This window comes from Methylotenera sp. (assembly GCF_036401095.1).
Classification (GTDB): domain Bacteria; phylum Pseudomonadota; class Gammaproteobacteria; order Burkholderiales; family Methylophilaceae; genus Methylotenera.
Genome location: NZ_DASWWA010000016.1, coordinates 1 through 115,343, shown reverse-complemented (window position 1 = coordinate 115,343; position 115,343 = coordinate 1). Strand labels below are relative to the sequence as shown.

The following is a 115,343-nucleotide window of genomic DNA, read 5'->3' as shown; positions in this document are numbered from 1 at the left end:
CTTCAGGCACTGCTGAAATTTTAATCACACTGCGACCCAAGTTACCTTTAAGTAAACGTAAGCCGCCTGACTCGTTGAATGGGAATGCCGCTGTACGCACGATGGTTTCATCGCTGCTTTCTTTTGGCAGGTCTTTCCACACCACTTTATTTTCTTCTTTAACTGGTAACTTGCCATATTCACGTAAGCCACCATGCGCTACTGTCAGCACATCAGGGAACATGTAACCAGCATCAATCAACTCACGAATCACAAATGCAGGGCCGCCAGCAGACTGGAACTCATTCACATCTGCTTTACCGTTAGGGTAAACACTCGCCAACAATGGGGTTGTTTTAGCTAAATGGTAGAAATCTGTCCAGTCAATGATAATGCCTGCAGCACGTGCAATTGCTACCCAGTGAATCAAGTGGTTGGTTGAGCCGCCAGTCGCCAACAAAGCAACCATGGCGTTCACAATCACGTGCTCATCAACCATACGGCCAATCGGCGTAAAGTTTTTAGCTTTGACGTTATTTAACACCATTCGTACAGATTCACGCGTTAATAACTCACGTAAACCTTCGTGCGGATGCACAAATGCAGCGCCTGGTACATGTAAGCCCATGGCTTCCATCAACATTTGGTTACTGTTAGCAGTACCGTAGAATGTACAGGTACCTGCGCCGTGATAGGCCGCTGACTCTGAAGCGAGTAGCTCTTCGCGCCCTACTTTACCTTGTGCATATTGCTCGCGCACTTTAGATTTAGTGGTGTTGTCGATACCAGTGCTCATTGGACCAGCCGGTACAAATACACATGGCAAATGACCGAACTGTAGGGCACCGATTAACAGGCCCGGTACGATTTTATCGCACACACCTAGTAGCAACGCGGCGTCGAACACATCATGTGAAAGTGCAACAGCGGTGCTCATAGCAATGGTATCGCGGCTAAATAGCGACAACTCCATGCCTGGCTCACCTTGCGTGATGCCATCACACATTGCAGGTACACCGCCCGCTACTTGAACTGTAGCACCATATTTATGGGCTTCGTCACGAATAATATCTGGGTAGTTTACATACGGTTGATGTGCTGAAAGCATTTCATTGTATGCGGTCACAATACCAATATTCGGCGCTTTTTCTACAACAACGCGTAACTTATCATTGGCTGGCATCGCAGCAAAGGCATGCGCAACATTGGCGCAACCCAATCGGTCAGCACCGCGTGGTCGATTGACAATATCATCTAAACGATTCAAATAAGCAGCACGCGTTGGGCGGCTTTTCTCAATAATACGTTCAGTAACTTCTATATGGGACTGTTTCATAATTTTAGACACTCTACTCAGATAACTGACTTAACTAGCGGAACTTAGATAATAAAAATGACTTACTAAGTAAAGACAAACCTCAACCCCGATTATCGCTAAACTAAGGCTTATCGTCAAACAAAAGCCGCTAATTTAGCGGCCTGTTTGATATGATTTTACACTTACTTGATTGATATCAAATCATTTTTTTGTGACCAAAACATCTTCCATCATCAAATATTCCAGATCACAGCCATAAAACATATTCAAGGCATCAGTCGGTGAACAAATCATAGGCTCGCCTCGGCGATTCAACGATGTATTCAACACCACAGGCACCCCTCGTAGCTGTTCCAGATGCTCAATCAGCTCGTAATAACGCGGATTGGTTTCACGCGTAACGACTTGTGCACGCGCGGTGCCATCCTCATGCACCACTTCTGGGATACGTGATTTCCAATGCTCTGCAACATCAAAGGTAAATGTCATGTAAGGCGCAGGATGCTCAGTCTGTAAGATATCAGGCGCAACACGATCTAACATACTTGGACAGAACGGACGCCAGCGCTCACGATATTTGATTTGCGCATTGATACGGTCTGCCACGCCTGGATAACTAGGGTCACCCAAAATACTGCGGCAACCTAATGAGCGTGGACCAAACTCCATACGGCCTTGTAGCCATGCCAGCGGATTACCGCTAGCCAACAACTCGGCAGCCTTTTGCGGTGCATTTTCTACACGCGTGAAAATAGGTTTTTCCGGATGCGCTTCACAGGCAGCAATACACTCTCCTGAGGTGAATGCAGGGCCTAGGTACGCATGCTCCATTTTTTGAATAGAGTCACCCGCCAAGTGCGCGGCATAAGTCGCAGCGCCTAATGAGGTGCCATTATCGCCGGATGCCGGCTGTACAAATAACTCTTTAACATGCGGCATCGCAATAATACGCTGGTTCAGCTTCACATTAAGTGCCACACCGCCCGCCATCGCAATCCGGCCGGTTTCTTTGATGATATCACCTAGGTAATAATCAATCATTTTCAGCGCAACGTCTTCTAGCAGCGCCTGTACAGAAGCTGCATAGTGAATGTAAGGATCATCAATTTCATCGCCGTGACGTTTAGGGCCAAGCCACTCAATCAACTCAGGCGTGAAGTAATAGCCTTTGCCATTTTCTTTGTAACGACGTAAACCCACCACGTTTACCAGCTCGGTATTCACGCGTAAGTCGCCGTTCTCAAACGTGACTAACTTAGATAAATCATATTTACTTGCATCGCCATACGGCGCCATGCCCATGACTTTGAACTCACCGTCTAGCATCTCAAAACCAAGATACTCGGTAATCGCACCGTACATGCCGCCTAAAGAATCCGGATCATAAAACTCTTTGATTTTATGAATCTTGCCGTTTTCACCATAGCCAAAGAATGTAGTCGCATACTCACCTTTGCCATCAATGCCTACAATCGCGGTTTTTTCTTTAAAGCCGCTCAAGTGATAAGCACTAGAGGCGTGCGCCAAATGGTGCTCGACAGGTACGAACTTAGCCTTACTTAAACCTAAATCCGCCATAAGCTTCAAAGACTTATCGCGGTTACGGCGGAAACGACGGTTACCGTTAAAAATAGCGTCCAATGCACGGTCAGGTGCATACCAATGACGCTTAGCATAATGCCAGCGTGCATTTGTGCTCAGAGGAATTTCCGCATATGGGAACGCAACAATATCTACGTCCTCCGCCTTGATGCCAGCTTGCATCAAGCAGAACTTGGCAGCCTCATACGGAAATTGATTTTTGGCGTGTTTATCTCTAATAAAACGCTCTTCTTCAGCTGCAGCAACAATTTTGCCATCGACCAATATTGCAGCCGAGGCATCGTGACCTAAAGCACCAGATAAACCTAATACAATCATGCGATTACTTTCAAATTATGTTCTTACGCAAATACCGTTTTTATGACCAATAAAATTTTCGCTATTTTACTGGCTTAAGCTATTTTTGCACGAATTAAAATATTATCTTGTTCAGACAACCCATGTTCACCGTACTTTTGAACAAAAGCTTGCTTCAATAAAGCTTGTATTTCCGCATCATCAGCCCAGTTTTTCATCAGCCGTTTTAAATCTTTTATATGCTGCAGCTTAAACCAGAATGCGGCCAGCCAATGTATTGAGTAGGCCTGCATACTATCTAAATCAATTAACAGCGGGGCACCATCCACAATTTTAATATTAGTGGCTTTGCAATCCCCGTGTGCAAACCTGAGCAAATACATTTTGTAAAAAAGCGCCGCCAGATTTTGCGCCACGGCTTTTTTATCTTGCAAACTTATGCATTGAGCAAAATACTGTAGCGCGTCTGGCGCCTCAACATAGGCGCTCACAAAATAAGCACGACGCCTAAAGCAACCCCAACGTTCCTCTATCAGGGCAACTGGTGGCGGGGTTAATATGCCGGAAATCATTAGGCGATACGCATTCGCCCATGATTTAGCCGCTCTTGTCATGCGCAACGCCCGGCTTAAGCCATGCCAAAAGCCTTTTATGTTGTAACGCTTAATGACCACATCACCATCTGTCAACCTAGCCTTTGCCACAGTGCACGTATTGCCATTTTTGAAGTTAGCGTTTTTATCGAGCAATGCGCCATCCAATGTAGGCACGGCAAAATCTTTTGCATCAAACGTGCTGGCAACCGCAACAAAAGACTTAAAGCTTTTTGTTACTTTAACGTCAGTACAGGTTCTAAATACTTTTTTATCTGCATAACTACTTGCAACCTGACGGCGCACCTGCTGCGTCAGCTGCCAAATTTCAGCCTCAGCCAGTGGAGAACTCTGTTTACCTAAGTGCTCGCAGTACAGGCGGTATAGCTCGGGGATACGGTAATCATCCAGCGCATCCATTTTAGAGAACAATGTTGCCAGATTCTGCTTTTGCTTACCTGACGCAAATAAACGTGGCAGTCGGCGAATCCCATCACCATCCAAGGTAAAAATTCTAGCACTTTGCTCATCAGTCGAATCAGCCATTTGCAGCAGAAAATTCTTCAGATACAAGTCAGTTTGCAACAATCCAGCTTGGTGGTGTGCGGCAACTTCAAGCACTAACTTTTCAGCTAACTTTATGCGCGCAGGCGCATCTAGCGCTAACTCACTCCAGCAAACTTCTGCATTTTTTGCTGATGTAATCGCCTCTAACATCAGCACATGTTGCTGATGATCAAGAGACAGCCCGGCAAACAATATAGGCGGCGTGGCGATATTAGCCTGTAGCAATAACTCTATACCTTGTTTGTCACGTGCCAAATACTTGGCGGCGCCTTGTCCAAAAAACAGTTTGGCATAGACTAACTGCCCACACCATATGCCCTGACACACCAAGCGCTTAGCGGGCACCACGCGCACCACATCCCAAACCTCCAACACGGTGCCGTCAGCAAGCGTGATTAAAGGATTGCTGATGCCAAATTGCTTTAACTTTAAAGCAGCTGCGGTTGTAATCATTAAAAATTAAATACGCTAAGGTTTAATCACTTGAACAATCCGAGCAAGCTCGTTTTGATGCTGACTAATTTCTGCTTAAGAGACTGTTTTTCATGAGCTTTAAACATTTTCTTTGCGCGTTTTTCGCGTTTTTTGGCGAGCTTCTTAACGTCAGCTTTTACCTGCTCGCTATCATTTGGCCTAGCCACGTAAAGTGTGTGCCTAGACTCACCAGAGTCGTTGCTAATCGGGACCGCAGTATAGTAATACAGCGCGATTGACCTACGGCTAACGCCCTCAGGCATAGTCAACGGATCTGGGTGCCCATGGAAGCTATCTTCATCCGTATTAAAAATCACGCAGCGGTTAAATATAGGGGCGACGCTTTTCACCATAGAGGTCATGTCCCTATCCCACAGTTCCAGCATGCCGCCGTATGAGTCTTGCCAATCTTTATTGAGATAAATCAGCAGATTCACACGCCTTAAGGTTTGCAGCGACTCATTCACCCTGAAATCGGCATGAATGCCCAGCAGGCCGCCATTGCTAGTTTCATGCAGGCCGCCCCCTGAAAAATAAGGGTCAGGCAACAAACCGCGAATATTAGTCACACCTTCTAAAAACTGGAGCATAGGTGCCGAGTTAAAGAAAGCAAACGCATTACGCATGTAAACATCACAATCGTAAGGCAGTATCTGGCGTTTATGGGTGCCGCCGTAACCTTTTTGATAGGTTTTATCGTGCGCTTTCGCATCTTCTGGAAAGCGCGCTAACAGTTGCTCCGCCATTTCCGCTGGCAGAAAGTTATCAATCACGATATGAGGGTACGGCTCAGCAAAGGCATACTCGCCCATTAACTCTTCACCTATAGCACGTGACGCCGCATGATCCAACACAAAGCCATCAGCAGTTTCAATTGGTAATAGTGATTTCACATCGCTCATCATTTACTCTCAAACTTTTTCAAAATTGATTTTTTTCTTTTCACGCGGCGGTTCATGTCACTATAAAGCGCACGCAAACCAACCGTGCCGGCTTCAACATGGTCCAAAAACTTAAACAACTTCATCGGTGAAACAATTTTCAGCTTGTAACCATCCTGCTTCAATTTATCTTGCAATGCATAACCCGGAATGCGGTTTTCCATCAAAAACATATAGCCCTGTTGCTTCATCAACTCAACATTCCACAAAGCAAAAAAACTTTTTAAATATTCCTCAACATAGGGCTTAGGTTGCCTTGCATTAAAACCCAAAAACAATCTGAATCTTCTTGAATAATGCTTACAGAATCTTGAGCTAATGCGCCATGCAGTACGCAAATATCCGCGGTTCAACTGCTCCAAGCAACCGACAGCTGCCACTTTTTCATCGGCCAGGCAAAACTTCAGTGCCCAACCAAAAACACTGGCATCGTAGATAAAAGTATCGGTATGCATCAGGAACAAATAATCTGTTTTGATTTGCTGCAGAATCAGATCTAAGCCACGACCGTGCGCCACAAAGCCCTCTTCATGCTCAGTTGGCGATCTTTCAATCAAATTAATCCAATCCAGCGTGCGCAGGTATTCAACACTTTCATCTTGCGAATGATTATCCACCACCCAAACATCCACGCTATTCGGGTCTAGGTCAGCACTATCCAGATGTTTTTTTAACAACTCCAGGCAAATCTTAGTGAGCTCTAAGGTCTTGTAATTAACGAGCGCGATGCTAAATTTAGGCAAAGGATGAGTAGGCGTAATGTTCAATTTAATTCCATGAATAGACTAGGTTTAATCTTATCTTCTCGAGCGCTTAATAATCAATCGGCACAACACTTTGCTCAGAAAACTCAGTTTTTCAATATGCATATAGTGCTTAAAAAAGGCCAGCCTTTGCGTGAGCCGCCAACCTTCGGCATGGCGATTTAATGCAGCCAAGTCAAAGAATGCCCTGAAAAAGAACCAACGGCTAACTCTTGCCTTCTCCAAATCAATCAAGGCAATTTCTGGGGCACCCTCTGCATTTTTAACAAAAATATGCTTAGGATACAAGGCCCTATGCACTAAGCCAAAGTCGTGAAAACGCCGAATTTCCTCAGCTACTTTTCGTATCAACACCATTTGCTGTTGGCGACCTACTTTGGCACGCAAATCGTCAGACAAAACATCCAACGGCTGGTATTCGGTTAACGCCTCGGTCATTAACACAGCACGCTGATTTTCACCGGTGCCGCGCTCTGCATAAAAAGCCACTTTAGGCGCATGAAAATGATGCGCCTCTAAAAATTGTAGCCATGCAAATTCACGCCTAAATGTTGGCTCACCGCTTAAAGGGTGTAATAAGGTTTTGCGGCCATGATTTTGCTGTTTTTTTACAAACAAAAATAGCGGACTTGGATTGTCATTCTCTAATGCAATACGCCCCACACCACTCCAGCCACCGCGGCGCTGATTCGGCTCTTCAAACCATTGGATTTCAAAATCCCAAACCGCATCAAAACTATTAAGCTGATGACGTTTTAAAATGGGAGCATGCCGAGATGAAGCAAATGGCGAAGTAAATGATGTTGTCATGAATGAAAATTTGGCTAATAATTCTTTTGCGTAGACCACTCTTTTGTGCGTACTCTTTAAATGTGCTAACTGGGCGATTATATCAGTTAATCCAGATTCACTCCTCTAGCCTTTACCCTCTGCTATGCTATGATTTCAACAATGTTTAAATTGCTACTCAAACCCCTCGCTTTACTTTCGCTTCCAACCATCCATAAGTTAGGTACCACGCTTGGTAACATCCTGTATTTATTGATGCCGCAGGCTAAAACCGTCATTACAGAAAATTTAACTCAAAGTGGTTTAGTGCCCCAAGACACTGAGCTAAAATCGTTGATTAAACTGAACATGGCAGAGGCTGGAAAATCACTTCTTGAGAGCTTAGCGCTGTGGCAAAAAGATGAGCAGGAACTATTCTCGTGGGTAAAACCCTGCGCAGACTGGCACGTGGTTGAAGAAGCCATTGCAAAGAAAAAAGGAATTATTTTTCTCACGCCACACATGGGCTGCTTTGAAATCACCTCGATTTTTTACGGGGCGCACCACCCTATTACCGTGCTGTATCGCCGCCCTAAACTACACTGGCTACACGCACTAACGGTGGCTGGCCGCACCCGCCGGCAGGTGAAGTTAGCGCCAGCTAACTTGCAAGGCGTACGCAACCTAATACAAGCGCTAAAGCGTGGCGAAGCGGTTGGCATTTTGCCCGACCAGGTACCGGGCAGAGGCGAAGGCGAATGGGCGCCCTTTTTCGGCAAGCCTGCATACACCATGACCTTGGTAGGTAAACTGGCAGAAAAAACTGGCGCTACAGTGATTATGGTTTTTGGCGAACGCCTCAGTAACGGCGAGGGCTTTCAAGTACACATGACCAAACTTGAAGACGGTGCCGTTACCACCCCAGCGCTACTAAACCAGGCCATAGAGCAGCAAGTGAGCAAGAACATTACACAGTACTTATGGCAATACCCTCGCTACAGAGTAAGAAACCGCGTACTCAAACGCGAGCAGAAAAAAGCAGAGGCGGAGCTTTAAAACGCCAAGCTTAACGCTACACCTAGCTTAATCACATGAGCGCAACAGCATAACTTAACGGCATGCAACCACCGCCAATGCCTTAATCTACCTCGGCATGCTCTTGTTGTAATCTTTTCTGAAACTTATCACTGTGAAATTTGGCGTATAGCTTATCCGCCCTTGCTGCTACGCTCTGCCAAAAGCCTAAACTCACACCATCAAAATCAACTGCATAATGTCGCTTGAAGCGAAGGTAATCACGCGCAGTTAACCCCACATCCATACTGGAAAAATATAATCCTGCAATATCTTTCATCACCAACTTCAGCGCAGGTTGGGCTCGAATCTGCATGCGGTGCAAATCAATTAAGTACAACTTGATTTGGTTGCGCTGCAATGCCTGTGCATCTAAACACAAATGGCAAAGGTAGAAGTCTCGATGATTCAAGCCATTTTTATGTAGTTTTCTTGCCAGCTCTGCCACAGCAATAATTAAACGCTTTTTGAAGCGCACATCTGGCGGGTTGCCTTTCCATGTTGCGCATAAATCTTCTAAAGAAATAATATCGCCCAAGTCTTTAGTAATGATAAAAGATTGCTGAGTCGCCGGATTACAGCCACGCACCCCGTAGCCAACCAAAGGCGTAGTCTCGATGCCAATTTCATTAAGCTTCTGAATAGCGCTTACTTCGGTAAGAGCGCCTAAGATTGGCACTTTAAAACTTAAAAAGCTTTTAAAAATCTCTTTCCAGCCCACGCCAAAGTGCTGCTTAACAAAGTAGCTCTCATCGCCAAACTGCACCTGCACAGTACGCCTACCAGTAACGTTACGGTACACCCGCCCCTGCAACTGCATAACTTGAGCAAAAGCATCCGCGCCTAAAAACTTACTGATAAAAGCTGGCAATTCTAGTCTAGTCACGTGAGTTACCTCTGGTTTGCGCAAGCGCAATAATGTAATCCGCCTCAGCACTGTCTGACGATGTATTCTTAATATTGTTCGTGTAGTGCATGCCATTATCGCGCCATTGTGCTTGCTGCGGCGATTGCAACATTTGCGCTAACGCTTGATTCATCTCAGTTTGGCTATACGGCGCAGACAGCACTACACCGGCATCAGCCTGTGCAATGTGCGGCGCATAACCGCAAACCTCAGTCACCAGCACCGGCAAGCCAGCGGTCATCGCCTCAATCAATACCAACCCCGCCAGCTCAGAGCGAGCAGGATGCGCAAATACATCTGCGCCTACCATTAAATCCGCAACATCGGCACGGCCGCCTACATGCAGACAGCGATGCACAATAGCGCGCTTTTCACAATAAGCCGCGATATTACTATTTGACTCATACTCCCCTATCGCAACCAGCCAAGTTTTATCTTGCAGCGCATTAGGTAAAGCGGCCATGGCGTCAATGACCCGGTCTACCCCTTTGCGCATAAACGCAGAACCCACCGTCAGTACGATGTTGGCATCTGACGGCAAATCAAACTGCTGACGCGCATAACTGCGGCACTGTTCACGATTTTTATTGGCAAATTTGTCCGATGGTATACTGGGAGGGAGCAAATGAAACCTAGCGTCTGGCGTGTTATACCACTGCTGAAAATCCTGTTTTTCGCGCTCTGTAAGTAGCAGGATTTGGCAACTGCTTTCCACGCTCATCACCGCTTTTTCTGCCGCTGCAAAGAAACAATAGCGCCCAGTCAGGCGATAAAACCAAGAGCGTTCTTCATACGCACGCTGAATATAGCAAGGGTCTGCCGCGTAATATACATCCAAACCTGCCATGCGATTAAAGCCAACGACCAGATCCACAGGCTGCTGCTGTAACTTTTGCTGCATTGAATTGATAAGCGACTGATGACGCTGATGGTTTAACCAACCACGGCTCGGCAAAACCTCCACGCGAATGCGCGCATCCGGCATGTCTCCACGCCACTCACCGGTATAGATGGTAACTTCATGCCCAGCGTGCACACAGTCATGCGCGATGCGCAACATATCGCGCTGTACGCCTCCATATGGAAACACTTTAAAAATGAGGAATGCAAACTTCAATGGGCTAGAGGCTTTTTACAGGTGATGAAAAAATCTAATTGTATGCGAAAATGTCACATATGCTGAAACTGCTTATCGTTAAAACTTCGTCATTAGGCGATGTTATCCACAATCTACCAATTATCCATGACATCCGCACGCACTATCCAGATGCAGAGATTGACTGGGTAGTGGAAGAAAGCTTTGCTGACATTCCAAAACTGCACCCCGGGGTAAACCGTGTGATTCCAGTTGCACTGCGCAGATGGCGCAAGGCGATTTTTAGCAAAAACACCTGGTCAGAAATTAAAGCGGCAAAACGCAGTGTTTCCCAACAACCATATGATGTAATTTTAGATACACAAGGCTTGATAAAAAGTGGCGTGATTACATCAATGAGCTATGGGCACAAACATGGCTTTGATAAAAAATCCGCCCGCGAACCACTCGCCAGCCATTTTTACAAAACCAGTCACTTAGTTGCACGTAATCAGCACGCGGTAGCCAGAATCCGCACCTTGGCGGCACTCAGCTTTGGTTACCCTACCCCCACTGACTTACCGAATTACGGCATTGCCGCATCAGCACAGCCTAGCTTAAGCCTCAACGCGCCTTATGTAGTGGGCCTGCATGGCACCAGCCGCGACAGTAAATTATGGCCGGTCACGCATTGGGTCAAATTAGGCATGGAGTTAGCCAAACTAAATTTACAGCTAGTGCTGCCTTGGGCCAGCACCGCAGAGTTTCAACGAGCGCAGCAAATTGCAGGTGCGCTGAACAACGCCATCGTATTGCCAAAACAGAGCATTGCGCAGCTAGCTACCATCATCAGCCAAGCTCAAGCCGCTGTGGGTGTTGATACGGGTTTATCACATTTAAGTGTTGCATTAAGCATCCCTACCGTGGCTATTTACACAGATACCAACCCTGCACTTACTGGCGTTTATGCAGGAGCCCACGCCCCTGCTGTTAACCTTGGCAACATCAATATTATTCCGGAACCGATACAGGTAATGGATGCCCTGAAAAATATTCTATAAAAATTTTGCAAGTTAGCTTGAATTTCAATTCAGCATCCCCACATTCACAGAAGTGTTAATAATGAACCGGGGACAACCATGCAAGACGAACAATCTACGCCGCAACCTGAGCTAGAAACAACAACTGCAAATGTACAAACGCCAGAAGCAAAAATTGCTGAACTGGAAGCCGCACTTGAAGAGGCAAAAGCCAGCGTACTTTATGTAAAAGCCGAAGGTGAGAACATTCGCCGCCGCGCTGTTGATGATATCGACAAAGCACGTAAATTTGCTTTAGAGAAATTTTCAGGCGAGTTACTGGCAGTAAAAGATAGCTTAGATGCAGCGTTAGCCATTGAGGCGACCGAAGTGCAAAGCTATAAAGATGGCGTTGAACTGACTGCGAAACAATTATCCAGCGTATTTGAAAAATTCCACATTGCTGAAATCAGCCCATTGGGTGAAAAATTCGACCCGAACAAACATCAGGCAATTTCAATGCTAGAAAACAGCGGCGAGCCAAACACAGTGACTAGCGTGCTACAAAAAGGCTACACGCTGAATGATCGCGTATTGCGCCCTGCACTAGTGATGGTAGCCAAGTAATTAGTTTTTTATAAATAAAAGCTTTCTATATAAAAAGCACTTGAATTTAGAAAAACAATCACCATCTAGCAAACAAGGTTATCAATTAAGCTGCTTTTAAGCTTCAGCGCTAAAAGCAGTTGGAACAAATTTAAAGTAAAAGGAAATAAAATGGGAAAAATTATTGGGATTGACTTAGGTACAACGAACTCTTGCGTAGCCGTAATGGAAGGCGGCAAACCACGCGTGATTGAAAACGCTGAGGGCGCACGTACTACCCCGTCTATCATTGCATATCAAGAAGATGGCGAAATCTTAGCGGGCGCACCTGCAAAACGCCAAGCCGTGACCAACCCAAAAAACACGCTATACGCGGTAAAACGTTTGATTGGCCGCCGTTTTGAAGAAAAAGAAGTACAAAAAGACATCGGCTTGATGCCTTACACCATTGCTAAAGCTGACAACGGCGACGCATGGGTAGAGATTCGCGGTAGCAAAATGGCGCCACCACAAATCTCAGCAGAAGTTTTACGCAAAATGAAGAAAACTGCGGAAGACTACTTAGGTGAAGAAGTAACAGAAGCGGTCATTACTGTACCAGCGTACTTCAACGACAGCCAACGCCAAGCCACTAAAGATGCTGGCCGTATCGCTGGTTTAGAAGTTAAACGTATCATCAACGAGCCAACTGCAGCTGCGTTAGCTTTCGGTTTAGACAAACAAGAAGGTGACCGTAAAATTGCGGTGTACGACTTGGGCGGCGGTACATTTGACGTTTCTATCATTGAAATTTCTAGCATTGATGGTGAACACCAATTTGAAGTACTTTCAACCAACGGCGATACATTCCTAGGTGGTGAAGACTTTGATAACCGTTTAATCGACTTCTTGGCTGATGAGTTCAAAAAAGAAAACGGCTTAGATTTACGCAATGACTTGTTGGCAAAACAACGTTTGAAAGAAGCGGCTGAAAAAGCAAAAATCGAGCTTTCAGGCGCTCAACAAACTGAAGTTAACCTGCCATACATCACTGCTGATGCATCAGGCCCTAAACACTTAGTAGTAAAAATCACTCGTGCAAAACTGGAATCTTTAGTTGAAGACTTAATCGAGCGCACTATTGCTCCTTGCCGTACTGCATTGAAAGATGCTGGCGTTTCAGCTTCTGATATCACCGACGTGATTTTGGTTGGCGGTCAAAGCCGCATGCCTAAAGTGCAAGAAAAAGTAAAAGAGATTTTTGGTAAAGAGCCACGTAAAGACGTAAACCCTGATGAAGCAGTGGCAGTAGGTGCTGCAATTCAAGGCGGCGTATTGCAAGGCGACGTGAAAGACGTGTTGTTGCTAGACGTAACACCATTGTCATTAGGTATTGAAACACTAGGTGGCGTGATGACTAAACTCATCAAGAAAAACACCACGATCCCAACCAAGGCATCACAAGTGTTCTCAACGGCTGACGACAACCAAAACGCAGTAACGATTCAAGTGTTGCAAGGCGAGCGCGAAATGGCGTCTGCCAACAAATCACTTGGTCAATTTAACTTGAGCGACATTCCACCAGCACCACGTGGTATGCCGCAAATTGAAGTGACTTTTGACATTGACGCTAACGGTATTTTGCATGTTTCTGCAAAAGACAAAGCCACTGGCAAAGAAAACAAAATCACCATCAAGGCAAACTCTGGTCTTTCTGAAGAAGAAATCAAGAAGATGGAAGAAGATGCAATCAAGTATGCTGATGAAGACCGCAAGTTACGTGAACTTGTAGATGCACGCAACGCTGCTGATGGCGCAGTACACTCAGTGAAAAAATCACTGACTGAGCACGGCGATAAATTAGAAGCAGCAGAAAAAGAAGCAATTGAAACTGCAGTTAAAGACTTGGAAGAAGCATTGAAATCAGACGACAAAGCTGAAATCGAAGCAAAAACAGAGGCTTTAACCACAGCGTCACAAAAACTAGGTGAGAAAGTTTACGCTGAGCAACAAGCACAAGCTAATGCCCAAAGCGCCCAACCTAGCCCAGAAGGTGAAAAAACTGTGGATGGTGACGTAGTTGATGCAGAGTTTGAAGAAGTGAAGAAAGACTAATTTTAGCGCTAGCTTATGGTCGACAGTCGTTAGCGTCAAATGATGCTAACGACTTTTCCATTTATCCAGCAAGTCACAACTAACTACTACAGACTACATATATGGCAGCTAAAAAAGATTACTACGAAGTCCTCGGTGTTAATAAGGATGCCTCTGAAGAAGAGATTAAAAAGGCTTATCGCAAACTTGCGATGAAGTATCATCCTGACCGCAACCCGGACAACCCTAAAGCAGAAGATCAGTTTAAAGAGGCAAAAGAAGCCTACGAAATGCTCTCTGACGACCAAAAACGTGCAGCTTACGATCAATACGGCCATGCCGGCGTTGACCAAAGCATGGGTGGCGGTGCAGGCGGCTTTGGTGGCGCAGGCTTCGGCGATGCGTTCGGCGATATCTTCGGTGATATTTTTGGTGGCGGCGCACGCGGCCAACGCAGCAACGTTTATCGCGGTGCAGATTTACGTTACAACATGGAAATCTCGCTGGAAGACGCAGCCAAAGGCACTGAAACCAAGATTCGCATTCCGGTACAAGCCAAATGCGACCCTTGCAACGGCACAGGCGCAAAATCAGGCAAATCACCTGTCACTTGCTCAACCTGTGGCGGTCACGGCCAAGTACGTATGCAACAAGGCTTTTTCTCAGTACAGCAAACTTGTCCTAAGTGTCACGGCACGGGTAAAGTCATTAAAGACGAAGACAAGTGCCCTAGCTGCCACGGTGCTGGCCGCGTTAAACAAAACAAAACGCTCTCCGTTAAGATTCCAGCTGGTGTGGATGAAGGCGATAGAATTCGTTTAAGTGGTGAAGGTGAAGCCGGCGTTAACGGCGGCCCAACCGGTGATTTATATGTTGTGATTCACCTGAAAACCCACGAGATTTTCCAACGTGACGGTGGCAACTTGCACTGCGAAATGCCTATCAGTTTCAGCACTGCTGCACTCGGTGGCGAAATTGAAGTACCAACACTGGATGGTTCAGCAAAAATGAAGATTCCAGCTGAAACCCAAACCGGTGGCGTATTCAGATTACGCGGCAAAGGTATTAAACCACTGCGCTCTAGCGACTACGGCGACTTAATGGTGCATGTGGTAGTAGAAACGCCGGTAAAACTCACTACACGCCAGAAAGAACTGTTACGCGAGTTTGAAGAAAGCACGCAGGCAGACGCTGGCAAGCACAGCCCAAAAAATAAAAGCTGGGTAGATAAAGCTAAAGACTTTTTTGGATAATTAATGTTTAGATAAGTTGTTTAGCTAAACAAAATCTTTATGCTCAAATAAAAAGGCCTGCAATTGCAGGCCTTTTTATTTGACTCATGGCACGTTCTCAGCTTTATAGACAATCCTACCAACATAACAAAAATGAGCTTCTAAAAACTCTTTAATTGATGTCAACTTTGGGCCGGCAGCAGTTATTAATGACCAACCCTACGCTTTAATTAAAACATGACCGCCATAACTTGGTAGTCCACGACTTCAAATTTCTATGTCCATAAAAAAGCCTGAATTATCAGGCTTTTCTACTAGTGCTTTATGCGGCTGGTGCTAGCTGCTTATTGGGTAAAACTATTGGCGATATCTTTCATTTTTTTACGCGGGAGTTAAAAGTAACCACTTGGATTAGATCAAGATTTGATTATCTATACTTAGGCATTTTTAAGACTCATTGCAAGCAAGCATATGCAATATCAAACTACTACTATGCAACCGAACGTTTATTTGAATTGCAGGACATACCACGAAATCGCCGCATGACGGTTAAAGAGTATTTTGAGGAGGCTAGTAATTTCAATACTGAAATTAAAGCGTAGTTGAAGATAATAGCAAGAAGCTTTGAGGATTATCGTTATGGAGAAAAGCCATACAATAAAAGTGAGTTAGAGACTCTCAACTCACTTTACAAAAAAGTCTATCGTACCTTATCCAAGTAACTAGACCTAAAGTAAAGCATAACTTATGACGTCTGCTTGGGGCTGCTCTAAGTGGCTATCTAGCTCAGCCCTACGCGAGCTAGCTGCACAGCAAAATATATCAATTTAAGAACAGATGTGCTTGCATCTGTTCAACTACAGCGCGACGTGATAACTTTCGTATTGCCTTAGTTTCAATATAAATAAGAAGTAAAACCGTTTCTACTAATTAAAAAGGAAAATGTGATGGTGACTACGACAACGAATAGTAATTGTGCTGATACAGGTAAACTCATACTACGTGCAACGCTGGCAATCCTGATTTTGTTACACGGCATTAGCAAGCTAATGAATGGCGCCGACTTTGTGACCGGTTTGATAGCGCAGGCCGGCCTGCCCGCAGCGGTAGGTAATCTGGTTTATGTGGGTGAGGTGCTGGCTCCCTTGCTTGTACTGTTCGGCCTATGGGCACGTATTGGCGGCCTTATCATCGCCATCAATATGGTAGTGGCGATTCTGTTGGTGCATACCGGTGATCTTCTGCATCTTAACCAAACTGGCGGCTGGGCGCTGGAGTTACAAGGCATGTTCCTTGCCACGGCTTTAGCAGTGTTTTTCCTTGGTGCTGGCCGTTTCAGCATTCAAGGCAATGGCAATCGCTGGAATTAACAGAATAAATTGATGATGAAAGCGGATTACTCGTTTCTGTAAGAGTGACTAGCTTTTACTTAGATCAAACTTATATATTTAGCCCCTAAGGCACTAAGCCATGGGGGCTAAATATAGCAATACCAATCGCTGATATGCTTAGTTGGCTACTCTGTGTTATTGATATATGTAAGTAATTAAATATATTGAGATACCTAAAAACTTAGGTATCTAAGCGCAGCATTTAATTAATCAGTTTCAAGCTTCATTAAAACCTCTTCATCAGCAACCATATCTAAGATGTCCTCGGTAAACTCATCGGGACATTCGCTCGACCACTCAGCACCTGCTTTAAAATCTGATGTCATCATAGGCAAGAAGCTCATGTGCATATACTGCCCATTATCCATCTTAATTGCTTGTACTTGGTCGGGATGCTCTACCAAGTCCCATGTGTCAGGAATGTCTAGCTCTAATTGGATTGTTACTAATAGTTTTTTCATGCGGTGTCCTTGCGTTAAGTTTTCTGTATTGATTTGGTCATAAAGATATGGGGCACCTGAAACATTGGTACATGCGCAGGCAATACGGTCTTAATGTTTATTAAATGTACCACTTAACTATATAAATCATTCCTACCCCAAAAACATAGATATAACAAAATAAAGCTTCCGATTAATTCTTTCCTTAATTTCTGGCAATCTTCACTTAAATACACATTCGTTAACACAATGAGTGAGCCAATTGGTGGCATGTCTTGCAAGTTAAGGTTCGCATTTTTACACTTTATCATTTCAGTAAAAATAATTGGTTGTTTCACTAAAAATGCCAAAACAATTAACCAACTACAGAAAAGAGAAGCAATCAAAAAACTAGCAATCATTCGTGATGCTCCTACAATTGAGGAAAGGGAAAAGCTTGAATAAAACCTAAAAAAAAATAATAAAGACATTGATCATTAACTGTCTGTCATTTTTAGCTATAAATACTCTCTTTAAACTCGATTGCTCAGTAAAAAATGGGGTGATTCAGTTGTAGAAGTACCGATGTGCAGTCACTCTGCCGGTTATTTAAATATAAAGAGAGGAAGCATGTCAGAGCAGCCTCTTAATGGAAACATATCTCTGGCTTCTTAATTTGGAATCATAAAGCTGTCTTTAAGACAAAGTTATGCGAGAATCATCCACAACCACTAAAACTGAAAGCTGAAACTCATTTTGAAAACGTTATCGATAGTATTATTTTTACTAGCTTTGTCCGGTTGTAGCAGTATACCAACTGGTGATCGCGACAATTGGATCGGCCATACTGAATCGGGAGAAGCTTCTTTTTACGATGACAAATTTCAGAACCGAAAAACTGCTAGCGGAGAGCGGTATAACCATAGTTTAAAAACAGCGGCTCATAACAAAATCCCTCTCGGTTCAAGTGTAAAGGTAACGAACAAGAGTAATGGAAAAAGCGTCGTTGTGAAAGTAAATGATCGTGGCCCTTTCGCAAAAGGTCGAGTCATTGATCTTTCAAAATCTGCATTCAGTAGTATTGGCAACCCTTCTTCTGGCGTGATAAACGTCAGTATAGAAGTTGTTCAGTAGCACATAACAATTAGCTCAAGCGTGACACGGTTTTTCGGCACGACTTAATCAGATATTTAACGTCTGCTTTGGACCGAAACTGACCCCTCAGATCTAACTATCTTCCACTACTACTTAGGTGCAAACTGGTTCACAACGAATTTAGACATGCCAATTGCTAACTCTTCTTCTCCATAGAAAACTGTACCTAATTTATCTTTGCGCAATAATTCGGACTCATCTTCGTTATGCGTCCTTAGTACAATCTCGATTTCAGGTCTAAGCGCTTTAGCGGTATCCACCATCTTGCGTACATCAATCGGCTCTGGCGTTGCCACTACCAACATAGAAGCATTAGCTATATGCGCCTGGATTAAAACGCCAGGCTCAGACGCATTACCAGAAACGGCAGGGATGCCTTTCTTACGCAAGCCCTCTACAATCGCCCGATTCTGCTCGGCAACCACAAAAGGAATATTATGCTCCTTTAGCTCATTAGCAATCCGGCTACCAACCCGCCCATAGCCCACAAGCACAACCTGCCCTTCTAAATATTTGCGCTCAGTACTCATCGGCAGTTCAGCAAAGGGATCAACTCTTTGTTCTAATTCCCTTGCTACGCTGGAAAGCCCTACTAGCCATTTTCTAAATGGCATAATGGCTGAGAACAACAAAGGATTAATGGCGATAGAAATTAATGCGCCGGCCAGAATCAGGCTCATACCCTCCGCAGGAAGAATACCAAGTGATACGCCTAGACCAGCCAAGATAAAAGAAAACTCGCCAATTTGCGCAAGGCTTGCCGCTACGACCAGCGCCGTATTAAGCGGGTAACGGAATGCCAGCGTAATCGCCATTGCTGCAATTGACTTTCCAACGACAATCACGCCAACGACCGCCAGCACGCTCAATGGCTTAGTTAGCAGAATAGACGGCTGAAACAACATCCCCACCGAAACGAAGAAAAGCACAGCAAACGCGTCTCTTAGTGGCAATGACTCTTGCGCTGCACGATGGCTAAACTCAGACTCACGCATCACCATGCCAGCAAAGAAAGCGCCCAACGCAAACGAAACGCTAAACAGCGCAGCGGCACCATACGCAATACCGATAGCAGCCGAGATCACAGATAGCGTAAATAGCTCGCGCGAGCCCGTTTTAGCCACATGCCAGAGCAGCCACGGTAACAGACGCTTACCGACTACTAACATAATCACAATAAACGCGATCACTTGTAATAGTGTTAGGCCTAGGGTTTGCCAAATTGAAGTTGTTCCTCCATCTACTGCAGTACCGCCTAATAGACTTGCTAATGGAGGTAACAGTACAAGCACTAGCACCGTCAGTAGGTCTTCTACCACTAACCAGCCTATGGTAATTTTAGCATTGATGCTTTGCATCAAGTTTCTCGACTCTAGCGCTCTTAGAAGCACTACGGTACTGGCGCAAGACAATGCCAGGCCAAATACCAAGCCTTCGCCAAACGTCCATCCCCAAGTGTTAGCAACGTACATTCCAAGTATGGTAGCGATACTCATTTGTACAATTGCACCCGGTATAGCGATACGCTTCACCGACATTAAATCATCGACAGAAAAGTGCAAACCCACGCCAAACATGAGCAACATAACACCGATTTCTGATAATTGAGAGGCGATATGGGCATCAGCCACGAATCCAGGCGTAGCTGGCCCAATCAACATGCCGGCGACTAAGTAGCCGACCAAAGCAGATAGCTTAAAGCGCTCTGCAATAAAACCGAAGATTAAAGCTAGGCCAAATCCGGCGGCGATAGTACTAATGAGTGTGACGTTATGATCCATAGGCCTTTACAACTTTATCGAGCTAACTTAAGTTAGCGTTTATTTGAATTATTTTCTTGATTACGTTTTTAGCACTGGCTCGGTATCGTAATATGCATTTCACCTACCCAACACACTAGGTCAAATACATTACCTTACATCACACATACACATCAAGCAGCGCTTTTATTCTGACGGTCAATCTAAATACTGTACCTATAGCAGACAAGGCTAGGCTGCATATCGTTCTTAATGATTAGATTAAACTTTGATATATCGCCCCTAACTCAGCCTCAATATCAGAAAAGTCCTGATAATTCCGCCCGTCACTACGGCCATACCAGTACTTGCTATTCCACTCATCGCCCTCAATCTTGTGCAGCACGGCGTGTAGCCAATTAGCAGTGGGGCTATTGTAATCTTGCGCGATTTGATGTGCTGCATCCCAATCGCCTGATTGCGCGGCCTGCACTGCTTTGAGTAAAACTGCTTTATCCATCATTAACACCCTCAAAAAAATTGAGTTTTTTATGTCTGGGTAGACTTTTCAACTGCGCCTCGGCAACGCTTGCAGTCGAGCGATCTGGATAAGGCTTTGAAGCTAGAATTTTAATAGGCGGGTTGGCGCGGGTATAGCGCGCGCCTTTACCAGCCACATGCGCAGAAAACCTTGATGCTAAATCATTGGTAATTCCTGCATAGTAAGCACCGTTCTTACATTCCAGCAGGTATAAGCACCAAGTCATTTCACTAGCATTAACATGAGTTCTTGTTGGCAATTAAACGGGCAACACCATGCACGCCCATTGTCGATAAGAGTTAAAAAGTACCGGCCTGAATGAACTCGACTTTGTAACCATCTGGGTCTTCAATAAATGCAATCACGGTTGTGCCGTGCATCATTGGACCAGCCTCACGCACCACTTTTCCGCCAGCATTACGCACGGCATCGCAGGCTTTGTAAGCATCGTCTACTTCAATGGCAATATGGCCGTAAGCTTTGCCCATGTCATAGCTTTCTACACCGTAGTTGTAGGTCAGTTCCAGTACTGTATGGTCACTCTCGGCACCGTAGCCCACGAAAGCCAAGGTAAACTGGCCATCTGGGTAATCATGCTGACGTAGCAACTTCATGCCTAATACTTCAGTATAAAACTTAATGGAGCGCTCCATGTTACCAACACGAAGCATAGTATGTAGCATGCGCATTTGCTGTCCTTATTATTAATTAGATGCTGTTAATTGATGATACTTTTCAAGCAGTTGCTCTTTAGATTCCACTTTATCCGGGTCTAGCGGAATACAATCTATCGGGCACACCTGCTGACATTGCGGCTTATCATAGTGCCCTACACATTCGGTACATAAATCCGGGTTGATCTCGTAGATCTCTTCACCCTGATAAATTGCACTATTCGGGCATGCCGGCTCGCACACATCGCAATTAATGCACTCATCTGTAATCATCAACGCCATAAACTAAAGACTCACTTTTAATTTTTTCACAATCGCATCTTCAACTGATTTAGACACGAACTGATCTACCGCACCACCCAACTTAGCTACCTCACGCACCAAGCTTGAAGACACGAACATATACTGCTCGGAAGGCGTTAAAAATAGGGTTTCTAATTTTGGGTAAAGCTTGCGGTTCATTCCCGCTAGTTGAAACTCGTACTCAAAGTCAGAAGCAGCGCGCAGACCACGAATGACTACTTGCGCGGCTTGGTCTTGTACAAACTGCATCAGCAATCCGCTAAAACCAACAACTTTTACATTATCGTAAGAGGCGAATAGATTTTGCGCTAGGGCAACACGCTCTTCTAAATTAAATAAGGTGCTTTTATTGGTACTGCCCGCCACTGCAACCACAACCTCATCAAACAAATAGGCGGCGCGGCGGACAAGATCTTCATGCCCCAGAGTAATCGGGTCAAAAGTACCTGGGTAAACAGCAATGCGTTTTTTAGTTTGTGTCATCGCGCAATTTTATCAGATGATAAAAGACATTACCTGCTTTACTCTGCTTAAATACTTGCCAAGTTTCGTCATCGGCCAACGCATATTCAGCCTCCACATAGACCACGCCTTGTGCATTTAAATGCTTAGCCAGTTGTGCTAACACTTTATTCAGCCAGCCTTGGTGATATGGCGGGTCCACAAAAACCACATCAAACAATTCCTGATTTTTATCTAAAAAAACCAAGGCATCCATGTTAAGCACCTGCGCTGCATCGGCTTTGAGCATAGCCTTATTGTCTAACATCGCGCGATATACTGCGGTGGTTTTCTCTACCAACACCACGGACTTAGCATTGCGCGATAGCGCTTCAAACCCCATGACTCCAGTACCGGCAAATAAATCTAAGCATTTTTTACCGGTTAGGTCTTGCCCAAGCCAGTTGAATACCGTTTGCCTGACACGCTCTGGCGTTGGGCGTAAACCCTGTGCATCAGGGAACTTGAGTAAACGGCTACGCCATTCTCCCGCATTGATGCGTACAGTATTTAGTTTTTTCTCAGCCATATTAAATGCGGTGCTATTGATTGCAATAAAACCGCATTTTACTATTAATTCGCATCACACCCCATTGCAAATCACAGGCTTAGCATTAGGGATGTTGAATACTGCGATTAATTTAAACACAGTGAGATGACACCAAAGTTACTGTGCGCTTGGATCCCCCACAATCACAGTAACAAAATTCTTTGTATTCAAACGGCGATTAAACGCATCTTTAATTTGCGCAGCAGTCACGTTCTCTACATTTTTATTGTACCCATCCAAGTAGGTCAGCGGCAATTTGTAAAAGCCAATCACACTTAGATAATCCAAAATCTTCTTATTACTATCAATACGCATTGGGAAACCACCAATGATATTGGCTTTGGCAGCCTTTAGCTCTGCTTCAGTAACGCCATTTTTAAGAAATTTTTCCAAGGTTTCACGCACTAACGCCAATGCAGCTTCGGCCTGATCTTTTTTCGTTTGCAAACCAATCTGGAACGGCCCTGCCTCGGCCATAGGCATGAAGTAACTGTACACGCTATACACCAAGCCACGCTTCTCGCGCACCTCTTCGGTCAGCCTGGAGACAAACCCGCCACCGCCTAAAATATAGTTACCTACATACAGTGGGAACAGATCAGGGTCATTACGTTTAATGCCTGTATAGCCCAATAAAATATGCGATTGAGATGCAGGGTGTGCAATACGCTGCTCTTTTGCTTGGCTAGGTGTAGTGACAGCGGCAATCGGGGCAGGTGCCGCCGATGCAGGCAACCCAGCACTTAGGCTTTCAGCAATCTGCTGCGCCTGCGCGCGTGTTACGTCGCCAATAATGGCAATGACCGCGCCTTTGGCACCGTAAAACTGCTGGTAAAACGCGCGCAAATCATCAGACTTAATTGCAGCTACTGTATCAATTTCACCGCTGTCATCCAGACTGTACGGATGATTACCATATAGCGCTGACATAAACGCTTTTGTTGAAATACTTTCTGGCTGAGTGGCGGACTCTTGTAAGCCTGAAATAATGCGTGCTTTTTCACGTGCTAGCACTGTATCAGGAAAGTCTGGCTTTTGCAGAATCTGCGTAAACACATTGAGTGCCTGTAATCGCTCACGCTCACTGCTTAAAGTACGTAACGACAACGCAGCACGATCTGCATCAAAACTACCTCCCAATACCGCACCTACGTCTGCAAACTTATTGGCAATTGCTTCATCGCTCATACCGGCAGCGCCCAGCGTCATTAAGTAGCGAGTGATGCTGGCCACGCCAGACTTTTCTGCTGTGTCACGCACACTGCCCGCTGCAAAGTTAACGCTAAGGTCTAAAATCGGCAAGTCATGATTTTCTACAAAATATACGGCTGAGCCGGCAGTAGTTTGCCATTGCTCAATCTTAACCGCTGCTTGGGCGCTGGTTGTAGCAAACATCAGCCCTGTGCTAACAATGAAGAAACCTGATGCCACTATTCTTTTTATATATTGCAAACTCATTATTTTTACCTTAAAAATCAAACTTAAATGCCTAATTAAAGTGTAATGCTTTATTAATGTACGTGCGGTTTACCCTGAGGCTTTGCATTGGGGGAAATCGGCTGCGGGTCTAATGTAGCAATCGTTAGGTTATCTTGGTTCAAGTATTTTTTTGCAACTGCCTGCACTTGCTCTGCTGTAACTGCACGTAACTTATTGGGGTAATCTTCCAGCATCTTCCAAGAGAAGCCAATAGTTTCTATCGTGCCAAGCTGCATGCCTTGATAAAACATAGAGTCGCGTTGGTATACGTCCGCAGCAATCACACCTGCTTTTACACGATCAAGCTCTTGCTGTGAAACACCTGATTTCTTGATTTTCTCAACTTGCTCGATTAAAGCCTGCTCCAACTCAAGCACGGTTTTGCCCTCGCTTGGTGTGCCATCTAATGAGAATAAGCTTTGACGACCACGCGCTAATAAATCGTAGCCCGCGTCTGCATCTATCGCTAATTGTGTATCTCGCACTAGGCTTTGATTTAAACGTGCGGCAGGGTTACCACTTAACACACCAGCTAACACCTCCAAGGCATAAGGCTCCCAATCTGATTCAGGGTTAACTACAGGCGGCACATGGTAGCCCATCAGCAGGTATGGCAACTTTGCTGGCGCTTTAACCACCACGCGCCGCTCGCCCAACTGAACTGGCTCTACTTGTGGCTTACGTTCAGGCAGTGCCTTGGCTTTAATTTTGCCAAAGTATTGTTTTGCCAACTTATAAACATCATCAGCTTTCACATCACCCACCACTACTAACGTAGCATTATTAGGCGCATACCAATTGTGATACCACTCGCGTGCATCAGCAACGGTCATATTTTCCAGATCATTCATAAACCCAATCACGGGGCGTGAATACGGGTGCGCGCGATACGCCACCCCTTGAAAAGCCTCATTCACCTGAGATTGTGGTTTATCATCAGTGCGCCAGCGCCGCTCTTCCATCACCACTTTAATCTCTTTAGCGAATTCCTCTTCACTCAACTGCAGATTCTCCATGCGGTCAGCTTCTAGCTTGAAGGACAGTGGCAAGTGTGATTTTTCCAGCTGCTGAAAATAGCAAGTGTAGTCGGTGCTAGTAAAGGCATTCTCCTTGCCGCCGGCGGCTGCAATCAAACGTGAGAACTGGCCTGCGGGTACGTTTTTTGTGCCCTTAAACATCATATGTTCAAGCACGTGTGCCACACCGGTTTTACCATTCACCTCATCTAAGCTACCAGCGCGATACCACACCTGAGATACGACTACCGGCGCACGATGGTCTTCTTGCACCACCAACTTAAGGCCGTTATCCAGCTTAAATTCTTTAATGAGTGGGTTAGCAAAAACAGTGACAGGCATTACTAACAAAAGTAGTAAAAAGCATTTTGTACGCACAGGACTTAATCTCCAGTTATTGTGATCAATATTCAAAAGCCAGCATCTGCTCGAGAGATGCACTGAATCAGATTTTGGGACAAGGATACCACTGACTTAGTTCAGCCTAGCTAGCATCTCAATAAATTACTGGCTTCTTTTAAGGCAGGTCAATACCAACCCTTAACAAAGCTCAATTAAAAATACATAAACATTCATTAACATACATCAAATGAACTGGTTTGCCGCAAGCGAAATTAAGCTAAAATAGTGCTACTAAACTCAGTTAAAAATTTATGTTCGATTTTTTCAAAAAAGACAAAACGCCTGTTGCCGCAGAGACTAGCCCAGTGGATGCAGCCACAAGCCAAAGCTGGGCTGCTCGCTTAAAGCAGGGCCTAGCAAAAACCAGAAATCAGCTGGGCAATCAACTTGCCAGCATTTTTGGCGGCGGCAAAATTGATGCAGAGGTCTATGAAGAACTAGAGACCATACTCCTCACCTCAGATGTAGGCATCAACGCCACCCAGCATTTACTGGATGATATTAAAAGCCGCGTAAAACGCCAAAGTCTGGATGATACAGTTCAGCTCAAAGCTGCATTAAAAGATGCACTCTCTGACTTACTCTCTCCGCTAGAACAACCTTTAGTCACAAACAAGCACCAGCCATTTATTATTATGCTCGCTGGCGTAAACGGTGCGGGTAAAACCACCACTATCGGTAAATTAGCCAAGCTATTTCAGTCCGAAGGCAAAAGCGTGCTGATTGCGGCTGGCGATACCTTTAGAGCTGCCGCACGTGAACAATTGCAAATTTGGGGCGAGCGTAACAATGTACATGTGGTTGCGCAAACCAGCGGCGACCCTGCAGCCGTGATGTTTGACGCCATCAACTCGGCGCGCGCTAAAAATATTGATATTGTGCTGGCGGATACCGCTGGGCGCTTACCGACGCAAATGCACCTGATGGATGAAATTGCAAAAGTAAAACGCGTGATGGATAAAGCGCTACCTGGTGCACCGCACGAAGTATTACTGGTATTAGATGCGAACACCGGGCAAAACGCAGTATCACAAGTGAAAATTTTTGATGACGCATTAGGCGTAACTGGCTTGGTGCTCAGCAAGCTGGATGGCACAGCAAAAGGCGGAGTGATTGCCGCCATCGCTCAAGCGCGCCCGATTCCGATTCGCTATATTGGCATTGGTGAAGCGATTGACGACCTCAGAGCGTTCAACGCTAATGAATTTATTGACGCGATGATCGAGTCCTAAACTATTTTTAATCCGCGTGCATATATTAAGACTAAAATACCAGCATGATTCAATTTGATAAAGTCACCAAGCGCTACCCGGGTAGCGATGAAATACTCAAAAACATTAGCTTTAATATTGATGCTGGTGAGTTTGTGTTCCTGACTGGCCACTCTGGCGCCGGCAAAAGCACACTGTTAAAGCTGATTGCAGCCACAGAGCGCCCTACTAGTGGCACGGTATTAATTGCCAATCAAAATATCAGCCAGTTAAAACCTTCTGCCATTCCGTTTTTACGCCGCCGCTTTGGTTTGATTTTTCAGGACCACAAACTGCTCTACGATAGAAACTGTTTTGAAAATGTAATTTTACCTTTACATATCAACGGCATATCCGGACAAGAAGCAGCTAAGCGAGTACGTGCAGCGCTAGATAAAGTAGGTTTACTGCATAAAGAAAAGGCGATGCCAATTACATTATCAGGCGGCGAACAGCAACGTTTGGCAATTGCACGCGCAGTGGTCAGCCGTCCGTCTATTCTGCTGGCAGATGAGCCTACCGGCAATTTAGATGCAAGTTACGCAGCCGACATTATGGCAATCTTCTACGCCTTTAACCAAGTTGGGGTCACGGTAATTATGTCTACGCATGATGCCCTAGGCATGAGCGCCACACAAAATCGCGTGCTGCACATTAACCAAGGCTCACTGAGCGAACCGTTACTAAACACATCCAATTTAAACCAAGAGTCGTCCTCTATCGAGCGTTTTACATCATGAGTAACTGGCTAAACCAACATATACAAACCCTTAAGCTGGTACTTAACCGCATGCACGCCAACATGCTGTCAACGTTTATGATTTGCCTAGTGATTGGGGTGGCAATGTGCCTACCTAGCTTATTTTATTTGGCGGTAGATAACTTATCTAAACTTACAGACCACATACAAAAAGACACAGAAATCAGCCTGTTTCTCAATGTAGAAGCTGGCGCTGGCGCGATTAAAACAATTGAACGCCAATTAGCACAAAATGAAGAGATTGAGCGCTTTCACTTCGTGACTAAAGAGGAAGCCTGGCAGCAGCTGCAACTTAAATCGCAAAGTAATCAAGACGTTAATGATGCTGTATCACAATTGGGTAAGAATCCATTGCCAGATGCATTTTTCATTCAGGCTAAATCTGCCGACCCGGATAGCTTGATTCAGCTAAAAGATACGCTGCAAAGCCTACCTAACGTAGAGCTGGCATTACTAAATACCGAATGGGTAAAGCGCCTGTCATCGTTACTAAGCTTAGGTAAAACACTAATCTCTATGATTGCCGGCTTATTAGCGATTGTATTGCTGGTGATTATCGGCAATACCGTACGCATGCAAATCTTGACGCAAAAAGATGAAATTGAAGTGAGCAACCTGATTGGAGCAACCAGCAGCTTTATACGCATGCCATTTTTATATGCAGGGGCGCTATACGGACTATTTGGCGGCTTAATGGCAGTACTGATGCTGATGGGCATAATTCACGTATTTAATCTCTCTATGTCACAAATCGCCCATTTATATAGTAATGACTTCAGTTTATCGCTATTAAATTTACAGCTATTTCTAGCAGTCATCATTACTGCAGTCTGCATAGGCTGGGCAGGTTCATACATTGCCGTATCACGCGCGATTGCAAGTTACAAAATAAACTAGTGTACGCCTCAAGATAAAACACACCAAAACGCCTGAGTACTTCAGGCGTCAAGATCTTATGCATCATCATTAAGCTTGAGTTAAGCTTACGCATGCACAATACATACCATTACCTTCACTTGGAGTTTTTGACTAAGGCTGCAACTTGCCCCTAGCAAATCAAACACACTATGACGAAAAAACTCGGTATTTTTGTATTGTTAACAGCAACATTCTTATTGCTTGCTGCTGTTTTTATTTTCACCAACAATTCGGCAAAAGCTGATATTAATCAGCAAACTGCACGCCAACTACTAAGTGCAGGAAAAATACTTCCATTAGAAAAAATCACGAAACTAGCAAAAGAAATTAAACCTGGTGAGGTGCTAGAAACTGAGCTAGAACACAAAAAAGGCATGTATATTTATGAGGTAGAACTGCTGGATGCGCAGAGCCAAGTTTGGGAAATCAAACTAGATGCAAAAACTGGCAAGCTGATCAAAATGGAACTTGAGGATTAACCCATGCGCCTGCTTTTGGTTGAAGACGACCCCATACTAGGCAAACAATTGCAAACCAGCCTACAGCGCGCCGGCTATGCCACAGACTTAGTCAACGATGGCATAGAAGCAGAAATACAAGGTGAATTAGAGCCTTATGATTTAGCCATTCTGGATTTAGGCCTACCCAAGCGTAATGGCTTGGAGATATTGGCACACTGGCGCAATGTGCAGGTCAACACACCAGTGATTATCCTCACTGCCCGAGGCGGATGGCAAGATAAGGTTGCAGGCTTTAACACTGGTGCAGATGACTATGTCAGCAAACCGTTTCAAATTGAGGAACTGCTTGCTCGTATCAGTGCCGTACTAAAACGTAGCATGCTTAATCATGCAAGCGAGCTGCAATCAGCTCAATTCAAGCTGAACGAGCAGACGCAAACCGTTATATTTGAAGATGGTACTCAGCATAACCTCACGAATGTAGAGTTCAGGTTACTGCGCTATTTTATGCTACACCCCGGGCATATCCTCTCCAAATCGGTATTAACAGAGCATGTCTATGAGTATGATGCAGATAAAGACAGCAACGTGATTGAAGTTTACGTCAATCGCCTGCGCCAAAAGATTGGTAGCCACCTTATACAAACCCGGCGCGGCCAAGGTTATGTGTTTGGGGTGAGTGCTTAATGGGTTCACTTAAAGGCAGGCTGTCATGGAGTATCACGCTTAGCTTGGTGGTGTTGCTATCACTGCAATGGCTGGTGGTTAGTTATGCGATTAATAAACTCAGTGAAGATCAGTTGATTAAGCGCCTGCAGCATGAAGGCGAAAGCCTGCTTGCCAGCGCCAGGTTAAATGCATCCAACCAATTGGAAATTGACGCACAGCGACTAAGCGCCATTTACCAGCGGCCATTCTCCGGTAACTATTATGTGGTCATTTCTGGGCAGCAACGCTTAATTTCTCGCTCACTGTGGGATACCGACATGAATATCGGCCCCTTAGCAGCCGGTGAGCAGCAATTACTTTATAGCCAAGGCCCGGAACAGCAGTCGTTACTGATTGTGGCACATGGCTACCAAAAACAATCCCTGCCAATTACGATTGCAATCGCTGAAAACCTGGACCCGATAAAAGCCAGCATTGAGCGCTTTCAGCTGATTTATGGCGCAATCTCACTGCTTGGCCTAATCCTGTTGTTGGCTATACAACGGCTAATGATACAGCGCGCGCTTTTACCACTAAAAGAGATGCAGAGTGACATTGCCAAACTAGAGCGTGGTGAGGCTGACCAAATTGCATCAAAAGGGCCAGATGAAATTGCACCGCTGATTACAGAGCTTAATCATTTACTGCATACAGTCCAGCAGAAATCTAAACGCTCCCGAGAGTCTTTAGGTAACTTAGCACACGCACTCAAAACCAAACTCACACTACTGAACCAAACAGCGGAACGCACAGAAATTGATGGCCTACCTGAGATTCGTGCATCCATTTATGCGGTGACAGAGTCGCTTGACCAAATTATCGAACGTGAACTGAAACGCGCACGCTTAATGGGGAATGCAAAACCTATGCAACAGGTGGATTTAAAAACCGAGATTGCTCAGCTTACGCATACCATGCGTATGATTTATCAAACCAAAACCGTTAATATCACGTGGGAAATCGCAGAAGGAACGCGATTTCATGGCGATGGTGAAGACCTATTAGAAATATTGGGCAACTTGCTGGATAACGCCTGTAAGTGGTGCACACGTAATGTGTCACTTACAGTAACAGGCAATGACGCACCCATTTTTGTAGTAGAGGATGACGGTCCAGGTTGCCCGGCACATGAGCTGAATTCCCTTACTCAACGCGGCTTTAGAGCGGATGAAACGGTTGCCGGCAGCGGCTTGGGACTTGCCATCGTATACGACATTGCAAACAGCTACGGAGCTAACCTAAGCTTTAGCCGCTCAGCCGCACTTGGCGGCTTACGCGTTGAAGTTAGATTCAGCCCACGCACTACTTAAAACCACTCGCGGCTCACATCACGTACCGCACCGGTTTTCGCATCGACTAATACTTCCCACTCGCGCCCATCGGCATCGACTATTTCAAACTCGTAATACCAGCCTTTGCCAAACTTTCTATTTTCCAGATCTACATCGGCAACCGCGCCAGGCTTTGCAGCCAACGCTTTTGTTTTAGCCTGCTCTAAGGTAATTAAACCTAGCTCTTTAGAAATAGCTTCAATTTCATGAATATCATCATCAGCAAATGCTAAAGGCGATAATAAACTCAGCGAAAGAAGTGAAACTAAGGTAAATGTAGAGATTGGTTTTTTCATGATGTAACTCCTTTAATAAATGGTGACATCACTTTATGCGCCAAAGCTTAAATCAAGCTTAAAAAGTCATCACAACAAACACTTAACATTTATCACTATCAATGCATCTTTAAATATCCCAAAGCAGGCCCGTGATACTAACAACATTCAAACACTGCCAAATAGCTTGCCTAGTTAACCATATACTTAATAGGGTCACTTTACCTGTACTGACAATTTTGTTAGAGTTAACCCATGTACTAAACCTAATATTTCAAACAGCTGACAGACAGGCAAATGCCTTCTCCTTGATGTAGAAATTTGGCGTATAGTCAATTGTCATATGCAGTGACAAGAACTGAGAAAATACTTGTTCACAAAACTACACATCAAAGACGACCTAGGCATCGCTCAAGCGCTCACTTGGCGTTACGTCCTTGCACTCTCTCTCGTCGCAACACTCTCAACCGCCGCATGGTATAGCCTAGAACTTGTCATATCCGAACAAAATAGCACAGCTGCTGTCGTTAACATAAGTGGGCGACAACGGATGTTAAGCCAACGTACTGCCCTGTTTGCTAATTTATTAGTCACAGCACCCAGCAGTGAACGTGCAGCGATTCGCCTCAAGCTGAAAGAGTCTGTTGAACTAATGGCGACCTCACATCACGGCTTGCTACATGGCAATCCAGCCATGAGGCTACCAAGCACCATGTCTCCAGCCATCAAGGCCATGTATTACGATGGAGAGCAGCCACTTAACCAACAAGTAAGAACCTACATCAATACGGTACGCGCATTGATTGCTGCAGATAATGAAAAACTGGCAATAGACAATCCGGCATTGCGTTATATCACGCTCACAGCTCCCGGCACGTTAGTTTCTTCACTAGATAAGGCAGTACATCAATATCAATTAGAAGGTGAAGCAGCTATCACGCGGTTGGAAAAAGCGGAAACCACTTTATGGATTGTGACCTTGCTTTTGCTTGCACTAGAAGCAATGCTGATTTTTCATCCATTTATCAAACACATCAAAGTAGTGGTTGGTAAACTCAAGCGGGCTAATGACGAGATTCTGCTCAATCAGGAAACCCTCGAAGAAAGAATTAAGCAGCGCACCGCCGAGCTTGCGAATAGAAGCAAAGCACTGGCAGAAAGCGAGCAGAAACTATCTGTGCTGCTAAACAATACCAATATACATATGTGGGCGTTTGACGGCAGAGTGTTCACCTATACAAATAAGCAGTGGTTTGATTTTACCGGACAAGATCCAGAAAACAGCCTCACCAAAGAAAAATGGATTTCGGTGGTACACCCGGAAGATATAGCAGAGGCGCAAAAAATCTGGCAAGTGGATTTTGAAAAGAAATCTAGCTATGACCATTACTTTAGATTAAAACGGCACGATGGCGTGTACCGTGATTTCTATTGCCGTGTCACTCCAATTAAAGACGAAACCGGAGCACTGCTGTATCTGCAAGGCCACAATTTAGACATTACAGACCGTAAGCAGCTAGAAGATGAAGTACGTCAATTGGCATTTTACGATGCGCTCACCACACTCCCCAACCGGCGCCTGCTGAAAGACCGCTTAAGCCAGACCATGGCATCCAGCAAACGTAATGGCCGCTACTGTGCGCTGATGTTTTTGGATTTAGATAACTTCAAACCCATCAATGATACTTATGGCCATGCATTTGGTGATGCGTTATTGCTAGAAGTAGCAGAGCGCATCAAAAGTTGTGTGCGCCAAAGTGACACCGTTGCTCGATTTGGCGGTGATGAGTTTATCGTGCTGCTCAACACTTTAACTACCGATAAAGAAAAATCTGTACAGCAAGCCAACCGTATTGCAGAGAAAATACGTAAAGCATTATTAGCGCCATATTCACTGTCATTAAATACCAATGACAACAAAACAAAAATTGAGCATCTATGCTCAGCTAGCATAGGCGTTGTCGTATTTGTTAGCCATGAGTCAAATGAAGATGAAGTTTTAAAACGTGCAGACGATGCCATGTATGCGGCAAAAGGCGCGGGTCGCAACCAAATTAGACTTGACAGCGACTTCATTTAGCCACCACAAAAACCTCAAAATATTGAAATCTTGGGCCAATAAATTGCGCCCATAAAAAAAATATCATTTTTATTTAAATTAAGTGAAAAAGGTGTTGATAACATGCCGCATTATCTGTAATATGCGGCCTTCGTTAGTGCTGCAGGGTGCTTAGCTCAGTTGGTAGAGCGTCGCCCTTACAAGGCGAATGTCAGCGGTTCGACCCCGTTAGCACCCACCAAAAACTTGCACTGACGAAAATTTGAGCTTTAACTGAATATGTACTGATTTTATCAATACATAAAGTTCAAGGAGTGGTAGTTCAGTTGGTTAGAATACCGGCCTGTCACGCCGGGGGTCGCGGGTTCGAGTCCCGTCCACTCCGCCAATATTTTAAAACCCTTATAAGTGAAAACTTGTAAGGGTTTTTTCTTTTGCACTTATCAAAAAGCTGCCAACGTTTTCCTGTGCTAAGCTTGCAAATGTTATAAAGCAGGCTTATCGCCATACTGCTAGGCAGGATGGCTGACGATATAAGCGCCCCTATTACCCTACTCCAACTTTTATATAGATTGCGCCTCTGCAACCGGCATCAATATATAGTGTATGCCGGTATCGCTAAACATTTGCTTGAGTTCGATCACCAAGCTTTGTAACTCGGCAAAACTGGCATGTATCATAAACTGCACACGTTTTTGGCGGCCTGCAACCTGCTCCACCAAGCTAAGCTCGGCATGCTGCCTGCCATGCCCGTTGACATTACTTGTAGTAAAACCAGACACCTGATCTTTTTGTAACAGTAAATCCACCAATGTTTCTTCTAAACTCACTGGCGCCATAAGTATTAATAATCCTTGCTCACTTGGATACTGACTCATTTTGCCGCCCCATTAAAAAACCTGCGATAAAAGATTGGCAACAACACCAATGTAAGCGCTGTAGAGCTCACCAGCCCGCCAATCACCACAATGGCTAAAGGCCGCTGAATCTCAGAGCCTGGCCCAGTTGCAAATAGCAAAGGAATTAAGCCAAAAGCAGCAATGCTGGCAGTCATCAACACAGGCCTTAACCTGCGCTTTGCACCTTCCACCACGATAACCAGCATTGCCATACCCTGCGCCTGCAACTGGTTAAAATAACTAACCATCACCACACCATTTAGTACAGCAATCCCAAGCAATGCGATAAAGCCTACAGAGGCAGGTACGGATAGGTACTCCCCTGACAACCAGAGCGAGAATACGCCACCTATCATTGCAAACGGGATATTAGACAAAATCAATACTGACTGCTTCACTGATCCAAATGTCGCAAACAGCAATAGGAATATCAATCCGATGGCGACCGGCACCACAATAGCTAAACGTGCAGATGCTCTTTGCTGGTTCTCAAACTGCCCACCAAACTTTGCCGCATAGCCTTCATCAAATTTAACCTCTGCCTGCACACGCTGCTTGGCTTCCTCCACAAAACTCACCAAATCACGATCACGCACATTGGCTGTTACCACCACGAAGCGTGCGCCGCCCTCCCTATCGACCTTCACAGGACCCTCTTCACGCTCAATTCTGGCCACAGCGGAAAGTGGTATATTTGTACCATTGTCCAGTGTCAGCATTAAATTGCCAAAGTCTGCTGGAGATGCTCGTAAATCCTGACTGCCACGAATCAACACCGGAGTGCGCTTTTGCCCCTCCTGCACCACACCCAACTGCTTACCTTCAAGCTGGGCAAGCAATATGGCCTCTATCTCGGTAACGCTTAATCCTAGACGCCCTGCCGCCATTCGATCAATTTTGATTTGCAGATACTGCACACCACTGTTTTGCGGGGTGTATACATCCTGGCTGCCAGGAATAGACGTTAAAATTTTAACAATCTGCTGTGCCTTTGCATTCAGTGTCGCTAGATCTGGTCCAAAGATTTTAATCGCCAGATCACCACGCACGCCTAATATCATTTCATTTACACGCATATCAATCGGCTGTGTAAAACTAAAAGCTAGGCCCGGTAACTGATTCATCACTTTACGTAGCTCATCAATTAGTTGCTCTTTGGTCGCTATACGCCACTCACGCATGGGGTTTAATATCAAAAAGTTATCCGTTTGATTCAAGCCCATTGGGTCCAACCCTAAATCATCTGAGCCAACACGTGAATACACGCCTTTCACTTCTGGCACCTGGCTTAATATCGCACGCTGCACATTCATATCGGTGATGATGCTTTGATTAAGGTTAATCGACGGCAATTTCTCTACCCCAATGATAATGTCACCCTCATCCATCACCGGCATAAACGTCTTACCAATCTGGGTATACACCACGCCGGTGAGTGCAAGCATTACCAGTGCAGCAATCACAATCACCTTGGCATGGGCTAAACACCAAATCAATATAGGCTCATAAAGGGCCAGCGCTTTACGCACCAGCCATGGATTATCGTGGCTCACTTCTTTTAGCAAGAATGAAGACAGCATAGGAATCACCGTCAGCGACAATAAGAGCGAACCTGCTAATGCAAACATAATGGTCAAGGCTACTGGGGTGAATAACTTGCCCTCCAAGCCCTGCAGTGTGAGTAAAGGTAAAAATACCGTGATAATAATTAGCACGCCAGCGGTAACCGGCACGCTAACCTCACGTACTGCCCGATAGATAATATGCATACGTGGTAATGTGCCAACCTGCTTTTTATCTGCCAGATGCGAAACCACATTTTCCACTACCACTACCGCTGCATCCACCAGCATACCGATAGCAATAGCGAGCCCACCCAGACTCATTAAATTGGCAGACATACCAAAACTGCGCATCAATAAAAAAGTAAACAATGCAGCAAGCGGCAGAATAAAAGCAATGGTGAGTGCTGCTCTAAAATTACCCAAAAACAGTACCAGTAAGATCAACACCAGCACTACGGCTTCAAGCAAAGCCTTGGTCACGGTATTAACAGCACGTTCAACCAAACCGCCCCTGTCATAAAACACATTAATTTTGACGCTTTTAGGCAACTGCGGCGCTATCTCTGCCAGCTTAGCTTTTACACCTTCAACCACTTTTTGCGCATTGGCACCTCGCAAGCCTAACACCAAGCCCTGCACTGTTTCATTCTGACCATTGCTGGTCACGGCACCATAGCGCGTAATTGATCCAATACGTACAGTCGCAACATCAGCCACCCGCACCGACATGCCATGATCTGTACGTACCACGGTGTTTTCAATATCCTGAATGGTTTTAAACCCACCCTCGGAGCGTACCAGTAAAGAACCTTCCCCATCGTTCAAGCGCCCAGCGCCACCGTTTCGATTGTTGGTTTGTAGCACTTGCTGTAACTGATTAATCGCCACACCTCTTGCGTACATGCGAGCATTGTCCGGCACGATTTCAAAACTACGCACTAAGCCGCCTAGCGCATTAACATCCGCCACACCTGCAACTGTGCGTAACTGCGGGCGAATCACCCAATCCAACAGGCTACGTCGCTCCTGCAGACTCAGTTCATCGCTCTCCACGGTGAACATAAACATTTCACCTAAAGGTGTAGTCATGGGCGCCATACCGCCGGACACATTGTCCGGTAAGTTAGACCAGACAGCATTTAAACGCTCCGACAGTTGCTGCCTAGCCCAATAAATATCTGTACCATCTTCAAAATCAATTGTGATGTCAGTAAGTGCATACTTAGCGACAGAGCGCACCCCCACCTGATGCGGTATACCTAACACTTCAACCTCTATCGGTGCAGTAATTCTTGCCTCGACTTCTTCTGGCGTCATACCAGGAGCCTTAACTACAATCTTAACCTGTGTGGAAGATACATCTGGAAAGGCATCAATTGGTAACGCCCGATAAGCAACCGTGCCGGCTACGGCCAAACCTAGCGTGGCAATTACCATAAGCAACCGTTGCGTCAGGGCAAACTGAATCAGCTTAGCTAACATCACTCACCTCCCAACCCCAACCAGGTACCTTTAATTGCAGAAACACCAGTCACTGCGATTTTCTCGTTACCGGCAAACGGCGCATCAACCACAGCCTCGTCCACCTGCTCAGAAATAACCGTCACGTTAATCGGTTTAAAGCCAGCTTTCGTTTGCACAAATACCAAGGCACGGTTACCTTGTCTTGCAAGTGCGGACTTAGGCACACTAAAATACTTAGACTGGTCGCCTAAGTTGATTTCAGCTTCCACAAACTGCCCCGGCGATAATTTCTCCGCACCTTTGGTAATTTCAGCTCGCAAATGCAGCGTCTGGTCAGCCTTATTAACACTACGAATCACGGCAATAAGATGCCCACTTGCTTGTAGCTTAGGCACCTGTACTTGCATCCCCTCTTTCACAAATGGTAAGCCTTCAAGTGGCGCATGAATCTCAAGCCACAGTGGAGCCAGTTTGGCAATTCGGTATAAAGGCATAGCCATATCAACACGCTGCCCGGTTGTCACCATTTGCTCTAGCACTTGTCCGGAAATTGGCGCAACTAAACTAAGGCCGCTAGCCATCCCAGTTGATGGGCTTAGCTTTGCAATCGCGTCGTCACTTACACCAGCCAACCTTAACACTTGCCGACTCTGCGCTAAATTGGCACTAGCCTCATCATGCGTACTTTCGGTTTCTAAATAACGGCGCTGAGCAATAACGCCTTCCTTTAATAACTCCGTGTCACGTGCCAATGCCTTTGCAGCTAGCTTGTTCTGCGTTAACGCCTGCAGATAATCACGTTGTAAACCTAGCAAGTCGGGGCTGATTAAATGCGCAATTACTTGCCCTTTTTTAACCGTCTGCCCTGCTGCAACATGCATCTGATCTAACAAACCGGACTGTGGTGCGCTGACAATGCGCTCCTGACCAACTGGAATCACTATTTCGGCCGGAAAGCGGCGGCTGCTTAATAAAGTATTTTTACCGATGGGGGCAACTATTACACCCAGACTTTTTTGTTGCACCAGGCTCATCACAACATCAGCAGCCAGCACATTGCCGCTAAACAATACAAGCGAGGTGATTAATACGAGAAAATAGTTCACGAAAGCACTCCTAAAAAAGCAGAAAACTATTCGCGACAAGCACGAATATTAAATCTAGAGCTTTTAGGAGAATAGGGGTGGAGCGCGCGGCCCCGCTACAGACTGAAGAAAAGGAGGAATACTAATATGCGCCGTAAACGCATATTTATAACGCCGAATAGAAATGGCGAGTAAGGGAATAATAAATAACACCAAAAACAGAGGCACCGGTAATGCCTCTAAATTTTTAGTTTTAGTTAAAGCTTTATCCACCCCAATCACCTGTACATCATTGACGTTCTTAAACGTGTGTACTGTATCTAATGACTGAAACAGTCCAGCTTCATGCATGTGCAAGCCATGCCCATAAGCGGGGGTATCTGCCTGCACATGCGCATGGATAAATGGGGTAAAGGCTTGCAATATCGCAAACCAAACCACGACCACCATCAATAGTTTTTTATGCAAACCTTTGAACATGGAATAAATGTATCAGCTATTGAGGGTGATGACAAACGATGTATTTAGTAGGTTCTTTTTCTAGGCGTGAAAGTATGATGGTTATCAATATGCCTAAATGTGATGCGGCCATTGTTCACATCATAAGGAGATAGCTCCAGCGTAACCTTATCACCCGCCAAAATGCGAATATGGTTCTTTTTCATCTTACCACCTGTATACGCGATCAATACATGACCGTTATCTAAGGTCACACGATAACGTGAATCCGGTAAAATCTCAGTTACCACACCGCTCATTTCAATCAACTCTTCTTTTGCCATTGCTTTGCTCCAAAATCATGTAAGACCCGTGTTAAAGCAAAAAGCGAATCAAAAGTTGATGCAATCGTAAAACGTTGGGAATATTGAGTATAAAATAGTTTACGCAAGCACTACTTAACGCACGCGCACTATAGCCCTAGAAACCTAATTTAGCAAGCTAATCAGTTAAATAAGTGCCTGATTTTAATAACTATCAAGTATACCCCTACAAAGATAATTCAAATTGTGCTTGACAGCCTGTCAATTTGTCCGTAAAAAGCAATGTAGGCGTTTGAATTTTTAATTTTTTAGTCTTTCGTAGATTGATTGCATTTAAAAACCCGAACTTTCAGGGTGCCTCCCTTTTTTAAAAAGTATGGAATAAGATATGGCAACAGGTTTAGTAAAATGGTTTAATGACTCTAAAGGTTTTGGTTTCATTACTCCTGACGCAGGCGGTGACGATTTATTCGCACATTTCTCAGCTATCAACGATAGCGGTTACAAAAGTTTGAAAGAAAACGAACGCGTATCTTTCGACGTGACTGACGGACCAAAAGGTAAACAAGCTTCTAACATTCAGAAGATTTAGTACTTAAAGAATCCATTTAAAATGACCCTTTATCGGGTCATTTTTTTTGCCTATAGATTTAGTATTTGCACTATCAAGCGATGAACGTTTATTCTTATACTTAATATAAAAATTGACTCCAAAGTAAGATGGTGGCTTGTTACAAGCGTGACATCATGTAACAATCACCCAAAAGGATTAATCAGTCGGATCTTATGGAACAAAAACTAACACCACTTGAAATTGCTCGCCAAACTTTAATTCAGCTATCAAAGAGCCAGAAACCGCCTACGCCGGAAAATTACAGCAAAGTTTATGATGAGATTGCAGGCGGCGCTTCATCCAATGGCAAAGCTTTACTAGATGTCACACTCAACAAGATACTGGTAGAAAAAGGTAAAGAACATCCCAAATACGCAACGATTGCAAAACGTATTCCAAACCTGATTGAAAAGAACGACGCGGTTAATCTGGATGCACAACTGCGTGCACTGATTATTAACGATGCAGATAGCGATGTGCAGTGGGCGCCGCTATTACGCTATTTACTTAAACAGCTAGAGCTTAACCATACAGAACTGACCCCATCAAGCAAACGAGAGGGTTTAAATCGTGTCATCTCTACATTTGGCAATGATCCGGCTCAACTGGCTGAAAAGCTTCAGACCCTCATCACCTCATGGGGCGAGGGCAAAGCTGCAGATATTGAAATATCGGCCAACCATACACCAGCACCCAACCATCATGATGTAGAAAGTGCCAAACAGGTGCTGCATTACGCAGACCATAACGGCTCTACCCCTACTGCCGATATCGCTATTGCCTGGCGTGACATACTGGTAAGAACCATTCGTATTATTGTCATGCCAAAATTCGCAGATTCGCCCAGTGCCGCAAATCGTGTGGAAGAGCTGATTAAACAAGCAGAGTCTGCACAAACCTTAGAGCAAATCGAAGAACTGAACGGCGCATTACGCTCAACCCTACTACGCGCAGAAATGCAAACTGACGCACAACGCAGAATGCAGGAAGCGCTGATTGAAATATTACGCCTACTTGTTTCCAGTATGGCGGAACTGACCATTGAAGATGAATGGCTACATGCACAAATCGCTATCGTTAAAGAGATTGTCTCTAAGCCTTTAAAAATTGACACAGTGTATAACGCCGAAAGCAGCCTGAAAGAGCTCATTTTCAAACAGGCGCAAATTAAACCCGGCCTGATTGAAGCCAAAGAAACTCTGAAAAGCATGGTGAATACTTTTGTCAGCAGATTAGCAGACATCACTTCATCTACCGGAAACTACCAGAGCAAGATTCAGGAGTACCACAATCAAATTAATGCCGTAAACGATATTACTGAGCTCAATTCGATACTAGAGCATTTAGTAGACGATATTGGCGAAATGAATACTGAGGCCAAGGCTAACCATGAGACGCTGCTAGAGTCTCAGAAAAAGGCGCAAGAGGCCGAAAAGAAAATCAACGAGCTGACACTCAAGTTGGATTATATTAGCGAAGCAGCCCATGAAGACTTCCTCACAGGCGCTTTAAACAGGCGCGGTATGGATGAGGCCTTGATTCGTGAATTTGAGCGCTCAGACAGGCACGGCACGTCGCTATCGCTGGCGATGCTGGACGTTGATCACTTCAAAAAAATCAATGACACCATGGGACACTCTACAGGCGACAAAGCGCTGGCCCATTTATCTAAAGTGGTAAAAGGTATTTTGCGCAGCACCGATGTTTTGGCGCGCTACGGTGGCGAAGAATTTGTAATTCTGCTGCCAGGCTCCAACCAGAATGATGCAGTCACGGTGGTGTCTGGCTTGCAGCGTGACCTTACCAAGAACTTTTTCCTACACAATAATGAACGTGTGCTGATCACATTCAGCGCAGGCGTTGCAGAACGCGTGCACGGTGAGTCTGTAGATAGCGTTCTGCCAAGAGCAGATGCCGCACTATATTTAGCGAAGCAATCCGGGCGCAACCGCGTTGTAGGGGCAGAGCCACCCAAAGCGCATACTGAATAAAATCTCGTGAATAGTATCTAAGCTAAGATACGTTGCATGCTTTCAGCACTTTAATCGAAAGCAAGTAGTTTAGGGGCCTGTAGAGAAGTAAGCATTCACAATTGAGCATAAAAAAAGGGCCAACCTCGCGGTTGACCCTTTTCTTTTATGACAGAATACTCAAACAGCTAGGCCTGCTTAAGTACCCATTTCACAATCGTTTTAATATCATCATCTTTCACTTGCGGGCTATTAGGTGGCATTGCCATTTTGCCCCAAACACCACCGCCACCAGCTTTTACTTTTGCAACCAAACGTGCTTCTGCAGTTGCATCGCCTTTATATTTAGTTGCTACATCTTTGTAAGATGGGCCAAGAATCGCATTCTGGATTCCATGACACATCAAACATCCGCTCTTTTGTGCAAGACTTTCTGCTGGATCAGCAGCATTAGCCGCCTGTGCACTAAAGAGCAATGCACTTAATAAAACTGTTTTCTTTAATAGAGACATTTTATATTTCCTTATGACTTAAAAAGTTACAGACTAAATACGTTCATTGCGCCGCCACCAGGTGCAGCGTTGTATTTCACTAGATCTTTATAACCACCGGCAGCACCCAAGCCATCAGTCGCGTTAGTTAAACCTAGGTTCATTGCCACGCCTGCCCAGCCACCAATACCAGATAGCACGCCTACATACTGCTTACCCTTATTGCTGTAAGTGATGGCATTACCTACTACGCCTGAACCTACTTGGAATTTCCACAACTCTTTACCATTGTTAGCATCAACTGCTTTAAACCAGCGATCCAATGTGCCGTAGAACACTAAGTTAGTTGAGGTAACCAATGCACCGCCCCAAGCTGAGAACTGCTCTTTTTTATACCAAGCTGATTTGCCTTTTAAACCATCCCAAGCCATAAAGCCACCCATCACACCATCAGGCCCTGGGAACATGGTTAAGGTTGAACCTACCCATGGCTGACCTGCAACGTATTTAGATTCCACTGGCTCATACGTCATACACACATGGTTAAGCGGTACGTAGAACATGCCTGTTTTTGGTGAAAATGCAGCAGGCTGCTGGTCTTTTACCCCAAGTGCAGAAGGACAAATACCCTGTGCGTTGTAATCTTGGTGAGTTGAGAATTTAGGATCTTTATTCGGTATACCAGTTTTAAGATCTACATTAAATGCCCAGTTCACAAACGGATGCATTTTGTTTGCAACTAGCAATGAGCCATTAGTACGGTCGAATGTATAACCAAAACCGTTACGGTCAAAGTGGCTAGCTAATTTCTTGCCTTTAGCTTCCCACAAGATGATTTCATTCATGCCATCATAATCCCACTCGTCATGCGGCGTCATTTGATAGCCCCATTTCGCCTCGCCAGTATCTACATCACGTGCAAAAATCGTCATAGACCATTTGTTGTCACCTGGACGTACGTCTGGGTTCCATGTACTTGGGTTACCAGTACCGTAGTACATCAGATTTAGTTTTGGATCATATGAGTACCAACCCCAAGTCGGGCCACCACCGTTTTGCCAGCCGTCTTTTTTGGCTTGTGGTTTCAACCAGGTTTTCATACCTAGGTCTTTTTCAGGGAACTTTAATTGATCTTTAGGTAAGGCTTTAAATGAACCGCCAATTTTATTACCGCCGTTAACATCTTGGTAAAGTGATAACGCACTGTAGTGCGGATTATCTTTATTGAAGTCATTACCGATCAATACATCTTGGTCTGAGCCTGTGCTATATGCACGCCATACTAAAGCACCATCTTTAATGTTGTAAGCGCTGATATAGCAACGTACGCCGTATTCACCACCTGAACAGCCTGTGATTACTTTATCTTTAATCACATGCGGTGCGTTGGTGTTTGATGCGCCCTCTTTAGGGTTTGTTACTTGGGTATCCCATAGTTTTTTACCAGACTTAGCATCTAAAGCGACTAACAAGCCGTCATTTTGTTGCAGGAAAATCTTGCCTTCGCCATAGCCTAAGCCACGGTTAACGTTATCGCAGCATAGTAAAGCCTGTGTTGATGGATCTTGTTTCGGGAAATAAGACCAAAGAATTTTTTGGTTGTCGTTAAGATCAAGTGCGTAAACATTATTAGGGAATGCTGTATGCACGTACATAACGCCATTCACTACCAGCGGCGCGCCCTCATGCCCACGGTTAACACCAGTTGCAAAAGTCCAGGCAAGTTTCATGTTTTTCACATTGCCTTTATTGATTTGGCTCAATCGGCTGTAACCAGAATTGCTAAAATCTTTACGTGGGTGCACCCACTGATTATCATCTTTCATGAGAGTTGATAATTCATCTTCAGCAAAAGCTGGAGTACTTAGCATGCCAAACAGGCCTGCACTTAAAGCTAGGCTAACGCCAAATTTACGTTTAAATAGATGATTCATGTTGCATCCCCAAATTATAAAATTATTTAAGTTCTGTATTACTAATCTCATGCATTGAAACGATATTGGTAACAGTGCTAATATTGCAACAGGCATGCCAACACAATAAAAAGCCGCAAAATTAAATAAACTTTTATTAAAATTTTATTAAAAATCAATGAACTAAAATTTTCGTGGGAACAAATGCTTTTTCTGAGTAGAGAGCATTTAACTTTTGATACTGTGTCAGAATTGAACAGTTGTCACGTGACAGTTGTTCAATTAAATTAAGGTAGTTAGCCAATATATGAGTAATGCTGCAACAGATAAAACCCCTGCCATTCTGCAAGCCAGAAACGAGTTTCTGAGCAATGGCAACGTAGAGCAAGGGGCGATTGCAGAAGCGATTGAACGCTCATGGCGACGCTGTCTGGCTAATGGTATCGATACCAACTCGCCTTCTAGTTTAGAAGTAGTCACCGCACAGGAGCTAGCGCTCAAACGCGAGCAAAACCAGCAACTGCTTAAACTTGCGCAGCCTGAGATGGAAACGCTAAACGAGCAAATCGCCCATACCCGTAACGTAGTGATACTGACCGACGATGAAGGTGTGATTCTGCATAGTCTGGGCGGCCACCACTTTTTAAATGAGGCACAACGCATCGCCTTATCTGCCGGCGCATCCTGGCATGAAGACCACAGAGGCACCAATGCCATTGGCACGGTGCTGATTGAGCAATCCGCACTTACCGTGCAAGGTGCTGAGCACTTCATGTCATACCATCACTCGTTAAGTTGCTCAGCTGTGCCGATTTTTGGGGCTGAGAATCAGTTAATTGCCACGCTGGATGTCTCCAATGACTCCAATATGTCGCAACAGCATACGCTGGCGCTGGTGAAGATGTCTGCGCAGATGATTGAAAACCGCTTATTCTTGGCAAGCCACCAAGGCGAGATCGCACTGCATTTCCATGCGCGCCCAGAGTTTATTGGCACGCTATGGGAAGGTGTGGCTATCTTTACAGACGGCGGCCAATTAGTTGCGACCAATCGCAGCGGCCAATTCCAGCTGAGCCTAAACACCAGTAAAGCAGCATCACAGCAAGGTATTAACTTCAACAATCTGTTTGATATCCCGTTCGCAAGCCTATTAAGGCAAATAGGCGCGACTGATAAATTAATCGTGCCATTAAGATTAAACAATGGCGCGCGTATTTATGTGCAAGTGGAACTACTGCAAAAGAAACAGCAGATTAGCACCACGCCTGCTGCCGTTGTCAAAAGGACCAGTGCCGCCAATTTAGATTTACTCGATAGTGGCGATGCAAAAATCTCACGGGCGGTACAGCAAATCAAACAAGTGCTGTCGCGTGATATTCCTATTCTGATTCAAGGTGAAACCGGAGTAGGTAAAGAGCTATTTGCACGTGCGATTCACGAAGCCAGCGCACAGCACAAAGGCCCGTGGATTGCGGTGAACTGTGCCGCACTGCCTGAAGGTTTAATCGAGGCCGAACTATTTGGCTATGAAGAAGGCGCCTTTACCGGCGCGCGCCGTAAAGGCAGCCCGGGTAAAATTGAGCAGGCCAATGGCGGCACTTTATTTTTAGATGAAATTGGCGACATGCCACTGTCATTACAGGCACGCTTACTAAGGGTACTGCAGGAGCGCACAGTAACCCCGCTCGGCAGCACAAAAACCATCCCGGTTAACTTTTCACTGATTAGTGCGACTAATCTAAAACTAAAAGAGAAAGTAGAAGCTGGCGAGTTCCGTAGCGATCTGTATTACCGACTCAATGGCCTCAGTGTGGCACTGCCACCGTTGCGCGAGCGCTCTGATCTACAAGCGCTGATTGATGTTATTTTACATATTGAGCAGGCCGGCACTGTAGAAATTACGCCTGAAGTGCTGGAGATATTCCAAGCACACTCATGGCCAGGAAATATCCGCCAATTGCATAACGTACTCAGAACCGCCATTGCGCTGGCAGATGGTGCGACCATCAGCACGCTACACCTGACGCAAGATTTTATTGATGAAATGTCACTAACCAAGCCAAGTTTAAGCAGTAACGCAGCATCCAGCTCATTGGATTTAGACGACCTCACCAGCCAAGCTATCAAGCAAGCAATGCAAGCCGAAGCCGGCAACGTTTCCGCAGTTGCGCGCCAGCTCGGCATTAGCCGCAATACGCTTTATCGCAAACTTAAGGCAATGGGCATTGCTTAACAGTGCCCTACGCTGGCTTAATACTTATCTTAGCTAAGCGACACGCCACAAACTAGGCGCTAAAGCTTAAGTCATTACACAGGAACGTTTCATGATAGGCATTTTACTGGCTGCTGGTTTTTCACGGCGTTTTGGCGCAAGCAATAAACTGTTACAGCCAATGGCTGATGGCCGCCCTATCGCACTTGCTGCGGCGGAAAATCTAAAACAAGCCATACCAACCTGCATTGCCGTGGTACGGCCAGAAAACACTGCGCTCGCAGCGCTATTACAACAAGCTGGCTTAACCGTATTTGCCTGCAAAGAGACTGAACAGGAAATGGCAGATAGCTTATCTGCAGCCATTCGCTTTTCTGCTAATTTCGAGGCTGCCAGTCAAGGCTTTATGATTGCATTAGCGGATATGCCATATATTCAACCAGCGACTATCCGCACGGTTGCTAATAGACTCAGTAGTCGTAAATCTATTATCATCCCTACCTATCATGGGCAGCGTGGACACCCTGTTGCTTTTGCTGCTAAATACCGCAGCGAACTAGAGAATCTGCAAGGAGATGAAGGCGCACGCTCTATCGTCAAACGCTATACCAATGAAGTTTGCCTGCTAACGTGTGAAGATAGCGGCATTTTGGCAGATATTGATACGCCGCAAGATTTAGAGCATATCGATTTAAAGCGCTAGAGATTTAAAACCTTAAGCCGCGCAACTCACTTCACGCGCTAAGCCTACCGTAGTTTGCTGTGCCCGCACCTGTATCAACTCGGCCAGGATTGCAACGGCGATTTCTGCCGGGGTACGGCTGCCGATGCGTAAACCTACAGGGCCACGCATGGTGGCGATCTCCGGCTCACTGAGGTCAAACATGCGCATACGTTCACGCCGCTTTTCCTGATTTTTTTGCGAGCCAAGCACCCCTACATAAAACGCATCTGATTTTAGCGCCTCAAGCAAGGCCATATCATCAAGCTTAGGGTCGTGCGTCACCGCTACAATGGCAGTATGCGCATCTGGCGCGATATCCAGCACCACGTCATCCGGCATGCCATAAACCCATGTTACGCCGTCCACATGCCACTCATCCCGAATCTCTTGGCGCGGCTCACACACCAGCACCTCAAAATCTAAAGCCTGCGCCATGCTAGCCAATGTTGACCCTAACTGATTAGCGCCAATAATGAGCAAGCGCCACTGCGGGCCAAAGTAGCTATGAAACCAATCACCCTCGATGCGTGGCACCCCCTCAGGCAACACTTCTGTTAATTTAACTTCACCGGTACTGATGCGGATTGAGCGCTTGGTGAGTTTTCTATCGCGCAGATTCTGTACGATAGGCAACAACTGTGATGCTTGCTGCAATGGCTCAACAAAAATCTGTAAACGACCGCCACAGGGGATTCTAAAGCGCTGCGCATCCTCACGGCTAATCCCATACTCCATAACGCTAGGTTGGGTAGGTAGTGTTTGATTGCGCGCTTTATCGGCTAAATCATCCTCAATGCAGCCGCCGGATACCGAGCCGATTAAATGGCCGTCATCTCGTACCACCAACACCGCACCTGGCAAACGCGGGGCGGAGCCCCATGTTTGCACCACGGTAAACAGGTGTGCTTGATGGCCGTGATTCAGCCAATCAAGCGCGCGCTCTAATACTTCTAAATCCGCAGACTTCACAGCATTAAGCCAGCTGACTGCCAATCGGCAATTGGCGAATACGCTTACCCGTTGCCGCAAAAATAGCATTAGTCACCGCAGGTGCTACTGGCGGCAAGCCTGGCTCGCCGACACCGCCCATTTTTTCGGTACTTGGCACGATATGCACATCTACCTTAGGCATATCCTGCATGCGCATCACTAAATAATCATGGAAGTTAGATTGCTGCACTTTACCTTCTTTAAAGGTAATTTCACTTTGCAGAGCGGCACCCAAGCCAAAGGAAATGGACGATTCCATTTGCGCTTTAAGCGAGTCTGGGTTCACAGCCAAGCCGCAATCAATCGCACACACCATACGATGCACTTTTACCGCACCTTGATTCACTGACACCTCTGCCACTTGCGCGACAAAACTGCCAAAAGACTCATGCACCGCGATGCCGCGATAAACGCCTTTAGGCAAAGGCTTGCCCCACTCGGCTTTTTCAGCAGCGAGATTAAGCGCAGCTAAATGTCGCGGATGAGCTTTAAGCAGTTCACGGCGATAATCCAAGGGATCTTTATTCGCAGCATGTGCAAGTTCATCAATCAAACTTTCCATCACAAAGGCAGAGTGGCTATGCCCAACTGAGCGCCACCAAAGTACAGGAATAGTCGCCTTCACGGTATGCAAACTCACATGATAGTTAGGGATACCTTTCAAATATGGTGAGTCGGCAATGCCTTCTACTGAAGTCGCATCCACCCCATTTTTAATCATAAACGCCTCAAATGGCGTGCCCAACATAATAGACTGCCCTACGGTTACTTGCTCCCAAGCGGCTGGGGCACCATTGGCATCTAACCCGATTTTAGCTTTGTGCACATACATTGGGCGGTAATAGCCGCCATGCACGTCATCTTCACGGCTCCAAACCGTTTTAACCGGCACACCTGCAGCCTTGGCTACCTGTACCGCTTCGGACACAAAATCCGCAGCTGGATTAGCACGACGGCCGAAACCACCACCTAAAAACAAGGTGTGAATTTTGACTTGCTCAGGCTTGAGCCCAAGTATTTTTGCTGCAGCCTGCTGGTCTGTGCCCTGCATTTGCGTGCCGGTCCAGATTTCACAAGCATCTTTATCGATACGCACTGAGCAGTTAAGCGGTTCCATCGGTGAGTGTGCCAAATATGGCAGTGCATATTCCGCTTCTATAGACTTTGTCGCCTTTGCTAACTCAGCTTTACTGTCTCCTAGCTGCGCTGCCACCAAACCTGGTTTGCTTGCTAATGCGCTGTATTCTGTCAGCATTACGGCTGAGTCTAAATTTGCATTGGGGCCTAAATCCCACTCTACTTTAAGTGCATCGCGCCCCTGTTTGGCCGCCCAGTAATGGTCCGCAATCACGGCTACGCCAGTCGGCACTTGCACGACATTGCGCACACCTTTAATTTGTTTAGTTGCACTGGCATCAAACGATTTAACCGTACCGCCAAACACTGGCGAACGTGCCACCATGGCAGTCATCAGACCATCAAAATGAATATCCTGACCAAATACCGCAGTACCATTAATCTTTTCTGGGCCGTCTAAACGCTTAGTCGCTTTACCAATCACTTTCCAATCTTTAGGGTCTTTCAGCACAACCGCTTTAGGTGTTTCTAATTTAGCTGCAATCTCTGTCAGCTCACCGTAGCTAAGCTTGGTATCACCGCTAATCACAAAACCGTTTTCAGTTTTAAGGCTATCTCTAGCAACACCTAATTTTTCAGCCGCAGCACCAATCAACAGTTGGCGCGTCAGTGCACCAGCTTGGCGATAACGGTCAAATTCAGACCAAGTAGTAGAAGAACCACCCGTGATTTGTATACCGTAAGCCGTGTGCACATATGCTGGTGCTGCAGCTGCATGCTCAACTTTAATTTTGCTCCAGTCGGCATCCAGCTCTTCGGCAATCAGCATAGGCAATGTTGTCCAGATGCTTTGTCCCATCTCGCTGTGAGCAAGCATTACCGTAATCGTGTTGTCCGTACCAATGCGTAAAAAAGCATTTGGTTCAGGCAGCTTAGCAGCGGCTGCGCCAGCATTATCAGGTGCGGCACCTGGCATTAAAAAGCGTTTAGCGGTAGGGATAGAGAAAGCAATCACCAGCCCGCCAACCACAAGTGCTGAGGCTTTCAGGAAAGTACGTCTTGAAATATTTAAAGGGGAGTTCATGTGATGGCTCCTTAAGCTAGCTTAGTGGCAGCAGCATGAATCGCTGCACGGATACGCGGATAAGTACCGCAACGACAGATATTGCCGCTCATTGCTGCATCAATATCAGCATCGGTAGGCACTTGATTCGTAGTGAGTAAAGCTGTCGCCGCCATAATCTGGCCAGACTGACAGTAACCACACTGCACAACATCAATCTCACTCCACGCTGCTTGCACCGCTTGGCCAACTTTATCATTTTGAACATCTTCAATCGTCACGATTTTTTTACCGGCGGCTGCAGAAACTGGCGTAATACATGCACGTGTAGGCTGTCCATCAACATGCACAGTGCATGCCCCACATTGCGCCATACCACAGCCAAATTTGGTACCGGTAAGATGCATCACATCTCTTAATGCCCATAAAATCGGCATATCATCAGATACATCCAGTTGCTGTTCTTTACCATTGACATTCAAAGTAATCATGATGGTCACCCTCTAATCTGTTGTTTTAATATTTTTTTTTTATAAACTGATGCAGAAACTACCGTTTTAACACTTATAACAATTTATGCAAAAATAGCACTATCGCATACTGTTAGCTATCATTATATGGAATAATCTGGAATTGATAATTCCAGATTATGGATAGCACCAATCATGCAAAATCAATTAGAAATGCTACGCATATTTCAAGCCGTAGCTGAATCCTCAAACTTTAAAGAAGCCTCAATTCGGCTCGGCATCTCACCGCAGTCTGTGACGCGCGCAATTAAAGAGCTTGAAGAGCGCCTGGGCGAACCCTTGTTTTACAGAAGTACACGTAACACTACCATTACCGAATTTGGTAAGCAAATGGCGCTCAAAAGCGAGGGCGTGATTGAGCAGGTTGATGCGTTATTCCAACTCCACCAACACGCACAAACGCCGCAGGCAATTGCTGGCTCAGTCAAGATTACGATGCCAAATACCTTTGGTCGCCAATACCTACTGCCAGCGCTTACAGACTTTACCAAAGACTATCCAAACATTCAGCTCGATTTAAGATTCTCTGACCTTATTGATAATGTAGTGGCAGACCAAATGGATATAGGGGTTCGCATTGGCTTTTTTAGCAACAACAGAAATGTCGCGAGACGTGTGAATGAAATTAAATTTCATATTGTTGGCGCACCTGCACTCCTTGCTAAAACTGGCGTACCCCAGCAAGTAAGTGACCTATGTGCCATGCCATACACCGGACTGATTGACCAAAACACAGGCAGAATGTGGTCGTGGTCTTTTGCGGACGAACCTGATTGCTTTCCCAGCACCCCAGCGTTCATCACAGATGACATTGAAGCAGAACTCTCGGCAGTGCTTGCCGGCATCGGCTATGGTCAACTGCCTGACTTTATATGTGAGAAATATCTCAAAACCGGGCAGCTGGTGGCCGTACTAGAACATCAATCACCCGCACCATGGGGCATTTATGTCTACCGCCCACAACGTGGCCCCGTTGCAGAACGTGTACGCGTACTATTTGATTATCTGGCACAAACCTTAAGTGAAATTAAGTTCAGCTAACTCTACAACTGATTAATTAATACATACGTTACAACTACGCAGTGAACTAAGCCCGCTAGTAAAGGACAAAACACCCATACTGTTTAGTATCAAGTAAGCTCATTTAATAAATGTTGCTGATGCCACTTAGCATTTAGGAGTCACTGATGTCAGGAAATTACCGCGTATTAATCACAGGTGCCAACCGCGGCCTAGGTTTGGAATTTGCCAGGCAATATGCACAAAATGGCTGGCAGGTATTAGCGTGCTGCCGCGCACCACAGCTTGCCGACCCCTTACAAGCTTTGGCAAAAGCACATAGCAACATTCAAGTGTTAGCCTTAGATGTTGCTGATTTTGCACAAATTGACGCGCTAGCCCAGCAGTTAAAAAATACAGAAATTGACCTACTGATTAATAACGCAGGCGTATACCCCGACAGCAGTTCCACTCATATCAATACCGATGACTGGCTAGATGCGTTCACAGTGAACAGCATCTCCCCATATAAAATAACCACCGCCCTTACCCCACACGTTGCAAAAAGCCGCCTTAAAAAGATTGCCTCGCTCACAAGTAAAATGGGCAGCATAGACGATAACACTAGTGGTGGCAGCTATATATACAGGAGTTCCAAAGCCGCCGCCAATATGGTGATGAAAAGTCTGTCCATTGACCTGCAGCCGCTAGGAATCTCGGTTGTCACATTACACCCTGGCTGGGTACAAACAGACATGGGCGGCAGCAATGCACTGATTGACACAAAAACCAGTGTTACTGGCATGCGGCGTGTCATTGACCATTTAAGCCTAGCCACCACCGGCCGCTTTATTGCCTATGACGGGCAACCTATACCATGGTAGGCAAGGCTTTGGGTACATCGCGCTGTGGCGCATGTTAATACTGTAAATAACAAGTCTTTAACATCTAACAGCCTATTTCTTCAGCCGCTGAGCATAGTTAGAGCCGATTAAATGCGCAACATTAGTATCACCGCCTAAAGTCAGCACTCTCAAAAAATATCGATATTGCATTTGAACTTTCCCGCACTAGCACTCTCGAACATAGAGTGCTAAAATGACTCATCAAGGAGGGGTAAGTACGAATGACTAATGCTTTAACAGTACCTGTATTAACGGCAGCTGACAGTCTAGATCAATATACTAGAGCGATTAAAGCCTATCCTATTTTATCGGCTGAAGAAGAGCTCGCGCTCGCAACCCGATTCAAAAAAGAAAATGATCTTGAGGCTGCTCGCCAGTTGATTGTTTCACATCTACGTTTGGTAGCGAGTATCGCTCGTGGCTACATGGGCTATGGCCTGCCACAAGCCGACCTTATCCAAGAAGGCAATATTGGCCTGATGAAGGCAGTAAAACGCTTTGACCCTGAGCGTGGCGTACGCTTGGTTTCGTTTGCCATGCATTGGATTAAAGCAGAAATTCACGAATACATCGTACGTAACTGGCGTTTAGTTAAAATCGCCACGACCAAAGCTCAGCGTAAGTTATTTTTTAACCTACGCAGCATGAAAACTGGTATCAACACCATGCAGCCAAGTGAGATTGATCATATCGCTCGCGAACTGAATGTGAAGCCTGAAGAAGTACTGGAAATGGAGTCTCGCCTGAATGGTCACGAGATTTCGCTAGAGAGCAATATTGATGACGACAGTGAAGAGCATTACAGTCCGATTGCTTATCTGCAAGACGAGAGCTTGACGCCACCAGATGCACTTGAAGCAAAACAGTTTGAAATGGCCGAAACCACAGGCTTGGCCTCAGCACTTAACCATTTAGATGAGCGTAGTCGCCGCGTGGTAGAGGCGCGCTGGTTGCAAGAAGATGCTAGCAAAACCCTGCACGAACTGGCAGATGAGTTTGGAGTATCCGCTGAACGCATTCGTCAAATTGAGCAAAAGGCGATGCTAAAAATGAAAACCTTAATGTTAGCGAATCGCTAATACGCAAGAAACAACAAAGTTTTAGATAATAAAAAAGGCTGCTCACGCAGCCTTTTTTATTTAAGTAGCTTTCTAAGCTGCAACCGTCGCTAATGGTTCAGCCTCAAATGCCAGAGCATTACGCATATGCATGCGCAGCACATTCAAATCATCTAACTGCGCTTGGATGCTGCGCTCAATCGCTTCCAGCTCTGCAATCCTATCCTCTAAAGTATCTGTCGCTTTATAAATACGCTTGATACTTTCTAGGCGTCTACGCAATTGCAACTGGTGCTCACGCACTTGTGACTCCATAGGCGCAATCACTGCTTTTAGCCAGTTCTCAATATCACGGTTAGCTACTTCAAACACATGAATTACGCGGCTGGCCAGTGTTTCAAAGAACTTACTGGTAAGCGTCATCTTCTCGTGAGCAATCATATTAAACGCGGTATTAAATTGCTCTTTATAAGCACGTTCTAATTTAGACAGCTCTTTTTGATAGCGCAAAGTAGTAAATGCTGGCGGTTCAGATTTACGTAAACCATGCTCTTTTGAAAACTTCTCGTACATCACATCCATCATCTGTTTAATTTCATCAATTTGCACGTCTGATGAGATTAAACGCGTTTTCAGTTCACTAAAGAAGTTATCCATCGCTTGGCGTATGGTTTTGGTAAAGCTAGCATCCACCATAGTTTGGCGCGTAGCATGCACGTGCACTTTCAGTGACTCCATACCCAGCAAGGTAAACAAACGGTTAGTATGCTGGGAGAAGATACTGCGTAATGCCTGAAAGCGTTGTAACCCTTGCTCAAAGTTTTCTTTATCAACTTTGACCTTATTCATCATATGTTCGACTACGTCTTCGTTTTTGCCACGTAAACCACGTAGCTCCAACAATTGATCGTTAACACCTGAGAACCTTGCATCCAAAATCACATGTGAGTTAGCAATCAGGTCTTCAATTTCATTTTGCGTGTTATCGCGCACTATTTCTTTTTTTGCAGGAATCAGCTCATTTGACAAAGCTTTTTCCAGCTCCAAAACACGACTCTTAGCCAGTAAGGCTTCATCGCTATTCACCTTGGCCAGCAAGCCTTTTTGTGCAGATACCGGGTAGATATGATTCACGTCCAAACCTAGCAAATCTGCACTGGTTTTGACTTGCTTCGCAAGTTCGGTTTGAATTTCCTCCTCGTCTTTTAACTCATCCCACAAGCCGTCAATCTTGTTTAATACAGCAAGGCGCCCTTTTTGCTTCCAGCGCGTGCCGCTGATGTATTGTCGCCAAACATCAATCTCCGACTTAGTCACGCCAGTATCTGCCGCGAGTATAAATAGTACCGCATGTGCATTAGGCAACATGTTCAACGTAAGCTCAGGCTCGGTACCAATCGCATTCAAGCCCGGTGTATCTAGAATCACCAAACCTTGCTCTAGCAAGGGGTGTGGGAAGTTAATCATGGCATAGCGCCAGCATGGCACATCAATCGTGCCATCTTTGTTGATGTTTAGTGCATCGTCAGCGCTGTTTGGGTCATATAAGCCGTATTTTTCAGCTTCTTGCAGAGTAACCGCTTTAGTGCTGCTCACCTCTTTAAAAGCATTAACCATGCTTTCGTTAGAATCAACCTCAAAAGTTACAGTTTTCCATTCATCTGGGTAACGTTTATATTCAGAGGTGGTTGCATCAGAAAGACGGGTCTCAATCGGCAACATCATAATAGATGTTGGTTTGGATTTATCGTAAAGCAACTCGGTTGGGCACATAGTAGTGCGGCCAGCGCTAGAGGGTAATAGACGTGTGCCATACCCTGCAAAGAAGATTGCATTAATCAGTTCAGATTTACCACGTGAGAACTCTGCTACAAAAGCAACGTTCAGTTTATCTTCACGTAATCTGTCCAGTAACTGTTGAATTCGCTGATCGACTTGCGCATCATTGAGCTCTTGCTCATTTAGCCAGCTGCGATAGTCGCAAATCGTGTCGACTAGCGCCTTACGCCACTGGGAATATACTTCAAAATGATGTGCTAATTTATTATCTGCCATGATGGTCCTCAAACCATTTTTAGGTAGCATTACTTTATCACTGTTAATTCAATCTGCAAATAAATCCGTGCACTATTGTTTATGTATCTGAAAATGATTCAGACAAGCGGTTCATTATTTAATATGAACGGTTGCGCTGTAGATTATCAGCAAACTAACTCATTCTGTTATCATCTTATTTTTTAAAGTAGTTAAGCAAACCATGAGCGAAAATACACAAAACGCACCTCGCCCAATTGATATTAAACTTCATCAAGCGTCACGTTTGCTGGAAATTAAATTTGATAACAATACTGAATGCATGCTGTCTTGTGAGTTTCTGCGCGTTTACTCACCTTCAGCCGAGGTGCGCGGCCACGGCCATGGTCAAGAAGTACTGCAAGTAGGTAAAGAAGATGTCAATATTTCAGCCATCCATCCAGTTGGCAATTATGCAGTCAAACTTGTATTTACCGATGGCCATGACACTGGTTTGTACTCATGGGACTACTTATACGATTTAGCGCGCAACTATGAATCACTCTGGTTAGAGTATCTGGGCAAATTAAGTGCCGCTGGGCATACGCGCAAAAACTTATCTTAAAGAAAAGACTGCAATGACATCCGAGCAAAATACACACTTTGGTTTTAAAACTGTTGCTGAAACTGAAAAGGCAAAAAAGGTTGCTGAGGTATTCCACTCAGTTGCCAACAAATACGACTTAATGAACGATGTAATGTCTGCTGGCTTACACCGTACTTGGAAGCGTTTTGCAGTCAGCATCAGCGGTGTAAACCCTGGCGACAAAGTACTCGACATTGCTGGCGGCAGCGGTGATTTATCTAAGCTATTTGCAAAAAAAGTGGGCCCTGAAGGCCAAGTCATCCTGACCGACATTAATGCATCGATGTTGGGCGTTGGGCGTGACCGCATGTTAGACGCAGGACTAAACGTACCAGCCATGCAATGCGATGCGGAGAAGCTACCTTTCCCTGACCAATATTTTGATTGCGTAATAGTGGCGTTTGGCCTGCGCAATATGACGCATAAAGATAAAGCGCTGGCGGAAATGCAACGTGTACTAAAAGTAGGCGGCCGTTTACTGGTGCTTGAGTTCTCAAAAGTATGGCAGCCTTTATCTAAAGCTTATGATGTTTATTCATTTAAATTATTACCGTTAATGGGCAAACTACTGGCAAAAGATGCCGATAGCTACCAATACCTGGCTGAGTCTATCCGCATGCATCCAGACCAAGAGACATTGAAGCAAATGATGGTTGATGCCGGCTTAAGCAAAGTAGATTACTATAATTTAGCTGCTGGTGTGGTGGCCTTACATAAGGGTTATAAAACCTGATGTTTAAAAGCTTTAGCACACACATACTGCAGCATCTCATTGCACAAAATGCATGGGCTTGCGGCATGTTGCAACCGTTCGCTGGCAAGTCTGTTCGCATTACAATTGCACCAGTTCACAGCACACTGGTAATTTTAGAGGATGGCAGCCTAGCGATGGCTGGTGAGACTAACATTCCAGATGCGAGTATTAATATCGCGCCTAGCCTACTGCCAAGACTCATTGCCAAAGATGAAGCAGCAAAACTGCAAATTGAAGTAACAGGCGACACACACCTAGCAACTGCATTAGCCAAAGTACTTTCCCACATACGCTGGGATTACGAAGATGACTTAAGCAAGCTAGTGGGTGACATTCCAGCCAATAAAATCAGCTCCTTTGCCAGAAGCTCGGTGCAAAGCCTCAAAGGCGCAAGCATTAATTTTGCCAACATGCTCAGTGAGTACTGGCAAGAAGAAAAACCCATGCTCGCTAAAAAAAGGCATGTAGATCAATTTAATCATGACGTTGACCACCTGCGCTCAGACGTAGAGCGTTTTGAAAAACGACTGCAAAAACTTGCCAAAACACGTGAGGCCAGCGCAGGCATCAGCCAAGCTGGGGACTCCGGCACCACCCCAAACAATCAAGTTACAGATAGCGTTAAATAATTTATGCGGATTTTTCGGCTCTTTTATATTATTTTTATTACTCTGCGCTTCGGCTTAGATGAATTCATCCTAAGCCATAGCAAACTCAAGCCACTGCAATCCACCATAGGCATTCTACTGTTCTGGCGCAACACCAATACACCACGAGGCGCTCGATTAAGATTAGCTTTAGAGGCACTTGGCCCTATTTTCGTGAAATTCGGGCAGATGCTATCTACCCGTCGTGATTTAATCCCTGCTGACATTGCCGATGAATTAGCCAAGTTACAAGACCAAGTCCCTCCATTTAGCTTTACTGAAGTAGAGAGCATTATCACCCAAGCTTTTAACGAGCCACTCGCCCAGCGTTTTTCACAGTTTGATGAAACGCCAGTTGCCAGTGCCTCTGTAGCACAGGTGCATTTCGCCCACCTGCCTCATGGCGAGCCTGTTGCAGTTAAAGTGTTAAGACCAAATATTGAAAAAACCATCGCACATGACCTGCTGCTTATGGATACAGTGGCTTTATTGTTGCAAAGCATCTCTGCTGAGTTTAAACGTTTAAAACCTCGCGAGATTGTTGCAGAGTTTGCCAGACACACCGAGAGCGAACTGGACTTAACGCTGGAAGCGGCAAACTGCAGCTTGCTTGGCCGCAACTTTTCAGACAAATCCATGCTTATCGTGCCAGATGTTCATTGGGATTGGTGCCGTAAAGAGGTGATGGTCATGCAGCGTATGTATGGCACTCAAATCAGCCAACGAGATGCGCTAATCGCCAAAGGCATAGATACATCCAAGCTGGCAAAAGACGGTGTTGAGATATTTTTCACGCAGGTGTTTCGTGATGGCTTCTTTCATGCGGATATGCACCCAGGCAATATACAGGTGGCGGATGACGGCAAATATATCGCGCTAGATTTTGGCATCATGGGCACATTAAATGACGTAGATAAATACTATCTTGCGCGTAATTTTCTAGCATTTTTCAACCGTGACTACCGCGATGTAGCCCAAGCGCATATTGACTCAGGCTGGGTGCCTGCAGACACCAAACGCGAGGAGCTGGAAACTGCGGTACGTGCCATTTGCGAGCCGATTTTTAACAAGCCGTTAAAAGATATTTCTTTTGCACGCACCCTGCTTAGCTTATTCCAAATGGCGCGTCGCTTTGGTGTGATTATCCAACCGCAGCTGATTATGCTACAAAAAACTCTACTCAACATTGAAGGCCTAGGCCGAGAGCTAGACCCTAACCTAGACTTATGGAAAAGTGCACAACCATTTTTAACACGCTGGATGAGCGAGCAAATTGGATGGCGTTCTATGTTCAATAACTTAAAAAACGAACTGCCGCATATCATCAAGAACATACCGCAGATGCCAAGGCTGGCGCATCAGTTTCTCACTCAGACCAATCAAGCCGAACAGGAAGTACCGCTACGTGCATCAATAGAGCAACTAGTGCAAGCACAGCAAGTACAAGCAATATGGCAAAAACGATTAGTGATCGCAATTGTCGTATTGGCACTGGTAGAAATATTGTTGGTAGCCGGCACTTATTTTACTCACTAACCGTTTTTAATTTACTCACAGTTCAATAGCATCATGATAGCTACTCACTTGATTACTGCCACGCACGCTTTATGTACTTGCCTGATCGCAGCTAGCGCTGCTTCGTTCATGTTCAAGATTAAACTTTAGGGTGCTGCTATGCTGATTTGGTTTGTTGTTATTTACTTATTAGTTTCTATCACGATAGGTTTAGTAGCTGCTACGCGCGTAAAAAACACTAAAGACTACGCGGTTGCTGGGCGGCATCTGCCACTGCCTGTTGTAATTGCCACCGTGTTTGCGACATGGTTTGGTGCAGAAGCAATTTTTGGGGTATCAGCAACCTTTGTTACCAAAGGTTTAAACGGCGTAGCCGCAGACCCCTTTGGCGCAAGTATGTGCCTGGTGCTTGCCGGTTTTTTCTTTTCCACCCAACTGTACAAGCTCAACATCATTACGCTGGGTGACTTCTATCGCATGCGCTATAACCGCACAGTAGAGGTACTCACAACCATTGCTATTGTTATCTCATACCTAGGCTGGGTTGCAGCGCAAATCAAAGCGCTAGGCCTCATCTTCAACATCATCACCCATGGTGCAGTAAGTGAAGATAGCGGCATGATACTGGGCACGGCAATTGTACTGACTTATACGACATTTGGCGGCATGCTCTCAGTAGCGGTACTAGACTTTGTGCAAATGATCGTCGTGATTGGCGGCCTGCTCTATATAGGTAGCATCGTTTCTGAAATGACGGGTGGCGTTGCTCCTGTGATTGAGCATGCGCGTGCTGCAGGCAAGCTGGACTTTTTCCCTAAGGGCGCAGATATCTGGGTGTGGCTGACTTTTCTTGGTGGCTGGGTGACGATGATGCTGGGCTCAATTCCACAACAAGACGTATTTCAGCGCATCACTTCTGCCAAGAGTGCAAAAATTGCGTTATGGGGCTCTATACTAGGTGCTACGGTTTACTTTTGCTTTACCTTTGTACCCATGTTTATTGCCTACGCTGCCACACTAATTGACCCAATGCATTTTGGCGCCTTAGTGGTAGATGACTCTCAGCGCGTGCTCCCATATTTAGTGCTTGAACATACGCCACTGCTAGCCCAAGTGATTTTCTTTGGTGCAGTAATGTCCGCCATCATGAGTTGCTCATCAGCCACGCTATTAGCGCCATCCGTATCTTTTGCGGAAAATATCGTTAAAGGTTACATGCCGCATTTGAGTGACAAAGGCTTCCTTAAAGTCATGCGTATTTGTCTGATCGGCTTTGGTTTGTGTGTGTTATTTTATGCACTCAACTCAGAGCGCTCAATTTTTGGCATGGTAGAGTCCGCCTATAAAATCACGCTTGCTGGAGCATTTGTCCCGCTCATTTTTGGTGTGTTCTGGAAGAAATCCACCTCACAAGGCGCATTGGCTGCCATCATCGGCGGCGTGAGCACTTGGGTATTAATTGAGGTGCTGATAGGTGAGGCTTGCCTAATACCGCCGCAACTCGTCGGTCTGGGCGTCAGTATCGTTGCGATGATTGCAGGTTCGCTACTACCGCAAAAAATCGGCGGCAGCCCAGAAAAGCCAGCTGGCTATTTACACGAACATGCGGCTAGGCCACATTAACGCTAAATCGCTGTGCATAAAAAAATCATTTACAAAATCACATACCCAAACGGTAAGATTTATATTGGTAAGGACCTTACCAACACCCTGACTTACTTTGGTAGCGTTAATAGTGAAGTGGTTGCACAAGACTTCAGTGAGGAGCAACAACGCGACTTTACCGTGAGAAAACAAGTTATCTTTGAGTCAGACAGTACAGAAGAAATAAATAAAATAGAAGCACGGCTAATCTTAGAACATGACTCAAACAACCCAAAGGTTGGTTACAATAAATGGCCAAAATTTAGAGCCTGACAAACACAATCTTAATTTTCAATACAAAAACTTCGTCCCCGTCACCCAATATCACTGTTTCTGACATACGCCACAATAAAACGTAGAGCGCTGGCCTTGCTTAATGTTTAGGATAGGCTTGCCACAGACGCGGCACGGCTCTCCGGTGCGGCCATAAACAAAATACTGCTGCTGAAAATAGCCTGGGTTACCATCTGTACCAAAAAAGTCACGCAGGCTACTGCCGCCAGCTTTCAGCGCATCACTTAATGTCGCCTTAATTTCCGCCACTAGTTTTTCGCACTGCTTCAGGCTCAGCTTATTGGCTGGCGTTGCTGGGTTAATTCTGGCACGGAACAAAGACTCACTTGCATAGATATTACCCACTCCCACCACCAAGTGACCATCCATAATCGTAGTTTTAATGGCTGCCGTACGCGTGCGTATATGCTGCCGTAAATAAGCGCCTGTAAACACATCATCTAGCGGCTCTGGCCCCAACACGCTAAGCAATTTGTGCTGCGCATAGTGTTCGCCAGCCCACAGCACTGCGCCAAAGCGGCGCGGATCACGCAGACGTAATACCTGACCATCGTTAAACACAAGATCAAAATGGTCATGCTTCTGCGCAACTTCGTTTTCTGCCAACAAGCAGATACGCCCAGACATGCCTAAATGTAACAATAAAACTCCATGATCAAAATGCGCGAGAATATACTTGGCGCGACGCGTAAGTGCCCTCAAGGTTTGGCCTTGTAACAGACTGGCTAAGTCATCAGGAATCGGCCAGCGCAATGAAGCATTACGCACCACAACCTCTACAACAGTCTGGTTTAAAAGCGACAGTAATCCTAGTCGTGTGGTTTCTACTTCTGGGAGTTCGGGCATAAAGTTAATTCCTAAAAAAATCCCCCACAATGCAAGCACGATGGGGGATTTTAAAAGTTAGCAGAATCAGTACAGCAATCTCAGATTACTTACTAGGCAGATTAATCGGTGGGTTCAACATCACAAAACCAGAGTCCGATGGGAACGTATACATAATGCCTTCATCCGGGCGGCCTAACAATAAATCTGGCGACTCTTGAATCTTGTCAAAATGTACTTTGCTACCGTCTGCCAATTTAATTTCAAATGAAGGGTAAACCGTTTTGTGGTCTGGCGTGTATAACTCAACTGACTTTGCCAATGTATGCACCCATGAGTAATCTACCCACTCGTTCATTTCGTTTTGCAATGGTTTAGCTTCTTTAATCGAAACCTTCCATTGACCATCAACCAAATCCAGATTCAATCGAGAAGACTCCCATTGCTCAAGTCGGCTAAAGTCAAAACCTGCTACTTTTTCAGTAGGTTTCAATGGTGCTTTATCTACCATTTCAATCACCTGGGTAGAAGCCGCTTCCGCATAAGAGTTGGACACTAAATAAACCGTGCCTTTATGCGCAATATACTGCTCATCAGTAAGCGGGCTGTGGGTGCCGAATAAAAATTCTTCTACGTTATTTTTATCTCTAAACAACTTCAACTTAAACGAAGGGTTGACCAGCCCAAACTTCTCCATATCGTTAGTCACGATTTTTTGATGACTCTTGGCGGCAATAATCGCTAAAACTCGTTGTACCGATATCTGGTCTGCACGTGTTTTATAAGGCGCAGTTAAGCGCCAGTATTTATCAACCTTTTCAAACGTCACAGGTGCTTTAGCCGGAAACTCAATGCTAATCGCATTAAATTCAGCCAGCTTATAAGGAGAGACTTCGTACTCTATCGCTTTATTGGCTTCGGTTTTGGGGCGGACATATAAAAATGTGATTAAGCCCGCAACCACCGCAAGCAAAATAAGATTCAATAACCAACGTTTTTTCATGTCACACCCTCAAACAGCAATTCATTCCAAATATTTAGCTTATTAAGCCTTTGTACTTAAGCTCTTCTGCGTTTCCACCAGAAATACAAACCAGCAATCATGAAACCCAGTGGGATAAAGTACTGGAAGCCATGAAACACGGTCCAAGCCACCAAACGGCCTTGATCTGTATCTGGAATAGACACGTTAATGTCTTTTAGCGGCATTGGCTGTATCGTAATCAGGTTGTCATCACCGGCTAACCAGTTCACGATGTTCACACCTAAATCCAAGTTACCGCCGTTGGTGATAAAGGTATTAGATAAAAAGTTAGCGTTACCCATTACAACAACACGCTGACCTTTTTTACCGTAAATACGCTCTAGTGCCACACCCACGTTGATTGGGCCGCGCTTATCTGTTTTTTCATTAAAAACAGGCTTATCCCCTTTTGCCAACTTCTTAGCTGAAAGCCAGCCATTAGGCGCTACTTCAACCAGTTTACTTACTTTCCAGCCGTTATCATCGGTACCTACCGCACTCACTTCATGTGACTCAGGGAACAAAGTACGCAGCATAAAGTTAGTGGTGATTGGATGCTCGCCATACAGGCTAGCAAAAGCAACGCGTGCATCAGCGCCATACTGAGCCGATGCCATATCTAACACCACGCCTGGTGACACGCTCAAACCTAAGTAGTCGGCAACCGGTTGCATGCCTTTATAGTCGTTATCATCAAGCAACCACAGCAAATTACCGCCAGCTTCCAAGTACGCCTTAATCTTTTGCGCTTCTATATCACTGATATCTACTTGCGGGCTAGCCACCACCAACATTGCGCCATTACGCGGTACAGCTTGTGCAATGGTTAAGTCCGGGTTAGCAAATTTAAAGCCTTTGCTTTCCAACTGTTTGCCAAACTCGCCCAAGTCATGGTTTTTAACCCCTAGCAGGTTACGCTCACCATGACCATCCAGATACATAACTGCCTGCTGATTAGTACGTGATAGTCTAACCAGTAAGTTAGTGAACTCTTGCTCTGCAAACGGTGGAGTGATGTGCTCTGCACGTTTTTGATACTCGACCACCACTTCACCATCCACCTTAACGCCAGCATCTTGCGCGAGTTTTGGTTCTTCAGACGGGTTTACAAATTTAAGCCTGATATCATGTTTATCACGTTGATAGCGCGCTACAAAGTCCACAATCCCCTTACGGAACACATCACCGCTCGATGCATCATCCTTAGTTGCGTACACGGTAATGTTAACAGGCGCCTTCATTTGCTTAAGCACGTTTACACTGCCCTGCGTCAGGATATTGCGATTTGCCTGTGTAATATCTTTTGCAACGCGGTACTGACTAGCTAAATAGCCTAGCAACACAACCAGCATTAAAAACAGTACGACAAAAAACCAGTTTTGTACCAATAACTGAAAACGTAATTTACGATTAATGTTCATGTTAATAATTCCAATTAACCACGTAAGCGGTCAGCATCTAGGCGACGCACTGTTAAGGTTAAAAATGTCACTGCGAATAAAATAAAATAGACGATATCTGCACTATCAATCAAACCACTGGCAAATGATTGGAAATGGCGTGTGAGCGATAAGCTGCCAAGCACATTGGTTGGGTCATCGCCAAAAAAACGGTCTAGCATCATCAGTGCAAATAGCGCGATAAAGGTCAAAATTGCAGCAATCACCGGTTGCTGCGTTAAGCTAGAAAAATAAATACCTAGTGCAGAAAAGCCCGCCACCATCAACAGTAAACCCAATGAATTTGCTAACAAAAAGCCAAAATCAATGTCTGCCCAAATGTTCAGTGTAGATAACATTGCCGCGATAAACACAATTAACACGCTTAAAAACGCTACCAAACCTACAAACTTACCCACCACAATTTCGGTGAGTGAAATAGGCGCACTGAATAAAAATGGCAGGGTTTGGCTACGACGCTCTTCAGAAATAAGACGCATCGACAATAGCGGCACCGCAAACAGCATAATAAATGAAGCCAAACCATACACAGATTGACCCACAAATTGAGTAACCCCAGTACGCTCAGCCGGGCGCATAGCGCCAGACATCACGGCAAAGTAGTCATTTACTGCATTCAGGTATTGCGTACCAAAAGCAAACATCAGTAACGATAAAATCACCCACCCCATCGGCGAGGCAAACACACTTTTAAGTTCTTTTCTTGCGACATTAATAATCATAAATAAAACCTTAAATAACCGATTGTTATACTGAAAAGTGACTCGATTGAACCAAATTAAACAGCGGCATAGTGAACAGCGCGTTGATTAAACAGCAACTTGCTCTTGGTAAGTCAACTGCATAAACACGTCTTCTAAACTGGTTTGGTCTGGCGCGATTTGATGTAAACCCCAACCTTGCTGAACGGCGGCTTGCACAATCGCCTCTGCCGGCTCTGCACTTTCGGCGTAACGCACTCGAATCAAGCCGTTAGCTAAACTTTCAGCCTCAGAAACACCTGATATTCTTAGGATTTCTTCAATCGCTGGTGGGTTGCGTAAGCCAATCAGCAGTTTATTGCCTACTCGTTGACGTTTAAGCACATCAATCGAGCCGTTGAAAACCAACTTACCTTTATCAATGATTTGTACCTGATCACACACCATTTCTACCTCAGGTAAAATGTGTGTAGAGATAATCACGCTATGATCCGTACCAACTTCACGAATTAATGTACGAATATCACGAATCTGAATTGGGTCTAGACCTACAGTCGGCTCATCTAGAATCACTACCATCGGGCTGTGAATGATGGCTTGTGCAATACCTACACGCTGCTGATAGCCATTAGATAAGTTTTCAATCAGGCGCTTGCTCATGTGCGTTAAACCACAACGCTCTTTTGCATTATCAACTGCCTTCTTGATGTTTTTAGCACTCACGCGATGCAGCCTAGCTGCCATCGTCAAATACTCATCGACAGTTAACTCTTTATATAGCGGGCGCATTTCTGGCAGGTAACCAATCAGGGCTTTCGCCTCTTTTGGATTCTCTATCATATCAATACCACAAATCTTCACACTGCCATAGCTAGGTGCCAAGTTACCAGTGAGCATCTTCATGGTAGTAGACTTGCCAGCACCGTTCGGGCCTAAAAACCCTAAAACCTCGCCCTTGCTTAAGGTGAAATTTACATTACTTACTGCTTCGCGGCCTCCGTAAAGTCGCGTAAGCTCAATTGCCTCAACTGTAAAATTATTCATAGGTACTCAATTTTAAAACATTCGTTTAAATACAGACGGTTACTACCAATTTTATAAAAACATCATAAAAGCCTGACCCAGATAAAACAAATCCATAGATTCAAATCTACAGGCGACAGTTCATTTCACTTGCGCTATAGTCAACCTGTAATTATGTCGGAACTTGCAGCCGCTGTCACGGACTAAGAAGCAACGAGGCATGATACAGTGTTTAAGCTAATGATTAGAAGGGTTCACCTAGACACACAGCATAAATATTGAGCGAATCTCATTAAAACTAATGCAATCTGCAAACGCGTAATTTACTATATAACTAAATTGATCACTTTTATAAAATAGTTTCACATACCCTGATGACAAAAAAACTAGATTTGAATACACCGCTGAAAAAAACCTCTTCAATCTCCACAGCGGTGAGCGTGACTTTATGCTTACTTGCACTTGGGCTAACTAGCTGCGCTAGCAACAACCCCAATCGCTACCATTCACAGACATTGGCAAAAAGTAGCGAATATGCCAACCCTAATGAAAGAACGTTAAGCGCAGAGTTTGTATATAAGTATCTAGTGGCCGAAGTTGCTGGGCAGCGCGGTGAAATCGGCACGGCCGGTGCAATCTTTTATGACTTGGCACGCTCAGAGCAAGACCCTCGTCTAGCCGAGCGCGCAGCTAAAATCGGCGCATTTGCCAATATTCCTAGCTTGGCAATCCCCGCGGTAAAGCTTTGGGCAGAACTAGACCCATCCTCCACAGAAGCGCAGCAAGCCATGACCGAGATGCTGATTGCGACTGGGCGTTTACATGAGGCCGAGCCATATTTAGCGCAACTACTGGTTAAAGAAGAATCAAGAGCTGGCGGCTTTTTATTTATAAACTCTTTATTAAACCGCAGCCCGGATAAAGACGCGGTATTAAAGCTAATTCAATCACTAGCCAAACCGTACCCTGAACTGGCAGAGGCAAACTTTGCCATTGCACAGGCCGCTTATATTGCTAATCAAGATAGCACCGCACTAGATGCATTAGCCAAGACTGAAGAGTCACGCCCTAACTGGGCTATTGTTGCTTTACTCAAAGGTCAGGTGCTATTTCGCCAATCTCCAGCCAAAGCAATTGCTTTTTATTATGAATATTTAAAAGTACAGCCGGATGCAAATGAAGTACGCATTAATCTGGCAAAGATTCTTGTTAACCAAAAGCAATACGCAGCGGCAAAAGCGGAGTTTCCGGCCATCTTAGAAAACGCCAAACAATCGACAGAAAACAACAGCGCAGAGATTTATGCGATTGTAGGATTGCTTGCTTTCCAATCTATGGACTACAACGAAGCGGAAAAGAACTTTAAACAAGCCCTTGCCAACAACTTTAAAGACACCGACCAGATTTACCTTTACCTTGGACAAACGGCGGAAAAACAAAAACATGATGTAGCTGCGATGTCTTGGTACAACAAAGTATCAACAGGCCCACGCTACCTAGAGGGGCAATTTAGCTTGGCCAACCTGATTGCACGCACACAATCTACAGACAAAGCCATTGAGCTGCTAGATAACCTAGAAGACTTAAATGTAGAACAGCAAATCCTAGTAATTAAGGCCCAAGCATCTTTACTCGCTAAGGACAAGCGCAATCAAGAAGCTTTCGACCTATTAGAAAAAGCAGTTAAAAACCTACCAAACACGCCAGATTTGGTTTATGACTACGCGCTTGCGGCAGAGCGTTTAGCTAAATTCAATATCATGGAATCAGAGTTACGTAGAGCGATTGCCGAAAAACCAGACTTTGCAGCCGCTTACAATGCACTGGGCTACTCATTTGCCGACCGCAACATTCGACTAAAAGAAGCCATTAGCTTAATTGAAAAGGCACTCACCCTTGCGCCTAATGACCACTACATGCTGGACAGCCTAGGCTGGGCGCATTACCGCAAAGGCAACTTGGACAAAGCTATACAACTTCTAGAACAGGCGTTCAGCATTAACCCTGACCCGGAAATTGCAGCGCACCTAGGCGAAGTGCTATGGCAAAAAGGTGAATACGAAAAAGCTAAAAAAGTATGGAGTGACGCATTAACTGCAGATCCTGATAATGAAATTTTATTAACGACCGCAAATAAATTTAAATCTTAAGCGCTAGCGTAACTCGCGAACTGAACTCAACCTATATTAGCCATGCCTATGCAATTCACACGTCATTTTTTAGCACTCAGCATGGTCACTTTATTATCAGCATGCGCAAGCACTGCACACCAAGTGACCATGAGTGCAGACTCATCCGCACGCAATCAAACGCATTTACAGCGTAATGCAGCGATTCAGCAATTCTCACTACAAGGCAGAATCGGCGTACAAACCAATAGCAAAGGCTTTTCAGGCGGCCTACAGTGGCAGCACTCACCCACCAACGACAACATCGCCCTCTTTTCACCGCTAGGTGGCCAAGTTGCACAAATCACAAAATCAAGCGACCAAATCACTCTCACCGATGCCAATGGCAAGCAGATATCTGCCACCAATGCAGAAACACTCACCTATAACGCTTTAGGCTGGTCACTACCACTCACAGGATTATCCGACTGGTCATTGGGTCGCCCATCCAGCAGCCCCATTCAAGCAAGCACCTGGGATGAGCAAGGCTTACTCACCACATTAAATCAGGATGGCTGGAAAATTGAGTTTTCAAACTACACCGAGCAGAATGGTCATTGGCTGCCAGGTAAAATCTCCCTGAAAAGCGACCAAGTGAACCTCAAACTATTGGTGGAAAACTGGAATAACATTACCAATTAGCATCGCAATCCATTTAACACTTTAATATTCTACCATCCTTATACTAGCCCAACACCACCATGCAAGACTTTGAAGCCTTTTTAGCACCCGCAAAAATTAATTTATTTCTACACATCGTGGGGCAACGCGAGGATGGCTACCATCTACTGCAAACTGCATTTAGATTACTGGACCATTACGACACTATTTATATAAAAACCACAAACACAGGCGTGATCAAACGCGTGAATGAACTGCCGGGCGTGCCAGAGGCGCAAGATTTATGTGTACGCGCTGCATTGTTATTACAAAAACATACTGGCTGCCAACTGGGCGCCGAAATATTGGTAGATAAAAAAATACCGATGGGCGGCGGCCTTGGCGGCGGTAGTTCAGATGCCGCAACCGTACTACTCGCATTAAACCAACGCTGGCAACTTAACTTGCCACGTGAAGAATTACTAAAACTAGGATTGCAGCTAGGTGCAGACGTGCCATTTTTTATTTATGGCAGCAATGCATGGGCTGAGGGTGTAGGCGAGCAATTACAAGCACTTACGCTGCACGATGCCTATTATGTGGTACTTACGCCTAAAGTTCATGTATCAACCGCACAAATTTTTGCTAATAAGCAATTGACAAAGAATACGATTCCTAAGACAATAGCGGCCTTTTCAGGGATAGCGCAATTAAGCACTGAGAATTCAGCGGGTAAAAACATACACGGTGAATTTATAAATGATCTGGAAAAAGTAGTTTGCAGCATTTATCCTGAAGTAAAAGCTTGCTTAGGCTGGCTAAAACAGTACGGAGATGCTAGAATGAGCGGCTCAGGCGCTTCGGTGTTTTTAGAAGTAGCTGATGCAGATACTGCAAACAAGATTTACCAACAAAAACCGGATGGATATTCTGGGTTTGTTGCAAAAGGGTTAAATCAGCACCCTTTTATGAGTAAATAAGCTGGTTAAATATTGGGGAGTCGCCAAGCTGGTTAAGGCACCGGATTTTGATTCCGGCATGCGAAGGTTCGAATCCTTCCTCCTCAGCCAAATTTTGTAGAAGCGTGTAGATTATTTGATTTACACGCTTTTATTTTTTAGTGAGTTTTTTTCATTAGTTAGCTGGTCAATATTGATGAGCCGGCACGATAGGAAATCAAATGGTGTCTAACGGCAACATGATGGTCTTTACTGGCAACGCAAACCCAGAGCTCGCACAACAAGTGGCAAAACACTTAGGTATTGAGCTAGGCCAAGCGCATGTAGGCAAATTTAGCGATGGCGAAGTCATGGTTGAGTTGCTTGAAAACGTACGCGGTCGTGATGTTTTTGTGTTGCAATCTACTAGCCACCCTACCAATGATAGCTTGATGGAAGTAATGGTTATGGTTGATGCGTTACGTCGCTCATCAGCTGGCCGTATTACTGCGGCTATCCCATACTTTGGTTACTCAAGACAAGATCGTCGTCCACGTTCTGCTCGCGTTGCAATTACTGCTAAAGTTGTTGCTAACATGTTGACAGGCGTTGGTGTTAACCGTGTACTGACAATGGATTTGCACTCAGACCAAATCCAAGGCTTTTTTGATATCCCAGTGGATAACATCTATGCCACACCAATTTTATTAGCAGACTTGCTAGTACAAAAACATGAGAACCTAGTAGTAGTTTCTCCTGACGTTGGTGGTGTAGTGCGCGCACGTGCATGTGCAAAACAACTAGGCTCTGACTTGGCGATTATTGATAAACGCCGTCCAAAACCAAACGTAGCTAAAGTAATGAACATCATTGGTGATGTTGCTGGCCGTACCTGCGTGATTATGGACGACATGGTAGATACAGCAAACACACTTTGTGAAGCTGCTGCTGCATTAAAAAAACACGGCGCACTAAAAGTAGTAGCGTACGCAACCCACCCAGTATTATCTGGCGGTGCAGCTGAGCGCATTATGAATTCAGAGCTTGATGAATTGGTAGTTACCAACACCATTCAACTGCAAGAAGATAGTATTAATTGTAAAAAAATCCGTCAGTTGAGCGCAGCAGCATTGCTGGCAGAAACTATTCGCCGCATTAGCTGTGAAGATTCTGTAAGCTCATTATTTATGGACTAAGTTTTTCACGCTGCTTTCTGGTCGCGGAAGGCAGTTTCATTGTAGTACCGCAGTAAAATTAGGAGTAGTAAAATGGCTATTGAAATCAATGCAGTAAAACGTGACGCTAAAGGTACGGGTGCGAGCCGCCGCCTACGTCATGCTGGCTCTGTGCCTGGTGTAGTATACGGTGGTGGTAAAGATGCATACCCACTAGAAATCAACGCTAAAGAATTGTTCTTACAATTCCGTCACGAAGCTTTCCACGCTTCAGTATTGACACTAATTGTTGATGGCAAAAAAGAAAGCGTATTATTACGTGACTTCCAAATGCACCCAGTGCGTAACACAATTCAACACGTTGATTTCCAACGCGTTAGCGCAACTGAAAAAATCCACGTTAAAGTGCCATTCCACTTCATCAACGCTGATGTAGCACCTGGTGTTAAATTAGGTGGCGGTATTGTTGCTCACGTATTAACAGAAGCTGACGTAAGCTGCTTGGCAAAAGACTTGCCAGAGTTTATCGAAGTTGACGTTGCAGCGTTAGAAATCGGTCACTCAATCCACTTGTCACAAATCAAACTACCAAAAGGTGTTGAGTTTGTACAATTGGCACACGGTGATGACGCAGCAGTAGCTTCTATCGCTAAAACACGCGGTAGCGTTTCAGCAACAGCTGAAGAAACACCAGCAGCTTAAGTATTAATTACGTAAGCTAGCAAAATAGCGCGCACTTTTTGATTAAAGTGCGCGTTTTTTTTAGGTACATGCGGTATCGCAGCTACGTAAAAATGCATTATCCTAAAGATGCATCAACTAAAGTCACTATATGAGCGGAATTAAATTATTTGTAGGCCTAGGTAACCCTGGCGAAAAATATGCAGCTACGCGCCATAACGCAGGTTTTTGGTGGGTAGACCAAGTAGCGGCAGCCACCAACAGCAAATTAGCAGTAGATGCTAAATTTTTTGGATTTGCCGGCAAGTTAAATCCTACAGCAGACAGCTGGCTGATTAAGCCCACCACCTTTATGAACGCAAGTGGTAAAGCAGTGGCGGCACTTGCTAATTACTACAAAATATCACCCGCAGAAATTTTAGTCATTCATGATGAATTAGACTTACCTGCAGGCAGCATTAAAATGAAATTTGGTGGCGGCCACGGCGGCCATAATGGCTTGCGTGATATACACGCCGCGCTGGGCACACCAGACTACTGGCGCTTGCGCGTAGGTATCGGTCACCCAGGCTCAAAAAATGAAGTGGTTAACTTTGTGCTCAAAGCGCCCACTAAAGATGAGCAGCATGCAATTGACGACAGCATTTACGATAGCAGTAAATTAGTAGATTTAATGCTTAAAGGCGAATTTGATAGCACCATGTTAAAATTGCATACAAAGAAGTAAATCAGCTTACCTAAGCCACTGTTTTTCATTCAGATTTAACGCAAGCGTATGCGAGCAGAATGAGATATGAATACAGTACAAAAGTACGGCGAATCTATGAAGACGAACACAACGCAATGCTTGCGTTAAAGATGATTGGAAAATTATGAAATGTGGAATTGTGGGCCTACCTAACGTAGGAAAATCAACCTTATTCAATGCAATTACTAAAGCAGGGATTGCGGCCGAAAATTACCCATTCTGTACCATTGAGCCAAATGTGGGCATTGTTGAGGTACCAGATACCCGCTTGCAACCATTAATTGATATTGTCAATCCACAACGCGTACAACCAGCCATCGTAGAGTTTGTTGATATCGCGGGCTTAGTTGCCGGTGCATCAAAAGGCGAAGGCTTGGGCAACAAGTTCTTGGCTAACATTCGCGAAACGGATGCGATTTCTCACGTGGTGCGCTGTTTTGATGATGGCAATGTTGTGCACGTGGCAGGCAAAGTTGACCCACTTTCTGATATTGAAGTGATCAACACCGAATTGGCACTTGCCGATATGGAAACCGTTGAAAAAACGCTGCAACGCGAAAGCAAAAAAGCAAAATCTGGCGACAAAGATGCGATCGCACTAGCGGGTCTTTGTGAACGCATCCAAAAGCACCTAGATACTGGCGCACCTGTGCGTACATTAGGTTTAGATGCTGACGAGCTCAACATTATCAAACCGTTATGTTTAATCACCGTTAAACCTGTGATGTACATCGCCAACGTAGATGAGAGCGGCGTTGAAAACAACCCATATTTAGACAAAGTAGTAGCCCTAGGTAAAGCTGAAGGTTCACCAGTGGTATGTATTTGCGCTAAGATTGAAGGCGAGATTTCTGAGCTGGATGACGAAGACAAAGCTGTGTTCTTGGCAGAGCTAGGCCAGGATGAGCCAGGCTTAAACCGCGTGATTCGTGCTGCATATGACTTACTAGGCTTGCAAACCTACTTTACCGCAGGCGTACAAGAAGTACGTGCATGGACTGTTAAAAAAGGCGCAACAGCACCACAAGCAGCAGGTGTGATTCATACCGACTTTGAGCGTGGCTTTATCCGTGCAGAGGTAATTGCCTATGACGAATACGTTAAAAACAAAGGCGAACAAGGCTCAAAAGAAGCCGGGAAAATGCGCTTAGAAGGTAAAGAATACATCGTGCAAGATGGCGATGTGATGCACTTTAGATTTAACGTTTAAGATATTTAAACACGAGGCCAGTCAGGCTAAGTGTGAAAGTAACCCATGAGCGCAGATGTTCCGGCACATGCACTCATGGGATAAATATCAAAACTCCGCATTAATACCCCCCTCCCCAAGCCATATTCATTGCTATATTGTATTTATAGCCGAGCTTTGCATGTAGCTGCACTGCTGCGTACCTAACCGTGCCGTTGCACTACCTTTGTGCACCCACGCATCACATAACCAACTTTGCACAAACGCAAGAAGTAAAATTATCATTTAATATCAAATGGTTAATAACAACCAAAGCCGTGGCACGGCTATTGCTTTTAAGTAATCAATCGCACTGTGTACGAATAACAATAAATATTTACAAACTCAATGAGTGGGGATGTAAATAGCTTTAAACATAAACACTGATGCCAATGGCGGCATTAAGTGGCTTACAGCTTGAGCGTAAAAGAATTTAAGACAAAGGCGTCTTTCAGACTGAGTATTCACTCGGCCAGAAAGACGCCTTTTTTATTAGCGTTTTAATGTACTTAGATTTAGATAAAACGCTAATTTAGCTAAAACGCGACATGAGGTAGTTGTTATTTGGGGTGTGGTAACAAAACATCCAGTACGAGGTAACTGTATTAGGTAACACTTTTTAACCATTGCATAAGGAGCAGGCATGTCCAGCAACAGTACGTCTAATCACAAGCAGCAGCTAGGTACGTTGAACAAATACCGCGGCATTATATTGGCCGTTACACTGTTTCTGGTATTTAACCTGGCAGTGCTTGGCCTTAACTTCTACACATCATCCACGCTTGATGGTGATGCTGTTTCCATTAACCTCTCAGGTCGGCAACGCATGCTCTCACAGCGAACAGCCAAGGTGCTGCTATCAATTCAGGTAGACGCAGCGCAAGGCAAGTTTGATGCAAAAAATACAGAAGAGCTAAAAAAAGTAAGCTCGCTGTTTGATACCACGCTTAACAGCTTTAAAACCGGCGGCATGGTACTGGGTGGCAATGAAAAGCCAGTGTTTCTGCCTAAGGTAACTGATGCAGCCTCTATCAAAGCCGTAGACGATGCCCTGCTCATTTGGCAGCCATACAAAAAGTTACTGGAATCAGTTATCCAAAGCCGAGTGATAGATGAAGTAAGGTTAGACCTAGCTACAGATTATGCGCGTGAAAATAATCTGAAGTTATTAAAACTAATGAACAACCTGACCACGCAACTGGAACAAAACACCAAGACCAAAGCCAGTCATTTACAGTTAATTCAAACTATTGCTTTGGTATTATCACTGCTACTTTTTGCCAATATTGTATTCAATGCGCTACGCAAACTACGTGCTGCCGATGGCGAAATTGAGAAAGCACAGCGCGAAACTACCGAGATTCTTAACACGGTGAAAGAAGGCCTGTTTCTATTAGACCCAGAGCTTGCGGTAGGTAGCCAGATTTCGCGCTCTATTGAGCAGATATTGCAGCATGAAGTAAGTGCCAACATGCCGTTTATGCCGATTCTGCAGCAACTGGTTTCAGACGAAATTTACACATCGTCTAAAGATTACATTCAGCTACTGTTCGGCAACAAAGTAAAAGAAAGCTTAATGCTGAGCCTAAACCCACTCTCGCAAGTAAAGGTACAAACCAAAGACGACGCTGCCCCACGCTACCTTAGCTTTCAGTTCAATCGCGTAGTGGAAAATAAACAAGTACTACACCTACTGGTCACCGTACAAGATGTCACCGAACAAGTGACGCAGGCCGAAGAGCTAGCCAAGCTGAAAGGTCAATCGAACATTAACCTAGAACTACTCAAAGCACTGCTGCAGGCAGATCCGTTCCAGCTTCGCCAGTTCTTAAATCACTCACATAGCAACTTAGCCGTCATTAACGATATATTAGCCAATGCAGATAAGCGCGCCGCCACACATAACGACATGGTTAACCAATGCTTCCGCATTATCCACGCCATTAAAGGCGAGTCTGCCGCAATAGGCTTACAGGCCATTCAAACGCTGGCCCATCAGTTTGAAGAGCATCTGGTATTCCTGCGGAAAAAGAACGAATGGGATGCTCAGGAAATTCTGAGCCTACCAGTAATGTTAAGCGCCATGCTTGAGCAAATTACGCAAATTGAAATGATTGCAGATTTTATGCAAGCGCACCATCAAGCCAACCATAGCGCAGACACTCCACAGTCTATCTCCGCCAGTGTAACTAACAACCTAAAGCGTCTCGCCGAACAAGTGAATCAAAGCCAAAATAAGAACGTGCAGCTTAATCTAGAACTAACGCTACTGGATCAAATGGACACAAAAACCGTGCACCAACTGCAACAGATTGGCATTCAATTAATCCGTAACGGCATCTGCCATGGCATTGAATCTACAGACACTAGATTAGCCAAAGGCAAACCGTCGCATGGAGAAATATCCATCACCACACGCATGAGCCAAGAAGGCATTATTGATTTTATCGTGCGCGACGATGGCCAAGGCATCGTCCCCAACCGCATCCGTGCAGCCATGCTCAAATCAGGGCGTTACTCCAGTGACATAGTGTATCAATTATCAGATAAAGAAATTGTCGCCAAACTGTTTGAGCCAGGCTTCTCAACCGCCAATGGCACAGACCAAGATGCAGGGCGCGGCGTAGGCATGGATTTAGTGCAATCTCTCATCAATGAAATTGGTGGTGAGCTAAAAATAGACACCAAAGCCGATGTATTTACGCAGTTTTCCTTCCGCATCTCCAAACACGCAAAACCATCTATCAACCTAAATGCGACAGAGGCCGTAATATGAAACTAATGATTGTCGATGACTCCAATATTATCAGGAGCCGAATCTCCAGAATTATCACAGACTCAAAACTGCCGCCTATCGAGATAGTAGGCACTGCAGCTAATGGCACCGACGCATTTGCATTATGTGTGGCACAGCGCCCAGACATTGTGACTATGGACCTCACCATGCCGGAGATGGATGGAGTGGAATGTACCGCTTTACTAGTTGAGTTTGACCCTAACATCAAAATTCTCATCATCTCCGCACTCAGTGACAAAGCCACCGCAATTGAAGCGCTCAAAAATGGCGCCAATGGCTTCTTATATAAACCATTTACGGATGAAGAACTCGTCAACGCGATACTGGAGCTAATAAAAGAAAATGAGTGACTTAAGTGAAAAAGACATCGAAGTCTTTATTGAAGCCATCGGCAACTATTTCAAACAAGCAACCAAAGAAGCCGCCGCAATCAAAGTAGCGTACCTTGCACAAAACGCATTTCCTATGAACGACTATACCGGCAAAATCAAGGTAAGTGACGGCTACGAAGGCGCGCTCTACTTCTCAGCCCCTAGCGCTATGCTACGACACTTGCTCACGGTGATGAAAGAAACCAACCAGTCAGAAGAAAACCTGCTCGATGTCGTAGGCGAAATCGCCAACACCATCTCTGGCAACGCGCGCAAATACTTTGGCGAGAATATGGTCATCTCCATCCCGGAAAAAATAGCCAACCTATCAGAAAACTTGGCGCAACAAGCTCGTGAATATGCTTACGTAATTATCATCAAATGGAAGCACTACAGCGCATCACTCATCGTAGATATTTCAAGAAACCAATAATTAAACAAGCAAACTGAGAGATAGCAAATAGCAGTGCCATAGTTTAGAAACTTAATCATTAGAAATAAATCAAAAAAGTTAAAACTATTTTTTGACAATTCGCCACTAAAACACTAGAATTGCGACCTTGCTGAAATTGAAGCAAACCAGTTTACAAGGTGATGTAGCTCAGCTGGTTAGAGCACAGGATTCATAATCCTGGGGTCGAGGGTTCAAGTCCCTCTTTCACCACCAAACAACGATTTGGCCTAGACTACTCTAGACCACTCCAAACCCTAGTAAATATGGGCTACGAGCTAATCGTGATTAAAGACCACTCCGTCTGGGGTGGTCTTTTTTTGTCTGTATTTAGCCACAAATTGGTCACAAATTGGTCACTAGGATTGGTGGCTAATTATGATTGATTGGATAACGGCAATTATTCCCTGTCATCATGATGAAAAAATATATGGTGGCTCTATCGCTTCTGTCACACTTGATGGTGAAATTGAATGGCGTCTAGAAAAGAAGCAACAAGTCCCTGGTTCACATGAATCAAATCTAAACATCAAATCATTAGATGATCGCCATATTCTTTTTGATGGCAACCCAGCTAAATGGCTACAAGGTCATAATGTTTTTGGTTCTGACAATCTTGTTGGATTAGTTGAAGCTGTAATGCATAAACTCATTCCAATATTGAATCTAACCCCAACAGATTTAGACGTTCAGTCATGGAAAAATGGCGCATATGATTTAAAACGTGTTGATTGTACCGCCATGTGGGACTTACCACGTAGAGCTGATGTAAGAGCTTGGTTAAGAGCTGCTGAAATGCAATCTAAAAGCCGTCATGGTCGCCCTGTCACAACAGGTGGAACACTTTACTTTGGAAAAAACTCAAGACGCTGGTCTATTAAGTTTTACTGTAAAGGCGATGAAATTGAAGCCAGAGGTCACAAGTTGCCTAACGAAATTTCCCTACGTGACAACCTGATTGATTACGCTGATAATAAGCTTCGTGGTGAATTAACCCTAAGAAGTATTCAGCTTAAAGAAAAGAATCTTTCTATTGCAAGCCAATGGAGTGAATCAACACCAATAGAACAGCTGATTACATACATAGAAAGCCTTAATATGTCTGAACAGTTCAGTATCACGCCAGTTGATTTAGATGGGCTTCCTGCGCGTTTAATTGCTGTCTATAAGCTATGGAAAGAAGGCGAGGACTTACGCGCGCTATATCCTAAAGCTTCATTCTATCGTTATCGCTCTGAGTTCTTAAAACTTGGGATTGATATTGCGATTCGCCAGCCCTCAAAACCTGATAATGTCATTCCACTTGTGAGAGTTTTAAGGCCTGAAGCTATCGCACAAATTCCTGATTGGGCAATTGGAACTTCGTTATATTTTGACCCAAGAAAATAAAATTTACTATTCAAATGCCTTTGAGTCGTACATAGAATAATGGTATCGGTCGATAAGCATATCCGGCCTAATTATTTTCAACAGCGAATATTCTTCGAGTAGTGGCTTGAACTTATGTTTTCCAAAACTACTTAAACAATCATAAAACAAAATAAAAACTTCTTGATTACTGAGTTGAGCTCTAATCAAATTAGTGTAGAAGCGCTTATTAGCAACATTGCTTATATTCACTAATTTAACAATATTGTAAAGCGTTCTAAAGTAGTGACCAAAGTCAGATTGATACTCTATAAAAAATTGAGTACTCAAAATATTAACTACTTCTTCTTTTGTTTTCCCTAAAGCAACTTCATCATTAATTGCCCTTAAGTATTTACTTTTTAAATTTGCATAAGCATGTTCAAAAGCTTCAACACCCTTCTTTGACGGTACGCGCCTGAATACGAAAGAGTTTCTAGTCTCTTGCATCAAATTCAATAGCTGGAAAAAGGTGTTTTCAAAATTCTGAGTTCTCAGAACATCATTTTGAGCGGCCAAATACTCCTTTTGCTCTTTGATTTCATTTCTTGTTGATGCTAACTCCTCTCTCTGCAACTCCAACTCTTTGCGTTGTAAATGTATTGTGTAAATTAGAACGGCAAAAGCCAAACCAGAAAATAAGGCATTTATCGAGCCGAACATGTCCCCAATAGTCCCCCTCTGCTCATAAGGATAGAGAATCCAACCAGTCATCGCCCACAAAGCAATAACTAATAAAACCAATGCAATAAGCCCACTATATCCATTAGCTATTTTTTGAAAAAAATTTATGATTTTCATTTTTATATTTACCGTGTCCGCTTGATGTCTTATGTTAATTAAATGTCACACTCAGAGCAAATCTATCTATTCTTGTAGACTAAATGTCTATATTTAATAAATTACTCATTAGCTGGACGCGGAGCCGCGGCGCGACGGGGAACCCAAATAAAAAAAGGACGGACGCTTTAGCGCCCGCCCTCTTTTTATTTGGGGGAGAGCGCGAATCCAGCGCCCCGCAATCTTGAAAGTGCGTATATGTGATACTGCACTTTTGTCTCAATATGAGACTACTATAACCAAATAACCCATCAAAAATACACCATAAAAGGGTTGTTGATATCCCCTTTGTCATGTATTGTTTACCTATCGATTAAGGAATGCATCATGACTAAAGACGAGATTCGTATTCAAGATAACAGGTCAAAATTAAGAACACTATCTATTGAAGAGTTATTAAAACTACAAGATATTGAGCTTGAGGCTATTGCTAGATTTAACGGTTTGGCTGATGAACTTGAATCAGCGTTAGGTTTTTTAAAGTTAGGCATTCAGTTGGGTTGGAAACCATTGGCTTTAATTCACAGTAAAAAAACATTTAAAAAATATGAAGAAATTTTAGGAATTGATGCTCGCACTTTCTTTCCTGAAGACACTCCCGCTGCTAGTCGTAACACAGGTTATAAAATAGCTAAAACTCTAACTAATTTTTGGAAAGCTGTTAGTGGCGATATAAAAATTGAGAACAGAAGAGATTTAACTTAATAAAGGTACTTGACATCCCTTTTTTAAGTAGTCAGAATAAAGGCACTTCAAATACCTTTAGGATGATATTTATGAAATGGGTGCTTATAAAAAAAATAATTGAGCTAATCGGGATAACTGATGATGCTATCAGAGCCAAAATGGCCAGAGGTATATGGCTTCAAGGAGTTCACTGGAAAAAAGCACCTGATAACCGTATATACTTTAACTATGAGGCTATTCAAAAATGGATAGAAAGCAATTAGTTAAAGTACGTGGTAAAAGTCTATATCTAGACTTCTACTATCAAGGCATTCGTCAAAGACCATCTCTTGGTCTAGAGGACACAAAAGCAAATAGGTTACATGCCGAGCGACTACACTCCGCAATTGAACATGAAATTTCAATCGGCACTTTTGATTTTGCTAAGCACTTTCCGAATAGTAAGAAAGCAATCGATTTAAATAAATCATCTAATAAAACAATAACGCTGGCTCTAGATGAATATATGCGATCTGCTCAAAGACAACTAGAGAAAAGCACCATCAAAGGCTATAACAGTGCGATAGAGTTTTATTTAAAACCAAATTTTGGTCATATCAAACTAACTGATCTGACTGCTTCGGATGTTAAGGCTTGGATTTACAGTTTATCAATATCAGCAAAACGAATTAATAATGTATTAATTCCTTTAAGAAGAGTATTTGAAGATGCTTATGCTGAAGAGATAATTGATAAAAATCCTATGCTAAGAGTTAAAAACTTACCTGTAAAAACTGAAGAACCACACCCTCTTACACCTGCAGAATCTGAGGCTATTTTAAAAGAACTGCCTCAGCAAGGTAAAAACCTAATTCAATTTGCACTTTGGTCAGGTCTAAGAACCTCTGAGCTTATCGCACTTGAATGGAGCGATGTTGATTTTAAAGCTGGAGTTGTTCGTGTACGTCGGGCGATTGTTAATAAAAATGCTAAACAACCTAAAACAAAATCAGGGGAGCGTGACGTTAAATTATTTCCACCGTCATTAGATGCCCTATTAGACCAAAAGCAATTCACCTACTCTTCTGGCTCAAGAGTCTTTAACAATCCGAATACGAATAAACCATGGGAAACTGATGCCCAAATAAGAAGAACACTTTGGATTCCAGCATTAATGAAAGCTGGTATTGAATACCGCACCCCATATCAAACACGACACACTTACGCTAGCACATTACTATCAGCTGGGGAGCCACCGATGTGGGTGGCTAATCAGATGGGTCATAAAGACTGGGCGATGATACGTCGTGTTTATGGTCGCTGGATACCTGAGGTTGATACAACAGCTGGAAGTAAGATTATGAAGATTTGGTCACAAAATGGTCACAAGGAGTTAGTAAATGCTTGATTATAATAAGAGAGCCGAACTTTCAAGTCCCTCTTTCCCAACAAAAACGCCTCATTCGGAAGAATGGGGCGTTTTTCTTTTTACTGTATTTATATTATAAATTAGTAGTCATTACAAAATAACTACCAGAACTTTTAGTCACTCCAGTTTGCAACTTTTTCAAATCAGAGGCATCATAAGTGCTGTGAGAAAACAATTTTTACATTTACTAGTGACACTTTTAGTATTGCTAATGCCAATGCAGGCTATTTCTATGCAAATGGCCATGAACCAAGCTAATAGTGTAGAGAGTGGTCACCATACCGCGATGCTTAGTGAGCAAAACTCACAGCAAAGTGCGGCGATGAGCGATCATTGCAAAATGCAAATGCATCATGGTAAGCAAACCCAGCAAAAGCCCGCTTATTGCTTAGGGAGCACTTGTTCGGTGATATGCGCTGGCTTAGTGCTAGCTATGCCGTTATTTACTTTAGCCACTAGTCCTACCGTGAATGATTTCACTTCTTTTATTGCTCCCAATTTTCACTCTCAGGTACCTGACTCACTAGAACGCCCTCCTCGCACCTTTAGTTAATTTCTCTTGATGCCAGCATTTTTTGCTGGCATACAACAATTTAGAAATTGATTAGGAGTGTAATCATGCAACTTTCCAGTTGCTTCAAGTTTTTACTTAAGGTCGGGCTTTTTGTTTCCAGCTTTAACGCAGTAGCAGGCCCTATGGGTTTTAAAGACTCATTTATGGCGATGGGTGACTTTAACGCTAATTGGCGGGAGGCGTTTGTAAATTACGCCATCACCCCTCGCGATGCTTTTGGCGTTGGTGCGACTTACATGCGCTCAGACGATGAAACCAAAACTCGTACGCTAGAAGAGTTCACCTACACCAGTTTGCTCAAGCGCTGGAACTTGCCTAACTCGCAAGCCAACTTATGGTTTACCGGTGGTATTGGCGCGATACAAGGTGAAAACGACTTAGTGGGAAAAAGCCATCATTTTGACAAAGTGATGGTTACCCCAGGTGTTCAGTTTGATTATGAAACCACACGCGTTTACTTTGCTGCTGCGCATCGTTTGTATCGTGCGGAACATATTAACCATGATTTCACCAGCGTGCGTGCCGGCTTCTCATTTTATGAAACCGATTATGACAAAACTCAACCGTGGGGCATTTTAGAAGCCCGCAACATGAATGGCTTATCTGACAAGATTGAAGTCACGCCCATGTTACGGCTCATTAATAAAAGTTATTTTGTAGAGGCAGGCGTCAATAATTCTGGCCAGCCACGCTTTAACTTTATGTATATATTTTAATGATTATTAAGGAATTTATTATGAAAAAACTATTATTAGCATCAACTATCATCGCAGCATTATTCAGCCAAGCCGCATTTGCTACACAAACCATTAAAGCCAACGTAAACGGTATGGTGTGTGCCTTTTGTGCACAAGGTATTGAGAAGAAAATGCGCGCGCTTTCACAAACCAAAGACGTTTATGTCAATTTAAAGCAACGTATCGTGGCAGTAGAGCTTAAAGATGGACAAACTTTATCTAACGACACAGTAAAAGATTTGATTAAAGATGCAGGTTACGAGGTGACTAGCATTGAGATCAGCAGCCACCCGATTGAACACATTAAAGCAGAAATGGAGTCAAAATAAATGTTACCTACTTCTGCCAACCAAGAAATGGCTAGCCTTAGGAAAACAAAGTCCGCGTCATTTATCTCCCTATTTACCAGTGGCGGCACGCTGATTTGTTGCGCACTGCCCGCCGCACTGGTGGGCTTGGGTGCCGGTGCGGTGATGTCGTCATTAGTAAGCAATATGCCGCAATTGGTATGGTTTTCTGAGCATAAGCTTGGCGTGTTTATATTTGCTGGCGTGATGCTTGTGCTATCAGGCTATTTGCAGTGGCAGGCACGCAGTTTGCCATGCCCGGCCGATGCAGAGCTAGCCGCGGTATGCATACGTACACGCAAAACCTCACTGCGCGTATATATCGCATCTGTCATCATATTTTTAATTGGAGGATTCTTTGCTTTTATCGCACCATTAATTTTTTAATATTTAATATGCGACCTATCTTTATAGTAAAAACGTATATAAATAATTAATAAGAAGTAAACCTTATTGAGATTTAGTAAGTTTTAAGGTGTAAATGCTTAGAGCTAATAAGCCAGCTAGCCAATAAAGACGCCTCATTCCAAAGATGAGGCGTCTTCTTTTTTTGCTAAAATTTTACAGAATTACCAAGGTGGAACTTATACTTTTTTTCATAATTGAAACAATTAGTTAACCATCTGAAATAATTCATTAATTACTGCTCAGTATGATGGCTACATATATTGAATTGATTTGCAATATATAACTCTCTCAAAGTTTGTAGCGCTTTTTTGCAGAAGCGCTATTTTTTTGCCCATTTTCTCAGTAATCTTCATTTTTAAATTTTTGCGCCTCTATTTTAGTGTCATCATACAACGCATCATCCAAGCTAAAAGTGCCAAACACTAGAACTTGATGCCTTAATCCAGCACTAAAACACTTAATTCTACTCAGATTTACCAACAGTTTACATGTGCCAACTCAGCCATCCACGAGGCTTTGCAGGGTAATTAGCATATAGAACAATGACTCCCATACCACCTATTTATTTTGTAAGACATATTCTTACAAAATAAATAGACAAATAGCCATTGGTCGAATCAGTCTAAAGAGTTACATTTCACCAAGCCAATTGCAACACGGTTTTTACAATAGAAACAACGAATTAGGAAGCAAAATGAATGTAAAAGATATGATGTCCGAAATCAAGGACGCAAATCTCAACTATTTGATGATGGCTAAGCAGCTCATCAGTTCAGATAAAGCGACCGCTATGTTTCTTTTAGGCATCAGTAAAGAGATTGCTGATTTGCTAGAAAGCCTGAGTAATATGCAGGTTGTTAAGCTGAGCAGTACAAACATGATGCTGACTCGCTTCCGATTTGACGACAGTGCAGTACTCGGCATGCTGACTGATTATTCAAAAGACCGCGATCAGGCGCATTTACACACCTCTGTTCTGCTGGCGAGTCAATCGGCCGAGCAAATTTCTTAATAAGATTAAGTATGAATATAAAGCAATTTTTTGGTATTAACTCTCGCGAAGCGCTCAAGCAAGTGCGTATGGAGCTGGGAGAGGATGCCATTATTTTATCTAACCGCGCAGTAGATGGCGGTAATAGAATCACCGCGCTAAAAGAAGAGGATTTAGACGCGATTGTTGATAACGTAGCCACTATGGAAGCCTCATACCGCAACCACACCGAGGGTTTTGGTGAGGACAACCCATCAGCGTTAATCTCAGTAATCAATAAAAAAATCGAGGGTTTTCATAGCAATCAAGCGCAACCTTTTGCATCAAGCATGATTGAGCAAGAAGTGCCTGCCCCAAAAATCCAGGCTGAACCTGTATTTGCACAGCCAGCACCAGACACCATCATGCAGGCCTCTATGCTAGATGCCAGCCAAAAAATGACTGAGATTTTGAATGAAATGCGCAGCATGCGCGATGTGTTTGAATCTCAACTCACTACAATTGCATGGAGCAATACACAGCAGCAATACCCTACAAAAACAAGAATTCTGAACATTCTGCTATCTTCTGGCTTTAGTGCAGCACTTGCCAGAATGTTATCTGAGAAAATGCCAGCTAATCTGGATGAAGCCAAAGCGCTTGCTTGGGTAAAGGCCATTTTGAGCAAAAACCTAGACACTATTCCTAACGAGATGGGCATGCTGGACCAAGGCGGAATTTTCGCGCTTATCGGCCCTACTGGCGTTGGCAAAACGACTACTACAGCTAAGCTTGCCGCACGTTATGTGATGAAACATGGTACGGAAAGTTTAGGCCTGATTACTACCGATGCTTATCGTATTGGGGGTCACGAACAACTTAGAATATACGGCAAGATTCTTGGCGTGATGGTGCACGCGGTTAAGGACGAAGCAGACCTTAAAATCGCGCTTAACGAATTAAAAAACAAACGTACCATCTTGATTGATACCGTTGGCGTGAGCCAGCGCGATACGATGGTGACCGAGCAAATTGCAATGCTCTCCAATACTAACGCCGGCATTAAAAAGCTGCTTTGCTTGAACGCAACTAGCACAGGCGAGACGCTGACTGATGTAATTAGAGCTTATAAAGGCAAGGGCTTGGATGGCACCATTATTACCAAGCTGGATGAGGCTGTTACTATTGGCGGTGTGCTCGACGTTATTATCAGAGGCAAGCTAAAGCTTTATTACTTGGCAAATGGTCAGCGTGTGCCTGAAGATATCCATTTATCAAACAAGAGCTACCTGATTCAAAAAGCACTAAAAATTGGTGCGGATGGCCGTTCATTGCAATTTAAAAATGAAGAACTGCCACTTATCATGGCTAACACTAGACCATCAGTAAATACTTTATCTACAGAGATTAGCCGTGGTTAGTTTCAAAAATGATCAAGCGGCAGGTTTACGCCGCATCATGGCTGCACCCAAACCTCGCGTGGTGTCAGTGCTTTCTGCCTCTTCTGCAGACCAATCACGCATGATGATTAACTTGGCCGCATCTATTCGCGCGCAAGGCAGTGATGTGCTGATTATGCATGCATCAAGCACTACACGCGAGGCCAGCTATGAAGTTGATAAAACACCTACGCTGTTAGAAGTTGCAAAAACATCTGCATCGCTATCTTTGGCAATTAAAAATACCAAGCAAGAGTTTGCTGTTGCTAGATTACTGCCAAAAAATCAAGTAAGCACGCCACTTAATAGCAAAGCTGGTGCAGCACTGAACAAGTTATTTGATGAGTTAGTAGTGCAATATGAAATTGTATTGGTTGATGCAACGCTAAATAGCGATGACTTATTGCCATTGCAAACACTGAATAACAGCGACATTCTGATTCAACTCACCCGCGAGCCGGAATCAATTAAAGACGCTTACACGCTAATTAAGCGCATTTGCAGCCAGCTTGGCAGACGCTCTTTTGGCATTATTGTAGATGATGCTAATGACGCACAGGCTGAAGTGGTTTTTAACAATATTGCACAAGTAGCTAAACGTTTTATGCAAATTGAGCTTGAGTTCTTTGGTGCGATTCCAGCAGATGTACACTTAAGCCGTGCAGCAAAGCTTGGTCGCCCAATTATTGATGCGTTTCCGCTAACCCCAGCTTCTAATGCGTTTCAACAAATTGCTCAACGTATTAACAGCAAAGGTATTCACATGCCAGATATCAGCATGCTGCAAAGTAGCGGTGCATTAGCTTAGGCTGCGTTTAACGCGACAAATAATAAAAAGGCTCCCACTTTGCGGAGCCTTTTTTATTACATGTACATACTGACAAACATTTGTGCTTACCAACATTTACAATGGAATCAGCACTACACTACTAGCCACCGCAATATACATACTTATGAATCTTTTAACGTATAGTGAGTCAACGTTATATTGGTTACAACGTTCAGTGAGTAATATACATTTTTTGTTATTAAAAAAGGATATATGATGAAGATTACACATATGTTATTAACCAGCACATTGTTACTAGGCTTGGCTAATGTCGCTTACGCCAACCACCACATGGGCGAAGCAGGCGCAAACCACTGTGAACATGCAGATATGAACAAAGACGGGACGATCTCGCGTGAGGAGTTTATGATGAAACATCAAAAACGTGCTGAGAAAATGTTCACCAGAATGGACACTAACAAAGATGGAAAAATCGATGCTAATGAGCGCAAAGCCGCGCATGATGCAATGGAACACCATCCCACAGCGCCAGAGAAAAAATAGCAACCCAACACAGAATACGAACTTGAGTATTTCAATATAAAACACCGCTGACTTTTGCATAGCAGCCATGTAATAAAGCCTCCCCTAAAAGTTTAGAAGGAGGCTTTGTCTTTTTTGACCATGCATAAGCACACTGATAAATAAGTAAAGCTTATACGTTTGATTATAAGTTGACCTAGCAGCCCGTACAGACGATAGTTTTCGTCTAACCATGGAAGTCGACGCAAAAAATGGCTGATATTTACACCTTGGTTTTACCCAACACCCTCAGCCAAAGAAAACCTAAGACTCCAGCCGTCAAAGAAGCTAACAGAATAGACATCTTAGAGGTATTTATCACTTCAGGACTACCTAAAAAAGCTAGATTAGTAATAAAAATGGACATGGTAAAGCCGATGCCACCGAGCATACCTGCGCCAGTGATGTGCGACCACTTCAGGTCAGAAGGTAACTTGCATATGCCAATTAAAACGGCAAAGTAACATATTAAAACGATACCTATTGGTTTACCGAGAATTAAGCCCATGGCAATACCAAGACCATTTAAACTTGTAAGGCCACTCAACCAATTTGAGTCAAAAGTAATGCCTGTGTTGGCCAATGCAAAAATTGGCAAAATAACAAATGCTACGGGCTTATGTAGAAAGCTCTCCAATCGATGCGAAAGGGATTGTTTGTCATTATATTTCCCTGCAAATGGAATCGAAAAAGCCAACATGACACCTGCAATCGTTGCATGAATACCTGACTTGAACATAAAAAACCACATGAGCAGACCACCAATCAGGTATGGCAAAAGTAATGTTATTTTTAATGTCCTATTAAGCACCACGAGTAGTGCCCATACAATAAAAGCACCAGCAAGATACGCAACCGAGAGTTGAGCCGTATAAAACAATGCAATCACCACAATTGCGCCCAAGTCATCTATAACGGCAAAAGCAACAACAAACACTTTCAGCGAAGCCGGTATGCGACTACCAAGAATAGCCAATGCCCCTAATGCAAAGGCAATATCGGTTGCCATCGGGATGCCAATTCCATCCTGAGTTGGCGTGCCATGATTTAGTATGAAATAAATAAGTGCTGGGACGAGCATCCCACCTATAGCAGCGACAATAGGAAGTAGCGCATTTTTAAAGTTAGAAAGCTCACCTATATACAGCTCACGTTTGAGTTCCAATCCAATAAGTAGAAAAAACACTGCCATCAAGCCATCGTTAATCCAGAGTTCCAAACTTAAACCACCAAATTTAACTTGCCAGAAATTTAAGTACGCATGGCCAATTGATGAGTTAGTCATCAGAATTGCGATCAACGTGCAAAAGATGAGCAAAATTCCGCTCGATTTCTCTGATGCGAAAAAATTGTTGAAGGTGTTGGATAGTTTTACTGATGCTGAAATCATTTTGCTGCTCATTATTATTTTATGAAATGAATAATATATGTATTTGCTAACTTTCACTCAGTGATTAACTTTGCGATTTAAATGGCGCACGCTCATCTAGCTCGTTGGTGTATGCCGCAAGCCCTGCAGACTCTTGTGTGACAAAATCCTGAATGGCTGACGCAAAATCCGGGTTTGCAATTAAGTGAAAAGAACAAGTCGGCCTAGCTTTAAAGCCACGCGCCAACTTATGCTCACCTTGCGCTCCACCCTCAAAATACACAATATGCTCAGCAATACAGAACTCCTGAGCTTGATAATAACAAAGCTCAAAGTGTAAATTGGGCACATACTGCAACGCACCCCAGTAACGGCCATACAGCGTAGTTTGATCGTAGATATTTAAAGCTGCAGCTATTGGGTTCCCATCCAAATAAGCAATAATTAACAAGATATGCTGCGACATACTACTACCAATATTCTTGAAAAAATCACGGGTCAAATATGGCGTAGATCGGTGCTCATAATAAGTGTTTTCATAACACTGATAGAAAAAATCCCATTGCTCAGCAGTAATTTCAGCGCCTTTAATTGACTTGCAAACCACGCCAGAAGCTAAGACTTTCTTACGTTCTTGCCGAATCTTTTTGCGTTTATCATGGCTTAATTGACCTAAAAAATCTTCAAAACTGGCATAGCCAGGATTGTGCCATCGGAACTGCACGCCATGCCGTTGCATCCATCCCGCTTCTTTAAATGCCTTTTCAGAACCATCATCCGGGAACAGTACATGTGCTGATGACATTTTGTTTTTATGCACAATTTGTGACAGCGCGTTAATGAGCAATCGTTTCGCTTCAGCGTCAGCAGCAATCAAGCGTGTACTGGTAATTGGGGTAAATGGAATTGCGGAAACAAGCTTTGGGTAATAATTGAGGCCATTACGCTCATACGCCTCAGCCCATGCCCAATCAAAGACATACTCACCATATGAATGGTACTTTACATAGAGCGGCATAGCGCCTATTAACTGCACATCGTCATATAACAAAAGTGGCGAAGGCTGCCAGCCAGTACCGCCACCGACAGACTTTGAAGTCTCTAGCGCACTCAGAAAAGCATGCGTTAATAGGGGCATGTCATCTAGCAAGGCATTCCAAGCCTGAGCAGGAACTTGTGCTACACCATTGCCAACCTCAAGCCTTAACGCCATACATCAGCACCATATCTGTTCATGATTGATACCTAATTATGCACTAAGGTATGCGCAAGGTAATACACCTAACTTTAAAGATGATGATTAAATCCAGAGAAAAGTAGAAGTTTGCATCAATATTGATGAAATCAATACGTGTAATGGGTTGATGGATATTGAAGAGTGAAGTGCGCTGTATAAATGCTGACTGATATCAGTGCAGTTCTATAGTGCCTTTTTTTTGGAGGTGTTTGTCGCTTGTTTATTTTTAGCTTTAGCATCTTCTAACGCCTCAGCCTCAATTGCTTTTCTTTGCTTCTCTAACTGAATTGCCGCCTCAGCAGCTCTGCGGCGCTCCAAGATTCTCGCCTGTGCCTCTACCAGCTCATTTAAGGAAATGACGCCGTCCTGATTTGTATCTACACTGTTGAAGTGTCTAGCAATTTGCGGCAGTTTTTCTGTGGCTTCTTGTCGGTCTATTGTGCTGTCATTATTTGAATCTGCTTCAAAAAAGCGTGCTTCAATACTTTCTTGCATTGCACGTCTACGCTCTTCAATTTGATCGTGGCTCGGGTCAATAGAGCGAGCATAATCTTCAAGTGCTTTACGTAGCATTTCTCTACGCTCAGGGCTAAAGTTTAGGTTTAACGTCTTTTGGTAGCCTTCTTTAGCATCATCTTCAGTAGCACGCTCACCATCTGTCGAACGTCTAGGCTTTTCAGCCGCCGCAGACAAATTATTCCTGCTCCCAGGGTTAGCGCTTAAAGTAAGACTTAAGCTCATGCATAAAACTAGGCACGCGTACTTGGTCAATGACATATTGTTTAGCAAAATCAAATCCAAAAGATCAAGATTCCAATGTTGAGCATTACGATTGAAGTTGCATTATCATGAAGCACGTTTGTTAATTGAATGTTTCATTAAACAGTGAAATTGTAAGGAATTGTAAATTTTTTCGACATAAACTATGAGACTGTAGATAAAATTGCAAGTTCAGGCACATAAAATTTAATATAAATATAAATTTAGCATACACTTTGCAGTTATTGAAAATAATATTGTTTTTACAATTATTCAACACAACGCTATTAAAAAATTAAGGTTTAAACATAATGATGGCCGATCAAAATAAAAAAATCTTAGTCGTAGATGATGATGTCCGTTTACGTGAGCTATTGCAGCGCTACCTCACCGAGCAAGGGTTTACCGTTAAAACGGCTAATGATGCTAAAGAAATGGACAGCATACTTGCTAACGATGCGATTGATTTATTAGTGCTGGATTTGATGTTACCCGGTGAGGATGGCTTGTCTATTTGCCGCAGGATGCGCGGCAATGCCACAATGATGCCAATTGTAATGCTCACTGCGCGTGGCGATGAAGTAGATAGAATTATTGGCCTAGAAATGGGTGCTGATGATTACCTACCCAAACCATTTAACCCTAGAGAGCTGTTAGCACGTATTAATGCCGTGCTACGTAGACATGAGCGTCTGGTGCCGAGCGCACCAGCGAACGCGGCAGAGAACATCACCATTGGTGACTTTGTATTCAACGCCTCAACACGTTCACTCAGCCGCCAAGGTACTGCAATTGCGATTACTAGCGGTGAATTTGCATTGCTCAAGGTGTTTGTGGACCATCCGCGCCAACCACTATCACGCGACAGGCTAATGCAACTGGCACGCGGACGTGAGTTAGATGTATACGACCGCAGTATTGATGTGCAGGTTTCACGCTTACGCAAGTTGATTGAACCAGACCCGGCCCATCCACGCTACTTGCAAACCATGTGGGGCTTTGGCTACGTATTTATACCAGATGGCGAAGCTGACAACTAAAAACCACAAGTCAGGCAACCAAACACATCAGAACTGCCTGACCTAACGCTAATTTTTACTATTTAAGCCAACCACATTGCGCCTGCTACCCAAAAAGCTACTGTCAAGAATCATGTTACTTATCGCTGTTTTATTAGCGATAGGCCAGTTTGCATCTTTACAGATTTTTGAGTACTTTGAACGTGAACCACGTGCGCAGGCAACCGCATTACAAGCAGTTACAGTTGTTAACTACACTCGTGCATCCCTAATCGCATCGCAAGAAAACCTGCGCTTGGCCTTGCTCTCAGAACTAACCGGTAAAGAAGGCGTTCGTATTTATTACGCTGACTTTATGGAAGAAATTGCACCGCTCCCCGATGACCCGTTCATCCACTTGGTGGCAGATAAGATTAGGGAGCGCCTTGGTGAACAAACCATTATTACCACTAAGCACTATGGCATCAGCGGCTTATGGGTCAGTTTTGGTATTGATCAGGATGACTTCTGGGTCGTAATTCCAAATGTACATGTAGAACGCCCGTTCCCTTGGCAATGGCTAGGCTGGATTGCATTAGTTTTAAGTTTGTCTCTAGCAGGTGGTTATTTGCTTGCTGCACGTATTAACAAGCCATTAAATCTGCTGGTGAGCGCGGCTGACAAACTGCGTAAAGGTGAGCAACCAGAAAAGCTACCAGAAGACAGTGTGACCGAGTTGCGCGAAGTAAGCACCACTTTTAACAAAATGGCAGAGTCCCTGGCAGAGCTTGATGCAGAAAGAACCTTGATTTTAGCTGGCGTTTCACACGACATCCGCACACCTTTAGCGCGCCTGCGCCTTGCTGTAGAAATGCTGCCAGAGAAAGACTGTGGATACCTGAAATCGGGCATGGTGCAAGATATTGCTGACATGGATAATATTATCCATCAATTCTTAGACTTTGTGCGTGGCACAGAAGGTGAACCAACGCTGATGGTGGACATCAACACCTTGTTGCAAGCGCTGCATGAGAGGCAGCAGCGCGCTGGGCGAGAGTTGGTGATTCAGCTAGCACCTACTTATAAAGTACCAATTAAACCATTGGCTATGCAACGCTTACTAGACAATCTGGTGGGCAATGCTTATAACTACGGCGGCGGGCAAGTTCGCGTTACTAGCCAGATACAGGCAGACTGGATTGTGATCAGTATTTTTGATAACGGCCCAGGGATTCCAGAAAGCCATCTACAGAAATTATTGCGCCCATTCGAACGGCTTGATACGGCACGTAGTAACGCCGGTGGCAGCGGCTTAGGCTTGGCTATTGCAGACCGCATTGCAAAACTGCATCACGGTAAACTTGAGCTGATTAACCGGCCTGAAGGTGGGCTAGAGGCCAGGTTGAGCATTCCAATTAAGAACTAGCCTTGTGTTAAAGCATTAAGCGCCAGGCTCAAACCAAGCCAATTTCTCGCGCAGATGCACCACTTCACCAATAATGGTGAGGCATGGCGCTTTAAGGCCGGCTTCTGCAACTTTTTCCGCCAAGTCTGCTAGTGTTGCAGTGACCACTTTTTGACGCTGGGTAGTACCTTGCTGCACTACTGCCACAGGCATGTCCGGTGAAACACCGTGCTTGATGAGCTGCTCACAGATTTGTGCCAAACCAACCAAGCCCATATAGATGACGACGGTTTGCCTTGGGCGTGCCATCGCTTCCCAATCCAAATCCAGACTACCATCTTTTAAGTGCCCAGTAATAAACAAGCAAGCTTGTGAATAATCACGATGGGTGAGCGGAATACCTGCGTAACTGGATACGCCATTAGCAGCGGTAATACCTGGCACCACTTGGAATGGGATACCATACTCCATCAAGGTTTCGATTTCTTCGCCACCACGGCCAAAGATAAAAGGATCTCCGCCTTTTAGGCGCAGAACACGCTTGCCTTGTAATGCCAGCTTGGCAAGTAACACGTTAATTTCTTCTTGTGGCAAGGTATGCTGATCACGTGATTTACCTACATAAATCAGCTCAGCATCGCGGCGCACCAGCTCCATCACTTCGGGACTGACCAATTTATCGTAAACACAGACATCACACTGCTGCATCAAACGTAATGCTCTAAATGTGAGTAAATCTGGGTCGCCCGGCCCACCCCCAACTAAAAACACCTCGCCTTTGTTGGCCGTGCCATTTTCTTGATCAATCAAATCTTGCAGCAAAGCGCGGGCTGACTGCTCTTGACCTGACAAAACACGCTCAACTAACGGGCCTTGCAGTACATCTTCCCAAAAACGACGGCGTGCTTGGGTTGTAGCAAACTTTGCCTTCACTTTATCGCGAAACTCACCCGCGATGCCTGCAATGCGGCCGTAGCCAGCAGGCAGCATGGCTTCAATTTTAGTACGGATGTAACGTGCCAATACCGGTGCATTACCTTCACTGGAAATCGCAATCACCACTGGGCTGCGCTCAATTATAGAGCCCATAGTAAAGGTACATAAATCTGGAGCATCCACCACGTTAACCGGAATACCTAATGCTTTTGCATCAACTGAAACAGCTTTATTCACTGCTTCATCATCTGTTGCGGCAATTACCAGGCACGCCCCCTCAAGCTGATGCTTACTGTAGGTTGCCTGAACACATTGAATTTTTTTCGCTTCAGCCAAAGCTTGCAGTTCATGGCAAATTTCCGGTGAAATCAAGGTGACCGCTGCGTTTGCCTTTAACAGCATGCTTACTTTACGCGTTGCGACATCGCCACCGCCAATCACCACACATAGTCGATTGGTGATATTGATAAAAATAGGGAGTGCTTGCATGTTTTGAATAACTATCTATACATTAAGTTAATCATTTTACCTTGTAGTTAACAACTTTGCGTGAGGCAAGTGAGCAAATACGTTAAAATCATATTTTGCGTTTTGGCTATAACACCTTGAATACACCTAAAAAAGTTTTTATTAAGACCTTTGGCTGTCAGATGAACGAATATGATTCATCACGGATGGCGGACATGTTGTCAGCTTCTGACGGCATGGTAGAAACGCTGACGCCGGATGACGCAGATGTGATCTTGCTCAACACATGCTCTGTACGCGAAAAAGCAGAAGATAAAGTATTTAGCCATCTAGGGCGCTTTATTCCGCTTAAAGAGAAAAACCCAAATCTAGTGATTGGCGTGGGTGGCTGCGTGGCATCGCAAGAAGGCGATAACATTATCAAGCGCGCGCCCTATGTAGACGTAGTGTTTGGCCCGCAAACCTTGCACCGCCTGCCAGAAATGATTAAAAACAAGCAAGACAGCGGCACCTCACAAGTCGATATCAGCTTTCCTGAAATTGAAAAATTTGACCATCTACCGCCACCGCGCGTGGAAGGGGTAAGTGCATTTTTAAGCATTATGGAAGGTTGCAGCAAGTATTGCAGCTTCTGTGTGGTGCCATATACACGTGGTGAAGAAGTTTCACGTCCGTTTGCCGATATTTTGACCGAGGCTGTGCAGTTGGCAGAGCAAGGCGTAAAGGAAATTACGCTGCTAGGCCAAAACGTGAACGCCTACCGTACCGAATACGAAGGTGTGGAAGCTGATTTAGCCATGCTGATTGAAACCATTGCTGAAATTCCACAGGTTGAGCGCATCCGCTTTACCACTAGCCACCCTAATGAAATGAATGAGCGCTTGATTAACTGTTTTGCTACCGTACCCAAACTAGCAGCGCAATTACATTTACCAGTGCAAGCTGGCAGCGACCGTATTCTGATGGCGATGAAGCGCAACTACACCGCACTGCAATTCAAATCCATTATTCGCAAACTAAAAACGGCTAACCCTAAGCTAACCTTTACTTCAGACTTTATCGTTGGCTTTCCGGGTGAAAGCGATGCGGATTTTGAAGCCACGGTAAAACTGATGCAGGACGTAGGGTTTGACGCAAGCTTTAGCTTTTTGTATAGCCCGCGCCCCGGTACACCTGCTGCATTTCTAAAAGATGACACCACGCAAGAAATTAAACTGGCACGCTTAGACAAGCTTCAAGCAATTAATGAAGCGCAGGCCAAAGCCATTTCTGAGGCAATGCTAGGCACCACGCAACGCGTACTGATTGAAGGCGCCTCATGGAAAGATGCTAGCTTGCTGGCTGGCAAAACTGATAATAATCGCGTGGTTGATATTGCAGGCGATGCGAGCTTGGTGCATCAGTTTGTGAATGTAAAAATTACCGACGTTTCTAACCCAAGACGCTTAATTGGCGAGATCGTATAACCATGGAATTTACCCTAACCCCTGAAGACAATGCTCGCCTTGCCAACTTGTGCGGGCCGCTGGATGAAAACATCAAGCAGATTGAAACCGCACTCGAGGTAAACATCAACCGCCGCGGCGGTACATTTAGCATCAGCGGCAAGCTCGACAACACGCACCTTGCCGCGCAACTGATAGAGAACTTTTACAGCCGCGCAAAAAAACCTATTGAACTAGAAGATGTACAGCTGGGTTTAGTCGAAATTGATAAGCTCAAACCTGAAGACGTGGTTTCTACCGCCATGCCTGTGCTGATGACTCGCCGCGGCGACTTACATGGCCGCACTCCACGCCAAGTATCGTATTTACAGCAAATACAGGAACATGACATTACGTTTGGTATAGGCCCGGCAGGCACTGGTAAAACTTATTTAGCCGTTGCATGCGCAGTAGATGCCATGACGCGCGACCGCGTTAAACGTATTGTGCTTGTACGCCCAGCGGTTGAGGCAGGTGAACGCTTGGGCTTTTTACCTGGTGATTTAAACCAGAAAGTAGACCCTTACCTACGCCCGCTATACGATGCGCTATATGACTTAGCCGGTTACGACACCGTGAACAAAATGTTTGAACGCGGTGCGATTGAAGTAGCACCACTCGCTTACATGCGCGGCCGCACTTTGAACCAAAGCTTTATTATCTTAGATGAAGCGCAGAATACGACGCCGGAACAAATGAAAATGTTCTTAACACGTATCGGCTTTGGCACCAAAGCGGTGATTACCGGTGACGTGACACAAATCGACTTACAGCGGCACCAGAAAAGTGGTCTAGTTGAAGCGCAAAAGGTATTAAAAGATATCAAAGGCATCGCCATGACGCACTTTTTATCTGGTGATGTGGTGCGCCACCCGCTGGTACAAAAAATCGTCAATGCTTACGAAGAGTACGAATCACAGCAAAAAAATTAACGAATATAAAGCAGGCACATAGCCTGATATACCGCACTAGAATCGCGCAAGGTATAATCAAAACAACGATGCATAATTTTTGAGATAAAAAATGACACCAAATAAATACAGCAAGATTTTGCAAAAAGGCTTAAGTATTGTTGAACAAATAGTATTGATTGTGATTGGTATTGCCACTATTTTTGGCGTGCTTCAGGCAATTTTAAACATTTGGGATGAGCGTACTGTACATGTTGGTGACCTATTGCTGCTGTTTCTATACCTTGAAGTGATGTCCATGCTGAGCCACTACCTCACAGCAGGAAAACTGCCAGTCAGGTACCCGCTATATATTGGCATTATTGCCTTAGCTCGATTCCTGGTGCTGGATATCAAAGAGCTTGACGCGATGACCATGTTTGCACTCTCAGGCTCCATCTTATTGATTGCACTGGCTATTTTAGTGGTGCGCTATGGGCACGTGAAGTTTCCATATACAGATGGCACAGACTTACAATCTAAAACCGATTAAGACTACCTATGCCTAAATTAGCTGCATCCATTCAATATGCCAGCACCGCTGACAATATTCCTAGTGCTAGCCAGTTTCGCAAATGGGCAAAAGCTGCGCTGCGGGTAGACACCGAAGTAACTATCCGCATCGTAGATGCCGAAGAAGGCCAGTTACTTAATAACACTTATCGTGGCAAAGATTACGCAACAAATGTGCTGACCTTTCCACTCACTGAAGAGCCCCACCTGATGGGTGACATCATCATTTGCGCGCCGGTAGTGGCGACAGAAGCCAAAGCACAGCAAAAAAGTCTAGAAGCACATTATGCGCATTTAACTGTGCATGGCATCCTGCACTTGCATGGTTACGACCATGAAACCGATGCGCAGGCTGAATTGATGGAAGGCCTAGAAACTGCAATTGTCACGAAATTAGGGTATGCTTCACCCTATCTCATTACATAGGACGCCAACTAATGGCAACCGAGTCGGAAAAACCAAGTAACCATAAATCAAGTAACAAGCCTAGCTTGTTGGAACGTTTAAGTAATTTCTTATTGCGGGAGCCCGAAGACCGCGAACAGCTGGTCGAGCTACTGCATAGCGCATACGAAAATAGCTTAATGGACGCTGACTCGCTCGCAATGATTGAGGGCGTGCTGCAAGTAAGTGAAATGCAAGTGCGCGACATCATGATTCCGCGCTCGCAAATGGATGTCATTGATATCACCGAACCTCCCGAAGTGTTTATTCCTAATGTAATTGAAACTGCACACTCACGCTTTCCTGTGATTGAAGGTAATAAAAACGATGTCATCGGCATTTTGCTGGCAAAAGATTTGTTGCGCTACTATGCGGGCGAAGACTTTGAAGTCCGCGATATGTTACGCCCTGCCGTGTTTATCCCAGAAGCAAAACGCCTCAACGTTTTGCTGAAAGAGTTCCGCAGCAACCGCAACCATATTGCCATTGTGGTAGATGAGTACGGTGGTGTAGCGGGCATGGTTACCATTGAAGACGTATTGGAACAAATTGTAGGCGATATTGAAGACGAGTACGACTACGATGAAGATGAAGACAACATCATTCAAAATGCAGACGGTCAATACCGAGTGAAAGCGCTTACCGAGATTGCAGACTTTAATGAAATTATAGGCACAGCCTTCAGCGACGAAGAATTCTCCACCATAGGCGGCTTGGTTGTTAGCAAGTTTGGCCATTTGCCAAAACGTAATGAGGAAGTTAGCTTCAACGGCATTCACGTAAAAGTATTACGCGCTGACAGCCGCCGCCTGCACACCATTCTAGTTTCAATGAAAACAGAGCCTACAATCGAAGTTGAAGGCTAACAAAAACCAGGCAAGACTTCATATATTCCATTTTAAATTAGGTAGATAGGGAACTAAGTCTAGAGATTCATTTCATAACTCTGTGTTGTCGTGAATCTCAATTCTTTAGTCCAATTTAACTGGAGTTCGTTATGAAGCACTTATTGTTTGTTTGTCTTTTTGTTGCGCAGGCGCTATTGGCACAAACCGCAATGGCAGAGGAAGCCTCGAGCAGCAAGGCCACCATCCCCACAATAGAACAGGACTTTGTAAAGTCAATCAATAAATTTAGCAAAGCCCAAATTATTGAACAGTTTGGCGAGCCTGCAAAATCTGACGATGTAAAAGTCAAAGGCTCAGGTAAAGTAGTGGCTTCAATTTGGCTGTACCATTTTATCAATACAGCCGCGGATGGTTCTTACTATGAAACTACCGAGTTAGATTTTATTGATGACAAGGTAGTGATGGTTGCATTTTTAAAGAATGACGGTAGCGAAGGTCTAGACGCAGGCCAACAGTATGAAGTACCAGCTCAATAAGATGTACACATTAAAAAGCGCCTAAAACGGCGCTTTTTTTATTACCAAACTCCCAGTCTATCTAAGTTTATTTCTTTAATGCATCACGAATTTCACGTAGAAGAATAATATCTTCTGCCGTTGGTGCAGGTGGTGGTGCAGGCTCGGCTTTTTTCAGGCGATTCATTTGCTTCACCAACATAAAAATCACAAATGCCAAAATAACAAAGTTAATCACGATAGTTAAAAAATTACCGTAGGCAAGCATAGGCACCCCTGCTTGCTTAAGCGCAGCATACGTACCAGGATTCCCCTCTGGAATTGCAGCCAAGGCAACAAACATATTACTAAAATCTACATTACCAATCACCTTACCAATCAGCGGCATGATGATATCGCCCACTAAAGAATCGACAATCTTTCCAAATGCAGCGCCTATGATGACACCTACTGCTAAATCCATGACATTGCCTTTTAAAGCAAATTGTTTAAATTCGGACGCGATACTCATGCATTTCTCCAGTCATAAAATTGTACAGATAGATGCAACATCTGTAATAGGTATGGTTAATTTCTAATATTTTTCTTACTTGGTCATTAAATATATGACTTATATAGTCACCATGTCAACATAAGCCAATCCGCACAGCATAATTTAGACGTTAATTTTTGTTATCTAAGGCACTAACAAGCTACAATTCGTAGCATGCTATTTTCCAAATCTAACCCTATTATTAAAACCGTCACGCTCTTTGCACTAGGTGCTTTTGGTGTGCTTGGTTTTGCGCCTTACTACCTCTACCCTGCCAGCATCCTCTCGCTGATTGGCGTTATCTACTTCATCACTTTAAGTGACTCAGCAAAATCCGCGGCCATCAGCGGCTTTACTTATGGTTTAGGACTATTTGGCGTTGGAATTTATTGGATTTACATTAGCCTGCACACGTATGGTGGCATGCCTAGCATCATGGCTGCTTTTTCCACTTTTGTATTAGCTGCATTTTTGGCGTTATTTCCCGCCGCGGTTGGTGCGTTGAGCAAAAAAATGGGGCAGCAGCCTACCTCTATAATTATCGCTATTCCAATATTCTGGGCGCTTGCAGACTGGATAAGAAGCTGGATATTTACCGGGTTCCCGTGGCTAACCATTGGCTACAGCCAAGTCCCAGCCAGCCCTTTAGCTGGCTATATGCCAATGACTGGTGTTTATGGCGTCACTTTCATTACAGTGCTAATTGCGAGCGTGATCGGTGTGTGGCTAGCGAACAAACCAAAAACTTCCGCCTGGCAACGCGGCGCCATCGGCACGATTCTATTAGTCATCTCCACCGGCTATGGGCTAAAGCAGATTGAGTGGACCACACCAATTGGCAACCCCCTTAGCGTAAGCCTACTGCAAGGTAATATTGAACAAAACCTGAAATGGGCACCAGAACTTGCTGAACATACCATGCAGCAATACCTGAGCATGACAGAGCAAAGCAGCGCACAGTTAATTGTACTGCCAGAAACTGCGCTACCCGTGATTGCCAGTGAAATTCCACAAGAGTTAAAAACAAGGCTAGTTGCACATGCCCATAAAAATCAGGGTGACATTCTGGTTGGTATGATTGAACGTGAGGAGGGTGAGTACTTTAATAGCGTATTGAGTTATGGAAGTGAGCAAACACTGACCTATCGCAAATCGCACCTAGTACCATTTGGTGAGTTTATTCCATTAAAAGTAGCGTTTGGCTGGATATATCGCGACTGGCTCAACATGCCACTGAGCGATTTATCGCGTGGTGCAAAATATCAGCAGCCTATGTCAGTGGCTGGCGCAAAGGTGGCAGTCAACATTTGCTATGAAGATGTGTTTGGCGAAGAAATCATACGCCAATTACCCGTAGCCTCGTTATTGGTTAACGTGAGTAACGACGCGTGGTATGGTGAATCATACGCAGCAGATCAGCATTTACAATTCTCTCAAGCGCGTGCGCTGGAAACCGGACGCATGATGCTACGCGCCACCAATACCGGTGCAACCGCAATTATCGACCAAAAAGGCTATCTCACAGCACACGCGCCACACTTTGTGCAAACCTCACTGGATGGATACGCCCAAGGCTACACCGGCACAACCCCTTATGTATATTGGGGGAACTGGCTATTTCTGGCCATATGCTTCGGCTTATTACTGTACTTATGGAAACGTAACAGAGTGTCATCAAGATAAAACCTATTGCAAGATTACAAAACCAAGTAAAATTGCACTTTTCGCCAATTTCAACAAACACATCATGGCTTTAACATTTCAAGAGATTATTCTCACCCTACAAAAATACTGGAGCGACAAAGGCTGTGCGCTTCTGCAATCTTACGACATGGAAGTTGGCGCTGGCACCTCGCACACCGCTACCTTTTTACGCTCATTAGGCCCAGAGCCTTGGAAAGCCGCTTACGTGCAACCAAGCCGCCGCCCTAAAGATGGTCGTTATGGCGAAAACCCAAACCGTTTACAGCATTACTACCAATTCCAAGTGGTATTAAAACCAGCACCAGCTGATATTTTGGAACTGTACTTAGGCTCACTAGAAGCGCTAGGCTTTGACTTAAAACAAAATGACATCCGCTTTGTAGAGGATGACTGGGAAAATCCAACACTGGGCGCATGGGGCTTAGGCTGGGAAGTTTGGCTGAATGGTATGGAAGTGACCCAATTTACTTACTTCCAACAAGTAGGCGGCATTGACTGCAAACCGATTACAGGCGAAATCACTTATGGCTTAGAGCGTTTAGCCATGTACCTACAAGGCGTGGATAACGTATACAACCTGACTTGGACACGTGATGCAAAAGGCAAAGCCTTAAGCTATGGCGATGTATACCTACAAAACGAACAAGAGCAAAGTGCTTACAACTTTGAGCACTCTGATGCTGACTTCTTATTTACCGCGTTCAATGCGCATGAAAAGCAAGCCAAGCACTTGATGGAAAACCAACTGGCGCTGCCTGCTTATGAGCAAGTACTCAAAGCAGCCCATACCTTTAACTTACTTGATGCACGAGGTGCGATTTCTGTCACCGAGCGCGCAGGCTACATTGGCCGCATCCGCAACTTAGCACGCTCTGTTGCTGCCAGCTACCTAGATAGCCGCGCCAGACTTGGCTTCCCAATGGCGCCAAAAGATTGGGCGGATGAAGTACTAGCCAAGCTCGATAAAGAGAAACAAGAAAAAGATAAGAAGGTTGCTTAAATCATGTCACAACAAAACTTACTTGTAGAATTATTTGTAGAAGAGCTGCCACCAAAAGCACTGAAAAAACTAGGCGAAGCATTCAGCAATACCCTATTTGAAACCTTGAAACTTCAAGGTTTATCCGCTGACGATTCAGTGGTTACTTCATTTGCGACACCGCGCCGTTTGGCAGCACACATTACCGCGATTGCGGCACAAGCAAAAGATAAACAAATCTCGCAAAAACTGATGCCAGTGAGCGTAGGCTTGGATGCTAATGGCAACGCCACACCTGCTCTGATTAAACGCTTAAACGGCATGGGTTTAGACGAAGCCGCGGTGTCACAGCTAAGCAAACAAATGGATGGCAAAAATGAAGCGCTGTTTTTGGAAGTGACGCAAAAAGGCGCAGTGCTGAACGATGGCTTACAAAAAGCAATTGAAGAAGCTATCCAAAAACTGCCTATCCCTAAAGTCATGACCTACCAACTCGCTGATGGCTGGAGCAGCGTGAACTTCGTGCGCCCAGCGCATGGCTTAATCGCATTGCATGGTAGTGATATTGTTGCAACCAACGCGCTCGGCTTAAACGCAGGCAACCAAACGCAAGGTCACCGCTTTGAGGCTGCATCAGCCAATGTAGTGATTAAAAACGCAGACAGCTACGCTGAACAACTCAAAACAGAAGGCGCAGTGATTGCAAGCTTTGCTGAGCGCCGAGCTGAAATCGTACGCCAACTCACCGCAGCTGCCGCTAAACAAGGCCTAAAACCGATTGACGACGATGCATTGCTAGATGAAGTGACCGCATTGGTAGAGCGTCCAAATGTGCTACTTGGTCAGTTTGAAGAAGTTTATTTGGAAGTACCGCAAGAATGTTTGATTCTTACCATGAAGGCGAATCAAAAGTACTTTCCATTATTAGACGGTAATAACAAATTAACGAATAAGTTCTTAATCGTGTCTAACATTTGCCCTGCCGACCCATCTGCAGTGATTGGCGGTAACGAGCGCGTGGTACGCCCACGCTTGGCAGATGCGAAGTTCTTCTTCGACCAAGACCGCAAAAAAACACTGGAATCACGAATTAGCAGCTTAGAAAAAGTGGTTTACCATAATAAGCTAGGCTCACAAGGCCAGCGTGCTCAACGTGTAGTAGCGATTGCCACTGCCATTGGCAAACAGCTAAGTGGTGCCGAGTTAGCAGCAAAAGCCGCCCTCGCCGCGCAATTGGCAAAAACTGACTTGATTACCGACATGGTAGGTGAGTTCCCTGAGTTGCAAGGCATCATGGGGCGCTACTATGCGCAGCATGAAGGCTTGGATAACGAAGTGGCTTTTGCGATTGAAGACCATTACAAACCACGCTTTGCAGGCGATGACTTACCACGCAATCAAGTAGGTATAACCGTTGCATTGGCAGATAAACTGGAAACTCTAGTTGGCCTGTTCAGTATTGGCGAAAAACCAACTGGCGACAAAGACCCATTTGCCTTACGTAGACAAGCACTCGGCATTATCCGCATGCTGATTGATAGCAATCTGCCATTAGCATTTGAGCAGCTGATACACGACGTACTGGCAGCATTTGAGCATGATGCAGCCACTGCCGCAGCTACCGTACAAGCTATCAAAGAGTTCTGCTTTGACCGCCTGAGTGTTAACTTGCGTGAGAACGGCGCTACTGCACAAGAAGTAGACGCAGTACTCTCACTCGACCCTGCTCTACTCAGTGAAATTCCACAACGCCTTGCGGCTGTACGCACCTTTGCTGAACTGGCTGAGGCACCTGCATTAGCCGCTGCTAACAAACGCGTCAGCAATATCCTGAAAAAAGTGGAAGGTGAAGTGCAAGCGCAAGTAAATGTGAGCTTGTTACAAGAGGCCGCTGAAATTGCGCTGAATAAAGCACTGATTGCCGTGAAACCAGAAGCAGATAAACAGTTTGAAAGCGGCGACTACACCAACTCATTAAAAGCACTAGCCGCATTAAAAGCGCCGGTGGATGACTTCTTCGACAACGTGATGGTGAATGCAGAAGATGCAGCGCTTAAAGCAAACCGTCTAGGTTTGTTAGCAACACTGCACCAAACCATGAACCGCGTTGCCGATTTATCTAAGCTGGCAGGTTAATTATTTCATGTAACATAACTCATGACGTTAAGACCGTAGCGTATGCCCAAGGCATTGATGTCATAACCATGGCTTCTATTCAAACAGGATTGATTACTTTATGAAGTTAGTGATATTAGATCGTGACGGTGTTATTAATCAGGACTCCGCCAATTTCATTAAAAATCCTAATGAGTGGATTGCCATCCCTGGCAGTCTTGAAGCTATCGCTCTATTGAATCAGTCTGGTTTCAGGGTAGTGGTGGCGACTAACCAATCCGGCGTGAGCCGTGGCTTGTTTGATATGGCCACGCTCAATAGCATCCATGACAAAATGCACCGCGAGCTGGCACTGGTGGGCGGGCGTATTGATGCCGTGTTTTATTGCCCACATTCGGCGGATGATAACTGCAACTGCCGCAAGCCAAAAACCGGCATGATTAAGGAAATTGGCAAGCGCTTCTCTGTGGATTTAAGTCAGGTATGCGGCGTGGGCGATGCATTGCGCGATTTACAAGCGTTTGCAAACGCAGGTTGCCAGCCTATTTTAGTGCGCACCGGCAAGGGTGAAACCACACTAGGCTCTGGTGAGTTACCAGCTAAGACCATCGTGTTTGCCGATTTAAGTGAAGCTGCGCAATATATCATTGCAGAAAACAACTAACCCAGAATACATCTAAACTTCAGAACACACCTAAGCCCATGCTGCTGTTACGCTCTACATTATTCCTACTCGGGCAGATTATTACTGCACCAATTTTTACATTCATTGCCCTGCTCTCGCTGCCGTTAGCGCCGGTCACCCGCAATGTATTAATCTCAGGCTGGGCGCGCAGCATGATCTGGTGGCTGCGCATTACATGCAATATCAAGCACGAAATCCAAGGGCTGGAGAACATTCCAGCAACGCCCAGCATTATTCTGGCAAAGCATCAGTCCGCATGGGAAACCTTAGCGTTTCAGGCAATTTTCCCTACGCAAGTTTACGTGCTGAAACGTGAGTTATTGTGGATTCCAATATTCGGCTGGGGCTTGGCGATGTCATCACCAATTGCCATCGACCGCAGTGCAGGGCGTGAAGCGCTGAAAAAACTGGTGGCACAAGGTAAAGCCAGGCTATCCAAAGGCTTGTGGGTAGTGATTTTCCCTGAAGGCACACGCAAGGCACCGGGCGAGCGTGGCAAATATCATATTGGCGGCGCATGGCTGGCAACCCATACCGAAACACAGGTCGTACCTGTGGCGCATAACGCAGGCAAGTTTTGGGCTAAAAACTCTTTTATCAAAAAGCCTGGTGTGATTCAGATACATATCGGCAAGCCGATACAAACCGTGAACGTTAAAACCGATGCATTAAACAGCCAGGTTGAGCATTGGATAGAATCTGAAATGGCAACGCTGGACTAATGTTAAACCAATGAGCCACTGCATCCAACTCCCCTCTGGTGAGCAAATTCATTACACACTGGAACGCAGGCAACGCCGTACTGTTGGCCTCAAAATCACGCAAGAAGGCTTGGTTGTTCATGCGCCCAAGCGCATCGCACAAACTATTCTTGAAAGCCTGATTGCGCAAAAAGCGGATTGGATACTAAAAAAACTAGAGGCGCGCAGCGCCAACCAACAACCACCGATGCAATGGCAACACGGTGACCAGCTGTTATTGCTTGGCAACAATATCATGCTGGTGACAAAACAGGATACTCGCTCAAGAGCGGTTGAATATACGCCAGGCTTTTTACAGCTTGCCATGCCGAATCACGATGAGCCAAGTGCAGTAGAGCGTAAAGTGCTGCAATGGTATAAAAAACAGGCGTTGACTGACTTTTCCAGACGCTTAGCACTTTTTGCTACCAAGTTAGGCGTGCCTACACCTGAGTTATTTTTATCCAACGCACGTTCGCGTTGGGGTAGCTGCAATTCCAGAAAAGAAATTCGGCTCAACTGGCGTTTGCTACAAGCGCCGCCGCACATTATCAATTACGTAGTGTGTCATGAGCTAGCACATTTAAAAGAGATGAATCACTCAGCAAAATTCTGGGCAGTGGTTGCCAGCATTTTCCCAGAGTACAAAGCCGCAGAAAAAGAGCTGAAAGCTTGGTCGCCAAAATTACATTTAATTTAAACCAACCGTGATTTAAGTTACGCGTGATTTAAATTGCATATTATCTAGCCTAGCAGGCTAGCTTGCAGCGAGCAATTACAGCAGTTTTTGAATATCACCCGCAATCAAATCGGGCTTGGTGCCGTAATCCACATACAGGCGAATCTTGCCGGTTTTATCAAATACATACACCCCCGCACTATGGTCTATGGTGTAACCACTGCGGCCTTTGTTCTCTACTTTTGCTGCAAAAATCTTAAAATCCTTAAGCACAGCCGCCGTTTGCTCTTTAGTCCCATACAGACCGATAAAACTAGGATCAAACGCGGGCACAAATTGCGCCAGCAATGGCTGTGTGTCACGCTCTGGGTCCAAGGTCACAAACAGCACTTGCAGTTCACTAGCGTTCGCGCCTAGTAGTTTCTTGCTTTGCTTCATATCGTTAAGCGTGGTTGGGCACACATCTGGGCAATGCGTGTAACCAAAAAACAAGGCCACTACTTTACCTTTAAAATCACTCAATGAACGTGCTTTTCCAGTGTGATCGGTCAGATTAAGCTGGCTGCCAAAGTCCACACCAGTAATATCTGTAGTATTAAATTTTTGTGCATTATTTGCAGAGCCGCAGCTCACCAATACTGGCAGCAATAGCACCAACAATATCAATCTGATGAATTTATTCACTGAATCACACCTTTGCAGCATCATTAATAGGTAAAGATTCTACCATGCACAATAAATTCAACATGTTGCATGATAAATTTATCTACAAATCATAGAAATTACTGCAAACCAAGTGCGCACTCGTTTACAATATTACTTTTGCAAAACTTCAAGCATTTTAAGGACTCAGCATGGCTAACCCTGCAGCAACTTCTGGCGGTATGGCAGACCGCGACGGCGTAATTTGGTATGACGGTAAGATGGTGAACTGGCGTGATGCCACCACCCACGTTTTAACACACACATTGCACTACGGTATGGGCGTGTTTGAAGGTGTACGCGCCTACAAAACAGACAAAGGCACTGCAATTTTCCGCTTGAAAGAGCATACCGACAGATTATTCCGCTCTGCGCATATCTTAGGCATGAAAATGCCTTACAGCAAAGAAGAGCTCATCGAAGCGCAAAAAGCAGCAGTACGTGATAACAATCTAGAATCTGCTTACATGCGCCCAATGGCGTTTTATGGCGCAGAAGCAATGGGTATCTCTGCAAAAACACTTTCTACACATGTTATCGTGGCTGCATGGAAATGGGGCGCTTACATGGGTCAAGATGCTTTAGATAACGGTATTCGCGTGAAAACATCATCATTCTCACGTCACCATGTAAACATCACTATGTGTAAAGCCAAAGCCAACGGCAACTACATGAACAGCATTCTGGCACACCAAGAAGCTGCTCAAGATGGTTACCAAGAGGCTTTATTGCTGGATGTTGACGGCTTTGTTGCAGAAGGCTCTGGCGAAAACATATTTATCGTGCGTAACGGCAAGCTTTACACGCCAGACCTAACCAGCGCGCTAGAAGGCATCACCCGCGACACTATCGTGCAATTGGCTACTGAACTAGGCATCCAAGTGATTGAAAAACGCATCACACGCGATGAAGTTTATGGCGCTGATGAAGCATTCTTCACAGGCACTGCTGCTGAAGTAACGCCAATCCGTGAGCTAGATAACCGCGCAATCGGTACAGGCACTGCTGGCCCAATCACTAAACAATTACAAAAACTGTACTTTGATGTAGTGACAGGCAAATCTGCAAAACACGCAGACTGGTTAACATTAGTATAAAAACTAACACCACCATTCCCGCTTGCGCGGGAATGGTGAAATTAAGGATCTTTTAATGTCTAACGCGAATGAAATCGAAGTATCAGCTAAAGACCTGCCGTTGCACTGCCCAACACCAGAGGTGGCATTATGGTCATCTCACCCACGTGTATTTTTAGACGTGGCGAAAACAGGCCATGTTGCCTGCCCTTACTGTGGCACAAAATACAAATTAAAAGCTGGTGAAGTCGTTGGCCATCATCACTAGCTACTAGCAATAGCAGGTAGCGCCTCTGCAATGATCTCCGTCCGCCCCATTGCTATCGCCGACTACACCTGTTGGTGTAGTCTATACGCGGCGTATGCGGAGTTTTACCAAGTTACACAGACTCAAGAAATGCGAGACCAAGTCTGGTCTTGGCTACACAATCCCAATCACGAAGTAAATGGTTTGATAGCCACCAACCATGAAGGCATTGCGGTTGGCATCGCGCATTACCGGCCATTTGCACGGCCACTGTCAGCCTCAACTGGCGGTTACTTAGATGACCTGTTTGTCACCCCATCTGCCCGCGGTAAGGCGATAGGGGCAAAGCTGATTGAAGCTGTAACGCAAATCGCAAAAGAAAAGAACTGGTCTGTGCTACGCTGGATTACTGCGGAAAATAATTACCCGGCAAGAAACATCTACGATAAAGTCGCCACACAAACCAAATGGGTAACTTACGACATCAAGCTATAGCACACTAACTGCTGCTGGCTGCTTCCACAAACGCTCCACCACCTGCTTTGCATTATCGGCAGTGCTATTAGTCCAAAACCGCACACTCCCCAGCTGCGACTCGCTAGTGAGCAAATCAAGCTCGGCTAATCGCTTTTGCAACTGTTTAGCTACCGCAGCGCCAGTATCAATCAAGCTCACCTGCTCGCCTACCACCTGTTCTATCAATGGCCGCACAAAGGGGTAGTGCGTACAGCCAAGCACAATGGTATCTGCACCTTCATCCAGTAATGGCTGGCAATATTTTTTAACCAACTGCAACGTACTATCAGCTTGCAACTCTCCGCGCTCTACACACTCCACTAGGCCCACACAAGCCTGCGTGACTACTTTTACATTGCGGCCATAGCTTTCTAGCAAGCCTGCAAATTGGGCACTTTTCAATGTACCTGTAGTTGCCAGCACGCCGATAATGCCATTTGTTGAGGCCGCAGCAGCCGGCTTAACTGCCGGCTCCATACCGATAATTGGAAGCTTATATCGCTCACGCATCATATCAATCGCCGCCGCAGTCGCCGTATTACACGCCACTACGATGGCTTTAGCGTGGTTTGCGATTAGAAAATCTGAAATTTCCACACAGCGTGCTTGAATCTCCGCTGAGCTTTTATTGCCATAAGGCGCGTACTTACTGTCGGCCACGTACAGCAACTGTTCATTAGGCAACAATGCTTGAATGTGCTGCAAAACCGAAATGCCACCCACACCAGAGTCAAAAACAGCAACTGGTCTTTGCTTAATATCATGCGTAGTAAATTGATCGGTCATGGTTAAACAGTTATGGTTGAGCGGTTAAGTTACAATGCAGACATTATAAACTGTTGGCACGATTAAATGCTCAATGGCATACCGCAACAAAGCCAGCATCAATCATGATAGACACAAGAGCATAAGGATGAATAATGGGTAACCGTTTAAGTAAAATTTACACACGTACTGGCGATAATGGCACCACCGGGCTAGGCGATGGTAGCCGTATCAGCAAAGACAGCATCCGCGTAGAAGCAATGGGCGATGTAGATGAACTGAACTCAGTCATCGGCTTAATCTTGGCAGAAGGAGTCTCTTCCCGTTTGCAAGGTACGCTCACTAAAATTCAGCACGATTTATTTAACTTGGGCGGGGAAATTTGTATTCCAGGTTATGCACTCTTAACCGCATCATGTGTAGATAATTTAGAACAAAACATAGACACGCTGAATACCGAGCTTAGCCCATTAAAAGAATTTATCTTACCTGGCGGCACCAAAAGCGCGGCATTCTGCCACTTAGCTCGCACGGTATGCCGTCGTGCAGAACGAAAACTCATTGAATTACACCATAACGAAAAAGTGACTGAAATTTCTCTGCAATATTTAAATCGTCTATCTGATTTATTATTTGTGATGTGTCGTATTATTAACAAAGAAGCCGGTGTGAGTGACGTATTGTGGAAAAACGAGCAAGCTTGAACGCCGGCAGACTGCTAGCGCAAGCTGCTCAGGAAGCAATACTAAAAGCATACCTAGCATGCACTGCCGCATCATTCAGATTTTAGAATCAATATAGGTTAAGCTATAATTTCAACATGATAAGAAAACTGTTCAACAAAATCTTTAAGCCTAAGCTCGCTAAAACTGCGCACGAAACTCCACTGCGAGCCAAGCCGGAAAACGCAAAAACTCAGCATGCAACGCGTCCCATCTTAGGTACAAAGAAATCTGCCAAAAGAAAAGGCAGTAATGCAGACAACGCCATCAGCATTCCGCTAAAAAAGCATCAAATTGACCGCAGGCTGTTAAGCAATGCGGCAATAAAAACCATTGAGGGCCTGCAAAAAGCAGGGTTTGAAGCCTATATCGTAGGCGGTGCAGTGCGTGACTTACTATTGCAGCGCGTGCCTAAAGATTTTGACGTAGCCACAGATGCCACACCTGAAGAAGTTAACCGCGTATTTAGACGCTCACGTATTATCGGCAGACGCTTTAGGCTAGTACATGTGTTGTTTGGCGATGAAACCATAGAGGTTTCTACATTCCGCGGCCACCATGAGGCCAAAGGTGATGCCCACACCAATGAAAGTGGCCGCATCATTCGCGATAATGTGTTTGGCAGTCTGGAAGAAGATGCGACTCGCCGTGACTTTACTGCCAACGCCCTGTATTACGATCCCACCAGTGAAATCGTACTAGATTTCCACCAAGGATTTGCCGACATTCAGGCTGGTATCCTGCGCATGATAGGCAAACCTGAAACACGTTATGCCGAAGACCCAGTGCGTATGCTGCGCGTGGTACGCCTGTCCGCAAAGCTGGGGCTAAAAATTGATTCAGCTACCATGGCGCCTATCGCCAAAATGGCAGACTTACTGCAAGACGTACCGCCTAGCCGCTTGTTTGATGAAATGCTCAAGCTATTTTTATCCGGACACGCCATTGAGAGCGTAAGCGCACTGCGCCAACAGCATCTACATCACGGCTTGCTTCCTATGTTAGATGTGGTGCTAGAGCAACCTATGGGCGAGCGCTTTGTTATGCTCGCACTCAAAAACACAGACGAACGTATTTTGTCGGGCAAGTCTGCTAACCCTAGCTTCCTGTTTGCCACCTTGCTGTGGCATGAAGTGCTGGCCGCGTGGGAAGTCTATAAAAAAGATGGTAACCCGCCTATTCCTGCACTGCATATGGCCATGAGTGAGGTACTTGCCTCACAGGCCGAGAAACTGGCGATTCATAACCGCTACACTGCAACCATGAAAGAAATCTGGGGCATGCAACCGCGCTTTGAGCAGCGCTCAGGCAAACGCCCATTTGGCTTACTAATACATCCGCGCTACCGTGCCGGTTACGACTTCCTGCTACTGCGCTGCGAGTCTGGCGAACTGCCAGCAGAGCTAGGCACATGGTGGACCACATTTGCAGAAGCAGATAATGAAACACGCCAAGCGATGCTAGAGGCTGACAACGCCCCTAAAAAACGTAGAAAAAGAAATCGCAAAAAACCAAGCAACGCGCCCTCTGAATCATGATGAAACGCGCTTTTGTTGCACTTGGCAGCAACCTAGAAGACCCCAAAGCACAGGTAGAGCGCGCGTTAACTGCCTTGAACCAGTTGCCAGAAACGCGCCTGCTCAAGCAATCATCGCTTTACCAGACGGCACCGATTGACTGCATCGATACTGCACCTGATTTTATTAATGCCGTGGCTGAAGTGGAAACCACCCTTGCGCCTGAGGCCTTACTTGACGCCATACTCAATATTGAAAATATTGCAGGGCGAGAGCGGCCTTATATTAATGCGCCACGCGTATTGGATTGCGACTTGCTGCTATATGAAGACATCACTCTGAATACGCCAAAACTCACCCTACCACACCCGCGCATGCATATACGCGGCTTTGTACTATTGCCATTATTTGAAATCGCACCGGATATTTCTATCCCAAATCATGGCAAAATAGCTGCATTGATGACACCTGGCATAGTATTAGGTATCAATAAATTACCACCTGCAAATAAATTACCTTCGGTAAGTTAAGACATGAGCATTTTTAATAAATTTCCGTACATCGTTGTTGAAGGCCCGATTGGCTGTGGCAAAACCACACTCTCAAAAATGCTGGCTGATAAATTCCCAGTGGATTATCTGTCTGAGAAAGCAGAGGCTAATCCCTTTCTACCGCGCTTTTATCAAGATGCTCAACGCTATGGCCTGCCTACCCAGCTGTTCTTTTTGTTTCAGCGTGCTAATCAAATCAAAGAGTTAAGCCAGCGCGACATGTTTGCAAAACCGATAGTCGCCGATTTCTTTTTAGAAAAAGACCCGTTATTTGCCAGGCTCAATTTAGATGATGAAGAATATGCGCTGTATCATCAGATCTATCAGCACCTGCAACTTAAGGCGCCTAAACCAGATTTAGTGATTTACCTGCAAACGCCTATCGACTCTTTAATGGAGCGCATTGAAGAGCGTAGCGTCAGCTACGAGCAAGAAATCCCAAGAGAGTATATTGAGCGCCTCGCCAACGCATACAGCGACCTATTCCACAACTACGACACTTCTCCAGTCTTGATCGTCAACAACGAGAAGCTTAATATTGTTAAAAACGGCAGCTCGCTCAACTTGCTGCTCGATCGCATCATGCAGATTAAAGGACAGCGCGAGTTCTTTAATCCCAACTTTGAATAACCTTTGGTATACGTACATGACATTACCTAAGCTACATGAAATGGCCGCTAGCGGCGAGAAAATCGCCATGCTCACCTGCTATGACGCCACTTTCGCTAAGTTAATGGCATATGCAGACGTGGATATCCTATTAGTGGGTGACTCGCTAGGCATGGTATTACAGGGGGCAGAAAACACCCTCAACGTGAGCATGCATCACATGACTTACCATACCAAAAGCGTTGCGGCTGGTGCACCTAACACCTTGATTATTGCCGACATGCCCGTAGGCAGCTACGAGCATGATAACGAGGCTGCTTACAAAAATGCAGAGTGGCTGATTCGCTCCGGTGCACACATGGTTAAATTTGAAGGTGGTGGCGAACGTGTAAAAACCGCACGCTATCTGATTGAACGCGGCATTCCGGTCTGTGCGCACTTGGGGTTCACACCGCAGTCTGTTAATCAGCTTGGCGGCTATAAAATTCAGGGTAAAACCGAAGAAAGCGCCCATCAAATCATGCAAGATGCCATCGACATGAGCAACGCCGGCGTCAGCATGATGGTGCTGGAAATGGTACCGGCCGCATTGGCAAAACAGATTACAGACGGCATTACCGCACTCACCATAGGCATTGGCGCTGGCGTAGATTGCGATGGGCAAGTACTGGTCATTCAAGACGTGCTGGGAATTTATAATGGCGTAGCCAGCAAACACCCTAGTGAGTTCAAAGCTCCCAGATTTGTAAAAAACTTTTTAGCTGATACCAACAGCGTACAACAAGCTGTGAGCAACTATGTAAAAGCCGTGAAAGACAAAACCTTTCCCGCACCTGAGCATAGTTACTAACCACGACTGTAGCCAATATATGCAACGCATCTACACTGCTGACGAACTCAGAGCGACACTCAAGGCACACAACAGCATTGCCTTTGTGCCTACCATGGGCAACCTGCATGATGGGCACATCGCACTGGTGAGTTTAGCCAGACAGCATGCGCAATGTGTAGTCGCCAGCATTTTCGTCAACCCGCTACAGTTTGGCCCGAATGAAGACTTAGCCAGCTACCCCCGCACGCTGGAAGCTGATTGCAAAAGGTTGGAAGACGCAGGCGCAGACATTGTGTTCATCCCTAGCGTGACGGAAATGTACCCGGATTTTGATGGCAAACAACTGCACCAGACCATGACCATCTCCGCGCCGCCGATTGCCTCAGAGCTATGCGGCGCCTCACGCCCCGGTCACTTTTCAGGCGTGGCCACGGTCGTCATGAAGCTATTTAACTTAGTCATGCCGCAAGTGGCTATCTTTGGCAAAAAAGACTTCCAGCAAGTGTTTGTCATTAAAGAGCTGGTGCGGCAATTTAACTTACCGATACAGATTGTTGCCGGCGACACGGTGCGCGAACCAAGCGGCCTCGCCATGAGCTCGCGTAACGGCTATTTAACGCCTGCGCAAAAAGCAGAGGCGGCACAATTGCATCAATGCTTAGTGAATATCGTTAATCAGATTAAACAAGGTAATACCAATTTTGCAGATTTGACCCAGTCTGCATCACAATCCTTGACGCAAAAAGGCTGGTTGGTGGACTATATTTCAGTGCGCGCAGCCAGTACTTTACAGCCTGCAACGAGCCAAGATACGAACCAAGGCACGCGGCTTGTTGTCTTAATTGCTGCGAAGCTGGGTAATACCAGATTGATTGATAATATTGATTTTTGCGCTAAGTGATTGAAAAGACTATAATGCAATCCCTTTTGAAAAACGGTTAAGCACATGCAAAGAACCATGCTTAAATCTAAGTTGCACCGCGTACACGTCACGCACTCGGAATTACACTACGAAGGTAGCTGTGCGATAGATGA

At 44.8% G+C, this 115,343-nt stretch carries 117 protein-coding genes and 4 tRNA genes (1 of these 121 running past the window's edge); 78 read left to right on the top strand and 43 right to left on the bottom strand.

Going from position 1 to position 115,343, the window contains the following annotated elements:
* From edd to VGD82_RS09635, 6 genes are all read right to left on the bottom strand, one after another.
* A protein-coding gene (edd, locus tag VGD82_RS09660; protein ID WP_331020191.1) for a phosphogluconate dehydratase crosses the window boundary here: on the bottom strand, positions 1 to 1,315 show its 5' portion. 500 nt of this gene lie to the left of the window's left edge; only the first 1,315 of its 1,815 coding nucleotides appear in the window; it begins with the start codon at positions 1,313 to 1,315; the stop codon falls past the left edge of the window.
* 183 nt (positions 1,316 to 1,498) lie between these two features.
* The gene (locus tag VGD82_RS09655) at positions 1,499 to 3,217 is read right to left on the bottom strand and encodes a carbamoyltransferase (RefSeq protein WP_331020190.1); all 1,719 of its coding nucleotides are present in this window, start codon (positions 3,215 to 3,217) and stop codon (positions 1,499 to 1,501) included.
* A gap of 74 nt (positions 3,218 to 3,291) precedes the next feature.
* Complete coding sequence (locus VGD82_RS09650) at positions 3,292 to 4,809, bottom strand: lipopolysaccharide kinase InaA family protein (protein ID WP_331020189.1); 1,518 nt, start codon at positions 4,807 to 4,809, stop codon at positions 3,292 to 3,294.
* A 26-nt stretch (positions 4,810 to 4,835) separates the two neighbouring features.
* Positions 4,836 to 5,732, bottom strand: coding sequence for a 2OG-Fe(II) oxygenase (locus VGD82_RS09645; protein ID WP_331020211.1), 897 nt, complete (start codon positions 5,730 to 5,732; stop codon positions 4,836 to 4,838).
* A complete protein-coding gene (locus tag VGD82_RS09640) occupies positions 5,732 to 6,538 on the bottom strand; it encodes a glycosyltransferase (protein WP_331020188.1) in 807 nt (268 codons plus the stop codon). The genes VGD82_RS09645 and VGD82_RS09640 overlap by 1 nt, the downstream gene beginning before the upstream one ends.
* 30 nt (positions 6,539 to 6,568) lie before the next feature.
* The gene (locus VGD82_RS09635; protein ID WP_331020187.1) at positions 6,569 to 7,345 is read right to left on the bottom strand and encodes a lipopolysaccharide kinase InaA family protein; all 777 of its coding nucleotides are present in this window, start codon (positions 7,343 to 7,345) and stop codon (positions 6,569 to 6,571) included.
* A 141-nt stretch (positions 7,346 to 7,486) separates the two neighbouring features.
* Here VGD82_RS09635 and VGD82_RS09630 point away from each other — a divergent pair, with 141 nt between their 5' ends.
* Positions 7,487 to 8,359, top strand: a complete 873-nt coding sequence (locus tag VGD82_RS09630; protein WP_331020186.1) for a lysophospholipid acyltransferase family protein — start codon at positions 7,487 to 7,489, stop codon at positions 8,357 to 8,359.
* 82 nt (positions 8,360 to 8,441) lie between these two features.
* Here VGD82_RS09630 and rfaP read toward each other — a convergent pair whose 3' ends face one another.
* Both rfaP and VGD82_RS09620 read right to left on the bottom strand, forming a co-directional pair.
* Positions 8,442 to 9,263: a lipopolysaccharide core heptose(I) kinase RfaP gene (rfaP, locus tag VGD82_RS09625; protein WP_331020185.1), complete on the bottom strand. Its 822-nt coding sequence runs from the start codon at positions 9,261 to 9,263 to the stop codon at positions 8,442 to 8,444.
* Positions 9,256 to 10,401 carry a glycosyltransferase family 4 protein gene (locus tag VGD82_RS09620; protein ID WP_331020184.1) on the bottom strand — a complete coding sequence of 382 codons (1,146 nt, stop codon included), beginning with the start codon at positions 10,399 to 10,401 and terminating at the stop codon, positions 9,256 to 9,258. Before VGD82_RS09620 ends, rfaP begins: the two co-directional genes overlap by 8 nt.
* A 59-nt stretch (positions 10,402 to 10,460) precedes the next feature.
* Between VGD82_RS09620 and waaC the strand changes: the two genes are divergently transcribed.
* From waaC to VGD82_RS09595, 5 genes are all read left to right on the top strand, one after another.
* Positions 10,461 to 11,420: a lipopolysaccharide heptosyltransferase I gene (waaC, locus tag VGD82_RS09615; RefSeq protein WP_414684496.1), complete on the top strand. Its 960-nt coding sequence runs from the start codon at positions 10,461 to 10,463 to the stop codon at positions 11,418 to 11,420.
* A gap of 42 nt (positions 11,421 to 11,462) precedes the next feature.
* Positions 11,463 to 12,005, top strand: a complete 543-nt coding sequence (gene grpE / locus VGD82_RS09610) for a nucleotide exchange factor GrpE (RefSeq protein ID WP_331020210.1) — start codon at positions 11,463 to 11,465, stop codon at positions 12,003 to 12,005.
* Positions 12,006 to 12,155: 150 nt separating this feature from the next.
* A complete protein-coding gene (gene dnaK / locus VGD82_RS09605; RefSeq protein ID WP_331020182.1) occupies positions 12,156 to 14,078 on the top strand; it encodes a molecular chaperone DnaK in 1,923 nt (640 codons plus the stop codon).
* A 101-nt stretch (positions 14,079 to 14,179) separates the two neighbouring features.
* The gene (gene dnaJ / locus VGD82_RS09600) at positions 14,180 to 15,310 is read left to right on the top strand and encodes a molecular chaperone DnaJ (protein ID WP_135278426.1); all 1,131 of its coding nucleotides are present in this window, start codon (positions 14,180 to 14,182) and stop codon (positions 15,308 to 15,310) included.
* Between the two features lie 926 nt (positions 15,311 to 16,236).
* Positions 16,237 to 16,659, top strand: coding sequence for a DoxX family protein (locus tag VGD82_RS09595; RefSeq protein WP_331020181.1), 423 nt, complete (start codon positions 16,237 to 16,239; stop codon positions 16,657 to 16,659).
* A gap of 227 nt (positions 16,660 to 16,886) precedes the next feature.
* Here VGD82_RS09595 and VGD82_RS09590 read toward each other — a convergent pair whose 3' ends face one another.
* On the bottom strand, positions 16,887 to 17,141 hold the full coding sequence (locus VGD82_RS09590) for a hypothetical protein (protein ID WP_331020180.1): 255 nt from the start codon (positions 17,139 to 17,141) through the stop codon (positions 16,887 to 16,889).
* Between the two features lie 228 nt (positions 17,142 to 17,369).
* Between VGD82_RS09590 and VGD82_RS09585 the strand changes: the two genes are divergently transcribed.
* On the top strand, positions 17,370 to 17,564 hold the full coding sequence (locus VGD82_RS09585) for a hypothetical protein (protein WP_331020179.1): 195 nt from the start codon (positions 17,370 to 17,372) through the stop codon (positions 17,562 to 17,564).
* A 291-nt stretch (positions 17,565 to 17,855) separates the two neighbouring features.
* Positions 17,856 to 18,233: a septal ring lytic transglycosylase RlpA family protein gene (locus VGD82_RS09580; RefSeq protein WP_331020178.1), complete on the top strand. Its 378-nt coding sequence runs from the start codon at positions 17,856 to 17,858 to the stop codon at positions 18,231 to 18,233.
* A gap of 110 nt (positions 18,234 to 18,343) precedes the next feature.
* On the opposite strand, the gene ybaL is transcribed toward VGD82_RS09580, so the two are convergent.
* The 9 genes from ybaL to VGD82_RS09535 all read right to left on the bottom strand — a co-directional run bounded on the left by ybaL (position 18,344) and on the right by VGD82_RS09535 (position 25,399).
* The gene (ybaL, locus tag VGD82_RS09575) at positions 18,344 to 20,035 is read right to left on the bottom strand and encodes a YbaL family putative K(+) efflux transporter (RefSeq protein WP_331020177.1); all 1,692 of its coding nucleotides are present in this window, start codon (positions 20,033 to 20,035) and stop codon (positions 18,344 to 18,346) included.
* A gap of 235 nt (positions 20,036 to 20,270) precedes the next feature.
* The gene (locus VGD82_RS09570) at positions 20,271 to 20,516 is read right to left on the bottom strand and encodes a hypothetical protein (protein ID WP_331020176.1); all 246 of its coding nucleotides are present in this window, start codon (positions 20,514 to 20,516) and stop codon (positions 20,271 to 20,273) included.
* Positions 20,506 to 20,760, bottom strand: a complete 255-nt coding sequence (locus VGD82_RS09565; protein WP_331020175.1) for a GIY-YIG nuclease family protein — start codon at positions 20,758 to 20,760, stop codon at positions 20,506 to 20,508. Before VGD82_RS09565 ends, VGD82_RS09570 begins: the two co-directional genes overlap by 11 nt.
* Positions 20,761 to 20,833: 73 nt before the next feature.
* Entirely contained in the window at positions 20,834 to 21,223 is a 390-nt protein-coding gene (gloA, locus tag VGD82_RS09560) for a lactoylglutathione lyase (protein WP_331020174.1), read from the bottom strand.
* A 15-nt stretch (positions 21,224 to 21,238) separates the two neighbouring features.
* A complete protein-coding gene (locus VGD82_RS09555; RefSeq protein WP_331020173.1) occupies positions 21,239 to 21,490 on the bottom strand; it encodes a YfhL family 4Fe-4S dicluster ferredoxin in 252 nt (83 codons plus the stop codon).
* A 3-nt stretch (positions 21,491 to 21,493) separates the two neighbouring features.
* Positions 21,494 to 21,994, bottom strand: coding sequence for a pantetheine-phosphate adenylyltransferase (gene coaD / locus VGD82_RS09550; protein WP_331020172.1), 501 nt, complete (start codon positions 21,992 to 21,994; stop codon positions 21,494 to 21,496).
* Positions 21,981 to 22,541: a 16S rRNA (guanine(966)-N(2))-methyltransferase RsmD gene (gene rsmD / locus VGD82_RS09545; RefSeq protein ID WP_331020171.1), complete on the bottom strand. Its 561-nt coding sequence runs from the start codon at positions 22,539 to 22,541 to the stop codon at positions 21,981 to 21,983. The genes coaD and rsmD overlap by 14 nt, the downstream gene beginning before the upstream one ends.
* Before the next feature lie 138 nt (positions 22,542 to 22,679).
* The gene (locus tag VGD82_RS09540) at positions 22,680 to 24,020 is read right to left on the bottom strand and encodes a pitrilysin family protein (protein ID WP_331020170.1); all 1,341 of its coding nucleotides are present in this window, start codon (positions 24,018 to 24,020) and stop codon (positions 22,680 to 22,682) included.
* A gap of 53 nt (positions 24,021 to 24,073) precedes the next feature.
* A complete protein-coding gene (locus VGD82_RS09535) occupies positions 24,074 to 25,399 on the bottom strand; it encodes a pitrilysin family protein (RefSeq protein WP_331020169.1) in 1,326 nt (441 codons plus the stop codon).
* A gap of 311 nt (positions 25,400 to 25,710) precedes the next feature.
* Here VGD82_RS09535 and ftsY point away from each other — a divergent pair, with 311 nt between their 5' ends.
* The 6 genes from ftsY (at position 25,711) to VGD82_RS09505 (ending at position 30,866) form a co-directional block, all read left to right on the top strand.
* The gene (gene ftsY / locus VGD82_RS09530) at positions 25,711 to 26,691 is read left to right on the top strand and encodes a signal recognition particle-docking protein FtsY (protein WP_331020168.1); all 981 of its coding nucleotides are present in this window, start codon (positions 25,711 to 25,713) and stop codon (positions 26,689 to 26,691) included.
* 44 nt (positions 26,692 to 26,735) lie between these two features.
* Positions 26,736 to 27,449, top strand: a complete 714-nt coding sequence (ftsE, locus tag VGD82_RS09525; protein WP_331020167.1) for a cell division ATP-binding protein FtsE — start codon at positions 26,736 to 26,738, stop codon at positions 27,447 to 27,449.
* Entirely contained in the window at positions 27,446 to 28,366 is a 921-nt protein-coding gene (ftsX, locus tag VGD82_RS09520; RefSeq protein WP_331020166.1) for a permease-like cell division protein FtsX, read from the top strand. Before ftsE ends, ftsX begins: the two co-directional genes overlap by 4 nt.
* A gap of 170 nt (positions 28,367 to 28,536) precedes the next feature.
* The gene (locus VGD82_RS09515; RefSeq protein WP_331020165.1) at positions 28,537 to 28,866 is read left to right on the top strand and encodes a PepSY domain-containing protein; all 330 of its coding nucleotides are present in this window, start codon (positions 28,537 to 28,539) and stop codon (positions 28,864 to 28,866) included.
* Positions 28,867 to 28,869: 3 nt separating this feature from the next.
* Complete coding sequence (locus tag VGD82_RS09510) at positions 28,870 to 29,535, top strand: response regulator transcription factor (RefSeq protein ID WP_331020164.1); 666 nt, start codon at positions 28,870 to 28,872, stop codon at positions 29,533 to 29,535.
* Positions 29,535 to 30,866 (top strand): sensor histidine kinase, encoded by a 1,332-nt coding sequence (locus tag VGD82_RS09505; RefSeq protein ID WP_331020163.1) that lies wholly within the window; start codon positions 29,535 to 29,537, stop codon positions 30,864 to 30,866. Before VGD82_RS09510 ends, VGD82_RS09505 begins: the two co-directional genes overlap by 1 nt.
* Here VGD82_RS09505 and VGD82_RS09500 read toward each other — a convergent pair.
* Positions 30,863 to 31,183, bottom strand: a complete 321-nt coding sequence (locus tag VGD82_RS09500; protein WP_331020162.1) for a PepSY domain-containing protein — start codon at positions 31,181 to 31,183, stop codon at positions 30,863 to 30,865. The genes VGD82_RS09505 and VGD82_RS09500 overlap by 4 nt on opposite strands.
* A 349-nt stretch (positions 31,184 to 31,532) precedes the next feature.
* Between VGD82_RS09500 and VGD82_RS09495 the strand changes: the two genes are divergently transcribed.
* From VGD82_RS09495 to VGD82_RS09485, 3 genes are all read left to right on the top strand, one after another.
* Positions 31,533 to 33,242, top strand: a complete 1,710-nt coding sequence (locus tag VGD82_RS09495) for a diguanylate cyclase domain-containing protein (RefSeq protein ID WP_331020161.1) — start codon at positions 31,533 to 31,535, stop codon at positions 33,240 to 33,242.
* A gap of 144 nt (positions 33,243 to 33,386) precedes the next feature.
* Positions 33,387 to 33,462: transfer RNA gene (locus tag VGD82_RS09490), tRNA-Val, on the top strand.
* A 70-nt stretch (positions 33,463 to 33,532) separates the two neighbouring features.
* Positions 33,533 to 33,609: transfer RNA gene (locus VGD82_RS09485), tRNA-Asp, on the top strand.
* 175 nt (positions 33,610 to 33,784) lie between these two features.
* Here the strand turns inward: VGD82_RS09485 and VGD82_RS09480 are convergent.
* The 5 genes from VGD82_RS09480 to infA all read right to left on the bottom strand — a co-directional run bounded on the left by VGD82_RS09480 (position 33,785) and on the right by infA (position 39,016).
* Positions 33,785 to 34,099 carry a DUF3240 family protein gene (locus VGD82_RS09480; RefSeq protein WP_331020160.1) on the bottom strand — a complete coding sequence of 105 codons (315 nt, stop codon included), beginning with the start codon at positions 34,097 to 34,099 and terminating at the stop codon, positions 33,785 to 33,787.
* On the bottom strand, positions 34,096 to 37,167 hold the full coding sequence (locus VGD82_RS09475; protein WP_331020159.1) for a CusA/CzcA family heavy metal efflux RND transporter: 3,072 nt from the start codon (positions 37,165 to 37,167) through the stop codon (positions 34,096 to 34,098). The genes VGD82_RS09480 and VGD82_RS09475 overlap by 4 nt, the downstream gene beginning before the upstream one ends.
* Positions 37,167 to 38,255, bottom strand: coding sequence for an efflux RND transporter periplasmic adaptor subunit (locus tag VGD82_RS09470; protein WP_331020158.1), 1,089 nt, complete (start codon positions 38,253 to 38,255; stop codon positions 37,167 to 37,169). The genes VGD82_RS09475 and VGD82_RS09470 overlap by 1 nt, the downstream gene beginning before the upstream one ends.
* A gap of 63 nt (positions 38,256 to 38,318) precedes the next feature.
* The gene (locus tag VGD82_RS09465; RefSeq protein WP_331020157.1) at positions 38,319 to 38,714 is read right to left on the bottom strand and encodes a hypothetical protein; all 396 of its coding nucleotides are present in this window, start codon (positions 38,712 to 38,714) and stop codon (positions 38,319 to 38,321) included.
* 44 nt (positions 38,715 to 38,758) lie between these two features.
* Positions 38,759 to 39,016, bottom strand: coding sequence for a translation initiation factor IF-1 (gene infA / locus VGD82_RS09460; RefSeq protein ID WP_331020156.1), 258 nt, complete (start codon positions 39,014 to 39,016; stop codon positions 38,759 to 38,761).
* Positions 39,017 to 39,383: 367 nt separating this feature from the next.
* Here infA and VGD82_RS09455 point away from each other — a divergent pair, with 367 nt between their 5' ends.
* Both VGD82_RS09455 and VGD82_RS09450 read left to right on the top strand, forming a co-directional pair.
* Positions 39,384 to 39,587, top strand: a complete 204-nt coding sequence (locus tag VGD82_RS09455; protein WP_015832706.1) for a cold-shock protein — start codon at positions 39,384 to 39,386, stop codon at positions 39,585 to 39,587.
* Positions 39,588 to 39,781: 194 nt separating this feature from the next.
* Positions 39,782 to 41,599: a diguanylate cyclase gene (locus VGD82_RS09450; protein ID WP_331020155.1), complete on the top strand. Its 1,818-nt coding sequence runs from the start codon at positions 39,782 to 39,784 to the stop codon at positions 41,597 to 41,599.
* A 167-nt stretch (positions 41,600 to 41,766) separates the two neighbouring features.
* Here VGD82_RS09450 and VGD82_RS09445 read toward each other — a convergent pair whose 3' ends face one another.
* Both VGD82_RS09445 and VGD82_RS09440 read right to left on the bottom strand, forming a co-directional pair.
* Positions 41,767 to 42,090: a c-type cytochrome gene (locus tag VGD82_RS09445; RefSeq protein ID WP_331020154.1), complete on the bottom strand. Its 324-nt coding sequence runs from the start codon at positions 42,088 to 42,090 to the stop codon at positions 41,767 to 41,769.
* Between the two features lie 26 nt (positions 42,091 to 42,116).
* Positions 42,117 to 44,003 carry a methanol/ethanol family PQQ-dependent dehydrogenase gene (locus tag VGD82_RS09440; RefSeq protein WP_331020153.1) on the bottom strand — a complete coding sequence of 629 codons (1,887 nt, stop codon included), beginning with the start codon at positions 44,001 to 44,003 and terminating at the stop codon, positions 42,117 to 42,119.
* Between the two features lie 286 nt (positions 44,004 to 44,289).
* Between VGD82_RS09440 and VGD82_RS09435 the strand changes: the two genes are divergently transcribed.
* Positions 44,290 to 46,215 (top strand): sigma-54-dependent Fis family transcriptional regulator, encoded by a 1,926-nt coding sequence (locus tag VGD82_RS09435; RefSeq protein WP_331020152.1) that lies wholly within the window; start codon positions 44,290 to 44,292, stop codon positions 46,213 to 46,215.
* A 91-nt stretch (positions 46,216 to 46,306) separates the two neighbouring features.
* Positions 46,307 to 46,897 (top strand): nucleotidyltransferase family protein, encoded by a 591-nt coding sequence (locus tag VGD82_RS09430; protein WP_331020151.1) that lies wholly within the window; start codon positions 46,307 to 46,309, stop codon positions 46,895 to 46,897.
* Between the two features lie 12 nt (positions 46,898 to 46,909).
* On the opposite strand, the gene VGD82_RS09425 is transcribed toward VGD82_RS09430, so the two are convergent.
* The 3 genes from VGD82_RS09425 to VGD82_RS09415 are packed head-to-tail and all read right to left on the bottom strand — an operon-like array spanning position 46,910 to position 50,539.
* Positions 46,910 to 47,887 carry an XdhC family protein gene (locus VGD82_RS09425; RefSeq protein ID WP_331020209.1) on the bottom strand — a complete coding sequence of 326 codons (978 nt, stop codon included), beginning with the start codon at positions 47,885 to 47,887 and terminating at the stop codon, positions 46,910 to 46,912.
* Between the two features lie 4 nt (positions 47,888 to 47,891).
* Entirely contained in the window at positions 47,892 to 50,069 is a 2,178-nt protein-coding gene (locus tag VGD82_RS09420) for a xanthine dehydrogenase family protein molybdopterin-binding subunit (RefSeq protein WP_331020150.1), read from the bottom strand.
* Between the two features lie 11 nt (positions 50,070 to 50,080).
* Positions 50,081 to 50,539: a (2Fe-2S)-binding protein gene (locus VGD82_RS09415; protein WP_331020149.1), complete on the bottom strand. Its 459-nt coding sequence runs from the start codon at positions 50,537 to 50,539 to the stop codon at positions 50,081 to 50,083.
* Positions 50,540 to 50,713: 174 nt separating this feature from the next.
* Here VGD82_RS09415 and VGD82_RS09410 point away from each other — a divergent pair, with 174 nt between their 5' ends.
* The 3 genes from VGD82_RS09410 to rpoH all read left to right on the top strand — a co-directional run bounded on the left by VGD82_RS09410 (position 50,714) and on the right by rpoH (position 53,561).
* Complete coding sequence (locus VGD82_RS09410; protein ID WP_331020148.1) at positions 50,714 to 51,619, top strand: LysR family transcriptional regulator; 906 nt, start codon at positions 50,714 to 50,716, stop codon at positions 51,617 to 51,619.
* A 146-nt stretch (positions 51,620 to 51,765) separates the two neighbouring features.
* Entirely contained in the window at positions 51,766 to 52,461 is a 696-nt protein-coding gene (locus VGD82_RS09405) for an SDR family oxidoreductase (protein WP_331020147.1), read from the top strand.
* Positions 52,462 to 52,703: 242 nt separating this feature from the next.
* Entirely contained in the window at positions 52,704 to 53,561 is an 858-nt protein-coding gene (gene rpoH, locus VGD82_RS09400; protein ID WP_331020146.1) for an RNA polymerase sigma factor RpoH, read from the top strand.
* 72 nt (positions 53,562 to 53,633) lie between these two features.
* Here the strand turns inward: rpoH and VGD82_RS09395 are convergent, their stop codons facing one another.
* The gene (locus VGD82_RS09395) at positions 53,634 to 55,595 is read right to left on the bottom strand and encodes a dynamin family protein (protein WP_135278462.1); all 1,962 of its coding nucleotides are present in this window, start codon (positions 55,593 to 55,595) and stop codon (positions 53,634 to 53,636) included.
* 202 nt (positions 55,596 to 55,797) lie between these two features.
* Between VGD82_RS09395 and VGD82_RS09390 the strand changes: the two genes are divergently transcribed.
* The 6 genes from VGD82_RS09390 to VGD82_RS09365 all read left to right on the top strand — a co-directional run bounded on the left by VGD82_RS09390 (position 55,798) and on the right by VGD82_RS09365 (position 61,032).
* Positions 55,798 to 56,178 carry a gamma-butyrobetaine hydroxylase-like domain-containing protein gene (locus tag VGD82_RS09390; RefSeq protein ID WP_135278463.1) on the top strand — a complete coding sequence of 127 codons (381 nt, stop codon included), beginning with the start codon at positions 55,798 to 55,800 and terminating at the stop codon, positions 56,176 to 56,178.
* A 13-nt stretch (positions 56,179 to 56,191) separates the two neighbouring features.
* Positions 56,192 to 56,932: a bifunctional demethylmenaquinone methyltransferase/2-methoxy-6-polyprenyl-1,4-benzoquinol methylase UbiE gene (ubiE, locus tag VGD82_RS09385; RefSeq protein WP_294841152.1), complete on the top strand. Its 741-nt coding sequence runs from the start codon at positions 56,192 to 56,194 to the stop codon at positions 56,930 to 56,932.
* Positions 56,932 to 57,582, top strand: coding sequence for a ubiquinone biosynthesis accessory factor UbiJ (locus VGD82_RS09380; protein ID WP_331020145.1), 651 nt, complete (start codon positions 56,932 to 56,934; stop codon positions 57,580 to 57,582). Before ubiE ends, VGD82_RS09380 begins: the two co-directional genes overlap by 1 nt.
* A gap of 3 nt (positions 57,583 to 57,585) precedes the next feature.
* Complete coding sequence (ubiB, locus tag VGD82_RS09375) at positions 57,586 to 59,136, top strand: ubiquinone biosynthesis regulatory protein kinase UbiB (protein WP_331020144.1); 1,551 nt, start codon at positions 57,586 to 57,588, stop codon at positions 59,134 to 59,136.
* Positions 59,137 to 59,274: 138 nt separating this feature from the next.
* On the top strand, positions 59,275 to 60,738 hold the full coding sequence (locus VGD82_RS09370) for a sodium:solute symporter family protein (protein WP_331020143.1): 1,464 nt from the start codon (positions 59,275 to 59,277) through the stop codon (positions 60,736 to 60,738).
* 12 nt (positions 60,739 to 60,750) lie between these two features.
* On the top strand, positions 60,751 to 61,032 hold the full coding sequence (locus tag VGD82_RS09365) for a GIY-YIG nuclease family protein (RefSeq protein WP_331020142.1): 282 nt from the start codon (positions 60,751 to 60,753) through the stop codon (positions 61,030 to 61,032).
* Positions 61,033 to 61,083: 51 nt separating this feature from the next.
* Here the strand turns inward: VGD82_RS09365 and mutM are convergent, their stop codons facing one another.
* From mutM to VGD82_RS09340, 5 genes are all read right to left on the bottom strand, one after another.
* Positions 61,084 to 61,899 (bottom strand): bifunctional DNA-formamidopyrimidine glycosylase/DNA-(apurinic or apyrimidinic site) lyase, encoded by an 816-nt coding sequence (mutM, locus tag VGD82_RS09360; RefSeq protein ID WP_331020141.1) that lies wholly within the window; start codon positions 61,897 to 61,899, stop codon positions 61,084 to 61,086.
* 85 nt (positions 61,900 to 61,984) lie between these two features.
* Positions 61,985 to 62,881: a DUF4340 domain-containing protein gene (locus tag VGD82_RS09355; protein WP_331020140.1), complete on the bottom strand. Its 897-nt coding sequence runs from the start codon at positions 62,879 to 62,881 to the stop codon at positions 61,985 to 61,987.
* A 56-nt stretch (positions 62,882 to 62,937) separates the two neighbouring features.
* The gene (locus tag VGD82_RS09350; protein WP_331020139.1) at positions 62,938 to 64,323 is read right to left on the bottom strand and encodes a GldG family protein; all 1,386 of its coding nucleotides are present in this window, start codon (positions 64,321 to 64,323) and stop codon (positions 62,938 to 62,940) included.
* 14 nt (positions 64,324 to 64,337) lie between these two features.
* A complete protein-coding gene (locus VGD82_RS09345; protein WP_015832764.1) occupies positions 64,338 to 65,084 on the bottom strand; it encodes an ABC transporter permease in 747 nt (248 codons plus the stop codon).
* Between the two features lie 87 nt (positions 65,085 to 65,171).
* A complete protein-coding gene (locus VGD82_RS09340) occupies positions 65,172 to 66,107 on the bottom strand; it encodes an ABC transporter ATP-binding protein (protein ID WP_331020138.1) in 936 nt (311 codons plus the stop codon).
* 353 nt (positions 66,108 to 66,460) lie between these two features.
* Here VGD82_RS09340 and VGD82_RS09335 point away from each other — a divergent pair, with 353 nt between their 5' ends.
* The 13 genes from VGD82_RS09335 to VGD82_RS09275 all read left to right on the top strand — a co-directional run bounded on the left by VGD82_RS09335 (position 66,461) and on the right by VGD82_RS09275 (position 78,632).
* Positions 66,461 to 68,236, top strand: a complete 1,776-nt coding sequence (locus VGD82_RS09335) for a tetratricopeptide repeat protein (RefSeq protein ID WP_331020137.1) — start codon at positions 66,461 to 66,463, stop codon at positions 68,234 to 68,236.
* Between the two features lie 48 nt (positions 68,237 to 68,284).
* Positions 68,285 to 68,896 carry a lipoprotein insertase outer membrane protein LolB gene (lolB, locus tag VGD82_RS09330; protein WP_331020136.1) on the top strand — a complete coding sequence of 204 codons (612 nt, stop codon included), beginning with the start codon at positions 68,285 to 68,287 and terminating at the stop codon, positions 68,894 to 68,896.
* A 59-nt stretch (positions 68,897 to 68,955) separates the two neighbouring features.
* Positions 68,956 to 69,834, top strand: a complete 879-nt coding sequence (gene ispE, locus VGD82_RS09325) for a 4-(cytidine 5'-diphospho)-2-C-methyl-D-erythritol kinase (protein WP_331020135.1) — start codon at positions 68,956 to 68,958, stop codon at positions 69,832 to 69,834.
* A 13-nt stretch (positions 69,835 to 69,847) separates the two neighbouring features.
* Positions 69,848 to 69,924 (top strand) — tRNA-Gln (locus VGD82_RS09320).
* A 110-nt stretch (positions 69,925 to 70,034) separates the two neighbouring features.
* Positions 70,035 to 70,988: a ribose-phosphate pyrophosphokinase gene (locus VGD82_RS09315; RefSeq protein WP_209308789.1), complete on the top strand. Its 954-nt coding sequence runs from the start codon at positions 70,035 to 70,037 to the stop codon at positions 70,986 to 70,988.
* Between the two features lie 72 nt (positions 70,989 to 71,060).
* Positions 71,061 to 71,669 carry a 50S ribosomal protein L25/general stress protein Ctc gene (locus VGD82_RS09310; protein WP_331020134.1) on the top strand — a complete coding sequence of 203 codons (609 nt, stop codon included), beginning with the start codon at positions 71,061 to 71,063 and terminating at the stop codon, positions 71,667 to 71,669.
* A 130-nt stretch (positions 71,670 to 71,799) separates the two neighbouring features.
* Positions 71,800 to 72,375, top strand: coding sequence for an aminoacyl-tRNA hydrolase (gene pth / locus VGD82_RS09305; RefSeq protein WP_331020133.1), 576 nt, complete (start codon positions 71,800 to 71,802; stop codon positions 72,373 to 72,375).
* A gap of 145 nt (positions 72,376 to 72,520) precedes the next feature.
* On the top strand, positions 72,521 to 73,606 hold the full coding sequence (gene ychF, locus VGD82_RS09300; protein WP_331020132.1) for a redox-regulated ATPase YchF: 1,086 nt from the start codon (positions 72,521 to 72,523) through the stop codon (positions 73,604 to 73,606).
* A 661-nt stretch (positions 73,607 to 74,267) separates the two neighbouring features.
* Positions 74,268 to 76,400 carry a type IV pili methyl-accepting chemotaxis transducer N-terminal domain-containing protein gene (locus tag VGD82_RS09295; RefSeq protein WP_331020131.1) on the top strand — a complete coding sequence of 711 codons (2,133 nt, stop codon included), beginning with the start codon at positions 74,268 to 74,270 and terminating at the stop codon, positions 76,398 to 76,400.
* Complete coding sequence (locus tag VGD82_RS09290; protein ID WP_331020130.1) at positions 76,397 to 76,771, top strand: response regulator transcription factor; 375 nt, start codon at positions 76,397 to 76,399, stop codon at positions 76,769 to 76,771. Before VGD82_RS09295 ends, VGD82_RS09290 begins: the two co-directional genes overlap by 4 nt.
* Positions 76,764 to 77,225, top strand: coding sequence for a chemotaxis protein CheX (locus tag VGD82_RS09285; protein ID WP_331020129.1), 462 nt, complete (start codon positions 76,764 to 76,766; stop codon positions 77,223 to 77,225). Before VGD82_RS09290 ends, VGD82_RS09285 begins: the two co-directional genes overlap by 8 nt.
* 157 nt (positions 77,226 to 77,382) lie before the next feature.
* Positions 77,383 to 77,459, top strand: a tRNA-Met gene (locus VGD82_RS09280).
* A 162-nt stretch (positions 77,460 to 77,621) separates the two neighbouring features.
* Positions 77,622 to 78,632: a phage/plasmid replication protein, II/X family gene (locus tag VGD82_RS09275; protein WP_331020128.1), complete on the top strand. Its 1,011-nt coding sequence runs from the start codon at positions 77,622 to 77,624 to the stop codon at positions 78,630 to 78,632.
* A gap of 6 nt (positions 78,633 to 78,638) precedes the next feature.
* Here the strand turns inward: VGD82_RS09275 and VGD82_RS09270 are convergent, their stop codons facing one another.
* Positions 78,639 to 79,451, bottom strand: coding sequence for a putative phage abortive infection protein (locus VGD82_RS09270; RefSeq protein WP_331020127.1), 813 nt, complete (start codon positions 79,449 to 79,451; stop codon positions 78,639 to 78,641).
* 366 nt (positions 79,452 to 79,817) lie between these two features.
* Here VGD82_RS09270 and VGD82_RS09265 point away from each other — a divergent pair, with 366 nt between their 5' ends.
* The 11 genes from VGD82_RS09265 to VGD82_RS09215 all read left to right on the top strand — a co-directional run bounded on the left by VGD82_RS09265 (position 79,818) and on the right by VGD82_RS09215 (position 87,393).
* Positions 79,818 to 80,195: a hypothetical protein gene (locus VGD82_RS09265; protein WP_331020126.1), complete on the top strand. Its 378-nt coding sequence runs from the start codon at positions 79,818 to 79,820 to the stop codon at positions 80,193 to 80,195.
* Positions 80,196 to 80,266: 71 nt separating this feature from the next.
* Positions 80,267 to 80,440 (top strand): excisionase family protein, encoded by a 174-nt coding sequence (gene xisR, locus VGD82_RS09260; protein ID WP_331020125.1) that lies wholly within the window; start codon positions 80,267 to 80,269, stop codon positions 80,438 to 80,440.
* Entirely contained in the window at positions 80,422 to 81,564 is a 1,143-nt protein-coding gene (locus tag VGD82_RS09255) for a site-specific integrase (protein WP_331020124.1), read from the top strand. Before xisR ends, VGD82_RS09255 begins: the two co-directional genes overlap by 19 nt.
* 211 nt (positions 81,565 to 81,775) lie before the next feature.
* Positions 81,776 to 82,138, top strand: coding sequence for a hypothetical protein (locus VGD82_RS09250; protein WP_331020123.1), 363 nt, complete (start codon positions 81,776 to 81,778; stop codon positions 82,136 to 82,138).
* A 65-nt stretch (positions 82,139 to 82,203) separates the two neighbouring features.
* Positions 82,204 to 82,875 (top strand): hypothetical protein, encoded by a 672-nt coding sequence (locus VGD82_RS09245; RefSeq protein ID WP_331020122.1) that lies wholly within the window; start codon positions 82,204 to 82,206, stop codon positions 82,873 to 82,875.
* Positions 82,876 to 82,895: 20 nt separating this feature from the next.
* Positions 82,896 to 83,225, top strand: coding sequence for a heavy metal-associated domain-containing protein (locus tag VGD82_RS09240; protein WP_331020121.1), 330 nt, complete (start codon positions 82,896 to 82,898; stop codon positions 83,223 to 83,225).
* Positions 83,226 to 83,630, top strand: a complete 405-nt coding sequence (locus VGD82_RS09235) for a hypothetical protein (protein ID WP_331020120.1) — start codon at positions 83,226 to 83,228, stop codon at positions 83,628 to 83,630.
* Positions 83,631 to 84,345: 715 nt separating this feature from the next.
* Positions 84,346 to 84,663, top strand: a complete 318-nt coding sequence (flhD, locus tag VGD82_RS09230; RefSeq protein ID WP_135278485.1) for a flagellar transcriptional regulator FlhD — start codon at positions 84,346 to 84,348, stop codon at positions 84,661 to 84,663.
* Positions 84,664 to 84,674: 11 nt separating this feature from the next.
* Positions 84,675 to 86,042, top strand: coding sequence for a flagellar biosynthesis protein FlhF (gene flhF / locus VGD82_RS09225; RefSeq protein ID WP_331020119.1), 1,368 nt, complete (start codon positions 84,675 to 84,677; stop codon positions 86,040 to 86,042).
* Positions 86,035 to 86,868 carry a MotR gene (locus VGD82_RS09220; protein ID WP_331020118.1) on the top strand — a complete coding sequence of 278 codons (834 nt, stop codon included), beginning with the start codon at positions 86,035 to 86,037 and terminating at the stop codon, positions 86,866 to 86,868. The genes flhF and VGD82_RS09220 overlap by 8 nt, the downstream gene beginning before the upstream one ends.
* A gap of 234 nt (positions 86,869 to 87,102) precedes the next feature.
* Positions 87,103 to 87,393: an EF-hand domain-containing protein gene (locus VGD82_RS09215; protein ID WP_331020117.1), complete on the top strand. Its 291-nt coding sequence runs from the start codon at positions 87,103 to 87,105 to the stop codon at positions 87,391 to 87,393.
* A 241-nt stretch (positions 87,394 to 87,634) separates the two neighbouring features.
* On the opposite strand, the gene nhaA is transcribed toward VGD82_RS09215, so the two are convergent.
* The 3 genes from nhaA to VGD82_RS09200 all read right to left on the bottom strand — a co-directional run bounded on the left by nhaA (position 87,635) and on the right by VGD82_RS09200 (position 90,758).
* Positions 87,635 to 88,801 carry a Na+/H+ antiporter NhaA gene (nhaA, locus tag VGD82_RS09210; RefSeq protein ID WP_331020116.1) on the bottom strand — a complete coding sequence of 389 codons (1,167 nt, stop codon included), beginning with the start codon at positions 88,799 to 88,801 and terminating at the stop codon, positions 87,635 to 87,637.
* Between the two features lie 64 nt (positions 88,802 to 88,865).
* Positions 88,866 to 89,993, bottom strand: coding sequence for a GNAT family N-acetyltransferase (locus VGD82_RS09205; RefSeq protein WP_331020115.1), 1,128 nt, complete (start codon positions 89,991 to 89,993; stop codon positions 88,866 to 88,868).
* A gap of 207 nt (positions 89,994 to 90,200) precedes the next feature.
* Positions 90,201 to 90,758: an EF-hand domain-containing protein gene (locus VGD82_RS09200; RefSeq protein ID WP_331020114.1), complete on the bottom strand. Its 558-nt coding sequence runs from the start codon at positions 90,756 to 90,758 to the stop codon at positions 90,201 to 90,203.
* Between the two features lie 329 nt (positions 90,759 to 91,087).
* On the opposite strand from VGD82_RS09200, the gene ompR reads away from it, so the two are divergent.
* Together ompR and VGD82_RS09190 are read left to right on the top strand one after the other, a co-directional pair.
* Positions 91,088 to 91,816, top strand: a complete 729-nt coding sequence (gene ompR, locus VGD82_RS09195; RefSeq protein WP_167759932.1) for a two-component system response regulator OmpR — start codon at positions 91,088 to 91,090, stop codon at positions 91,814 to 91,816.
* Between the two features lie 76 nt (positions 91,817 to 91,892).
* Entirely contained in the window at positions 91,893 to 93,200 is a 1,308-nt protein-coding gene (locus VGD82_RS09190; RefSeq protein ID WP_331020113.1) for an ATP-binding protein, read from the top strand.
* Between the two features lie 15 nt (positions 93,201 to 93,215).
* Here VGD82_RS09190 and cysG read toward each other — a convergent pair whose 3' ends face one another.
* The gene (gene cysG, locus VGD82_RS09185; protein WP_331020112.1) at positions 93,216 to 94,604 is read right to left on the bottom strand and encodes a siroheme synthase CysG; all 1,389 of its coding nucleotides are present in this window, start codon (positions 94,602 to 94,604) and stop codon (positions 93,216 to 93,218) included.
* Positions 94,605 to 94,720: 116 nt separating this feature from the next.
* Here cysG and miaB point away from each other — a divergent pair, with 116 nt between their 5' ends.
* From miaB to VGD82_RS09155, 6 genes are all read left to right on the top strand, one after another.
* Positions 94,721 to 96,049 (top strand): tRNA (N6-isopentenyl adenosine(37)-C2)-methylthiotransferase MiaB, encoded by a 1,329-nt coding sequence (miaB, locus tag VGD82_RS09180; RefSeq protein ID WP_331020111.1) that lies wholly within the window; start codon positions 94,721 to 94,723, stop codon positions 96,047 to 96,049.
* Between the two features lie 2 nt (positions 96,050 to 96,051).
* Positions 96,052 to 96,999 carry a PhoH family protein gene (locus VGD82_RS09175; RefSeq protein ID WP_331020110.1) on the top strand — a complete coding sequence of 316 codons (948 nt, stop codon included), beginning with the start codon at positions 96,052 to 96,054 and terminating at the stop codon, positions 96,997 to 96,999.
* 91 nt (positions 97,000 to 97,090) lie between these two features.
* On the top strand, positions 97,091 to 97,510 hold the full coding sequence (locus VGD82_RS09170; RefSeq protein ID WP_331020109.1) for a phosphate-starvation-inducible PsiE family protein: 420 nt from the start codon (positions 97,091 to 97,093) through the stop codon (positions 97,508 to 97,510).
* Between the two features lie 8 nt (positions 97,511 to 97,518).
* A complete protein-coding gene (ybeY, locus tag VGD82_RS09165; RefSeq protein WP_331020108.1) occupies positions 97,519 to 97,956 on the top strand; it encodes an rRNA maturation RNase YbeY in 438 nt (145 codons plus the stop codon).
* A gap of 11 nt (positions 97,957 to 97,967) precedes the next feature.
* The gene (locus VGD82_RS09160) at positions 97,968 to 98,840 is read left to right on the top strand and encodes an HlyC/CorC family transporter (protein ID WP_331020107.1); all 873 of its coding nucleotides are present in this window, start codon (positions 97,968 to 97,970) and stop codon (positions 98,838 to 98,840) included.
* Between the two features lie 131 nt (positions 98,841 to 98,971).
* Positions 98,972 to 99,358 carry a hypothetical protein gene (locus VGD82_RS09155; protein WP_331020106.1) on the top strand — a complete coding sequence of 129 codons (387 nt, stop codon included), beginning with the start codon at positions 98,972 to 98,974 and terminating at the stop codon, positions 99,356 to 99,358.
* Positions 99,359 to 99,425: 67 nt separating this feature from the next.
* Here the strand turns inward: VGD82_RS09155 and mscL are convergent, their stop codons facing one another.
* Complete coding sequence (gene mscL / locus VGD82_RS09150; RefSeq protein ID WP_331020105.1) at positions 99,426 to 99,848, bottom strand: large conductance mechanosensitive channel protein MscL; 423 nt, start codon at positions 99,846 to 99,848, stop codon at positions 99,426 to 99,428.
* A gap of 195 nt (positions 99,849 to 100,043) precedes the next feature.
* On the opposite strand from mscL, the gene lnt reads away from it, so the two are divergent.
* From lnt to VGD82_RS09120, 6 genes are all read left to right on the top strand, one after another.
* Positions 100,044 to 101,552, top strand: a complete 1,509-nt coding sequence (gene lnt / locus VGD82_RS09145; RefSeq protein ID WP_331020104.1) for an apolipoprotein N-acyltransferase — start codon at positions 100,044 to 100,046, stop codon at positions 101,550 to 101,552.
* Positions 101,553 to 101,616: 64 nt separating this feature from the next.
* Positions 101,617 to 102,573, top strand: a complete 957-nt coding sequence (glyQ, locus tag VGD82_RS09140) for a glycine--tRNA ligase subunit alpha (RefSeq protein WP_331020103.1) — start codon at positions 101,617 to 101,619, stop codon at positions 102,571 to 102,573.
* Between the two features lie 3 nt (positions 102,574 to 102,576).
* Positions 102,577 to 104,688: a glycine--tRNA ligase subunit beta gene (gene glyS, locus VGD82_RS09135; protein WP_331020102.1), complete on the top strand. Its 2,112-nt coding sequence runs from the start codon at positions 102,577 to 102,579 to the stop codon at positions 104,686 to 104,688.
* A gap of 100 nt (positions 104,689 to 104,788) precedes the next feature.
* Positions 104,789 to 105,331, top strand: coding sequence for a D-glycero-beta-D-manno-heptose 1,7-bisphosphate 7-phosphatase (gmhB, locus tag VGD82_RS09130; RefSeq protein WP_331020101.1), 543 nt, complete (start codon positions 104,789 to 104,791; stop codon positions 105,329 to 105,331).
* Between the two features lie 38 nt (positions 105,332 to 105,369).
* Positions 105,370 to 106,074 carry a lysophospholipid acyltransferase family protein gene (locus VGD82_RS09125; protein WP_331020100.1) on the top strand — a complete coding sequence of 235 codons (705 nt, stop codon included), beginning with the start codon at positions 105,370 to 105,372 and terminating at the stop codon, positions 106,072 to 106,074.
* A 10-nt stretch (positions 106,075 to 106,084) separates the two neighbouring features.
* The gene (locus VGD82_RS09120) at positions 106,085 to 106,792 is read left to right on the top strand and encodes a SprT family zinc-dependent metalloprotease (protein ID WP_331020099.1); all 708 of its coding nucleotides are present in this window, start codon (positions 106,085 to 106,087) and stop codon (positions 106,790 to 106,792) included.
* Positions 106,793 to 106,867: 75 nt separating this feature from the next.
* Here VGD82_RS09120 and VGD82_RS09115 read toward each other — a convergent pair whose 3' ends face one another.
* Complete coding sequence (locus VGD82_RS09115; protein ID WP_331020208.1) at positions 106,868 to 107,476, bottom strand: SCO family protein; 609 nt, start codon at positions 107,474 to 107,476, stop codon at positions 106,868 to 106,870.
* A gap of 149 nt (positions 107,477 to 107,625) precedes the next feature.
* Here VGD82_RS09115 and VGD82_RS09110 point away from each other — a divergent pair, with 149 nt between their 5' ends.
* The 3 genes from VGD82_RS09110 to VGD82_RS09100 are packed head-to-tail and all read left to right on the top strand — an operon-like array spanning position 107,626 to position 109,291.
* Complete coding sequence (locus tag VGD82_RS09110) at positions 107,626 to 108,570, top strand: branched-chain amino acid transaminase (protein WP_331020098.1); 945 nt, start codon at positions 107,626 to 107,628, stop codon at positions 108,568 to 108,570.
* A gap of 55 nt (positions 108,571 to 108,625) precedes the next feature.
* Positions 108,626 to 108,817, top strand: coding sequence for a zinc-finger domain-containing protein (locus tag VGD82_RS09105; protein ID WP_331020097.1), 192 nt, complete (start codon positions 108,626 to 108,628; stop codon positions 108,815 to 108,817).
* A 30-nt stretch (positions 108,818 to 108,847) separates the two neighbouring features.
* A complete protein-coding gene (locus VGD82_RS09100; RefSeq protein ID WP_331020096.1) occupies positions 108,848 to 109,291 on the top strand; it encodes a GNAT family N-acetyltransferase in 444 nt (147 codons plus the stop codon).
* Here VGD82_RS09100 and murI read toward each other — a convergent pair.
* The gene (gene murI, locus VGD82_RS09095) at positions 109,286 to 110,098 is read right to left on the bottom strand and encodes a glutamate racemase (protein ID WP_331020095.1); all 813 of its coding nucleotides are present in this window, start codon (positions 110,096 to 110,098) and stop codon (positions 109,286 to 109,288) included. The genes VGD82_RS09100 and murI overlap by 6 nt on opposite strands.
* 134 nt (positions 110,099 to 110,232) lie before the next feature.
* Between murI and VGD82_RS09090 the strand changes: the two genes are divergently transcribed.
* The 7 genes from VGD82_RS09090 to VGD82_RS09060 form a co-directional block, all read left to right on the top strand.
* On the top strand, positions 110,233 to 110,781 hold the full coding sequence (locus VGD82_RS09090) for a cob(I)yrinic acid a,c-diamide adenosyltransferase (RefSeq protein WP_331020094.1): 549 nt from the start codon (positions 110,233 to 110,235) through the stop codon (positions 110,779 to 110,781).
* A gap of 116 nt (positions 110,782 to 110,897) precedes the next feature.
* The gene (gene pcnB / locus VGD82_RS09085; RefSeq protein WP_331020093.1) at positions 110,898 to 112,337 is read left to right on the top strand and encodes a polynucleotide adenylyltransferase PcnB; all 1,440 of its coding nucleotides are present in this window, start codon (positions 110,898 to 110,900) and stop codon (positions 112,335 to 112,337) included.
* Positions 112,337 to 112,846, top strand: a complete 510-nt coding sequence (gene folK, locus VGD82_RS09080) for a 2-amino-4-hydroxy-6-hydroxymethyldihydropteridine diphosphokinase (protein ID WP_414684495.1) — start codon at positions 112,337 to 112,339, stop codon at positions 112,844 to 112,846. Before pcnB ends, folK begins: the two co-directional genes overlap by 1 nt.
* Before the next feature lie 3 nt (positions 112,847 to 112,849).
* A complete protein-coding gene (locus VGD82_RS09075; protein WP_331020091.1) occupies positions 112,850 to 113,497 on the top strand; it encodes a deoxynucleoside kinase in 648 nt (215 codons plus the stop codon).
* Positions 113,498 to 113,513: 16 nt separating this feature from the next.
* On the top strand, positions 113,514 to 114,326 hold the full coding sequence (gene panB / locus VGD82_RS09070; RefSeq protein ID WP_331020090.1) for a 3-methyl-2-oxobutanoate hydroxymethyltransferase: 813 nt from the start codon (positions 113,514 to 113,516) through the stop codon (positions 114,324 to 114,326).
* Between the two features lie 19 nt (positions 114,327 to 114,345).
* Complete coding sequence (panC, locus tag VGD82_RS09065) at positions 114,346 to 115,209, top strand: pantoate--beta-alanine ligase (protein ID WP_331020089.1); 864 nt, start codon at positions 114,346 to 114,348, stop codon at positions 115,207 to 115,209.
* Between the two features lie 45 nt (positions 115,210 to 115,254).
* Positions 115,255 to 115,343 (top strand): aspartate 1-decarboxylase (locus tag VGD82_RS09060; RefSeq protein ID WP_331020207.1); only part of this gene is annotated, 89 nt, incomplete at its 3' end.

Bases quoted from the DNA above. Each gene is read 5' to 3' on its own strand.
- VGD82_RS09655 (WP_331020190.1), bottom strand. From the start codon at position 3,217: ATGATTGTATTAGGTTTATCTGGTGCTTTAGGTCACGATGCCTCGGCT.
- VGD82_RS09650 (WP_331020189.1), bottom strand. From the start codon at position 4,809: ATGATTACAACCGCAGCTGCTTTAAAGTTAAAGCAATTTGGCATCAGC.
- VGD82_RS09645 (WP_331020211.1), bottom strand. From the start codon at position 5,732: ATGAGCGATGTGAAATCACTATTACCAATTGAAACTGCTGATGGCTTT.
- VGD82_RS09635 (WP_331020187.1), bottom strand. From the start codon at position 7,345: ATGACAACATCATTTACTTCGCCATTTGCTTCATCTCGGCATGCTCCC.
- VGD82_RS09630 (WP_331020186.1), top strand. From the start codon at position 7,487: ATGTTTAAATTGCTACTCAAACCCCTCGCTTTACTTTCGCTTCCAACC.
- waaC (WP_414684496.1), top strand. From the start codon at position 10,461: ATGCTGAAACTGCTTATCGTTAAAACTTCGTCATTAGGCGATGTTATC.
- dnaK (WP_331020182.1), top strand. From the start codon at position 12,156: ATGGGAAAAATTATTGGGATTGACTTAGGTACAACGAACTCTTGCGTA.
- dnaJ (WP_135278426.1), top strand. From the start codon at position 14,180: ATGGCAGCTAAAAAAGATTACTACGAAGTCCTCGGTGTTAATAAGGAT.
- VGD82_RS09595 (WP_331020181.1), top strand. From the start codon at position 16,237: ATGGTGACTACGACAACGAATAGTAATTGTGCTGATACAGGTAAACTC.
- VGD82_RS09590 (WP_331020180.1), bottom strand. From the start codon at position 17,141: ATGAAAAAACTATTAGTAACAATCCAATTAGAGCTAGACATTCCTGAC.
- VGD82_RS09585 (WP_331020179.1), top strand. From the start codon at position 17,370: ATGAGTGAGCCAATTGGTGGCATGTCTTGCAAGTTAAGGTTCGCATTT.
- ybaL (WP_331020177.1), bottom strand. From the start codon at position 20,035: ATGGATCATAACGTCACACTCATTAGTACTATCGCCGCCGGATTTGGC.
- VGD82_RS09570 (WP_331020176.1), bottom strand. From the start codon at position 20,516: ATGATGGATAAAGCAGTTTTACTCAAAGCAGTGCAGGCCGCGCAATCA.
- VGD82_RS09565 (WP_331020175.1), bottom strand. From the start codon at position 20,760: ATGACTTGGTGCTTATACCTGCTGGAATGTAAGAACGGTGCTTACTAT.
- gloA (WP_331020174.1), bottom strand. From the start codon at position 21,223: ATGCGCATGCTACATACTATGCTTCGTGTTGGTAACATGGAGCGCTCC.
- VGD82_RS09555 (WP_331020173.1), bottom strand. From the start codon at position 21,490: ATGGCGTTGATGATTACAGATGAGTGCATTAATTGCGATGTGTGCGAG.
- coaD (WP_331020172.1), bottom strand. From the start codon at position 21,994: ATGACACAAACTAAAAAACGCATTGCTGTTTACCCAGGTACTTTTGAC.
- rsmD (WP_331020171.1), bottom strand. From the start codon at position 22,541: ATGGCTGAGAAAAAACTAAATACTGTACGCATCAATGCGGGAGAATGG.
- VGD82_RS09540 (WP_331020170.1), bottom strand. From the start codon at position 24,020: ATGAGTTTGCAATATATAAAAAGAATAGTGGCATCAGGTTTCTTCATT.
- VGD82_RS09535 (WP_331020169.1), bottom strand. From the start codon at position 25,399: ATGCCTGTCACTGTTTTTGCTAACCCACTCATTAAAGAATTTAAGCTG.
- ftsY (WP_331020168.1), top strand. From the start codon at position 25,711: ATGTTCGATTTTTTCAAAAAAGACAAAACGCCTGTTGCCGCAGAGACT.
- ftsE (WP_331020167.1), top strand. From the start codon at position 26,736: ATGATTCAATTTGATAAAGTCACCAAGCGCTACCCGGGTAGCGATGAA.
- ftsX (WP_331020166.1), top strand. From the start codon at position 27,446: ATGAGTAACTGGCTAAACCAACATATACAAACCCTTAAGCTGGTACTT.
- VGD82_RS09515 (WP_331020165.1), top strand. From the start codon at position 28,537: ATGACGAAAAAACTCGGTATTTTTGTATTGTTAACAGCAACATTCTTA.
- VGD82_RS09510 (WP_331020164.1), top strand. From the start codon at position 28,870: ATGCGCCTGCTTTTGGTTGAAGACGACCCCATACTAGGCAAACAATTG.
- VGD82_RS09505 (WP_331020163.1), top strand. From the start codon at position 29,535: ATGGGTTCACTTAAAGGCAGGCTGTCATGGAGTATCACGCTTAGCTTG.
- VGD82_RS09500 (WP_331020162.1), bottom strand. From the start codon at position 31,183: ATGAAAAAACCAATCTCTACATTTACCTTAGTTTCACTTCTTTCGCTG.
- VGD82_RS09480 (WP_331020160.1), bottom strand. From the start codon at position 34,099: ATGAGTCAGTATCCAAGTGAGCAAGGATTATTAATACTTATGGCGCCA.
- VGD82_RS09475 (WP_331020159.1), bottom strand. From the start codon at position 37,167: ATGTTAGCTAAGCTGATTCAGTTTGCCCTGACGCAACGGTTGCTTATG.
- VGD82_RS09465 (WP_331020157.1), bottom strand. From the start codon at position 38,714: ATGTTCAAAGGTTTGCATAAAAAACTATTGATGGTGGTCGTGGTTTGG.
- infA (WP_331020156.1), bottom strand. From the start codon at position 39,016: ATGGCAAAAGAAGAGTTGATTGAAATGAGCGGTGTGGTAACTGAGATT.
- VGD82_RS09455 (WP_015832706.1), top strand. From the start codon at position 39,384: ATGGCAACAGGTTTAGTAAAATGGTTTAATGACTCTAAAGGTTTTGGT.
- VGD82_RS09450 (WP_331020155.1), top strand. From the start codon at position 39,782: ATGGAACAAAAACTAACACCACTTGAAATTGCTCGCCAAACTTTAATT.
- VGD82_RS09445 (WP_331020154.1), bottom strand. From the start codon at position 42,090: ATGTCTCTATTAAAGAAAACAGTTTTATTAAGTGCATTGCTCTTTAGT.
- VGD82_RS09440 (WP_331020153.1), bottom strand. From the start codon at position 44,003: ATGAATCATCTATTTAAACGTAAATTTGGCGTTAGCCTAGCTTTAAGT.
- VGD82_RS09435 (WP_331020152.1), top strand. From the start codon at position 44,290: ATGAGTAATGCTGCAACAGATAAAACCCCTGCCATTCTGCAAGCCAGA.
- VGD82_RS09430 (WP_331020151.1), top strand. From the start codon at position 46,307: ATGATAGGCATTTTACTGGCTGCTGGTTTTTCACGGCGTTTTGGCGCA.
- VGD82_RS09420 (WP_331020150.1), bottom strand. From the start codon at position 50,069: ATGAACTCCCCTTTAAATATTTCAAGACGTACTTTCCTGAAAGCCTCA.
- VGD82_RS09415 (WP_331020149.1), bottom strand. From the start codon at position 50,539: ATGATTACTTTGAATGTCAATGGTAAAGAACAGCAACTGGATGTATCT.
- VGD82_RS09410 (WP_331020148.1), top strand. From the start codon at position 50,714: ATGCAAAATCAATTAGAAATGCTACGCATATTTCAAGCCGTAGCTGAA.
- VGD82_RS09405 (WP_331020147.1), top strand. From the start codon at position 51,766: ATGTCAGGAAATTACCGCGTATTAATCACAGGTGCCAACCGCGGCCTA.
- rpoH (WP_331020146.1), top strand. From the start codon at position 52,704: ATGACTAATGCTTTAACAGTACCTGTATTAACGGCAGCTGACAGTCTA.
- VGD82_RS09395 (WP_135278462.1), bottom strand. From the start codon at position 55,595: ATGGCAGATAATAAATTAGCACATCATTTTGAAGTATATTCCCAGTGG.
- VGD82_RS09390 (WP_135278463.1), top strand. From the start codon at position 55,798: ATGAGCGAAAATACACAAAACGCACCTCGCCCAATTGATATTAAACTT.
- ubiE (WP_294841152.1), top strand. From the start codon at position 56,192: ATGACATCCGAGCAAAATACACACTTTGGTTTTAAAACTGTTGCTGAA.
- VGD82_RS09380 (WP_331020145.1), top strand. From the start codon at position 56,932: ATGTTTAAAAGCTTTAGCACACACATACTGCAGCATCTCATTGCACAA.
- ubiB (WP_331020144.1), top strand. From the start codon at position 57,586: ATGCGGATTTTTCGGCTCTTTTATATTATTTTTATTACTCTGCGCTTC.
- VGD82_RS09370 (WP_331020143.1), top strand. From the start codon at position 59,275: ATGCTGATTTGGTTTGTTGTTATTTACTTATTAGTTTCTATCACGATA.
- mutM (WP_331020141.1), bottom strand. From the start codon at position 61,899: ATGCCCGAACTCCCAGAAGTAGAAACCACACGACTAGGATTACTGTCG.
- VGD82_RS09355 (WP_331020140.1), bottom strand. From the start codon at position 62,881: ATGAAAAAACGTTGGTTATTGAATCTTATTTTGCTTGCGGTGGTTGCG.
- VGD82_RS09350 (WP_331020139.1), bottom strand. From the start codon at position 64,323: ATGAACATTAATCGTAAATTACGTTTTCAGTTATTGGTACAAAACTGG.
- VGD82_RS09345 (WP_015832764.1), bottom strand. From the start codon at position 65,084: ATGATTATTAATGTCGCAAGAAAAGAACTTAAAAGTGTGTTTGCCTCG.
- VGD82_RS09340 (WP_331020138.1), bottom strand. From the start codon at position 66,107: ATGAATAATTTTACAGTTGAGGCAATTGAGCTTACGCGACTTTACGGA.
- VGD82_RS09335 (WP_331020137.1), top strand. From the start codon at position 66,461: ATGACAAAAAAACTAGATTTGAATACACCGCTGAAAAAAACCTCTTCA.
- lolB (WP_331020136.1), top strand. From the start codon at position 68,285: ATGCAATTCACACGTCATTTTTTAGCACTCAGCATGGTCACTTTATTA.
- ispE (WP_331020135.1), top strand. From the start codon at position 68,956: ATGCAAGACTTTGAAGCCTTTTTAGCACCCGCAAAAATTAATTTATTT.
- VGD82_RS09315 (WP_209308789.1), top strand. From the start codon at position 70,035: ATGGTGTCTAACGGCAACATGATGGTCTTTACTGGCAACGCAAACCCA.
- VGD82_RS09310 (WP_331020134.1), top strand. From the start codon at position 71,061: ATGGCTATTGAAATCAATGCAGTAAAACGTGACGCTAAAGGTACGGGT.
- pth (WP_331020133.1), top strand. From the start codon at position 71,800: ATGAGCGGAATTAAATTATTTGTAGGCCTAGGTAACCCTGGCGAAAAA.
- ychF (WP_331020132.1), top strand. From the start codon at position 72,521: ATGAAATGTGGAATTGTGGGCCTACCTAACGTAGGAAAATCAACCTTA.
- VGD82_RS09295 (WP_331020131.1), top strand. From the start codon at position 74,268: ATGTCCAGCAACAGTACGTCTAATCACAAGCAGCAGCTAGGTACGTTG.
- VGD82_RS09290 (WP_331020130.1), top strand. From the start codon at position 76,397: ATGAAACTAATGATTGTCGATGACTCCAATATTATCAGGAGCCGAATC.
- VGD82_RS09285 (WP_331020129.1), top strand. From the start codon at position 76,764: ATGAGTGACTTAAGTGAAAAAGACATCGAAGTCTTTATTGAAGCCATC.
- VGD82_RS09275 (WP_331020128.1), top strand. From the start codon at position 77,622: ATGATTGATTGGATAACGGCAATTATTCCCTGTCATCATGATGAAAAA.
- VGD82_RS09270 (WP_331020127.1), bottom strand. From the start codon at position 79,451: ATGAAAATCATAAATTTTTTTCAAAAAATAGCTAATGGATATAGTGGG.
- VGD82_RS09265 (WP_331020126.1), top strand. From the start codon at position 79,818: ATGACTAAAGACGAGATTCGTATTCAAGATAACAGGTCAAAATTAAGA.
- xisR (WP_331020125.1), top strand. From the start codon at position 80,267: ATGAAATGGGTGCTTATAAAAAAAATAATTGAGCTAATCGGGATAACT.
- VGD82_RS09255 (WP_331020124.1), top strand. From the start codon at position 80,422: ATGGATAGAAAGCAATTAGTTAAAGTACGTGGTAAAAGTCTATATCTA.
- VGD82_RS09245 (WP_331020122.1), top strand. From the start codon at position 82,204: ATGCAACTTTCCAGTTGCTTCAAGTTTTTACTTAAGGTCGGGCTTTTT.
- VGD82_RS09240 (WP_331020121.1), top strand. From the start codon at position 82,896: ATGAAAAAACTATTATTAGCATCAACTATCATCGCAGCATTATTCAGC.
- VGD82_RS09235 (WP_331020120.1), top strand. From the start codon at position 83,226: ATGTTACCTACTTCTGCCAACCAAGAAATGGCTAGCCTTAGGAAAACA.
- flhD (WP_135278485.1), top strand. From the start codon at position 84,346: ATGAATGTAAAAGATATGATGTCCGAAATCAAGGACGCAAATCTCAAC.
- flhF (WP_331020119.1), top strand. From the start codon at position 84,675: ATGAATATAAAGCAATTTTTTGGTATTAACTCTCGCGAAGCGCTCAAG.
- VGD82_RS09215 (WP_331020117.1), top strand. From the start codon at position 87,103: ATGATGAAGATTACACATATGTTATTAACCAGCACATTGTTACTAGGC.
- nhaA (WP_331020116.1), bottom strand. From the start codon at position 88,801: ATGATTTCAGCATCAGTAAAACTATCCAACACCTTCAACAATTTTTTC.
- VGD82_RS09205 (WP_331020115.1), bottom strand. From the start codon at position 89,993: ATGGCGTTAAGGCTTGAGGTTGGCAATGGTGTAGCACAAGTTCCTGCT.
- VGD82_RS09200 (WP_331020114.1), bottom strand. From the start codon at position 90,758: ATGAGCTTAAGTCTTACTTTAAGCGCTAACCCTGGGAGCAGGAATAAT.
- ompR (WP_167759932.1), top strand. From the start codon at position 91,088: ATGATGGCCGATCAAAATAAAAAAATCTTAGTCGTAGATGATGATGTC.
- cysG (WP_331020112.1), bottom strand. From the start codon at position 94,604: ATGCAAGCACTCCCTATTTTTATCAATATCACCAATCGACTATGTGTG.
- VGD82_RS09175 (WP_331020110.1), top strand. From the start codon at position 96,052: ATGGAATTTACCCTAACCCCTGAAGACAATGCTCGCCTTGCCAACTTG.
- VGD82_RS09170 (WP_331020109.1), top strand. From the start codon at position 97,091: ATGACACCAAATAAATACAGCAAGATTTTGCAAAAAGGCTTAAGTATT.
- ybeY (WP_331020108.1), top strand. From the start codon at position 97,519: ATGCCTAAATTAGCTGCATCCATTCAATATGCCAGCACCGCTGACAAT.
- VGD82_RS09160 (WP_331020107.1), top strand. From the start codon at position 97,968: ATGGCAACCGAGTCGGAAAAACCAAGTAACCATAAATCAAGTAACAAG.
- VGD82_RS09155 (WP_331020106.1), top strand. From the start codon at position 98,972: ATGAAGCACTTATTGTTTGTTTGTCTTTTTGTTGCGCAGGCGCTATTG.
- mscL (WP_331020105.1), bottom strand. From the start codon at position 99,848: ATGAGTATCGCGTCCGAATTTAAACAATTTGCTTTAAAAGGCAATGTC.
- lnt (WP_331020104.1), top strand. From the start codon at position 100,044: ATGCTATTTTCCAAATCTAACCCTATTATTAAAACCGTCACGCTCTTT.
- glyQ (WP_331020103.1), top strand. From the start codon at position 101,617: ATGGCTTTAACATTTCAAGAGATTATTCTCACCCTACAAAAATACTGG.
- glyS (WP_331020102.1), top strand. From the start codon at position 102,577: ATGTCACAACAAAACTTACTTGTAGAATTATTTGTAGAAGAGCTGCCA.
- gmhB (WP_331020101.1), top strand. From the start codon at position 104,789: ATGAAGTTAGTGATATTAGATCGTGACGGTGTTATTAATCAGGACTCC.
- VGD82_RS09125 (WP_331020100.1), top strand. From the start codon at position 105,370: ATGCTGCTGTTACGCTCTACATTATTCCTACTCGGGCAGATTATTACT.
- VGD82_RS09120 (WP_331020099.1), top strand. From the start codon at position 106,085: ATGAGCCACTGCATCCAACTCCCCTCTGGTGAGCAAATTCATTACACA.
- VGD82_RS09115 (WP_331020208.1), bottom strand. From the start codon at position 107,476: ATGCTGCAAAGGTGTGATTCAGTGAATAAATTCATCAGATTGATATTG.
- VGD82_RS09110 (WP_331020098.1), top strand. From the start codon at position 107,626: ATGGCTAACCCTGCAGCAACTTCTGGCGGTATGGCAGACCGCGACGGC.
- VGD82_RS09105 (WP_331020097.1), top strand. From the start codon at position 108,626: ATGTCTAACGCGAATGAAATCGAAGTATCAGCTAAAGACCTGCCGTTG.
- VGD82_RS09100 (WP_331020096.1), top strand. From the start codon at position 108,848: ATGATCTCCGTCCGCCCCATTGCTATCGCCGACTACACCTGTTGGTGT.
- murI (WP_331020095.1), bottom strand. From the start codon at position 110,098: ATGACCGATCAATTTACTACGCATGATATTAAGCAAAGACCAGTTGCT.
- VGD82_RS09090 (WP_331020094.1), top strand. From the start codon at position 110,233: ATGGGTAACCGTTTAAGTAAAATTTACACACGTACTGGCGATAATGGC.
- pcnB (WP_331020093.1), top strand. From the start codon at position 110,898: ATGATAAGAAAACTGTTCAACAAAATCTTTAAGCCTAAGCTCGCTAAA.
- folK (WP_414684495.1), top strand. From the start codon at position 112,337: ATGAAACGCGCTTTTGTTGCACTTGGCAGCAACCTAGAAGACCCCAAA.
- VGD82_RS09075 (WP_331020091.1), top strand. From the start codon at position 112,850: ATGAGCATTTTTAATAAATTTCCGTACATCGTTGTTGAAGGCCCGATT.
- panB (WP_331020090.1), top strand. From the start codon at position 113,514: ATGACATTACCTAAGCTACATGAAATGGCCGCTAGCGGCGAGAAAATC.
- panC (WP_331020089.1), top strand. From the start codon at position 114,346: ATGCAACGCATCTACACTGCTGACGAACTCAGAGCGACACTCAAGGCA.